The sequence below is a fragment of the Enterobacter sp. ENT03 genome (genome assembly GCF_019218745.1).
Taxonomy (GTDB): Bacteria; Pseudomonadota; Gammaproteobacteria; order Enterobacterales; family Enterobacteriaceae; genus Enterobacter_D.
In genome coordinates, this window is record NZ_JAHUXA010000006.1 from 1 (window position 1) to 115343 (window position 115343).

Annotated in this window: 95 protein-coding genes, 1 rRNA gene and 1 pseudogene (1 of these 97 running past the window's edge); 64 read left to right on the plus strand and 33 right to left on the minus strand. The window is 56.7% G+C overall.

Features of this window, described 5'->3' with window-relative positions; genetic code table 11:
- The first annotated feature begins 5 nt into the window (after positions 1 to 5).
- Positions 6 to 121 (plus strand): 5S ribosomal RNA (gene rrf, locus KW828_RS10190).
- Between the two features lie 72 nt (positions 122 to 193).
- Here the strand turns inward: rrf and KW828_RS10195 are convergent.
- From KW828_RS10195 to trxC, 5 genes are all read right to left on the minus strand, one after another.
- Complete coding sequence (locus KW828_RS10195; protein ID WP_218336394.1) at positions 194 to 517, minus strand: YfiM family lipoprotein; 324 nt, start codon at positions 515 to 517, stop codon at positions 194 to 196.
- Positions 518 to 573: 56 nt separating this feature from the next.
- Complete coding sequence (gene pssA / locus KW828_RS10200; RefSeq protein ID WP_218336257.1) at positions 574 to 1929, minus strand: CDP-diacylglycerol--serine O-phosphatidyltransferase; 1356 nt, start codon at positions 1927 to 1929, stop codon at positions 574 to 576.
- 120 nt (positions 1930 to 2049) lie between these two features.
- Complete coding sequence (gene pat, locus KW828_RS10205; RefSeq protein WP_218336258.1) at positions 2050 to 4704, minus strand: protein lysine acetyltransferase; 2655 nt, start codon at positions 4702 to 4704, stop codon at positions 2050 to 2052.
- A gap of 32 nt (positions 4705 to 4736) precedes the next feature.
- On the minus strand, positions 4737 to 5435 hold the full coding sequence (locus KW828_RS10210; RefSeq protein ID WP_218336259.1) for a tRNA-uridine aminocarboxypropyltransferase: 699 nt from the start codon (positions 5433 to 5435) through the stop codon (positions 4737 to 4739).
- A gap of 67 nt (positions 5436 to 5502) precedes the next feature.
- A complete protein-coding gene (gene trxC, locus KW828_RS10215; RefSeq protein WP_218336260.1) occupies positions 5503 to 5922 on the minus strand; it encodes a thioredoxin TrxC in 420 nt (139 codons plus the stop codon).
- Between the two features lie 200 nt (positions 5923 to 6122).
- Between trxC and KW828_RS10220 the strand changes: the two genes are divergently transcribed.
- Positions 6123 to 7184 carry a tRNA/rRNA methyltransferase gene (locus KW828_RS10220; protein WP_218336261.1) on the plus strand — a complete coding sequence of 354 codons (1062 nt, stop codon included), beginning with the start codon at positions 6123 to 6125 and terminating at the stop codon, positions 7182 to 7184.
- A 33-nt stretch (positions 7185 to 7217) separates the two neighbouring features.
- Here the strand turns inward: KW828_RS10220 and ung are convergent, their stop codons facing one another.
- Positions 7218 to 7907 (minus strand): uracil-DNA glycosylase, encoded by a 690-nt coding sequence (ung, locus tag KW828_RS10225; RefSeq protein ID WP_218336262.1) that lies wholly within the window; start codon positions 7905 to 7907, stop codon positions 7218 to 7220.
- A gap of 314 nt (positions 7908 to 8221) precedes the next feature.
- Here ung and grcA point away from each other — a divergent pair, with 314 nt between their 5' ends.
- Positions 8222 to 8605: an autonomous glycyl radical cofactor GrcA gene (gene grcA / locus KW828_RS10230; protein ID WP_088219460.1), complete on the plus strand. Its 384-nt coding sequence runs from the start codon at positions 8222 to 8224 to the stop codon at positions 8603 to 8605.
- Between the two features lie 54 nt (positions 8606 to 8659).
- On the opposite strand, the gene srmB is transcribed toward grcA, so the two are convergent.
- Complete coding sequence (gene srmB, locus KW828_RS10235) at positions 8660 to 9982, minus strand: ATP-dependent RNA helicase SrmB (protein ID WP_088219459.1); 1323 nt, start codon at positions 9980 to 9982, stop codon at positions 8660 to 8662.
- A gap of 131 nt (positions 9983 to 10113) precedes the next feature.
- Here srmB and KW828_RS10240 point away from each other — a divergent pair, with 131 nt between their 5' ends.
- Complete coding sequence (locus KW828_RS10240; protein ID WP_218336263.1) at positions 10114 to 10851, plus strand: tRNA1(Val) (adenine(37)-N6)-methyltransferase; 738 nt, start codon at positions 10114 to 10116, stop codon at positions 10849 to 10851.
- Here the strand turns inward: KW828_RS10240 and nadB are convergent.
- The gene (gene nadB, locus KW828_RS10245) at positions 10836 to 12455 is read right to left on the minus strand and encodes an L-aspartate oxidase (RefSeq protein ID WP_218336264.1); all 1620 of its coding nucleotides are present in this window, start codon (positions 12453 to 12455) and stop codon (positions 10836 to 10838) included. The two genes, KW828_RS10240 and nadB, sit on opposite strands and share 16 nt — an antisense overlap.
- Positions 12456 to 12878: 423 nt before the next feature.
- Here nadB and rpoE point away from each other — a divergent pair, with 423 nt between their 5' ends.
- The 11 genes from rpoE to acpS all read left to right on the plus strand — a co-directional run bounded on the left by rpoE (position 12879) and on the right by acpS (position 22329).
- Positions 12879 to 13454 carry an RNA polymerase sigma factor RpoE gene (gene rpoE, locus KW828_RS10250; protein WP_072569387.1) on the plus strand — a complete coding sequence of 192 codons (576 nt, stop codon included), beginning with the start codon at positions 12879 to 12881 and terminating at the stop codon, positions 13452 to 13454.
- A 32-nt stretch (positions 13455 to 13486) separates the two neighbouring features.
- On the plus strand, positions 13487 to 14140 hold the full coding sequence (rseA, locus tag KW828_RS10255) for an anti-sigma-E factor RseA (protein ID WP_218336265.1): 654 nt from the start codon (positions 13487 to 13489) through the stop codon (positions 14138 to 14140).
- Positions 14140 to 15093: a sigma-E factor regulatory protein RseB gene (rseB, locus tag KW828_RS10260; RefSeq protein ID WP_218336266.1), complete on the plus strand. Its 954-nt coding sequence runs from the start codon at positions 14140 to 14142 to the stop codon at positions 15091 to 15093. Before rseA ends, rseB begins: the two co-directional genes overlap by 1 nt.
- Positions 15090 to 15569, plus strand: a complete 480-nt coding sequence (rseC, locus tag KW828_RS10265; RefSeq protein ID WP_218336267.1) for a SoxR-reducing system protein RseC — start codon at positions 15090 to 15092, stop codon at positions 15567 to 15569. Before rseB ends, rseC begins: the two co-directional genes overlap by 4 nt.
- Positions 15570 to 15750: 181 nt before the next feature.
- Entirely contained in the window at positions 15751 to 17550 is a 1800-nt protein-coding gene (gene lepA / locus KW828_RS10270; protein ID WP_218336268.1) for a translation elongation factor 4, read from the plus strand.
- 14 nt (positions 17551 to 17564) lie between these two features.
- The gene (gene lepB / locus KW828_RS10275; RefSeq protein WP_218336269.1) at positions 17565 to 18539 is read left to right on the plus strand and encodes a signal peptidase I; all 975 of its coding nucleotides are present in this window, start codon (positions 17565 to 17567) and stop codon (positions 18537 to 18539) included.
- Positions 18540 to 18749: 210 nt separating this feature from the next.
- On the plus strand, positions 18750 to 19430 hold the full coding sequence (rnc, locus tag KW828_RS10280) for a ribonuclease III (RefSeq protein ID WP_072569507.1): 681 nt from the start codon (positions 18750 to 18752) through the stop codon (positions 19428 to 19430).
- Positions 19427 to 20332 (plus strand): GTPase Era, encoded by a 906-nt coding sequence (gene era / locus KW828_RS10285; RefSeq protein ID WP_218336270.1) that lies wholly within the window; start codon positions 19427 to 19429, stop codon positions 20330 to 20332. Before rnc ends, era begins: the two co-directional genes overlap by 4 nt.
- A 133-nt stretch (positions 20333 to 20465) precedes the next feature.
- Positions 20466 to 21191, plus strand: a complete 726-nt coding sequence (gene recO, locus KW828_RS10290; protein WP_218336395.1) for a DNA repair protein RecO — start codon at positions 20466 to 20468, stop codon at positions 21189 to 21191.
- A gap of 26 nt (positions 21192 to 21217) precedes the next feature.
- A complete protein-coding gene (pdxJ, locus tag KW828_RS10295) occupies positions 21218 to 21949 on the plus strand; it encodes a pyridoxine 5'-phosphate synthase (RefSeq protein ID WP_218336271.1) in 732 nt (243 codons plus the stop codon).
- Positions 21949 to 22329, plus strand: coding sequence for a holo-ACP synthase (acpS, locus tag KW828_RS10300; protein WP_218336272.1), 381 nt, complete (start codon positions 21949 to 21951; stop codon positions 22327 to 22329). The genes pdxJ and acpS overlap by 1 nt, the downstream gene beginning before the upstream one ends.
- On the opposite strand, the gene KW828_RS10305 is transcribed toward acpS, so the two are convergent.
- Positions 22326 to 22586, minus strand: a complete 261-nt coding sequence (locus KW828_RS10305) for a YfhL family 4Fe-4S dicluster ferredoxin (protein ID WP_088219447.1) — start codon at positions 22584 to 22586, stop codon at positions 22326 to 22328. The two genes, acpS and KW828_RS10305, sit on opposite strands and share 4 nt — an antisense overlap.
- Before the next feature lie 56 nt (positions 22587 to 22642).
- On the minus strand, positions 22643 to 23491 hold the full coding sequence (locus KW828_RS10310) for a MurR/RpiR family transcriptional regulator (protein ID WP_218336273.1): 849 nt from the start codon (positions 23489 to 23491) through the stop codon (positions 22643 to 22645).
- 117 nt (positions 23492 to 23608) lie between these two features.
- Here KW828_RS10310 and murQ point away from each other — a divergent pair, with 117 nt between their 5' ends.
- From murQ to tadA, 4 genes and pseudogenes are all read left to right on the plus strand, one after another.
- Positions 23609 to 24502, plus strand: a complete 894-nt coding sequence (gene murQ, locus KW828_RS10315) for an N-acetylmuramic acid 6-phosphate etherase (protein ID WP_218336274.1) — start codon at positions 23609 to 23611, stop codon at positions 24500 to 24502.
- Between the two features lie 10 nt (positions 24503 to 24512).
- Positions 24513 to 25877 carry a PTS transporter subunit EIIC gene (locus KW828_RS10320; protein ID WP_218336275.1) on the plus strand — a complete coding sequence of 455 codons (1365 nt, stop codon included), beginning with the start codon at positions 24513 to 24515 and terminating at the stop codon, positions 25875 to 25877.
- Between the two features lie 3 nt (positions 25878 to 25880).
- Positions 25881 to 26516 carry a phosphatidylglycerophosphatase C gene (gene yfhb / locus KW828_RS10325; protein ID WP_218336276.1) on the plus strand — a complete coding sequence of 212 codons (636 nt, stop codon included), beginning with the start codon at positions 25881 to 25883 and terminating at the stop codon, positions 26514 to 26516.
- Positions 26517 to 26542: 26 nt separating this feature from the next.
- Positions 26543 to 27080: pseudogene (gene tadA / locus KW828_RS10330) on the plus strand (tRNA adenosine(34) deaminase TadA).
- On the opposite strand, the gene mltF reads toward tadA, so the two are convergent.
- Positions 27077 to 28642, minus strand: coding sequence for a membrane-bound lytic murein transglycosylase MltF (gene mltF, locus KW828_RS10335; protein WP_218336278.1), 1566 nt, complete (start codon positions 28640 to 28642; stop codon positions 27077 to 27079). The pseudogene tadA and the gene mltF overlap by 4 nt on opposite strands.
- A 266-nt stretch (positions 28643 to 28908) precedes the next feature.
- Between mltF and purL the strand changes: the two genes are divergently transcribed.
- From purL to glnB, 5 genes are all read left to right on the plus strand, one after another.
- Positions 28909 to 32796, plus strand: coding sequence for a phosphoribosylformylglycinamidine synthase (gene purL / locus KW828_RS10340; RefSeq protein WP_218336279.1), 3888 nt, complete (start codon positions 28909 to 28911; stop codon positions 32794 to 32796).
- 510 nt (positions 32797 to 33306) lie between these two features.
- Positions 33307 to 34743, plus strand: a complete 1437-nt coding sequence (qseE, locus tag KW828_RS10345; RefSeq protein ID WP_218336280.1) for a two component system sensor histidine kinase QseE/GlrK — start codon at positions 33307 to 33309, stop codon at positions 34741 to 34743.
- The gene (gene qseG, locus KW828_RS10350; protein WP_218336281.1) at positions 34740 to 35471 is read left to right on the plus strand and encodes a two-component system QseEF-associated lipoprotein QseG; all 732 of its coding nucleotides are present in this window, start codon (positions 34740 to 34742) and stop codon (positions 35469 to 35471) included. The genes qseE and qseG overlap by 4 nt, the downstream gene beginning before the upstream one ends.
- On the plus strand, positions 35458 to 36795 hold the full coding sequence (glrR, locus tag KW828_RS10355; protein WP_218336282.1) for a two-component system response regulator GlrR: 1338 nt from the start codon (positions 35458 to 35460) through the stop codon (positions 36793 to 36795). The genes qseG and glrR overlap by 14 nt, the downstream gene beginning before the upstream one ends.
- Positions 36796 to 36875: 80 nt before the next feature.
- Positions 36876 to 37214: a nitrogen regulatory protein P-II gene (gene glnB, locus KW828_RS10360; RefSeq protein ID WP_024549981.1), complete on the plus strand. Its 339-nt coding sequence runs from the start codon at positions 36876 to 36878 to the stop codon at positions 37212 to 37214.
- A gap of 80 nt (positions 37215 to 37294) precedes the next feature.
- Here glnB and hmpA read toward each other — a convergent pair whose 3' ends face one another.
- Entirely contained in the window at positions 37295 to 38485 is a 1191-nt protein-coding gene (hmpA, locus tag KW828_RS10365) for an NO-inducible flavohemoprotein (RefSeq protein WP_218336283.1), read from the minus strand.
- Between the two features lie 325 nt (positions 38486 to 38810).
- On the opposite strand from hmpA, the gene glyA reads away from it, so the two are divergent.
- Entirely contained in the window at positions 38811 to 40064 is a 1254-nt protein-coding gene (glyA, locus tag KW828_RS10370; protein ID WP_218336284.1) for a serine hydroxymethyltransferase, read from the plus strand.
- A gap of 394 nt (positions 40065 to 40458) precedes the next feature.
- Here glyA and KW828_RS10375 read toward each other — a convergent pair whose 3' ends face one another.
- The 12 genes from KW828_RS10375 to KW828_RS10430 form a co-directional block, all read right to left on the minus strand.
- Positions 40459 to 41058, minus strand: coding sequence for an SIS domain-containing protein (locus KW828_RS10375; protein ID WP_218336285.1), 600 nt, complete (start codon positions 41056 to 41058; stop codon positions 40459 to 40461).
- Positions 41055 to 42692 carry an FGGY-family carbohydrate kinase gene (locus KW828_RS10380; RefSeq protein ID WP_218336286.1) on the minus strand — a complete coding sequence of 546 codons (1638 nt, stop codon included), beginning with the start codon at positions 42690 to 42692 and terminating at the stop codon, positions 41055 to 41057. The genes KW828_RS10375 and KW828_RS10380 overlap by 4 nt, the downstream gene beginning before the upstream one ends.
- A gap of 16 nt (positions 42693 to 42708) precedes the next feature.
- On the minus strand, positions 42709 to 43662 hold the full coding sequence (locus KW828_RS10385; protein ID WP_129363183.1) for an ABC transporter permease: 954 nt from the start codon (positions 43660 to 43662) through the stop codon (positions 42709 to 42711).
- A gap of 1 nt (position 43663) precedes the next feature.
- On the minus strand, positions 43664 to 44653 hold the full coding sequence (locus KW828_RS10390; protein ID WP_218336287.1) for an ABC transporter permease: 990 nt from the start codon (positions 44651 to 44653) through the stop codon (positions 43664 to 43666).
- Positions 44646 to 46154, minus strand: coding sequence for a sugar ABC transporter ATP-binding protein (locus KW828_RS10395; protein WP_218336288.1), 1509 nt, complete (start codon positions 46152 to 46154; stop codon positions 44646 to 44648). The genes KW828_RS10390 and KW828_RS10395 overlap by 8 nt, the downstream gene beginning before the upstream one ends.
- 105 nt (positions 46155 to 46259) lie before the next feature.
- Positions 46260 to 47243: an autoinducer 2 ABC transporter substrate-binding protein gene (locus tag KW828_RS10400; RefSeq protein WP_218336289.1), complete on the minus strand. Its 984-nt coding sequence runs from the start codon at positions 47241 to 47243 to the stop codon at positions 46260 to 46262.
- Positions 47244 to 47633: 390 nt separating this feature from the next.
- On the minus strand, positions 47634 to 47804 hold the full coding sequence (locus KW828_RS10405) for a hypothetical protein (RefSeq protein WP_218336290.1): 171 nt from the start codon (positions 47802 to 47804) through the stop codon (positions 47634 to 47636).
- Positions 47805 to 47903: 99 nt separating this feature from the next.
- Positions 47904 to 50624: a sugar-binding domain-containing protein gene (locus KW828_RS10410; protein ID WP_218336291.1), complete on the minus strand. Its 2721-nt coding sequence runs from the start codon at positions 50622 to 50624 to the stop codon at positions 47904 to 47906.
- 10 nt (positions 50625 to 50634) lie between these two features.
- Positions 50635 to 52053 carry an OprD family outer membrane porin gene (locus KW828_RS10415; RefSeq protein ID WP_218336292.1) on the minus strand — a complete coding sequence of 473 codons (1419 nt, stop codon included), beginning with the start codon at positions 52051 to 52053 and terminating at the stop codon, positions 50635 to 50637.
- A 60-nt stretch (positions 52054 to 52113) separates the two neighbouring features.
- Complete coding sequence (locus KW828_RS10420; protein ID WP_218336293.1) at positions 52114 to 54312, minus strand: alpha-galactosidase; 2199 nt, start codon at positions 54310 to 54312, stop codon at positions 52114 to 52116.
- Positions 54309 to 55685 (minus strand): MFS transporter, encoded by a 1377-nt coding sequence (locus tag KW828_RS10425; RefSeq protein WP_218336294.1) that lies wholly within the window; start codon positions 55683 to 55685, stop codon positions 54309 to 54311. Before KW828_RS10425 ends, KW828_RS10420 begins: the two co-directional genes overlap by 4 nt.
- Before the next feature lie 313 nt (positions 55686 to 55998).
- The gene (locus tag KW828_RS10430) at positions 55999 to 57192 is read right to left on the minus strand and encodes an ROK family transcriptional regulator (RefSeq protein ID WP_218336295.1); all 1194 of its coding nucleotides are present in this window, start codon (positions 57190 to 57192) and stop codon (positions 55999 to 56001) included.
- 117 nt (positions 57193 to 57309) lie between these two features.
- On the opposite strand from KW828_RS10430, the gene KW828_RS10435 reads away from it, so the two are divergent.
- The 7 genes from KW828_RS10435 (at position 57310) to KW828_RS10465 (ending at position 67332) form a co-directional block, all read left to right on the plus strand.
- Entirely contained in the window at positions 57310 to 60588 is a 3279-nt protein-coding gene (locus tag KW828_RS10435) for a DUF5107 domain-containing protein (protein WP_218336296.1), read from the plus strand.
- A gap of 30 nt (positions 60589 to 60618) precedes the next feature.
- Complete coding sequence (locus tag KW828_RS10440; RefSeq protein WP_218336297.1) at positions 60619 to 61593, plus strand: substrate-binding domain-containing protein; 975 nt, start codon at positions 60619 to 60621, stop codon at positions 61591 to 61593.
- A 14-nt stretch (positions 61594 to 61607) separates the two neighbouring features.
- A complete protein-coding gene (locus tag KW828_RS10445) occupies positions 61608 to 63113 on the plus strand; it encodes a sugar ABC transporter ATP-binding protein (RefSeq protein WP_218336298.1) in 1506 nt (501 codons plus the stop codon).
- A 22-nt stretch (positions 63114 to 63135) separates the two neighbouring features.
- Positions 63136 to 64131 carry an ABC transporter permease gene (locus KW828_RS10450; protein ID WP_218336299.1) on the plus strand — a complete coding sequence of 332 codons (996 nt, stop codon included), beginning with the start codon at positions 63136 to 63138 and terminating at the stop codon, positions 64129 to 64131.
- A gap of 17 nt (positions 64132 to 64148) precedes the next feature.
- On the plus strand, positions 64149 to 65210 hold the full coding sequence (locus KW828_RS10455) for a zinc-binding dehydrogenase (RefSeq protein ID WP_218336300.1): 1062 nt from the start codon (positions 64149 to 64151) through the stop codon (positions 65208 to 65210).
- A gap of 11 nt (positions 65211 to 65221) precedes the next feature.
- A complete protein-coding gene (locus KW828_RS10460) occupies positions 65222 to 66082 on the plus strand; it encodes an aldose 1-epimerase (protein ID WP_218336301.1) in 861 nt (286 codons plus the stop codon).
- Positions 66083 to 66180: 98 nt separating this feature from the next.
- The gene (locus KW828_RS10465) at positions 66181 to 67332 is read left to right on the plus strand and encodes a 3-phenylpropionate MFS transporter (RefSeq protein WP_218336302.1); all 1152 of its coding nucleotides are present in this window, start codon (positions 66181 to 66183) and stop codon (positions 67330 to 67332) included.
- Here KW828_RS10465 and csiE read toward each other — a convergent pair.
- On the minus strand, positions 67316 to 68593 hold the full coding sequence (gene csiE, locus KW828_RS10470; protein WP_218336303.1) for a stationary phase inducible protein CsiE: 1278 nt from the start codon (positions 68591 to 68593) through the stop codon (positions 67316 to 67318). The two genes, KW828_RS10465 and csiE, sit on opposite strands and share 17 nt — an antisense overlap.
- A 125-nt stretch (positions 68594 to 68718) precedes the next feature.
- On the opposite strand from csiE, the gene KW828_RS10475 reads away from it, so the two are divergent.
- Positions 68719 to 69357, plus strand: coding sequence for a DUF1007 family protein (locus KW828_RS10475; RefSeq protein WP_218336304.1), 639 nt, complete (start codon positions 68719 to 68721; stop codon positions 69355 to 69357).
- The gene (locus KW828_RS10480; protein ID WP_218336305.1) at positions 69348 to 70328 is read left to right on the plus strand and encodes a nickel/cobalt transporter; all 981 of its coding nucleotides are present in this window, start codon (positions 69348 to 69350) and stop codon (positions 70326 to 70328) included. Before KW828_RS10475 ends, KW828_RS10480 begins: the two co-directional genes overlap by 10 nt.
- Before the next feature lie 174 nt (positions 70329 to 70502).
- Here the strand turns inward: KW828_RS10480 and suhB are convergent, their stop codons facing one another.
- Positions 70503 to 71306 (minus strand): inositol-1-monophosphatase, encoded by an 804-nt coding sequence (suhB, locus tag KW828_RS10485; RefSeq protein WP_088219425.1) that lies wholly within the window; start codon positions 71304 to 71306, stop codon positions 70503 to 70505.
- 120 nt (positions 71307 to 71426) lie between these two features.
- Here suhB and trmJ point away from each other — a divergent pair, with 120 nt between their 5' ends.
- From trmJ to sseB, 11 genes are all read left to right on the plus strand, one after another.
- Positions 71427 to 72161, plus strand: coding sequence for a tRNA (cytosine(32)/uridine(32)-2'-O)-methyltransferase TrmJ (trmJ, locus tag KW828_RS10490; RefSeq protein ID WP_218336306.1), 735 nt, complete (start codon positions 71427 to 71429; stop codon positions 72159 to 72161).
- Positions 72162 to 72377: 216 nt separating this feature from the next.
- A complete protein-coding gene (gene iscR, locus KW828_RS10495; protein WP_218336307.1) occupies positions 72378 to 72869 on the plus strand; it encodes a Fe-S cluster assembly transcriptional regulator IscR in 492 nt (163 codons plus the stop codon).
- 187 nt (positions 72870 to 73056) lie between these two features.
- Positions 73057 to 74271, plus strand: a complete 1215-nt coding sequence (locus KW828_RS10500) for an IscS subfamily cysteine desulfurase (protein ID WP_218336308.1) — start codon at positions 73057 to 73059, stop codon at positions 74269 to 74271.
- A gap of 27 nt (positions 74272 to 74298) precedes the next feature.
- Entirely contained in the window at positions 74299 to 74685 is a 387-nt protein-coding gene (gene iscU, locus KW828_RS10505; RefSeq protein ID WP_064327000.1) for a Fe-S cluster assembly scaffold IscU, read from the plus strand.
- An 11-nt stretch (positions 74686 to 74696) separates the two neighbouring features.
- Positions 74697 to 75020 (plus strand): iron-sulfur cluster assembly protein IscA, encoded by a 324-nt coding sequence (iscA, locus tag KW828_RS10510; RefSeq protein ID WP_072569349.1) that lies wholly within the window; start codon positions 74697 to 74699, stop codon positions 75018 to 75020.
- Positions 75021 to 75097: 77 nt separating this feature from the next.
- Positions 75098 to 75613, plus strand: a complete 516-nt coding sequence (gene hscB / locus KW828_RS10515) for a co-chaperone HscB (protein WP_218336309.1) — start codon at positions 75098 to 75100, stop codon at positions 75611 to 75613.
- Between the two features lie 14 nt (positions 75614 to 75627).
- Positions 75628 to 77478, plus strand: a complete 1851-nt coding sequence (gene hscA, locus KW828_RS10520; protein ID WP_218336310.1) for a Fe-S protein assembly chaperone HscA — start codon at positions 75628 to 75630, stop codon at positions 77476 to 77478.
- A gap of 1 nt (position 77479) precedes the next feature.
- Positions 77480 to 77815 (plus strand): ISC system 2Fe-2S type ferredoxin, encoded by a 336-nt coding sequence (fdx, locus tag KW828_RS10525; protein WP_088219419.1) that lies wholly within the window; start codon positions 77480 to 77482, stop codon positions 77813 to 77815.
- Position 77816: 1 nt separating this feature from the next.
- Positions 77817 to 78017, plus strand: coding sequence for a Fe-S cluster assembly protein IscX (gene iscX / locus KW828_RS10530; RefSeq protein WP_088219418.1), 201 nt, complete (start codon positions 77817 to 77819; stop codon positions 78015 to 78017).
- Between the two features lie 180 nt (positions 78018 to 78197).
- Positions 78198 to 79487 carry an aminopeptidase PepB gene (gene pepB / locus KW828_RS10535; protein WP_218336311.1) on the plus strand — a complete coding sequence of 430 codons (1290 nt, stop codon included), beginning with the start codon at positions 78198 to 78200 and terminating at the stop codon, positions 79485 to 79487.
- A 2-nt stretch (positions 79488 to 79489) separates the two neighbouring features.
- Positions 79490 to 80266 carry an enhanced serine sensitivity protein SseB gene (sseB, locus tag KW828_RS10540; protein WP_218336312.1) on the plus strand — a complete coding sequence of 259 codons (777 nt, stop codon included), beginning with the start codon at positions 79490 to 79492 and terminating at the stop codon, positions 80264 to 80266.
- Positions 80267 to 80425: 159 nt separating this feature from the next.
- On the opposite strand, the gene KW828_RS10545 is transcribed toward sseB, so the two are convergent.
- From KW828_RS10545 to KW828_RS10560, 4 genes are all read right to left on the minus strand, one after another.
- Complete coding sequence (locus KW828_RS10545) at positions 80426 to 81196, minus strand: MurR/RpiR family transcriptional regulator (protein WP_218336313.1); 771 nt, start codon at positions 81194 to 81196, stop codon at positions 80426 to 80428.
- 18 nt (positions 81197 to 81214) lie between these two features.
- On the minus strand, positions 81215 to 82060 hold the full coding sequence (gene sseA, locus KW828_RS10550; protein ID WP_218336314.1) for a 3-mercaptopyruvate sulfurtransferase: 846 nt from the start codon (positions 82058 to 82060) through the stop codon (positions 81215 to 81217).
- Between the two features lie 221 nt (positions 82061 to 82281).
- The gene (locus tag KW828_RS10555; protein ID WP_218336315.1) at positions 82282 to 83643 is read right to left on the minus strand and encodes a 6-phospho-alpha-glucosidase; all 1362 of its coding nucleotides are present in this window, start codon (positions 83641 to 83643) and stop codon (positions 82282 to 82284) included.
- Between the two features lie 11 nt (positions 83644 to 83654).
- The gene (locus KW828_RS10560; protein WP_218336316.1) at positions 83655 to 85199 is read right to left on the minus strand and encodes a PTS transporter subunit EIIC; all 1545 of its coding nucleotides are present in this window, start codon (positions 85197 to 85199) and stop codon (positions 83655 to 83657) included.
- Between the two features lie 283 nt (positions 85200 to 85482).
- Between KW828_RS10560 and KW828_RS10565 the strand changes: the two genes are divergently transcribed.
- The 15 genes from KW828_RS10565 (at position 85483) to KW828_RS10635 (ending at position 107039) form a co-directional block, all read left to right on the plus strand.
- Positions 85483 to 90432 (plus strand): alpha-2-macroglobulin, encoded by a 4950-nt coding sequence (locus KW828_RS10565; protein WP_218336317.1) that lies wholly within the window; start codon positions 85483 to 85485, stop codon positions 90430 to 90432.
- Position 90433: 1 nt separating this feature from the next.
- Positions 90434 to 92758, plus strand: a complete 2325-nt coding sequence (pbpC, locus tag KW828_RS10570) for a peptidoglycan glycosyltransferase PbpC (RefSeq protein WP_218336396.1) — start codon at positions 90434 to 90436, stop codon at positions 92756 to 92758.
- 169 nt (positions 92759 to 92927) lie between these two features.
- On the plus strand, positions 92928 to 95312 hold the full coding sequence (locus KW828_RS10575; protein WP_256350119.1) for a DMSO/selenate family reductase complex A subunit: 2385 nt from the start codon (positions 92928 to 92930) through the stop codon (positions 95310 to 95312).
- Positions 95309 to 95938, plus strand: coding sequence for a DMSO/selenate family reductase complex B subunit (locus KW828_RS10580; RefSeq protein ID WP_218336318.1), 630 nt, complete (start codon positions 95309 to 95311; stop codon positions 95936 to 95938). Before KW828_RS10575 ends, KW828_RS10580 begins: the two co-directional genes overlap by 4 nt.
- Positions 95931 to 96719 carry a DmsC/YnfH family molybdoenzyme membrane anchor subunit gene (locus tag KW828_RS10585; protein WP_218336319.1) on the plus strand — a complete coding sequence of 263 codons (789 nt, stop codon included), beginning with the start codon at positions 95931 to 95933 and terminating at the stop codon, positions 96717 to 96719. Before KW828_RS10580 ends, KW828_RS10585 begins: the two co-directional genes overlap by 8 nt.
- 46 nt (positions 96720 to 96765) lie before the next feature.
- Positions 96766 to 97590 (plus strand): 4Fe-4S binding protein, encoded by an 825-nt coding sequence (locus tag KW828_RS10590; RefSeq protein ID WP_371316122.1) that lies wholly within the window; start codon positions 96766 to 96768, stop codon positions 97588 to 97590.
- Between the two features lie 122 nt (positions 97591 to 97712).
- Positions 97713 to 98144: a nucleoside-diphosphate kinase gene (gene ndk / locus KW828_RS10595; protein WP_218336321.1), complete on the plus strand. Its 432-nt coding sequence runs from the start codon at positions 97713 to 97715 to the stop codon at positions 98142 to 98144.
- A gap of 151 nt (positions 98145 to 98295) precedes the next feature.
- Positions 98296 to 99462 carry a bifunctional tRNA (adenosine(37)-C2)-methyltransferase TrmG/ribosomal RNA large subunit methyltransferase RlmN gene (locus tag KW828_RS10600; RefSeq protein WP_218336322.1) on the plus strand — a complete coding sequence of 389 codons (1167 nt, stop codon included), beginning with the start codon at positions 98296 to 98298 and terminating at the stop codon, positions 99460 to 99462.
- A gap of 293 nt (positions 99463 to 99755) precedes the next feature.
- Positions 99756 to 100751, plus strand: a complete 996-nt coding sequence (rodZ, locus tag KW828_RS10605; RefSeq protein WP_218336323.1) for a cytoskeleton protein RodZ — start codon at positions 99756 to 99758, stop codon at positions 100749 to 100751.
- A 26-nt stretch (positions 100752 to 100777) separates the two neighbouring features.
- The gene (gene ispG, locus KW828_RS10610; RefSeq protein ID WP_218336324.1) at positions 100778 to 101896 is read left to right on the plus strand and encodes a flavodoxin-dependent (E)-4-hydroxy-3-methylbut-2-enyl-diphosphate synthase; all 1119 of its coding nucleotides are present in this window, start codon (positions 100778 to 100780) and stop codon (positions 101894 to 101896) included.
- Positions 101897 to 102004: 108 nt separating this feature from the next.
- Positions 102005 to 103279, plus strand: a complete 1275-nt coding sequence (hisS, locus tag KW828_RS10615) for a histidine--tRNA ligase (RefSeq protein ID WP_218336325.1) — start codon at positions 102005 to 102007, stop codon at positions 103277 to 103279.
- A gap of 37 nt (positions 103280 to 103316) precedes the next feature.
- On the plus strand, positions 103317 to 103937 hold the full coding sequence (locus KW828_RS10620) for a YfgM family protein (RefSeq protein ID WP_218336326.1): 621 nt from the start codon (positions 103317 to 103319) through the stop codon (positions 103935 to 103937).
- Positions 103938 to 103947: 10 nt separating this feature from the next.
- Positions 103948 to 105126 carry an outer membrane protein assembly factor BamB gene (bamB, locus tag KW828_RS10625; RefSeq protein ID WP_218336327.1) on the plus strand — a complete coding sequence of 393 codons (1179 nt, stop codon included), beginning with the start codon at positions 103948 to 103950 and terminating at the stop codon, positions 105124 to 105126.
- Between the two features lie 147 nt (positions 105127 to 105273).
- Positions 105274 to 106761 carry a ribosome biogenesis GTPase Der gene (der, locus tag KW828_RS10630; protein WP_218336328.1) on the plus strand — a complete coding sequence of 496 codons (1488 nt, stop codon included), beginning with the start codon at positions 105274 to 105276 and terminating at the stop codon, positions 106759 to 106761.
- 56 nt (positions 106762 to 106817) lie between these two features.
- Positions 106818 to 107039 carry a zinc ribbon domain-containing protein gene (locus KW828_RS10635; protein WP_218336329.1) on the plus strand — a complete coding sequence of 74 codons (222 nt, stop codon included), beginning with the start codon at positions 106818 to 106820 and terminating at the stop codon, positions 107037 to 107039.
- Here KW828_RS10635 and KW828_RS10640 read toward each other — a convergent pair whose 3' ends face one another.
- From KW828_RS10640 to xseA, 3 genes are all read right to left on the minus strand, one after another.
- Positions 107040 to 107387, minus strand: a complete 348-nt coding sequence (locus KW828_RS10640) for a protealysin inhibitor emfourin (protein ID WP_218336330.1) — start codon at positions 107385 to 107387, stop codon at positions 107040 to 107042.
- Positions 107387 to 108412, minus strand: coding sequence for a M4 family metallopeptidase (locus KW828_RS10645; protein ID WP_218336331.1), 1026 nt, complete (start codon positions 108410 to 108412; stop codon positions 107387 to 107389). The genes KW828_RS10640 and KW828_RS10645 overlap by 1 nt, the downstream gene beginning before the upstream one ends.
- Before the next feature lie 76 nt (positions 108413 to 108488).
- Complete coding sequence (gene xseA / locus KW828_RS10650; RefSeq protein ID WP_218336332.1) at positions 108489 to 109865, minus strand: exodeoxyribonuclease VII large subunit; 1377 nt, start codon at positions 109863 to 109865, stop codon at positions 108489 to 108491.
- A 158-nt stretch (positions 109866 to 110023) separates the two neighbouring features.
- Here xseA and guaB point away from each other — a divergent pair, with 158 nt between their 5' ends.
- The 4 genes from guaB to KW828_RS10670 form a co-directional block, all read left to right on the plus strand.
- Positions 110024 to 111490, plus strand: a complete 1467-nt coding sequence (guaB, locus tag KW828_RS10655) for an IMP dehydrogenase (RefSeq protein ID WP_218336333.1) — start codon at positions 110024 to 110026, stop codon at positions 111488 to 111490.
- A gap of 62 nt (positions 111491 to 111552) precedes the next feature.
- Positions 111553 to 113130, plus strand: coding sequence for a glutamine-hydrolyzing GMP synthase (guaA, locus tag KW828_RS10660; protein ID WP_218336334.1), 1578 nt, complete (start codon positions 111553 to 111555; stop codon positions 113128 to 113130).
- Positions 113131 to 113449: 319 nt separating this feature from the next.
- Positions 113450 to 114904 (plus strand): MFS transporter, encoded by a 1455-nt coding sequence (locus tag KW828_RS10665; RefSeq protein ID WP_218336335.1) that lies wholly within the window; start codon positions 113450 to 113452, stop codon positions 114902 to 114904.
- Positions 114905 to 114950: 46 nt separating this feature from the next.
- Positions 114951 to 115343, plus strand: the beginning of a protein-coding gene (locus KW828_RS10670) for a glycoside hydrolase family 43 protein (protein ID WP_218336336.1). 1287 nt of this gene lie beyond the right edge of the window; 393 of the gene's 1680 nt are visible here — the first part of the coding sequence; the start codon lies at positions 114951 to 114953; the stop codon falls past the right edge of the window.

Consider the following 115343-nt stretch of genomic DNA (forward strand, 5'->3'; position numbering starts at 1 on the left):
ATTTGCCTGGCGGCACTAGCGCGGCGGTCCCACCTGACCCCATGCCGAACTCAGAAGTGAAACGCCGTAGCGCCGATGGTAGTGTGGGGTCTCCCCATGCGAGAGTAGGGAACTGCCAGGCATCAAACACGCGAAAGGCCATCCTCACGGATGGCCTTTTTGCGTTGTGCTGTATTTATACAAGGATCAATTTTTATTGCCGGGCAAGCTGCCATATGCTGTAACCTGTTGTAGCGCCTGCCACATCCCACGCGAAGTCCTTCCAGCTCCAGCCGCTACCCGCCGGTCTGCTGTCCCATAATTCCTTCGACGCCCCCAGACCTATAGAAAACATCAAGCCAAAAGCCGCGCTGCGATCCTGATTTATCCCCTGATGCTGAGCATACTCATTACTTGCCGCTGCCAGCATGGCCGAGGCAAGAAAATGCTGGGCTTTATCCTGGCCATGCCACTCGTCATGCGCCATATGGCTGCAGCCGCTGATAAAAAGAAGTGCGAGAAGAGGGACATAACGCATTGTTAACTCCATTAAAAAGCCCCATCAATGACGGGGCCTGTTAGTAAGGGCTACGATTACAGAATGCGGCTAATCAGCCTGTCGATGCGGATCCGCCGCAGGCGTCGGATAAGCTTACGCACTTTCACCGGATAATCGGCAATGCTTTGCAGATCGCGATAATGCTGCACCACTGTAGTGTGTGTGCGGATTAGCTCCAGCTCTCTGTCACGCAGCGGGGACAGTTGCTGTTTCGGATCGTGGATCAATATCGCATTTTCCAGATCCAGTCGCCATGCGCGCGGGTTGAGGTTGTTGCCGGTCAGCAGCATCCACTCTTCATCGACCCACATCCCTTTAAGATGATAACTGTTATCCTCATCTTTCCAGAGGCGCACAATCAGCTGATCGTTATTAACGTAATACTGCAGACGGCTCAGGAAGCGACGCAGGTTAATTTCATACAGATAGGGCAGGGCACCGATGATCTTGAATGGCTCATCTTCAGGAATATAAAAGTCATTCGCTGTTTTATCACCGACGATGATCTCGACCTTTTTCCCATCGCGCAGCAGCTGGATGATATTACGCACCAGAATCGCCGGAAGGTTAAAATATGGCGTGCAGATAGTGAGCTTATGCTCGGTGCACGGCATCAGGTGATAGATAGTTTTATTGAGCAGGCTGGATTTCCCCAGCCCCACCAGCGGTGTTACTGCCAGCTGGTCGTTATCGGCATCGCCCTGGAAATGGTAAGACGCATCGCGTAATTCCTGGCGATAGAGACGAATATCGTTTTTGATTTCCGGGCTTTTGGGACGATCCGGGCTGTCAAGACGATTCACACCGCGGCCCTGCACCAGATTGTGCTGGACCCAACCTAACATCACATCCGCCATCTGTGGATTGCGGATTAGCTGATAGCGGTCATAGCGGTATTTATCATGTTGATGCAAGTAAACATCATTCAGACTGGCGCCGCTGTACAGCACGCTGTCATCAATAATGAAGCCTTTATAGTGGAGTACGCCAAGCGCTTCACGGGTGTTTACCGGTACGCCGTAAACCGGCACCTCGACGGCAGGGTTTTCCTGGGCCATACGACAGTACCAGTCAGCGTTAGTATTTGATGCCGCCGCGCCGATGCGCCCACGCTGAGCGCGATGCCAGTCAACCAGCACGCAAACGTCCAGTTCCGGGCGCTGGCGCTTGGCATCATAGAGTGCCGATAAGATGCCTTTACCGCCATCATCCTGCTCCAGATAAAGCGCAATGAGGTAGATCCGGTGCGTAGCGCTGGCGATCTTCTGCAGTAATGTCTCCCGGAAATCAGCGGGAGAGTAATAAAAGGCGACATCATCAACTGACTGAGAGAGCTTAGGTAGTTGAGCAAGGTGTTGTTGATGTTTATTACGCTTAAATTTTGACAACATCACAGTGCGTTTCTTCTCTGTTTATTGAAGGGTCCTCTGTACTAAGCAGACGACAGAAGCGGGCAATGATACCACCAGAGCCTGCCAAAGTGATCAACATTTCCAGTACCTTACTCATCATTACTCTGCCGTATCCAGCCGGAGCGTCAGGCCAACGATCCCATCTTCAAGCTGAACATCGACGTCAAATCCGAGTTTTCGCGCCAGCGTTACCATGCCACGATTGTTAGGCATAGTAATACCATTCAGGCGTTTAAGTCCGTGATCGCGGGTATAACTGATAAGTTTTTCCAGCAATCGACGCCCAAGGCCCAGGCCTTTCAGATCGGAGCGTACCAGCACAGCAAACTCGGCATCAATATTATCCGGATCGGAAATGGCGCGCGTCACGCCGAGGATCTCATCACCCCGATCGGTGCGGCGCACGGCAACAAACGCCATTTCCCGATCGTAGTCTATCTGGGTCATGTTAGCTAAATCTTCATGGGTAAATTCGTTGATCTCGCTAAAGTACCGATAATAAAGATCTTCTTTGGTCACCTGCGAAATGAACTGCTGTAGCTGGGGTTCATCTTCTGGAAGGATCGGGCGGAACAGGCTGCGCTCGCCGTTTTTCATCTCCACCCACTCTTCCAGATGCTGAGGATAGGGGCGTATAGCCAGCCGACTGTCATTGTTGCCGGTAAACGGAGCCAGCTCCAGAGTGACATCCAGGGCGATGAATTCACTCGCCGACGCGAGGAGAGGATGGATGTCCAGACGCTGGATCTCCGGGCAGTCAACGATCAGGTTAGACACCTGCACCAGTAACTGGCTTAAGCCTGCAATATCCAGCGGCCTTAAGGCACTACGGCCACGGATCTTTTTATTCTTGATCGCCTGGATCACCAGATAACGGGCGAGGTTCATATTGAGCGGCGGCAAGGCGACCGCAGCCTGATCTTCTGCCCGCCACTCCACGCCACCTTCACCCAGCATGATCAAGGGGCCGAAGACCGGATCGTGCTCGACTACCACGCGAAGCTCCTGCGCGCCAGCACGATTAGCCATGCTTTGCACCTGCAAGCCATGGATACGCGCCTGCGGCCAGCGCATTTTCACGCGATCGATAATCGCCTCTGCCGCCTGCTGCACTTCCACCGGAGTACGCAAATAAAGCATCACCCCCTGCACCTCAGACTTATGGGGAATATCAGGCGAACGCAATTTCAGCGCCACCGGATAACCGATTTGCTCGGCAATGTGCACTGCTTCGGCGCTGTCACTGGCGATCCAGGTGGGCAGCGTCTGTAAACCATAGGCACGCAGCACGGGCTGGACTTCGTGGGTATCCAGCGACGTTGCGCCTTCATCGATCGCCTGTTGTAAAAGATGGTGCGCTTCGGTGGTATTGGCCGAGAGATTACCCGGTAGCGCCGGGGTTTCGCGCAGCTGCTTCTGGTTACGACGATACTCCACCATATGCATAAATGCCGTGATGCTCCCTTCCGGCGTACGATAGGTCGGCAGGCCTGCTTCGCTGAACAATCGCCGCGCCTCCTGAGAAGAGAACTCACCGCACCAGTTGGTTAATAGCGAAACATATTTGCCGCGTGGATGCTTTCTCAGCGTGTCGATCAATGCCCGCGCACTTTCACTGCCCGGTGCGGCTGCGCTGGGAGCATGGATCACCAGCAGGGCATCAATGTCCTGGCTGTCGAGTAAAATATTCAGCGCGGTAATATAACGCTCGCTGCTGGCGTCATCGCGTAAATCAAGCGGATTGCCCGCGTCAACGTAATGCGGAAGAGCGTCCCTCAGCCGCGTCAGCACTTCATCACTGAGGCTGGCCAGTTTACCGTTACGCAACCACAGCTCATCAAGCGCCAGTGCGGCAGGGGCGGCACCATTACTGACGATCATCAGCCGCTCGCCGCGCAAGGGACGCATATGGCTTAACGTTTCCACGGCAGAGAAGAGTTCATGGGTATCCTGAACGCGCAGCAGACCGGCACGCTGGATAGCCGCATCCCAGGCGGGATCCATGCCGGAATGCGCGTGCAGCAGTCGCTGCGCATGGGGGCTGCGACCGCTTTTGATCACAAGGATGGGTTTGTTACGCGAGGCACTGCGCGCTGCCGACACAAAACGCCGGGCATCGCTGAGGTGTTCGAGGTAAAGCAAAATGGCGCTGGTTTTACTGTCGCGAGCGAGGAAATCGAGTAGTTCATCCACATCAATATCCAGACTGTCGCCAAGCGCAATAAAATAGGAAAAACCCATCTCGCGCTGCTGCGCCCAGTCGAGAATGGTGTTTGAAACGGCGGCAGACTGGGAAATAAACGCGAGTTTCCCGCGCCGGATGGGCACGGGTGAAAAGCTGGCGTTAAGCCCTTGCCACGGAGCCAGCAGCCCGAGACTGTTTGGTCCCAGCAGACGCATCTGATAACGCCCTGCACAGGCCAGCAGTTCAGCATGCTGCTCCGGCAGGGCAGAAAGAATAATACAGGTCTTGCAGCCTTTCTGGCCGAGCGCTTCCAGCAAGGCGAGATTGCGCCGGGCATGGGTGCAGAGCACCGCCAGATCGGGGGTAAACGGCAGGCTCGGTATATCCGGCCAGGCCAGCACGCCCTGTACCGCTTTCCAGGCCGGAGTAACAGGCAGTACCGGGCCGGCAAAACCGCCTGCCAGCAGGTTGCGCATCATCAGGTAACCGGCACGATCCGGCTTCATGGATGCGCCAATAACCGCAATCGACTTCGGACGTAACAGCGCTTCCAGCCCTCGTTGGCTCATACCGGTCTCCAGAAAAAAGCGACCTGATGATTTTAAACGCTTTCTGGCGCTTCTGCTGTGATACTGCCCTGATGATGAGGTTTTCCTGCCAGATAACGTTCACGAAAGCAGGAAAAATGATCCCCCAGCGCCTGGGCGGCGGCAGTGTCGTTCGCCAGATCTAACAGCGCAATGGCCACTTCCGCCGTACAGTACTGATCGTCCGCATGAGCGGCGCGTAATCGATAGGCTGACACCCGCGACAAATCGACGGAAATCACTGGCAGCGCATCCAGCCATGGGCTTTTGCGAAACATTTTACGCGCTTCCGTCCAGGTGCCATCGAGCATGATAAACAGCGGCGGCTTACCGGCGGGCGGGGCGGCCAGCACCTGACGCTCGCTGCCGGCGTAAGAGGCGGGGAATACCACCATCGGCTGATAACGCGGATCGGCCACCAGCTCGAGCAACGCCTGCGGCGGCTCGGTGCGCGACCACTGAAAGGCTGCGGTCTCCGGCAGGGTATCGGCGATCAGTCGTCCGGTATTGCTCGGCTTCATCGGTTCGGTATCAAACATCACCAGGCAAAAGCGGCTACGCGCGTCAACAGGCTGGATTGTCGCGCACAGGCACTGTTTAAGGGGGAGCAGGCAACGCTGACAGCGGCGGATGCGATTGCCGCGGGCAAGAAAAGGGCGGGTAGCACGGGCAAGGCGTTCAGCCCGAAGTTGCAGGACGGCATTAGTTTTCATGAGTGCGCGCAGAAAAAACGCCATTGTCGCAGAGGAGAAAACGGGGCACAAGTTGTGCCCCGTCAGATCAGAGAGATTCGTTCAGCCAACTGTCAAAAGGCGCTTTCGGCACGGCACCGTTTAACATGTCCACCACCTCACCATTTTTGAACAGCATGATGGTCGGAATACTGCGGATACGGAAGCGGGCGCTCAGCTCGCGTTCGGCTTCGGTATTCACTTTAATAAATCGCACTTTGCCATTACGTTCTTCCGCCACATCTTCAAAGATCGGCGCGAAGTTACGGCACGGGCCGCACCACGGCGCCCAGAAATCCACGACGACCGGCAGATCGTCTTTCAGCAATTTATCCAGGTTTTCACCGGTGGCGTTAATGACTTCACCATCAAACAGTTCGTGACCACAACGCCCGCATTTTGCGATCTCATTGACGCGATCGTCGGGAATGCGGTTAAGCGCCTGACAGCTTGCACATACGGTATTCATAACTAACCTCTGGTAAACCATGGCTATGGGTAATGACAATAATGTTTCTTGAATGTTACATATTATCATTGAGGGTAATGAAAACGACAACGCGTTTTGTTCAATGAGTACAATAGCCGCAGGCTTTTAAACGAAATAATGGCTATGCGACTGCACATCGGGTAATCTGCGCGCTTCGCGCAGCGCTGGTGGAGAAAAGCATGAACGACGAACTAAAAAACAAAAGCGGCAAGGTCAAAGTGATGTATGTTCGCAGTGATGATGATTCCGATAAACGCACCCATAACCCGCGTACCGGGAAAGGGGGAGGGCGTCCGGGATCCTCTCGTGCAGACGGTGGCCGTCGCCCCGCCCGCGATGAACGTAAAGCCCCGGGCCGCGACCGTGATCGCAGCCGTGACCGTGATTATGACGGCGAGTCATCTTCGCCATGGCGTACCGTTTCCCGCCCGCCGGTCGACGCGACCGCGAAGCCGGAAGCGACTACTGCAGGTGGCAAAGCCTTTGTCGATCCTGAACTGATCCGTCGTCAGCGCGCGGAAGAAACCCGCGTCTATGGCGAGAACGCCTGTCAGGCCCTGTTCCAGAGCCGCCCGGACTGTATCGTCCGCGCCTGGTTCGTACAAAGTGTCACCCCGCGCTTTAAAGAAGCGCTGCGCTGGATGGCGGCTAACCGCAAGGCCTACCATGTGGTGGATGAAGCGGAGCTGGTGAAAGCTTCAGGCACCGAACACCACGGCGGCGTGTGCTTTATTATCAAAAAACGCAGCGGGATCGCTGTCCAGCAATGGGTTGACCAGGCGGGCGAAGAAGATTGCGTGCTGGCACTGGAAGATGTGGGTAACCCGCATAATCTCGGCGCGATGATGCGCAGCTGCGCGCACTTCGGTGTGAAAGGCGTCCTGCTGGACGATGCGGCTATTCTGGAATCGGGTGCCGCGATCCGTACCGCAGAAGGCGGCGCGGAACATGTGCAGGCTATCACGGGCGACAGCATCATTGCTGCCCTGGATGCCTTCCGTAAAGCGGGTTACACCATTGTGACCACCTCCAGCCATGAAGGCACCCCGTTATTTAAGGCGACCATGCCGAAGAAAATGGTGCTGGTATTGGGTCAGGAACGTGACGGATTATCCGATGCCGCGCTGTCCAGTGCTGACATGAGCATCTCGATTCAGGGCACAGGTAAAGTTGAAAGCCTGAACGTTTCGGTGGCAACCGGTGTGTTGCTGGCGGAATGGTGGCGACAAAACAAAGCCTGATGCAAAAATGCCAGCGTAACGCTGGCATTTTTTTTACTCACTTTCAGCAGGCAGTACCGGCAGCCAGTCGATGGGCGCTTCACCGTGCTGTTCCAGCCACTGGTTCGCCAGCACGAAATGATTGCAGCCAAAAAATCCCCGGTGTGCCGAAAGTGGCGACGGATGGGGCGCTTTTAACATGTGATGGCGCTTACCGTCGATAATCGCCCCTTTCTTCTGCGCATGGGATCCCCACAGCAGAAACACTACGCCTTCACGATGTTCGTTAATCAGCGCGATGACCTTATCGGTAAAGGTTTCCCAGCCAAGGCTGGCGTGCGAGTGCGCCTGACCGGCACGCACGGTCAGCACCGTATTAAGCAGCAGCACGCCCTGACGCGCCCAGCTTTCCAGATAACCATGTGCCGGACGCTCAAAGCCCGGGATCGACTTTTCCAGTTCTTTATACATGTTCAGTAATGAGGGCGGTGTGGCGATTCCCGGACGCACAGAAAAGGCCAGCCCATGTGCCTGGCCTGGGCCGTGATAGGGATCCTGACCTAAAATGACGACTTTCACATCGCCCAGCTCCGTAAAGCGAAAGGCGTTAAAGACATCTTTCTGCGGAGGATAAATGGTGGTGCCAGCCTGGCGCTCAGCGGCGACGGCATTTAGCGTATCGATAAAATAAGGCTGCTGTTTTTCTTCGGCCAGCACATCGTGCCATGTCAGTGAAGTGGTCATGCCGCTCTCCAGCGAAAAGTGATGATGCCTAGCTTAACTGCTTCTCTTCTCAGAATAAAATGGCGACGTCTCATGGCGCGCTTACATCCAAAAAAAGTTTAAAAATCATAAAATATTTTTACTGCATGGACGGTTAAAATTGATATAAAACAATTATTTCCAGCCATAGGCACTCTCGCGGTATGGTTTTTATTGATTTAAGTCAAAGAATGACGGCTGTCTGGCTGGTATACCTACACTCAAGCAACAATGGTTTTACCAATTGGCCGACATCAGGCCAGTTAAATCAAATTATGAAGCCCAGGAGGCATAACATGATTACAGGTATCCAGATTACTAAAGCTGCAAACGACGATCTGCTGAACTCTTTCTGGCTGCTGGACAGCGAGAAGGGTGAAGCGCGCTGTGTATGTGCAAAAGCGGGTTTTGCTGAGGATGATGTTGTGCCGGTCAGCAAGCTCGGTGAAATTGAATATCGCGAAGTCCCAATGGAAGTGCAGCCGCAGGTTCGTGTGGAAGGCGGTCAGCACCTGAACGTTAACGTTCTGCGTCGTGAAACCCTGATGGACGCGGTAGAGCACCCGGAAAAATATCCGCAGCTGACCATTCGTGTATCCGGCTATGCCGTGCGTTTTAACTCGCTGACCCCGGAACAACAGCGCGACGTGATTGCCCGTACGTTCACTGAAAGCCTGTAATACCGAATTCAAAGCAGTCATAAAAAAAGCCGGGTTATTAACCCGGCTTTTTTATTACTCGTTAGTGGTTTCCTGCGAACCGCTTGGCTTGCGGCGCTTACCCACGTTTTTGGCATCGCGATGGCGATTCTTCACCCGCGGCTTTTCTTTTTCTGCTTTTTTCTGCTCGGCGCGTTTCGCCAGCACTTTCTTCGACGGCTTGCCGGTCAGCTTATCGCTTGGTGCGCGCGTGGTCGGACGCAGTTCGTCGATGACGCGTGCTTTCAGCGGCTCATCAACATAGCGGCCCACTTTCAGCAGCAGCAGATGATCGTGCGCTTCAACCAGTGAAATCGCCGTGCCTTTACGGCCTGCGCGACCGGTACGACCAATACGGTGCAGATAGATGTCCCCGCTGCGCGGCATGTCGAAGTTAATCACATGGCTCACATCCGGAATATCGATACCACGGGCCGCCACGTCGGTGGCGATCAGCACGTTAACACGGCCTTCCGTCAGGCGTTTGATGCCTTCGGTACGCTTCGCCTGCGGCATATCTCCTTCGAGATAGCAGTTGTTAATGCCGGCAGTGCGCAGCAGACCCGCCAGTTCATGCACACGCTCGCGCTTACGCACAAAGACGATAGTACGGGTCGCGTCGTCCTGTTTCAGCAGGTGCTGAAGCAGCGCCACTTTATGATCCAGGTTATCTGCGCGGTAATACCACTGGTGAATTTTCTTGCGCTCGCGCGTAGATGGCGTTGCAGAGACTTCTTCCGGATCTTCCAGCAAACGCTCAGCAAATTCTTTCACCGCGTTGCCTTCCAGCGTGGCGGAAAACAGCATGGTCTGTTTGCGCCAGCGCGTTTCGCCCGCAATGTGTTCAATATCCTGCGCGAAGCCCAGTTCCAGCATACGATCGGCTTCATCCAGGATCAGCGTTTCAACCGCGCGGCAGTCAAAGTTTTCTTCTTTAATGTACTGCATCAGACGACCGGTGGTCGCCACCACGATGTCCTGGTTTTCGCTGAACACTTCCGCGTGGTTCATATAGGCGACACCGCCGGTGATGGTGGCGATGTCCAGATGGGTATTGGCGGCTAACTCACGCGCATGCTCCGCAACCTGCATGGCAAGTTCACGGGTCGGTGTCAGGATCAGAATACGCGGCGGCCCGGATTTTTTACGCGGGAAGTCGATCAAATGCTGCAACACGGGCAGCAGGTACGCCGCCGTTTTACCGGTGCCTGTCGGCGCAGAACCGAGTACATCACGGCCTTCTAGCGCAGGCGGAATAGCAGCCGCCTGAATGGCAGTCGGGCGTGTGAACCCTTTATTCTGGAGGGCTTCCAGAAGGGTTTCATCGAGTTCAAGTTCGGAAAAAGTCGTTACAGTCATGTTCTACCTCTGTGTGGGGCGCTGATTATAGACGTTATGGCTGCAATCTTCATCTGTTTGTGTGGATAAGCCTTTCCCGGATTATCGCTTTCACCTATGCTACCTCGGTTTCGGTAAGAAGGTTGTTAAGAATGTCACCTGGCAAAACGCTGCTTCGTCGTGATGGATTCACGTTTAAACAATTCTTTGTCGCGCACGATCGCTGTGCGATGAAAGTCGGTACTGATGGTGTTTTACTGGGGGCATGGTCGCCCGTGGCAGGTGTTAAACGCATTCTCGATATTGGCACCGGTAGCGGCTTACTGGCGCTGATGCTGGCGCAGCGCACCGGCGAAAACGTGGTTATTGACGCCGTAGAGCTGGATGACGCGGCGGCGACCCAGGCCCGGGAAAACGTCGATGAATCTCTGTGGCGTGCGCGCATTCAGGTACACAGCGCCGACATTCAGCAGTGGGTGAAACAGTGCACCCAGCGTTACGATCTGATCGTCAGCAACCCGCCTTACTTTGAAAAAGGCGTGGAGTGCCGCAGTGCTGAGCGTGAGCAGGCACGTTATACCACCACGCTCGATCACATATCCCTGTTGGCCTGCGCCGCGGAATGTATCAGTGAAGAGGGTTTTTTCTGTGTGGTGTTGCCGGAAAATATCGGCAAGGTCTTTACGGAAAATGCACTGGATACAGGCTGGCATCTGCGTCTGCGCACCGTTATCTCTGATACCGAAGGGCGGCTACCGCACCGCGTACTGCTGGCATTCTCCCCGACACAGGGAGAATGCTTTAGCGACCGACTGGTGATCCGTGGCCCCGATCAGCGCTATTCCGAAGGCTATACGGCGCTTACCCAGGCATTCTACTTATTTATGTAAGCCTGCGGCGATAACACTGACGGCCCGGAGGCAGGCGACAGCGCCGGGTAGTCAAGCGTGTAATGCAGACCGCGGCTCTCTTTGCGCATCATCGCGCAGCGCACGATAAGCTCCGCCACCTGGACCAGATTTCGCAGCTCCAGCAGGTTGTTGGAGACGCGGAAATGCGCATAGTAGTCGTCAATTTCCTGCTGCAACATCTGGATGCGTCGCAGCGCGCGCTCCAGGCGCTTTGTGGTGCGCACAATGCCCACGTAATCCCACATCAGTAAACGCAACTCATGCCAGTTATGCTGGATCACCACCCGTTCATCGGCATTATCAACGCGGCTTTCATCCCAGGCGGGCAGGGCGGTAATCTCACGCACGTAAGGCATGCGTCGGGCAATATCTTCTGCGGCAGACCAACCGTACACCAGACATTCAAGCAGTGAATTCGAGGCCATCCGGTTCGCGCCATGCAGGCCGGTATAGCTGACTTCACCGATAGCGTACAGCCCGTCGACATCGGTACGTCCGGCCTCATCCACCATCACCCCGCCGCAGGTATAATGAGCGGCAGGCACAATGGGAACGGGGTCACGGGTCAGATCGATGCCCAGACCGAGCAGTTTTTCGTAGATCGTCGGGAAATGCTGCCGTACGAAGGCTTCCGGCTTGTGGCTGATGTCCAGATACATGCAGTCCGCCCCCAGACGTTTCATTTCATGATCGATGGCGCGGGCGACAATATCCCGCGGTGCCAGCTCGGCGCGCTCGTCAAAATCGGGCATAAAGCGTGAACCGTCCGGGCGTTTCAGCAAAGCACCTTCGCCACGCAGCGCTTCGGTCAGCAGGAAATTGCGTGCCTGCGGATGAAACAGCGCCGTCGGATGAAACTGATTGAATTCCAGATTTGCCACCCGGCAACCAGCGCGCCAGGCCATCGCAATACCGTCTCCGGAAGCAATATCCGGATTGGTGGTGTACTGATAGACTTTTGATGCGCCGCCGGTTGCCAGCACTACCGCTTTAGCTTTGCAGGTTTCCACCACTTCTTTATTGCGATCCCAGATCCAGGCCCCCACGACACGACGCGTGCCCGGCAGGCCGATCCTGTCTGAGAGGATCAGGTCAACGGCGTTGCTGCGCTCAAGCACCCGAATATTCGGATGGCTGAGTGCCTGACTGACCAGCGTGGTTTCGACCGCTTTGCCGGTGGCGTCAGCGCTGTGCAGGATGCGGCGATGGCTATGCCCACCTTCGCGCGTCAGGTGATAGCCCTCCACGCCGTTGGGCTGCATATGGGTATCGAATAACACACCCTGATCGATAAGCCACTGCACGCAGTGACGGGCATTGCTGGCAACAAACTCCGCCGCATGGGGATCGACAATGCCTGCGCCGGCAATCAGCGTGTCTTCCACATGGGCGGCGATGCTGTCGGTTTCATCAAAAACGGCCGCGATGCCGCCCTGGGCATAAAAGGTTGACCCTTCGCTGACGGGGCCTTTACTCAGCACCAGCACGTCATGGTGTTCAGCGAGGCGCAAGGCCAGCGACAGACCGGCAGCTCCGCTGCCTATAATTAGCACATCGCAACTATGTTCAGGTGTCGTGTTCATGGTGTGTTTAATTTACTAAACAAGGTTGCCGCAGCATAGCACCAGTACCGTCTCCTGAGCACCTGTTTTTTGCAGAACGGTTATAGGTACTAAACAGGTTATCTCTGTCTGGCAAAAATGAAAAAAGGGGAAATATTTTGCGAAGCAGATCGTTAGCAACAGATTAAGAGATGAAATACCGGGCGCGTTGCGTTACTCTTCAGGCGGCTAATAAGGCTTTTCTTGTCAGCGAAGTACATGGTTTAGCATCCGTAGACTTATAATGAGTTATAACCAACAGTCTGCGAAACGATACACAAAAACAAAGGCGTAACGGAACTTTACACGAAACCGATCCTCTAATGACCTGCTTGCTCATAGTGCAGTGTTGGAGTGGCGTTTCGATTACGCGTGGAAATAGGGTTTGGGGAGACATTACCTCGGATGAGCGAGCAGTTAACGGATCAGGTCCTTGTTGAGCGGGTCCAGAAAGGGGATCAGAAATCGTTTAACTTACTGGTGGTACGCTACCAGCATAAAGTGGCGAGCCTGGTCTCACGTTACGTGCCGTCTGGCGACGTGCCGGACGTAGTACAAGAGTCCTTTATTAAGGCCTATCGCGCGCTGGATTCGTTCCGGGGAGATAGTGCTTTTTACACCTGGCTGTACCGTATTGCGGTGAATACCGCTAAAAATTATCTGGTGGCTCAGGGGCGTCGTCCACCCTCTACCGACGTTGATGCAATTGACGCTGAAAACTTCGAAAGTGGTGGGGCGCTGAAAGAAATTTCGAACCCTGAGAACTTAATGTTGTCTGAAGAATTGCGACAAATTGTTTTCCGAACCATTGAATCGCTTCCCGAAGATTTACGCATGGCAATTACTCTGCGGGAACTGGATGGTCTAAGCTATGAAGAGATAGCCGTCATCATGGATTGCCCGGTAGGTACTGTGCGTTCACGTATCTTCCGTGCGCGGGAAGCCATTGATAATAAAGTTCAACCGCTTATCAGGCGTTGACGATAGCGGGATACTGGAAAAGGTATTTAGGCATGCAGAAAGAACAACTTTCCGCTTTAATGGATGGTGAAATGCTGGATAGCGAGCTCCTCACCGAGCTGTCGCGCGATCCAGAAATGCAAAAAACCTGGCAGAGTTATCATCTCATTCGTGATTCGATGCGAGGTGATACGGCTGATGTCCTGCATTTCGATATTTCAGCCCGCGTCATGGCTGCCATTGAAGACGAACCGCACCGCCAGACGACGCCGCTCATCCCCGAAGCGCAGCCTGCGCCACAGCAATGGCAGAAAATGCCTTTCTGGAGTAAAGTGCGCCCGTGGGCAAGTCAGCTTACCCAAATGGGCGTTGCCGCCTGCGTATCGCTTGCGGTTATTGTCGGCGTCCAGCACTATAACGGCCAGTCTGATGCCACCCAGCAGCCAGAGGCACCGGTATTCAATACCCTGCCAATGATGGGTAAAGCCAGCCCGGTCAGTCTTGGCGTGCCTTCTGATGTCTCCCAACCGGGAGCGGGTCAGCAACAGCAGGTGCAGGAACAGCGTCGCCGAATCAATGCCATGTTGCAGGATTATGAACTGCAACGCCGCCTGCACTCCGAACAGCTTCAGTTTGAGCAGGCACAGACTCAGCAAGCCGCAGTCCAGGTGCCTGGAACGCAAACCTTAGGAACGCAATCGCAGTAATGAAGCAACTTTGGTATGCCATGTCCTTAGTGACGGGTAGCCTGTTTTTCTCCTTCAACGCCTCGGCTGATGTACCGTCCGGGGCGTTGTTGCAGCAGATGAACCTGGCGAGCCAGTCACTCAATTACGAGATGTCTTTCGTCAGCATCAACAAGCAGGGTGTAGAGTCATTACGCTACCGCCATGCCCGTCTTGATAATCAGCCGCTTGCTCAGCTTTTGCAGATGGATGGTCCGCGACGCGAGGTCGTACAGCGCGGCAGCGAAATCAGCTATTTCGAGCCTGGCCTTGAACCGTTCACGCTCAACGGCGATTATATTGTCGATTCCCTTCCGTCGCTGGTTTACACCGACTTCAAACGCATCTCTGCGATTTACGACTTCATCTCCGTAGGCCGTACGCGCATTGCCGATCGCCTGTGCGAAGTGATCCGCGTTGTGGCGCGTGACGGTACCCGCTATAGCTATATCGTCTGGCTGGATTCGGAAAGCAAATTGCCGCTGCGCGTTGACCTGCTGGATCGTGATGGTGAAACGCTGGAGCAGTTCCGCGTTATAGCCTTCTCAGTGGACAGCAAGGTAGGAAACAGCATGCAATCGCTGGCAAAAGCCACTCTGCCGCCGCTGCTTTCCGTGCCGACGGGCGACAAAATCGAATTCAACTGGTCGCCGACCTGGCTGCCGCAGGGCTTCAGTGAAGTGGCCAGCAGCCGCCGCAAATTGCCGACGGTAGATGTGCCGGTTGAATCGCGTCTCTATTCTGATGGATTGTTCAGCTTCTCGGTCAACGTCAACGCCGCCAATCAGAACAGCACCGATCAGATGCTGCGTACCGGACGCCGGACGCTCAATACCACCGTGCGCGGCAACAGCGAAATTACCGTGGTGGGTGAACTCCCGCCGCAGACCGCAAAACGTATTGCGGACAGTCTTAAATTCAGGGCAGCACAATGATCAAAGAGTGGGCAACCGTCGTCTCATGGGAACAGGGTGAAGCCCTGGTAAGCTGCGATGTGAAAGCATCCTGCAGCAGTTGCGCCTCGCGTTCTGGTTGCGGCACTCGCGTGCTCAACAAACTGGGGCCGCAAACCACGCATACGCTGGTGGTGCCGTGCGATCAGCCTCTGATGGCTGGTCAAAAAGTCGAGCTGGGCATTGCCGAAGGCAGTCTGCTTGGTTCCGCAATGTTAGTGTATCTGACACCGCTGGTGGGCATGTTTGTGGTGGCGGGTATATTCCAGACCCTGTTTGGTTACGATCTCGCGGCGCTGGGCGGCGGGGTACTGGGTGGCGTGGGCGGCTTTTTACTTGCACGCGCGCTTTCCCCGAAACTGGCCGCAAAAGACGCGTGGCAGCCGGTGATCCTGAGCGTGGGTTTACCGCCGGATATGCTGCGAGTAGAAACGCCGCACTCAAGCGCCAGTCAATAATTTCACGCCTTTTTGCCTTAATCTTTACAGTACATCAGACAGCGCCGTGGCCTACCACGCCGTACGCGGGATGAGCATTTCCCCGCGTTGGGGTTGTAGTGTAGAATGCGGCGTTTCAGACAACAGACGTGGGCTCAGTACAGCGGCCTCTTAGTTTCCGTAAGGCATAAAATCTCCATATATGAAGAACATACGCAACTTTTCGATCATCGCTCACATTGACCACGGTAAGTCGACGCTGTCTGACCGTATTATCCAGCTTTGCGGCGGCCTGTCCGATCGCGAAATGGCAGCCCAAGTGCTTGATTCCATGGATCTTGAGCGCGAACGCGGCATTACTATTAAAGCGCAAAGCGTTACGCTCGATTACAAAGCATCAGACGGTGAAACCTATCAGCTGAACTTTATCGACACCCCAGGTCACGTTGACTTCTCCTATGAAGTTTCCCGCTCGCTTGCCGCCTGTGAAGGCGCGCTGCTGGTAGTGGATGCCGGTCAGGGCGTGGAAGCGCAGACGCTGGCGAACTGCTACACCGCACTGGAGATGGATCTGCAGGTGGTGCCGGTTCTCAACAAAATCGACCTGCCAGCCGCCGATCCTGAGCGCGTGGCCGAAGAAATTGAAGACATCGTTGGCATTGACGCTGCCGACGCCGTGCGCTGCTCAGCGAAAACCGGCGTGGGCGTAGGTGATGTGCTGGAACGCCTGGTAAAAGAAATCCCGGGTCCGGAAGGCGATCCCAATGCACCGCTGCAGGCGCTGATTATCGACTCCTGGTTCGATAACTACCTGGGCGTGGTCTCCTTGATCCGTGTGAAAAACGGCACCCTGCGTAAGGGCGACAAAGTCAAAGTGATGAGCACCGGTCAGGTCTACAACGCCGATCGTCTGGGCATTTTCACGCCAAAACAGATCGACCGTACTGAACTCAACTGCGGTGAAGTAGGCTGGCTGGTCTGTGCCATTAAAGACATTCTGGGCGCGCCGGTAGGCGATACCCTGACACTTGCACGTAACCCGGCAGACAAAGCGCTGCCAGGCTTTAAAAAGGTGAAACCGCAGGTTTACGCCGGTCTGTTCCCGATTAGCTCTGACGACTACGAAAACTTCCGCGATGCGCTGGGCAAACTCAGCCTCAACGATGCGTCGCTGTTCTATGAGCCAGAAAGTTCCACGGCGCTGGGCTTTGGTTTCCGCTGCGGCTTCCTTGGCCTGCTGCACATGGAGATCATCCAGGAGCGTCTGGAGCGTGAATACGATCTGGAACTTATCACCACCGCGCCAACGGTAGTGTATGAAGTGCAGACAACCGGCAAAGAAGTTATCTATGTTGACAGCCCATCCAAGCTGCCGCCGCTGAACAACATTCAGGAATTGCGCGAACCCATCGCTGAATGTCACATGCTACTGCCGCAGGAATACCTTGGTAACGTGATTACCCTGTGTATCGAGAAACGTGGCGTGCAGACCAACATGGTTTACCACGGTAAACAGGTTGCGCTGACCTATGAAATTCCGATGGCGGAAGTGGTGCTCGACTTCTTCGACCGCCTGAAGTCCACCTCGCGCGGTTATGCGTCACTGGATTACAACTTCAAACGTTTCCAGGCGTCCAACATGGTGCGCGTGGACGTATTGATTAACGGCGAGCGTGTGGACGCCCTGGCGCTGATCACCCACAACGACAATGCCCCGTATCGCGGGCGTGAGTTGGTGGAAAAAATGAAAGAGCTGATCCCGCGTCAGCAATTTGAGATCGCGATCCAGGCGGCCATTGGCAACCATGTCATCGCCCGTTCTACGGTGAAACAGCTGCGTAAAAACGTGCTGGCGAAATGCTACGGCGGCGACGTCAGTCGTAAGAAAAAGCTGTTGCAGAAACAGAAAGACGGTAAGAAGCGTATGAAGCAGGTCGGTAACGTCGAGCTGCCACAGGAAGCGTTCCTCGCCATTCTGCACGTCGGTAAAGACGGCAAATAAATTAAGGAGTTGGCATGGCGAATATGTTTGCCCTGATCCTCGTGATCGCAACGCTGGTGACCGGGCTGTTATGGTGCGTAGATAAATTTATCTTTGCACCCAAGCGCCGTGAACGTCAGGCTGCCGCTCAGGCGGCAACCGGCGAGGCAATCGATCCGAAAACGCTAAAAAAAGTCAGCCCGAAACCAGGCTGGCTGGAAACCGGGGCATCGGTTTTCCCCGTGCTGGCGATCGTGCTGGTGGTGCGTTCGTTTATCTACGAACCTTTCCAGATCCCCTCTGGCTCCATGATGCCTACGCTGCTGATCGGGGATTTCATCCTGGTGGAGAAATTTGCCTACGGGATTAAAGATCCGATTTACCAGCACACCCTGATTGAAACCGGTCACCCGAAACGTGGTGACATCGCGGTATTCAAATACCCGGACGATCCGCGTCTCGACTACATCAAGCGCGTGGTGGGTTTACCGGGTGACAAGGTGAGCTACGATCCGGTTGCCAAGCAGGTTACGGTTCAGCCAGGCTGTCGTTCTGGTCAGGCGTGTGAAAGCGCGCTGCCGATCACTTACTCCAACGTTCAGCCGGGTGATTTTGTGCAGACCTTCGGGCGCAAAAACGGCGGCGAGGCGAGCAGTGGTTTCTTCGCGCTGCCCAAAGGCGAAACGCGTGAGAACGGCATTCGCCTTAACGAACGCAAAGAGACGCTGGGCGATGTCACGCATCGCATCCTGATGGTGCCTATCGCACAGGATCAACTGGGGATGTATTACCAGCAGCCAGGCCAGCAGCTGGCGACCTGGATTGTGCCGCCGGGACATTACTTCATGATGGGTGACAACCGCGATAACAGCGCGGACAGCCGTTACTGGGGCTTTGTGCCGGAAGCGAATCTGGTGGGTCGCGCCACTGCCATCTGGATGAGTTTCGAAAAACAAGAAGGTGAATGGCCAACCGGCGTGCGTTTCAGCCGTATCGGCGGCATTCATTAATTTGTCGGGTTGCAGTCGTAAAGGCCGCAACCCAAATTATTTCTGTGATAAATCTATTCCGGTAACGACATACCCCGCCGTTGTGTATAGAATATTCCCCCGAAGTTTAAGGTTGGCGCTGCAAGGTGCCACGGCACACGAAACCGCGTTGGTTTGCTCAGGTCGGTTTCGTGTGCTGTATTTTTTACGCATTATTTTATTTGGTATCGCATGAACCCCATCGTAATTAATCGGCTTCAACGGAAGCTGGGCTACACTTTTCATCATCAGGAATTGTTGCAGCAGGCATTAACCCATCGCAGTGCCAGCAGTAAGCACAATGAACGTCTCGAATTTTTGGGTGACTCCATTTTAAGCTTTGTGATCGCCAACGCGCTGTATCACCGTTTCCCGCGCGTGGACGAAGGCGACATGAGCCGCATGCGCGCCACGCTGGTGCGCGGTAACACGCTGGCTGAGATCGCCCGTGAGTTCGAGTTAGGCGAATGCCTGCGCCTCGGGCCGGGTGAGCTGAAAAGCGGTGGCTTCCGCCGTGAGTCGATTCTTGCCGATACCGTTGAAGCGCTGATTGGTGGCATTTTCCTCGACAGCGATATTCATAACGTCGAAAGGCTGATCCTCAACTGGTATCAAAGTCGTCTGGACGAAATCAGCCCGGGCGATAAACAAAAAGATCCGAAAACGCGTCTGCAGGAATACCTGCAAGGTCGCCATCTGCCGCTGCCGTCTTATCTGGTGGTGCAGGTGCGTGGCGAAGCGCACGATCAGGAATTTACTATCCACTGCCAGGTAAGTGGTCTGAGCGAACCGGTGGTAGGCACGGGTTCCAGCCGCCGTAAGGCAGAGCAGGCCGCCGCCGAACAGGCGCTTAAGAAACTGGAGCTGGAATGAGCGAAGAAAAAACATACTGCGGATTTGTCGCCATCGTGGGTCGTCCCAACGTTGGCAAATCCACCCTGCTGAATAATCTGCTCGGGCAGAAGATTTCTATTACCTCGCGTAAAGCGCAGACCACCCGTCACCGCATCGTGGGCATCCACACCGAAGGGCCATACCAGGCTATCTACGTGGATACCCCAGGTCTGCACATGGAAGAAAAACGCGCCATCAACCGTCTGATGAACAAAGCGGCGAGCAGCTCAATTGGCGACGTCGAACTGGTTATCTTCGTGGTAGAAGGCACGCGCTGGACGGCGGACGACGAAATGGTGCTGAACAAACTGCGTGATGCCCGCGCTCCGGTTATCCTCGCGGTGAACAAAGTCGACAACGTGCAGGATAAAGCCGATCTGCTGCCGCACCTGCAGTTCCTGGCAAGCCAGATGAACTTCCTCGACATCGTGCCGATGTCTGCGGAAACCGGTATGAACGTTGATACGGTAGCCGGGATTGTGCGTAAGCATCTGCCGGAAGCAATCCATCACTTCCCGGAAGATTACATCACCGATCGCTCCCAGCGCTTTATGGCGTCGGAAATCATCCGTGAAAAACTGATGCGTTTCCTCGGCGCAGAGCTGCCTTATTCCGTGACGGTTGAGATCGAGCGTTTTGTCACCAACGAGCGCGGCGGTTACGACATCAACGGTCTGATCCTCGTCGAGCGCGAAGGGCAGAAGAAAATGGTCATTGGCAACAAGGGCGCGAAAATCAAAACCATCGGTATTGAAGCCCGTAAAGACATGCAGGACATGTTCGAAGCCCCTGTACACCTTGAGCTGTGGGTAAAAGTTAAATCCGGCTGGGCCGATGACGAGCGCGCCCTGCGTAGTCTTGGTTACACCGACGACATGTAAGTGTCTCATACTCTATGGTTTTCGAGGTGCGGGAAGGCGGCAAGGCCGTGAATCTCCGGGAGCTTACTCCGGTAAGTGACCGGAGTGAACGGGCGCAGCCAACGCACCTGCAACTTGAAAGACGACGAGTATGATGGATGGATGGCAGCGAGCCTTTGTCCTTCACAGTCGTCCGTGGAGCGAAACCAGCCTGATGCTGGACGTCTTCACGGAAGAATCGGGTCGCGTGCGCCTGGTTGCAAAAGGCGCACGTTCCAAACGCTCCAGCCTTAAAGGCGCATTACAACCCTTTACTCCTCTGCTGCTCCGCTTTGGCGGGCGTGGCGACGTCAAAACCCTGCGCAGCGCCGAAGCCGTCTCTCTGGCACTTCCCTTAAGCGGTATTACGCTCTACAGCGGCCTGTACATCAACGAGCTGATTTCGCGCGTGCTGGAACACGAGACGCGCTTCTCTGAACTGTTCTTTGAGTACCTGCACTGTATCCAGGCGCTGGCTGGCGTCAGCGGCTCGCCGGAAGCCATTCTGCGCCGCTTTGAACTGGCGCTGCTCAGTCATTTGGGATACGGCATCGATTTTCTGCACTGCGCCGGCAGCGGTGATGCGGTGGACGACACCATGACCTACCGCTATCGCGAAGAGAAAGGTTTTATCGCCAGTATCGTTATCGATAACCGCACCTTTACCGGGCGTCACCTGCGGGCGCTGGCTGAACGCGACTTTCCCGATGCCGACACGCTGAAGGCCGCGAAACGCTTTACCCGCATGGCCTTAAAGCCGTATCTTGGCGGCAAGCCGTTAAAAAGCCGGGAACTGTTTCGCCAGTTCATTCCTAAGCGCGCGGCACCCGATCCCCAATAAAATGAAAATGTCATACGAGGACTGTCATGGCTGAATTACTGTTAGGCGTCAACATCGATCACATTGCCACATTGCGTAATGCGCGCGGCACGGCGTACCCGGATCCGGTGCAGGCGGCGTTTATTGCTGAGCAGGCGGGAGCAGATGGCATTACCGTGCATCTGCGTGAAGATCGCCGTCACATTACCGATCGTGACGTGAAGATCCTGCGCCAGACGCTGGACACGCGCATGAATCTGGAAATGGCCGTGACCGATGAGATGCTGGACATTGCCTGTGACACCCGCCCGCATTTTTGCTGCCTGGTGCCGGAAAAGCGTCAGGAAGTGACCACCGAAGGTGGCCTTGATGTCGCAGGCCAGCGTGAAAAAATGCGCGCTGCCTGCACGCGTCTTGCTGAGGCAGGCATCCTGGTGTCGCTGTTTATCGACGCCGACGAAGCACAGATCAAAGCCGCCGCTGATGTGGGTGCGCCCTACATCGAGATCCACACCGGCTGCTACGCCGATGCCGAAGACGAAGCAACCCAGGCCCGCGAACTGGAACGCATCGCGAAAGCGGCGACCTATGCCGCCAGCCTCGGTCTGAAGGTGAACGCCGGACACGGCCTGACGTACCACAATGTTAAAGCCATCGCCGCGCTGCCGGAGATGCACGAGCTGAACATCGGTCACGCGATTATTGGCCGCGCGGTAATGAGCGGGCTGAAAGAGGCGGTCAGCGAAATGAAACGTCTGATGCTGGAAGCGCGCCGGTAATGGCAATCCTCGGACTGGGTACGGATATTGTCGAAATCGCCCGTATCGACGCGGTGATCGCCCGTAGCGGCGATCGCCTGGCAAAACGCGTACTCAGCGAAAACGAGTGGGCCATCTGGGAGACGCACCAGCAGCCGGTGCGCTTTCTGGCGAAACGCTTTGCGGTGAAAGAGGCGGCGGCAAAAGCGTTCGGCACCGGCATTCGCAACGGGCTGGCCTTTAATCAGTTTGAAGTTTACAACGATGAACTGGGCAAGCCGAGTCTGCGGTTATGGGGTGAAGCGCAGAAGCTGGCAGAACAGATGGGCGTCAGATCGATGCACGTCTCGCTGGCGGATGAGCGCCACTACGCCTGTGCGACGGTGATTATCGAAAGCTAGATTTTATCGGCGTGATGCAGCAGCACGAACTTATCCCACAGCTGTTCGTTATTTTCGACATGTGCCGGATCTTTTAAGATGGTATTCGGGATCGGGCACACCTTCTGGCAGGTTGGCGTTTCGTAATGGCCGACACACTCTGTGCAGCGGTCGCTGTTGATTTCGTAAATGCTGTCACCCATCGAAATGGCCTCATTCGGACACTCCGGTTCGCACATATCGCAATTTATGCATTTTTTGGTGATCAACAGCGCCATCAGGAAAATCTCAGAAGCAACACAAACAGGGCGGGCATTATACGCCCAAATTGTGTTCAGACCAGTTTTTTTACCAACTGCTCACTGTGGCGAATTCGCTCCGGCGCGTGCTCAATATCCTGCTGCACCAGCGCCATAAATAACAGATCCGTTAACATCATCTGCGCGCTCGACGAGGAGATCGCCGCGCTGCGCGTCGCCTGCTCTTCGGCAATGGTGTACAGACAGTGCGAGGCCCGCTGTTGCAGCGTGTTGGGCGTAAAGCCGGTAATGGCGAGGATCCTGCCGCCGACGCGGAAGGTTTCGTCTGCCGCCAGGTTGATTTCCCGCCGCTCGCCGGAATAGGACACCGCTACCAGCACATCCCCCGGCCCCAGCGCCTGCACCGTTGCCAGCAACGCATGCATATCCTGTTCGACGACGGCGTTATAACCGATTTTCAGCAGCTTCCAGCCAAAGTTACGCGCCACCAGCCCCGACGCGCCGATACCGGTCAGCACAATGCGCCGCGCGCCGCGCAGCAGCTGCACGCTCTCCCGCAGTTTCTCTTCCGTGTTCACATCCAGGGTGGCGTGCATCGCGTTCACGTTGTCCTGGATCAGTTTTTCGCCCACCAGACGCAGCGGATCGTCGCCGCGGATCTGATTATGCAACGGCACGGCCTGCGCATCCGTGTGGCTGACCAGCGCTTCGCTGATCGCCAGCTTTAATGCCGGAAACCCTTTAAAGCCGAGCTTCTGGGAGAACTTCACCACGCTCGACTGGCTGACGCCCGCTTCCTGAGCCAACTGTTGTGAGCTGAGGTGGCGGGCCTCGTCCGGCTGCGCCAGAATAAAATCCGCCAGCTTCTTATCGCTCAGCGCCAGCCCTGGATAGCGCTGACGGATGCGAATCAAACAGTTCATAGGCTTTCCCCGACAAAATGTGACAGTGGTTGCAAATAGACATTCCGCTGGCATGAATGAATATAATATTCCATCATGTCGCGGTTAAAGTGAATAAAAAATTCTTGAGGTCGAAACATGAATCTTGGCTTACTGGTATCAGAAACACGCAACTCGCAGACAATGGATTTAGATGCCTTGTCGACCATCGAACTGGTTAACCGTTTTAATCAACAGGATACGCTGGTCGCCCTGGCAGTGAAAGAAACATTACCTGAGGTGGCAAAAGCGGTGGATGCCGCCGCCGCCGCGCTAAAAGCCGGAGGACGCCTCATTTATATGGGCGCGGGTACCAGCGGGCGGCTGGGGGTGCTGGATGCTTCCGAATGTCCACCCACTTTCGGCGTGCCGCATGGGCTGGTGGTCGGGCTGATTGCTGGCGGGCCGGGCGCGCTGCTTAAAGCCGTGGAAGGCGCGGAAGACGATCCGCAGCTGGGGGAGGGGGATTTACAGGCGCTGGATCTGAAGCCAGAAGATCTGGTGGTCGGGCTGGCCGCCTCCGGGCGCACCCCCTATGTCATCGGCGGGCTGAACTACGCCCGCACGACAGGCTGCACCACGGTGGCGATCTCCTGTAATCCCGGCTCGCCGATCGCACAGATCGCCGACATTGCCATCTCCCCGGTGGTCGGCCCGGAAGCGCTGACCGGCTCTACGCGCCTGAAATCCGGCACCGCGCAAAAACTGGTGCTCAATATGATCTCCACCGGGGCGATGGTGAAGTTCGGCAAGGTCTATCAGAACCTGATGGTGGATATGAAAGCCACCAACATTAAACTGGTGGATCGCGCCTGCCGCATGGTGGTGGAAGCCACGGGGGCTGCCCGCAGCGATGCCGAGGCGATCCTCAAACAAACCGACTATGACGTGAAACCGGCGATCCTGATGATCCTCACCGGGCTGGATGCCGCCGCCGCGCGGGCAAAACTCGCAGCACATCAGGGCTTTTTACGTGCAGCATTAGAAAATTAACGAGGCGGCTATGGATAAAACGACAACGCTGGCCAGTGAGATCCTGCGGGGTATTGGCGGGCAGCAAAATATTTCGCGGCTGGAAAACTGCATGACGCGGGTGCGCGTCGAAGTACATGACGATGCACTGCTGGATATTGCAGGCTTAAAAAAACTTCCCGGCGTCAGCGGCTATGTGAAGCAAGGGGAGCAGCATCAACTGATTGTCGGTCCCGGCAAAGCCGCGCAGGTGGTGGATGCCATGCAAGCGCTGATGCGCGAACAGGGCGAGACACCGCTTACCGGTGATGTTGAGCGCAACAAAGCGCAGGCCAAAAGCAAATACAAAGCGCCGATGAGCGATGGGCTGCGCATGCTGGCGAACGTTTTCATTCCGCTTATTCCGGCCTTTATCGCCTCCGGGCTTATCACCGGCATCATTAATATCCTCAAACGCCCGGATATTGTCGGTGATGTGGCGACCCAGTATCCCAACCTGCTCGGCCTGCTGGCGATATTCGGCAGCGCGGTGTTTGCCATTATGAACATCCTGGTCGGCGTGAATACCGCGAAAGTCTTTGGCGGCTCGCAGGCGTTAGGCGGCGTGATGGCGGGAATTATGTCCAGCCCACAGCTCGCGCAAATTACTCTGTTCGGGGAACTGCTACAGCCGGGACGCGGCGGGGTGATCGCCGTGCTGCTGGTGGTGGCGCTGATGTGCTGGATTGAAAAGCGCCTGCGCGCGCTGCTTCCAGGCTCCATTGAGCTGATCCTCAACCCGCTGCTGACCACGCTCATCACCGGCGCGATTGCGATTGTGGCGCTGCAACCGCTGGGCGGCTGGATCTCCGAAGCCATTGCCCACGGCGCGTCCTGGGCTATCGATCGTGGTGGCTTCCTGGTCGGGGCAGTGATGGCGGGTACTTTCCTGCCGTTGGTGCTCACCGGGCTGCATCAGGGTCTGGTGCCGATCCATGTCGAACTGGTGCAGGCGCACGGTTATAACGCGCTGCTGCCGATCCTGTCGATGGCGGGTGTCGGTCAGGTGGGTGCGGCCATTGCCGTGCTGATGAAAACCCGTAACAGTCGCCTGAAAAAGCTCTGCAAAGGGGCGCTGCCGGTAGGATTGCTGGGCATTGGCGAACCACTGATTTTTGGTGTCACGCTGCCGCTCGGCAAGCCGTTTTTGGGCGCCTGTCTGGGCGGCGCAGTGGGCGGGGCGCTGATCAGCTATTTTAAAGTGGCGACGGTGATCACTTTTGGCATTTCCGGTTTACCGCTGGCGTTAACGATTGTCACCGGAAAAGTCGCGCTCTATCTGTTAGGCTATTTAGTGGCGGTTATTGCCGGGTTCATTTTTACCTGGCTTTTAGGGTTCAACGATCCAGAGGAGTAAGGTTTGGCTAACAGCGAGCGTCGTGTCGTTTTTTTTGACCTGGATGGAACACTTCATCAGCAGGATATGTTTGGTACTTTCTTGCGTTATCTGTTGCGTCGTCAGCCACTGAATGCGTTGCTCGTCCTGCCATTGCTGCCCATTATCGGCGGCGCGTTACTGATCAAAGGACGCGCCGCGCGCTGGCCGATGAGCCTGTTGTTGTGGGGATGCACCTGGGGCCACAGTGAAGCGCGCCTGAAACAGCTGGAAAAAGAGTTTGTCGCCTGGTTCCGCACCAAAGTCACTGCGTTCCCGGTGGTACAGGATCGACTGACCAACTATCTTGCAGCCTCTGACGCCGACATCTGGCTGATCACCGGTTCGCCGCAGCCGCTGGTGGAACAGGTCTATTTTGATACCCCCTGGCTGCCGCGTGTGAATCTGATCGCAAGCCAGGTTCACCGTCGTTACGGCGGCTGGGTGCTGACCATGCGCTGCCTGGGGCATGAAAAGGTCGTGCAGCTGGAGCGTAAAATCGGGACGCCGCTGCGACTGTACAGTGGCTACAGCGACAGCAAGCAAGATAACCCGCTGTTGTATTTCTGCCAGCACCGCTGGCGGGTGACGCCACGCGGCGAGCTTCAACAACTGGAATAGTGCCTGATACATAGCGACTGTGTATAATGCGCCCCGCTTTTATCACTGGAGTGCTATCCCTTGTCCGACGCTGAATTAACCCATGAATACTGGATGCGCCATGCGCTTACGCTTGCTCAGCGCGCCTGGGATGAAGGGGAAGTCCCGGTCGGGGCGGTGCTGGTGCATAACAACCAGGTTATTGGCGAAGGCTGGAACCGGCCCATTGGCCGACACGATCCCACCGCCCACGCCGAAATCATGGCGCTGCGGCAGGGCGGGCTGGTACAGCAAAACTACCGTCTGCTGGACACCACGCTGTATGTCACGCTGGAGCCGTGCGTCATGTGCGCAGGCGCGATGGTGCACAGCCGTATCGGGCGTCTGATCTTCGGCGCGCGGGATGCGAAAACCGGCGCGGCAGGATCGCTCATCGACGTGCTGCACCATCCGGGCATGAATCATCGGGTAGAGGTGGTTGAAGGTATTCTGCGCGACGAGTGCGCCGGGATGCTGAGCGCCTTTTTCCGTCAGCGGCGGGCGGAGAAAAAAGCGCTGAAAAAGGGCGCGACCGACGTGCTTTAAGGTGCTGGTTTCCGTGCCGGCGGCAGTTGCGCCGGTGCCTGGGGCAGCACCAGGGGCGATCGCCCAAACACATCTGCCGGTGAAAAGGCGCTGAAGGGCAGCACGCCCTCGTGAGGCGTATCCAGTTCATCCATATCCACCACCGGATAGCTTTGCGCCAGGCGCCGCGCATCCGCCGCCTGTTTTTCTTTCTCCTGCAAATAGCCCACCAGGCTTATCTGATACTTACGGATATTTTCCACATAGGCATAGGCTTCATGGCCGCGCGCATAGCCGTAGGTGAGTTTGCTGTACCAGGGTTTCTGGCTCAGCAGCGGCAGACGCTGTTTAACATCAGACCAGCTGTCCGGGTTGCCTTTGGTGCGGGCAGTCAGCGCCCTGGCGTCCAGCATGTGCGCGTAGCCCATGTTATAGGCCGCCAGCGCATACCAGATCCGCTCTTCTTCCGGCACGGTTTCCGGTACTTTTGCCATCATGTCCTGCAGATAACGCGCGCCGCCGCTGATGCTCTGCTCGGCATCGGTGCGATCGCTCAGGCCAAGGCTCTGGGCGGTATTTTTGGTGAGCATCATTAAGCCACGCACGCCGGTCGGCGAAGTGGCCTGGGTATCCCAGTGGGATTCCTGATACGAAATCGCCGCCAGCAGCCTCCAGTCGATATTCTGCGCGTATTTCTCAAACAGCGGTTGCAGTTCCGGCAGCACATTGTCCACTGCCCGCAGGAAGGAGCGGGTATCGACATAATCGAAGCCCTCACCGTGGCCGAGATACTTCTCCTCCAGCCGCGCCAGGGTACCGTCTTCATTAATATTATTGAAGAAATCAAGCATTGCCGCAGACAGGGTGTTATCGCTGTCTTTATGCGTAAACCAGGTCACCGGCTGCTCATCACTGATGTCCAGCGCCACCGCCAGCTCCGGATGTACTCGCTGAAACAGGCTGATGGCGACGGAATCCGCTACGGTATACGCCAGTTTGCCGTCCGCCACCTGTTGCAGCAAAGCGCCAGTGCCCTGCTTCTCATCCACCCTCCAGCTCAGCTCCGGGTACTTCTGATCTTTAAGCGCCTGCAGGTCATTGATGGCGACATGGCCTGGCGCAATCGTCAGCTGCGAGGCGTTCACTTCCGCCAGCGAGCGCGGGCGATAGCTGCCCACCCGGTATACCAGTTGCTGCGAGACGGAATAATAGATCGGCCCGGCCTGATAGTTACGCACGCGCTCGCTGTTATACACCAGCCCGGCGGCCAGCATATCGGCGTGGTCATTGTCGAGGTCGTCAAACAGCTGGCTGATGTTCTGGCGCACCGTGATTTTCAGCTTCACGCCCAGATAATCCGCAAACTGCTGCGCGAGTTCGTAATCCAGACCGTAAGTCTTGTCATCGATGGCGGTCCAGGTGAGGGGGGAAACCAGCGTACTGACGCGCAGCTCGCCACGCGCCTGAATGGCGGCGATGCGGTTTTCGGCTTTACTGGACCAGGGGATGGAGGGCCACAGCGCCGCTGCCAGCAGCAGGGTGACGATGCCGATCAGCAGATAATTAAGCTTTAATTTTTTCAATTAGTTAATTCTCTGCGCCGCGCGAGTCCTGAGTAGATGCTGCCCTGATAACATGAATAAGTGGTGAAGAATGAGCGGCATTTTGCTTAACAATAAGGCAGTTGGCAACTAATTCGCGAAGCGGCAGGGGCTAAGCCGCACAAACCGCGCCGATTTTATTTCCACGCAAACGGTTTCGTCGGCGCTCACTATTCTCTATAATGTGCCCGTTTTCCCCACCTTGCGCATACGTAAAGCGTCACCGACGCGCTAAAGACGAGAGACTTATGATGGAAATTCTGCGTGGTTCGCCTGCCCTGTCTGCCTTCCGTATTAACAAATTGCTGGCACGTTTTCAGGCGGCCAACCTTCCTGTAAGCAACATTTACGCCGAGTATGTCCATTTTGCCGATCTCACCGCCCCGTTAAATGCTGACCAACACGCCCAGCTGGCGCGTTTGCTGCAGTACGGTCCGGCGCTCGCCAGCCATACCCCGTCGGGCAAGCTGATCCTCGTGACGCCGCGTCCTGGCACCATTTCGCCCTGGTCATCGAAAGCCACCGATATTGCTCACAACTGCGGTCTGGATGCAATCAGCCGCCTTGAGCGCGGCGTGGCCTGGTATGTTGAGGCGGTGGAACTGAACGTGGCACAGTGGCAGGTCGTGGCAGACGAACTGCATGACCGCATGATGGAAACGGTGTTCACGGCGCTGGATGACGCGCAGCAGCTGTTTGCCCATCATCAGCCTGCACCGGTCGCCAGCGTGGATATGCTGGGGCAGGGACGGCAGGCGCTGAATGACGCGAACCTCCGTCTGGGGCTGGCGCTGGCGGAAGACGAAATTGACTATCTGTTTGATGCGTTTACCCGTCTGGGCCGCAACCCGAACGACATCGAACTTTATATGTTTGCGCAGGCGAACTCCGAACACTGCCGTCACAAGATCTTCAACGCTGACTGGGTGATCGACGGCGAACAGCAGCCGAAATCGCTGTTTAAAATGATCAAGAACACCTTTGAACAGACCCCGGATCACGTGCTGTCGGCCTATAAAGACAACGCCGCGGTGATGGAAGGTTCAGAGGTGGGGCGTTTTTATGCCAGCCATGAAGAAGGACGCTACGACTTCCACCAGGAGCCGACGCATATCCTGATGAAGGTCGAAACCCATAACCACCCGACGGCGATCTCGCCATGGCCGGGTGCGGCGACCGGCTCCGGCGGTGAAATTCGTGACGAAGGTGCCACCGGGCGCGGCGCGAAACCGAAAGCGGGGCTGGTGGGCTTCTCTGTTTCCAACCTGCGTATTCCGGGCTTTGAACAGCCGTGGGAAGAAGATTTCGGCAAGCCGGATCGTATCGTCACCGCGCTGGATATTATGACCGACGGCCCGCTCGGCGGCGCAGCCTTTAACAATGAATTCGGTCGTCCGGCGCTGAACGGCTATTTCCGTACCTATGAAGAGAAAGTGAACAGCCATAACGGCGAAGAGCTGCGCGGTTATCATAAACCGATCATGCTGGCGGGCGGGATCGGCAACATTCGCGCCGATCACGTGCAAAAAGGCGAGATCAACGTGGGCGCGAAACTGATCGTGCTGGGCGGCCCGGCGATGAACATCGGCCTGGGCGGCGGCGCGGCATCGTCGATGGCTTCGGGCCAGTCTGATGCCGATCTCGATTTTGCTTCCGTACAGCGCGATAACCCGGAAATGGAGCGTCGTTGCCAGGAAGTGATCGACCGCTGCTGGCAGCTCGGCGAGGCCAACCCGATCCTGTTTATCCACGATGTTGGCGCAGGCGGTCTGTCCAATGCCATGCCGGAGCTGGTGAGCGACGGCAATCGTGGAGGTCGTTTCGATCTGCGGAAGATCCTCAGCGATGAGCCAGGCATGAGTCCGCTGGAAATCTGGTGTAACGAATCTCAGGAGCGTTACGTGCTGGCGGTGGCCGCCGACCAGTTACCGCTGTTCGATGCCCTGTGCCGTCGTGAACGCGCACCTTATGCGGTGATCGGTGAAGCCACCGAAGAGATGCACTTAAGCCTTGCTGACAGCCATTTCGACAACCAGCCGATCGACATGCCGCTGGACGTGCTGCTGGGCAAAACGCCGAAAATGACCCGTAATGTGCAGACGCGCAAAGCGGCAGGCGAAGCCTTTGAACGGCAGAACATCACCGTGGCGGAAGCGGTAAACCGTGTGCTTCATCTGCCGGCTGTCGCCGAGAAAACCTTCCTTATCACCATCGGCGACCGCAGCGTCACCGGAATGGTGGCCCGCGATCAGATGGTGGGTCCGTGGCAGGTGCCGGTAGCAAACTGTGCCGTCACCACGGCCAGCCTCGACAGCTACTATGGCGAAGCCATGTCGCTGGGTGAACGTGCGCCGGTAGCGCTGCTCGACTTTGCCGCCTCTGCCCGTCTGGCGGTGGGCGAAGCCCTGACGAATATCGCCGCCACGCAGATTGGCGACATCAAACGCATTAAGCTTTCCGCAAACTGGATGGCTGCTGCCGGTCACCCTGGCGAAGACGCAGGTCTGTATGAGGCTGTGAAAGCGGTGGGCGAAGAGCTTTGCCCGGCGCTCGGCCTGACCATCCCGGTGGGTAAAGACTCCATGTCGATGAAAACTCGCTGGCAGGACGGCAACGAGCAGCGCGAAATGACCTCGCCGCTGTCGCTGGTGATCACCGCTTTTGCCCGCGTCGAAGATGTGCGTCATACCATCACGCCACAGCTTTCTACCGACGATAACGCACTGTTGCTGATCGATCTGGGGCGCGGCCATAACGCGCTGGGCGCAACGGCGCTGGCGCAGGTGTATCGTCAGCTGGGCGACAAACCGGCAGACGTGCGCGACGTGGCACAGCTGAAAGGCTTCTACGACGCTATCCAGGCGCTGGTGGCGGGACGCCAGCTGCTGGCCTATCACGATCGCTCTGACGGCGGTCTGCTGGTGACGCTGGCAGAAATGGCCTTTGCCGGTCACTGTGGCATCGAAGCTGATATTGCCGCGCTGGGCGACGATCGCCTCGCGGCACTGTTTAACGAAGAGCTGGGGGCGGTGATCCAGGTTCGCGCCGCTGACCGCGAGGCGGTGGAAAACATTTTAAGCAAACACGGTCTGGCAGACTGTGTGCACTATCTGGGTAAAGCCGTCGCGGGGGATCGCTTTACGCTCACCGCCGGTCAACAGGCGGTGTTCAGCGAAAGCCGCACCACCTTGCGTATGTGGTGGGCAGAAACCACCTGGCAGATGCAGCGCCTGCGCGATAACCCGGAATGCGCCGACCAGGAGCATCAGGCAAAAGCTAACGATGCCGATCCGGGGCTGAACGTGAAGCTCTCCTTCGACATTAACGACGATATTGCCGCGCCGTACATCGCCACCGGTGCGCGTCCGAAAGTGGCCGTACTGCGCGAGCAGGGCGTGAACTCCCATGTTGAAATGGCGGCGGCATTCTACCGCGCGGGTTTCGACGCCATCGACGTGCACATGAGCGATCTGCTGGCGGGCCGTACCGGCCTGGATGATTTCCAGGCGCTGGTGGCGTGCGGCGGCTTCTCTTACGGTGACGTGCTGGGGGCAGGCGAGGGCTGGGCGAAATCCATTCTGTTCAACAACCGCGTGCGCGATACCTTCGAAACCTTCTTCCATCGTCCACAAACGCTGGCGCTGGGCGTGTGCAACGGTTGCCAGATGATGTCCAACCTGCGCGAGCTGATCCCCGGCAGCGATCTGTGGCCGCGTTTTGTGCGTAACCACTCCGACCGCTTTGAAGCCCGCTTCAGCCTGGTGGAAGTCACGCAAAGCCCGTCGCTGCTATTGCAGGGCATGGTGGGTTCGCAGATGCCGATTGCCGTTTCCCACGGCGAAGGCCGCGTGGAAGTGCGTGACGATGCGCATCTGGCGGCGCTGGAAAGCAAAGGCCTGGTGGCGCTGCGTTTTGTCGATAACAGCGGCAAGGTGACGCAGACCTATCCGGCAAACCCGAATGGCTCACCGAACGGCATCACGGCGGTAACGTCGGAAAACGGTCGCGTCACGCTGATGATGCCGCACCCGGAGCGCGTATTCCGTACCGTCAGCAACTCCTGGCACCCGGAAAACTGGGGGGAGGACAGCCCGTGGATGCGTATCTTCCGTAACGCCCGTAAGCAACTGGGATAATGCTCACACGCCACTGTCGGTATTGCCCGACAGTGGCGCTTTTAGCTGTCTCTTTTTGGCGACATTTAATTCATTGATTTAAAAGGCTATTATTTTAGTGTTACTGAGGTGTTGTTTTTTAGCGACAGTACGTTGAAAAAGCGAGCAGGCTAAGTAACCCCTTTGAAATAATAAAATCCTTTTAATTCAATGGCTAAATAATTAACCCTGTACATTGGCACGAGTTGTGCATATTATTACCCAGTGGCTCATTCACCTCCTTGTGTCAGCCCCTTCGGGACGCGCTACACAAACTCAGAATGACGCACAAAAAGGTGCCTGCCGTCCAACTGCTGATCATAGCCTTGCTATTTCAGACCCCGGGCGAAACGTCGAGTAAGGCACCGCCTATTCCAGATAAAGCCGGGTAATTCCCGGCTTTGTTGTTTCTGCCGTAGCGTAATCTTACTTTCCCCCGGCGCGTTACTCAGTTAGCATCCCTTAAAATCCGCTTTCACGAGATATAGTGCGTTGAAACCCTGGCCCGGCTTTCCCCGTTCCCTGCGACAACTGGTCATGATGGCCTTTCTGCTGATCCTGCTGCCGCTGTTAGTGCTGGCCTGGCAGGCGTGGCAGAGTCTCAATACCCTTAGCGCCCAGGCGGCGCAAACCAACCGTACCACGCTGATTGATGCCCGCCGTAGCGAGGCGATGACCAACGTCGCACTGGAAATGGAGCGCAGCTACCGCCAGTACTGCGTGCTTGACGATCCGACGTTATCCCGCGTGTACCAGAGCCAGCGTAAGCGCTACAGCGACATGCTGGATGCCCACGCGGGTGTGCTGCCGGATGACAAACTCTATCTGGCGCTACGTCAGGATTTGAGCGATCTGGCACAGTTGCAATGCCACAACAGCGGCCCAGGCGAGGCGGCGTCCGCGCGGCTGGAAGCGTTCGCTGCCGCCAATACCCAGATGGTGCAGTCCACCCGCGCGGTGGTGTTTTCTCGCGGGCAGCAACTGCAGCAGGAGATTGCCGAGCGCGGGCAGTTCTTTGGCTGGCAGGCGCTGGTGTTGTTTCTGGTCAGCCTGGGACTGGTGCTGCTGTTTACCCGGATGATCATCGGCCCGGTAAAGGGTATTGAGCGAATGATTAACCGTCTCGGAGAGGGACGCACATTGGGGCAGCAGGTGCTGTTTAAAGGGCCGCGGGAATTACGCTCAGTGGGCGAGCGGATCATCTGGCTCAGCGAGCGTCTCGCCTGGCTTGAGTCCCAGCGCCATCAGTTTTTACGCCATCTTTCTCACGAATTGAAAACCCCGCTCGCCAGTATGCGCGAAGGCACGGAGCTGCTCGCCGATGAAGTGGTTGGCCCGCTGACTGCGGAGCAAAAAGAGGTGGTGGATATTCTTGATGACAGCAGCCGCAACCTGCAAAAGCTCATTGAGCAACTGCTGGATTACAACCGCAAGCTGGCAGACGGCGCGGTTGAACTGGAGACGGTCGATCTGGCTCCGCTGGTGGACGCGGTGATTGCCGCCCACAGTTTACCGGCACGGGCTAAAATGATGCGTACCGGGGTCGCGTTATCGGCAAGCCATTGCCTGGCAGAGCCGATGCTGCTGATGAGCGTGCTGGATAATCTCTATTCGAACGCGGTGCACTATGGTGCTGAATCCGGTAACATTTATATTCGCAGCTACACTCAAGGCGCACGGTTAATTATTGAGGTAGCGAATACGGGTACGCCGATCCCCGAAGCGGAACAGGCGATGATTTTTGAACCCTTTTTCCAGGGAAGTCATCAACGAAAAGGGGCGGTGAAAGGCAGTGGGCTGGGGTTGAGTATCGCCAGAGACTGTATTCATCGCATGCGAGGTGAGCTGCATCTGGTGGCCGACAGCCAGTCAGATGTCTGTTTCCGCATTGAGCTACCGCTCAGTGCGCCGGAAAAATCCCTAAAATGAATCTACGTCTGGTGAGTATGTCGCACATTTTTAATCGCGTGCTGAACGCGGTGTCGTTGTCAGGGCTGCTGCGGGCAGGCTTGCCATGCCTGCTGCTGACGGGCTGTGTTGCTCATGCGCCCAAAAGCGCCGTCAACGAAAAACAGGAAGAGAAACTTCCCCAGCATCAACTGGCCGATTTCCTGTCCACTGACTGCAACGACATCTGGTTGCTGCACGGGAAATCCGTCGAGACTAACCCATTGTACTGGCTGCGTGGCATGGACTGCGCGGAGCGCCTGGCACCGGCAGCCGCCCGCGCGGAGGCGCGGAGCTGGCCGGATGACACCTGGCAGGATACCTTCAAGCGCGGCATTCTGCTGGCCAGCGCCAAAATTTCACCGGTGGAACGCCGCACTTTTGTTACTCGTCTCGACACGCTTAGCCCGCAACTGCCGGCCCAGGTACGTCCGCTGTATCAGGTGTGGCGCGAAGGACAGGCGCTGCAATTGCAGCTGTCGGAGGAGCGCTACCGCTACAGTAAACTCCAGCAGTCTGCCGATGGCGAACTGGATACCCTGCGTCAACAGCAACAATATCTGCGTGAACAGCTGGAAACCACGTCGCGCAAACTGGAAAACCTGACCGATATTGAACGCCGTTTATCGACGCGCAAACCGGCCGGTAACGATCTGCCTTCCGCCAACCCTGACGTGAAAAATGAGGATGCCAGCCATGACAAGCCGTAAACCTGCCCGTCTGCTGCTGGTGGATGACGATCCCGGCTTACTTAAATTGCTTGGCCTGCGTCTGACCAGCGAAGGGCACAGCGTGGTTACCGCCGAGAGCGGCCAGGAAGGGCTGCGCGTACTGGCGCGGGAAAAAATCGATCTGGTGATAAGCGATCTGCGCATGGATGAAATGGACGGCATGCAGCTGTTTGCCGAGATCCAGCGCCAGCAACCCGGAATGCCGGTGATTATCCTGACGGCGCACGGCTCGATCCCCGACGCGGTAGCTGCCACCCAGCAGGGTGTGTTCAGCTTTCTCACTAAGCCGGTGGATAAAGACGCGCTGTACAAGGCCATCGATGGCGCGCTGGAGCACTCCGCTCCCGCCGGAGATGACCACTGGCGGGATACCATTGTCACCCGCAGCCCGTTGATGCTGCGCCTGCTGGAGCAGGCCCGCATGGTGGCGCAGTCAGACGTCAGCCTGCTGATTAACGGGCAGAGCGGCACCGGCAAAGAGATCCTCGCGCAGGCGATCCATAACGCCAGCCCGCGCAGTAAAAACGCATTTATCGCTATTAACTGCGGCGCGTTGCCGGAACAACTACTCGAATCCGAACTCTTTGGCCATGCACGTGGGGCTTTTACCGGCGCGGTGAGCAGCCGTGAAGGGCTGTTTCAGGCGGCGGAAGGCGGCACGCTGTTCCTTGACGAAATCGGCGATATGCCGATCCCGTTGCAGGTGAAGCTGCTGCGCGTATTGCAGGAGCGCAAAGTGCGCCCGCTGGGCAGCAACCGCGACATCGACATTAACGTGCGCATTATCTCGGCCACTCATCGCGACTTGCCAAAAGCGATGGCGCGCGGCGAGTTCCGCGAAGATCTCTTTTACCGCCTGAACGTGGTGAACCTGAAGATCCCGGCGCTGGCAGAGCGGGCGGAAGATATTCCCCTGCTGGCGAACCATCTGCTGCGCCAGTCAGCGGATCGTCACAAACCCTTTGTGCGCGCCTTTTCCACCGACGCCATGAAGCGGCTGATGACCGCCAGCTGGCCCGGCAACGTGCGTCAGCTGGTGAACGTTATCGAGCAGTGCGTGGCGCTCACCTCGTCGCCGGTGATCAGCGACGCGCTGGTGGAGCAGGCGCTGGAAGGGGAGAACACCGCGCTGCCGACCTTTGCCGAAGCCAGAAATCAGTTTGAGCTGAACTATCTGCGCAAACTGCTGCAAATCACCAAAGGCAACGTGACTCATGCCGCGCGCATGGCCGGGCGAAACCGCACCGAATTTTATAAATTGTTATCGCGCCATGAACTCGACGCTAACGATTTTAAAGAGTGATCCGCAAAGCACGGTGAATATGATAGTGTGAGCAACCGATAACGTAGCAGCAAGCAGGCATAAAAATTCAGGGAACCACCATGAAAAAGATTGATGCGATTATTAAACCTTTCAAACTGGATGATGTGCGCGAAGCGCTGGCCGAAGTGGGCATTACCGGAATGACCGTGACCGAAGTAAAAGGCTTTGGTCGCCAGAAAGGGCATACCGAACTGTACCGCGGCGCTGAGTACATGGTGGACTTTCTGCCGAAAGTGAAAATTGAAATTGTCGTGACCGACGATATTGTGGAAACCTGCGTGGATACTATTATCCGCACGGCGCAAACCGGCAAAATTGGCGACGGCAAGATCTTCGTCTTCGACGTTGCCCGCGTGGTGCGTATTCGTACCGGCGAAGAAGACGACGCGGCAATTTAACCTTCTTGCCGGGTGGCGCTGCGCTTACCCGGCCTAAAAAACCCTTCCCAGGCCCGTGCAAGCGAAGCGCCGCCGGGCGATTACAGCACCTTATGAGGCCCGAAACATTCGTAGTGAATGTGGTCTTTATTCACGCCCAGCTCCACCAGCTGCTTCGCGGCGTACTGCATAAACGCCACCGGCCCACAAACGTAGAACTGCATCTCCGGCGCGCTGAACGCCCCTTCCATCTGCTCTAAATTCATCAGCCCTTCGCTGTCGAAGCGTGCGGCCTGGCGGTCTGCGTCCGTCGGCAGGCGATACCAGGTGTGCGCGGTAAAGCGCGGCAGGGATGCCCCGAGCGTTTTCACTTCCTCCGTAAACGCATGCACATCCCCGTTTTCTGCGGCATGGAACCAGTTCACCTGCGCCGCGTGCTGACGGCTCACCAGCGTGTCGAGCATCGCCAGCATCGGCGTCTGGCCCACACCTGCTGAAAGCAGCGTCACCGGCGTTTCCGGCGTGACATCCAGGAAGAAATCACCGGCAGGCACTGCAAGATGCACGATGTCACCCACGCGCGCTTCACCGTGCAGCCAGTTCGACACCTGCCCGCCCGGCTCACGCTTCACGGCGATGCGGTAGCTTTTACCGTTGGGTTTGCGGGTAAGAGAATACTGACGAATTTCCTGATGTGGGAACCCTTCTGGCTTTAACCACACGCCGAGATACTGACCCGGCTGGTAATCCGCTACTGGCAGACCATCCACCGGCTCAAATTCAAAGCTGGTAATAAGCGCGCTTTGCGGCGTTTTTGCCACAATACGAAACGCGCGCGTGCCTTCCCAGCCGCCGGTTTTCGTGGCGTGCTCCTGATACAGTTCGCTTTCACGATTAACAAACACACCCGCCAGCACGCCATAGGCTTTTCCCCACGCCTCCAGCACTTCCTGACCCGGACTGAACATCTCATCCAGCGTCGCCAGCAGGTGTTCACCGACAATGTTGTACTGCTCCGGTTTGATCTGAAAACTGGTGTGCTTCTGGGCGATTTTCTCCACCGCCGGCAGCAGCGCGGGCAGATTTTCAATATTGCTGGCATAAGCGGCAATGGCGTTAAACAGCGCTTCACGCTGATCGCCGTTGCGCTGATTGCTCATGTTGAAGATCTCTTTCAGCTCCGGGTTATGTTTGAACATCCGGTCATAGAAATGGGCGGTAAGTTTGGGGCCGGTTTCAACCAGCAGGGGGATCGTGGATTTCACGGTGGCGATGGTTTGAGCGTCGAGCATAGCAGCTTCCTTTTTTGCAGAACTATAAGTTGTATTTTATATGCATCTTATAGAAATACCCCTGCGCCTGTAAATGATTTAGTGCGTTTTCGTTAAGGTGGCTCACAGTCATGAAAAATTCACATCACAAAGCTGAAAAGAAATCCTGATCCCCGCACGTAGCGCTTTGCCGTCAAACCCTTGTACAGCGCCAAGCCAATCGTTTGCGTAAAATCCTTTGTCAAGACCTGTTATCACGATATGAATCAGTTATACTGGTCGCCGTTGCCCAACAGGGCCCCCCTTCAGAGCTGTAATTTACTGTTAGCTGAGTCAGGAGATGCGGATGTTAAAACGTGAAATGAACATTGCCGATTATGATGCCGAACTGTGGCAGGCTATGGAGCAGGAAAAAGTACGTCAGGAAGAACACATTGAACTGATCGCCTCCGAAAACTACACCAGCCCGCGCGTGATGCAGGCTCAGGGCTCTCAGCTGACCAATAAATACGCGGAAGGTTATCCGGGTAAACGTTATTACGGCGGCTGCGAATACGTTGATATTGTTGAGCAGCTGGCTATCGATCGCGCCAAAGAGCTGTTCGGCGCAGACTACGCTAACGTCCAGCCGCACTCTGGCTCTCAGGCTAACTTCGCGGTCTACACCGCGCTGCTGGAGCCGGGTGATACCGTTCTGGGTATGAACCTGGCGCAGGGCGGCCACCTGACTCACGGCTCCCCGGTTAACTTCTCTGGCAAGCTCTACAACATCATCCCTTACGGTATCGATGAGTCCGGTAAAATTGACTACGAAGACATGGCGAAGCAGGCTAAAGAGCATAAACCGAAGATGATCATCGGTGGCTTCTCTGCTTACTCCGGTACCGTTGACTGGGCAAAAATGCGTGAAATCGCAGACAGCATCGGTGCTTACCTGTTCGTTGACATGGCACACGTTGCGGGCCTGATTGCCGCTGGCGTTTACCCGAACCCGGTTCCACACGCTCACGTTGTGACCACCACCACCCACAAAACCCTGGCGGGTCCACGCGGTGGCCTGATCCTGGCGAAAGGCGGTGACGAAGAGCTGTATAAAAAACTGAACTCCGCCGTATTCCCAAGTGCGCAGGGCGGCCCGCTGATGCACGTGATCGCGGCTAAAGCGGTAGCGCTGAAAGAAGCGATGGAGCCAGAGTTCAAGGTTTATCAGCAGCAGGTTGCCAAAAACGCCAAAGCGATGGTCGAAGTGTTCCTGAAGCGTGGCTTCAAAGTGGTATCCGGCGGTACTGAAAACCACCTGTTCCTGCTGGATCTGGTTGATAAGAACCTGACCGGTAAAGAAGCTGACGCTGCGCTGGGTCGCGCCAACATCACCGTGAACAAAAACAGCGTTCCGAACGATCCGAAGAGCCCGTTTGTGACCTCCGGCATCCGTATCGGTAGCCCGGCGATTACCCGTCGCGGTTTCAAAGAAGCCGAAGCGCAGGAACTGGCTGGCTGGATGTGTGACGTGCTGGACAGCATCAACGACGAAGCGGTGATTGAACGCACGAAGCAGAAAGTGCTGGAAATCTGCGCCCGCTTCCCGGTTTACGCCTGATTGAGTGCCGGGTGGCGCTGACGCTTAACCGGCCTACATTCTGATCCGCAATTAATCATTAGGCCGCGTAAGCGGCCTTTTTTATTGCCGGGTGGCGCTGCGCTTACCCGGCCTACGTGTCTTTGGTTCTTCGGGTTAATGTAGGCCCGTGCAAGCGCAGCGCCGCCGGGCATAACCCGACCACATGCACCGCCAGTAATCAATGTAGGCCCGTGCAAGCGCAGCGCCGCCGGGCATAACCCGACCACATGCACCGCCAGTAATCAATGTAGGCCCGTGCAAGCGCAGCGCCGCCGGGCATAACCCGACCACATGCACCGCCAGCAATTAATGTAGGCCCGTGCAAGCGCAGCGCCGCCGGGCATAACCCCACCGTATGCGCCGCCGGGCAATATTAACGCTCACCGCGCAACGTCACCCCGACATCCCCGCCCGGATGTACCGCCAGCAGCGTCTCTTTCGTATACCCGTTCTCACTCATCAGGCAGGCGCAGGCCGCATCAAAAATTGCCAGTACCAGGATGATGGAGGTGGTCGCCAGCATATTCAGCGGATCCACTTCCCGCTGCACGCCCGTTGAGATCACCAGCCGTGCCGCCTGAGCAATCGCTGACGCGCGGTTTTCCGTCACGCTAATCAGCGGCACATGCCTTGCCGCCAGCCCCGGCAACAGGCGGGTCAGTTCGTCGGAGTTGCCGCCGCGGGACAGCATGATCATCAGATCCCCCGACTGTAAAAAGCCGAGATCGCCGTGGGCCGCATCGGTGGCGTTCAGGTAGATCGCCGGACGCTCGACGCAGGCCAGCATATGCGCGATTTTGCGCGCTGCGATGCCGGAGGTTCCCACGCCGGTGACCACGATTTTCCCCGTACAGCCGCGCAGCTCACCCAGCAGGGCGTCCCACTGCGCGGACGTCAGATGCTGGCCCAGTCCGGCCAGCGCCTCGCTGTAGGTTTGCCAGGCGTCGTTGGCCTGTTGCCAGCTGCCGCTCATTCCGCCTCCTGCATTAACTGACGGTATTTCATATCATCCAGGTACATCTCGTGGAACACCTGATATTTACGATCGTAATACTGTTTGATGCGGTTGGTTTGCGGCGTCACGGTTTTCCCGATGCGGCTCATCACCGACATGGCCTCCGGGAAGCTGTCGAACACGCCTGCGGCCACGGTGCCCATCATCGCGCTGCCGAGCAGCATAGCTTCGCTCTCCTCCGGTAACAGCATGGCGCAGCCGGTGGCGTTGGCATGCTCTTGTACAAAGATCGGGTTTTTGGTGCCGCCGCCGCTGGCCATCACGGTGTCGATGGCGTAACCGGTCTGATTCATGGTTTCAATGATATGGCGGGTGCCCAGCGCAATCGCCTGAATCGTCGCCAGATATTGCAGTGCCATGTCCTCCGGCGTGCGGGACAGCTTCAGCCCGGTGATCGTCCCGGTCAGCGTCGGGTTGGCGCGCGGCGAACGGTTGCCGTGGAAGTAGGGAAGAATATGCATATCGCGGGTCAGAAAGGCGATGTTTTCCGGCTCGCCCGCCATTTTACGCAGCAGCGCATTCAGCAATTCATAAATGGTCTGCCCCTGGGTTTTCGCCTGCGCCAGCAACTGGTCATAACAGGGATGCGACTGGATCACATGGTCGATAAGCGCTCCGGTCGCCGACTGGCCGCCCTCGTTCAGCCAGTAGCCTGGCAGCACCGCTGAATAGTACGGCCCCCAGACGCCGCCGATAAAACGCGGCGCTCTGGAGATCGCCATATGGCCGGTGGAGGTGCCGCCGATCAGCGCCACGCGGCGGTCAAAATCCGCCACTTCACCCGACACGCCGCAGGCACCGAGCGTACCCAGCGTACCGGCGTGGGCATCAATAATCGACACGCTGACCGCGGTACCTGGGATCAGCCCCATTTCGCTGGCGGCGCGTTGCGTCAGGCCATGACCGAGCGGTTCGCCCATGGTTTTCACGTAGCGACCAATTTTCTCCGCGTCGTGCTCCAGCAGATCCTCAAGCCCTATTTCGCGGAAATAGCTGCCATCCCACTTATCCTCATGCCCCATGTAGGTCCATTTACAGACGGTGGAGCATAGGGAGCGCGTATCATCGCCGGTGGCGCGCCAGGTCAGAAAATCCGGCAAGTCAAAATAGTAACCGGCGTTGGCCCAGGTGTTCGGCATATGCTGTTTCAGCCACAGCAGCTTCGGCGTCTGCATTTCCGGGGAAATGATCCCGCCAACGTAATCCAGCACCCGGTGGTGCAGGGCGTTAATGCGGTCGGCCTGCGTAATGGCGCGGTGATCCATCCACACAATAATGTTCTGCTCGCTGCGCCCGGACGGGCTGACGGTCAGGGGTTTACCCTCTTTATCGAGTACCACCAGCGAACAGGTGGCGTCGAATCCCAGGCCTTTCACCTGGATCGGGTTGATGTCCGACTGGTTGATGGCATCGCGCACCGCATTACACACCGCCTGCCAGATATTGTCTGAAGACTGCTCAACGAAATCCGCCTGCGGGCGATACATTTCAATGGCCCGGCTCGCCTGGCCGACCATTCTGCCGTTCAGGTCAAACACGCCCGCGCGGGCGCTTCCGGTTCCGACATCCACACCAATGAAGTAACTCGCCATCTTTTTTCTCCTGAAATCAGGCTTTACGATTCTGTAAGGCAATAAAGAGGATCAGCACCGCGCCCCAGAGCGCCATCGTCAGATAGCTGCTGATCCCCAGCAAATTGAAGCCGCTTTCCAGCATTTGCAGCACCACCAGCGCCAGCACCAGGCCGATAACACGACCAAAGCCGCCGTCCGGGTTGATGCCGCCGAGCACCGAGGCGAGAATAGTGACCAGCAGATAGGACTCGCCATAACCGGCTTTCGCCGAGTTGAATTTCGCCATCATCAGGATGGCCGCCACCCAGCCGAGCAGCGCCGAAATAACATAGACGGAAATCTGCACCCGCACGGTATTCACACCGGAATAGCGCGTCGCCTGCTCGTTCGAGCCGACCAGATACAGGCTGCGTCCGAGCGTTGTATGTTCCAGTAACACCCACAGCAACACCGCCACCAGAATAAACAGCAGCAGGGCGACGGGAATACCGGCGAGCGTGGCGTTACCCAGATACTGGATCGCCGCCGGAAAGCCGGAGATCACCGTGCCGTTAGAGAACAGAATATTCAGCCCGGAGATCAGCGTCATGGTGCCGAGCGTGGCCAGGATCGGCGACACGCCCACCCAGGCGATCAGCGCGCCGTTAAGCACGCCGATAGCCACCGCCACGGCAAGCCCTGCCAGCAGCGCCAGCATAAAGAAGAGGGGATTATCCGGATGGCTGACGATAATCGCCGCCATCACCAGTGAACAGGCATTAGCACCGGCAATAATCGACAGGTTAATGCCGCCGGTGAGCATGGTCAGCCCCATCCCCAGCGCCAGCATACCGAGGATCGGCAGTTGCGAGCTGATGGACTGGAAGTTAGCGACGCTGAAAAAGCGGCTGCCCAGCAGCGCCGAGAAGACCACGGCGACGACAATAATAATCACGCACTGGAGGCGAATGATGGCATCACCAGGCAGATAACGGGCGAAGGTTTTCATCTTAAAGTTCCCCTGCAAGTTTGCGTTTTTCGTTCCACGCCGTTGCGCTGATGCTGATCAGAATGATGGTGCCGCTGAACACGGTGTGCCAGTAGGAGGAGACGCTTAGCAGCGTCAGACCGTTTTGCAGGAAAGCCAGCAGGATCACACCAAGCAGCGTACCGGTCAGGGTGCCGCGACCGCCGCTCATGCTGGTGCCGCCGAGAACCACCGCGGCCAGCACCGTCAGCTCAAAGCCGAGCAGGGAGTTAGGCGCAACCGACTGGGTGATCTGCGCCTGCACGACGGCGGCGATACCGGCGAGAATGCCCATATAGCCGTAAACGCAAAAGTGCAGCTTCAGCAGGTTCAGCCCAAGCCGTGAAGCGGCGTCACGGTTGCCGCCCATGGCGTAAATCTGGCGGCCCAGACGGGTGTAGTTCATCAGAATGGCCGTGAACAGGATCACCGCGGCCAGACAGAGCAGGGGCAGCGTCAGGCCATAGTCGTAGCCGTCGGCTGCGGTAAAGGAGAACCAGTTGATGCCGTTCATAAACCAGTCCGGGAAGCCGTACAGCCAGGTACCTTTCGTGGCGTAGACCAGCAGGCCGTAGTAGACGTTGAGCGTGGCGATGGTAATGATGATCGCCGGCACGCGCAGCCAGTAGACCAGAAAGCCGTTGATAAGCCCGAGCAGCAGGCCGGCAGCAATGGCCATCGCCAGCGCCAGCACAAAGTTGCCACCGTGGGCGATCATCCAGCTGGCCATGGCATATTGCGCGATGGCGGTCATCGCCGGAAAAGAAATATCGATGCCGCCGGAAATCAGGACCACAAACAGCCCGCAGGCCAGAATGCCAAGAATGGCGTAGCTGGTGGCGACATCCGTCAGGTTGCCCAGCGACAGAAACTCATCGGTACTGAGGCTCAGCCCGACGATCAGGGCGATCACTAACAGCCCCAGCCAGAACTCATGTTGCCCGATGAGGCGGGAAAGACGCACGTTATTCATTGATGACCTCGACCACTTCTGCAATCTCCGCTTCGGTACAGCGATGGGGGTTAAACTCGGCGACCAGTTCACCACGGCGCATCACCAGCACGCGATGGCTGTTGTAATAGGCTTCCGGGATCTCATCGCAAATCATCAGCACCGCCATACCCTGTTCCGCCAGATCGCGGGCAATCTGATAGATGCCCTCTTTATTGGCGATATCCACGCCGACGGTGGGGGAGTCGAGGATGAGGATGCGCGGCCCGGTCGCCACCCATTTGGCGATGGCGATGCGCTGCGCATTGCCGCCGGAGAGGGTTTTCACCGGCAGATGGGGATCGGAGACTTTGATGTTCAGATCGCGGATCAGATCGCTCACCAGCTTCTGCGCCTTCGTGTGATCGAGCAGGCCGCTGCGGGTATGCAGTTTGTCGAAGACGGTGACGATGGTGTTGTCGTAGATCGACTGCTCCATGATCAGCCCCTGCGTCAGGCGATCTTCCGACACATAACCAATGCCGTATCTGATGGCGTCGTGATTGCTACGCAGGCGCACCGGCTGACCATTAATAAGCATTTCGCCGCTTTCCGGCTGCGTCATGCCAAACAGACTCAGGCACAGCTCGGTACGTCCCGCGCCCAGCAGGCCGACAACAGAGACAATCTCACCGCTGCGTAACGACAGATTGATGTTGCGGTATTTCCCTTTGCGACTCAGGTTGCGCAGTTCCAGCATCGGCGGCTGATCGGCGGGCGGTTTTTCCGGCAGCGGGCTGTAGTGAAAACGCTGCCCGGTCATCAGGAACGCCAGCTCGTGGCTGTTCAGCTCCTGCGCGGGCCAGGTGCCGACCAGCTTGCCGTCGCGCATCACGCTGATCCGGTCCGCTACTTCCATTACTTCGTCCAGACGGTGACTGACGAACACCACGCAGATGCCCGCCGCTTTCAGTTCGTTTACCACCCGCAGCAGGCCGTTCACCTCCTGGCGGGTCAGCGAGGCGGTGGGTTCATCCATGATCACCAGCCGGGCATCGGCGGCGATGGCGCGACAGATCGCCACCAGCTGGCGGTCTGCAATAGAGAGTTTTTCGACTTTTTTATCCGGATCGATGGTCACGCCAATGCGTTTCATGGCGGCCAGCGCCTGGGCTTTCATCGCCCCGCGGCGGACCCAAATATCGCCCCCAGGCAGGTAGCGGTTAACGGCAATGTTTTCCGCCACGCTAAAGTTGGGAAACAGCGACAGATCCTGGTAAATCACTTGAATGCCGTAATGGGCGGAGAGCTGCGGCGTCAGCTGATGGAACAGCTTGCCGTCGAGCATAATCTGCGCCCCTTTTTCCGGGTGATAGACACCGGAAATCACTTTAATGATGGTGCTTTTTCCGCAGCCGTTCTGCCCTGCCAGACAGTGAACTTCGCCTTTTTTCAGCGTCAGGTTCACGTTATCCAGCGCCAGCACGCCCGGGAATTGCTTGCTGATATTCTCAAGTGTGATAAATGCGGCGGTGTCTGCCATGGGCAATACTCCTGCAAGCGCCCTTGCGGGCGCTGCGTGTGTGTCATTATGGTTATGGTTTACCGGTTACCCGGCATTCGGTTTCCCGGGTAGGGGCGGAGAGCCTCAGAAACCGAGTGATTGCGCGTTATCTTTGGTGACTTCGAGGATCTTGTTAAAGCGGATCACTTTCTTTTCCATGTCCACGTCAGCTTTGCCTAAACCGTCGATGGTCAGGTCCGGCGTCACTTCCTTGCCTTGTAACAGCTGATCGGCAACGGTGACCAGCGCATAACCGGCGTCTTTCGGATCCCACAGCAGCGCCTTTTTAATATCGCCACGCATCAGGTACGGTGCGGCCTGGGCTGGCATGGCAATACCCACAACGGCCATTTTATCTTTGGCGCGTTTTTTCTGTACCGCCTGACCAGCACCAATAGGGCCGAGGGAGCCGAAGCCGATGATGCCTTTCATCTGCGGATAGGTTTTCATCAGATCAAGGGTGGTGGAGTAGGATTTATCAATGCTCTCCGCCACCGGCAGACGGGAGGTCACTTCAAACATCTCCGGGTATTTTTCTTTCTGATACTTAATGGCGTAATCGGCCCAGGCGTTATGCAGCGGCACCGTTAAAGAACCGACATAAATGGCGTAGCCGCCTTTGCCGCCCATATCTTTTGCCAGCTCATCGACGTTAGCCTGCGCGTATTTTTCGCTGTCGATGGTTTCAATATCCCACTGGCCGATCTGCTGATCCGGCGATTCGTGGGTCAGTACCACGATGCCTTTGTCGCGCGCTTTTTTCAGCACCGGCTCCAGCACCTTCGCATCGTTTGGCACCACGATAATGGCGTTAACGTTTTTGGCGATCAGATCTTCAATGACCTTCACCTGCTGAGCAGGATCGGGCGTGGAAGGTCCGGTCTGATAGGCGTTCACATTGAGTTTTTTAGCGGCGTCGTTCACGCCGGTTTCCATACGGTTAAACCAGGGAATGCCAGTGACTTTGGCCACCACGGCAATTTCATACTTTTCTGCCGCCACCACGTTAGCGGACAACATGCTGACAGAAACCACGGCTGCACTGAGTAAGGCTAATTTGAATTTCATAGTTTTACCTTTTGTAGGGTACGGGCATGTCACGCACAGAGGTTAGCAATGAAGGGAAGAGGGAATGAATCGCAGATTTTTTAAATGTGATGGCTGACCGTTTTTGTTAATTTCTGGATCTAATTTAGTTAATGAATGGTTAAAAATGATAAGTGGTGTGACGAATTGTAGGGTTTTTATTGTTAAAAAGATTTGTTTTTGAAATATTAAATTAACAAATTTTTATCATTTGCAGCGGGTGGTGGGCTATTTTCTGGTTTTTCCGCGGCGGCGCGAGAAAGGATTTATCAGATTTGTGAGCTGAAACAATATCAGCACCCTTATCCAGTTCGGGGCGAAAGGCCGCGAAGTGATAAAAGCCCACCGTGCGTGGGCTTTGTGATTTCTGCTTTATTGATCGCGGATAATTGCCCCACACTTTTGTGATACGGCAAGCGTATCGCCGCTTTGTTGGGCCTGGCGGCACTCATCGGCGGGCGACAGCGGCGGCGCGGTAGGCACCGTCTGCGCTGAACAGGCGGATAATAAAAGCACCGCCACGACTATTTTCACCTTATTCATTACTTCACTCCTGCATAAGCCTGGTACTTTCGGTTTTAACACTGTCGCCAGCATGGCCGGGTTAGCCACAGGTACAAGGATGATTTGTGCTAAAAAGTCTTAGCGGAACAACCCTGCTATCTCACTCACCGATAAGGTGTCCGTCGGATTAAAATCAGCGGAATCCATATACCGGTAAAGCGCCCCTCTGAACGATTCGCAGGCCATTGTGCGCGAAAGGTCATTACTGTTCAGGCTACATACCAGGATCCGCCCGTTACCGGCCTGGGCTTCAAAAAGATGTGTCGCTTTTTGATGATGAAAAAAATTGGGCGTCAATAATGTCAATGGCGTACCGCTTTTCAGGGCATCCATGTTCATCGCAAACCCGCTTTCCAGCAGCGTTTTCCACTCCAGGGTAGCGTGGCTTTCACAACAGAAATAGCGGCTAAAAAGCGGGTGCTGGTTATTGATGATCATCCCGCAGGGATCTTTACTGGCAAAGTGTACGGGACTCCAGAAAACGGGAAACCAGCTGCTGGCGACGGGATACCGGATCTGATCGGGCGCGGGCAGAAGCAGCACTTTTTCGCCGTTATTCAGGCAATCCTCAACAGTCGATGACCACTCGCGAAAGATCCTGATGGAAGAGGGCGGCAGGCAGGGTTCTTCTTTCCCGTAGACCCATATATCCCACTGGTTTTGATACGGTGTATCCAGCAGGCGGGCGTGAACCTGTAAAACATGCCGGCCTGTCAGCTGACGGAACGGCGTTGCCCGCAGGGACACGGGTTCCGCCAGTAATCCCACCGGGATTTCCGCAAGGTGAACGTCCTCGGTAAAAAGGCACTGTTGTTGTTGGTCAACTATTTCAATGCGTAGCGTCATCTTATTTAGCGGTGCGGCCCCGTAATGCGCGATTTGTATTTCGGCAATAAAGTCATCTTTATCGCTAAAAAAGAGGGTGGGCATCATCAGCAGGGGGACGGTTTCACAGCAGAAATGGCGAAATGCGTCGCCGGCGATAATGCCCTTGCTGACGTAAAACGCATCCAGTAGCCCGACGGTGGCGGTACTTTGCCCCGGAAAATCATGCAGGCTGAGAAGCTGTATTCCGGCCATATTAGGGGTGCGAAGTGCGGCTTCGATTTCCATTTTATACAAATAAAGCGCCAGCTTTCCCGAGGCGTGAATAAAACTCTCAAGGTACGGCAGCAGATTTTTTTGCCGGAGATCGTCGCGAATGCGCTCCAGATTCACCGGTTTTAAACAGCCGGTATAGCGCGGGATCTCCGCCACATTGGGGTACACGACATACTGTCCCACTTCATGCGAGATCACCGGAATAGTCTGCGCGTTGACCCCGGTTGAAAAATTGAGCGTGGTGGTTTCTGCCAGCCGATCGAGAAAATACTGCCCGCGAAGGCCATTTCCCGCCGACGATTGCGCAATAAAAATATCGTCTTCATCCGTCGCCTGACGATCCCAGTTGCTGGTTAAGGTATATAAAATCTGCGGCTGAATAGCTTTTAAGCGGCGAATAATGTCACGCAGTAAATCAAAATCACCATTCAGTTCGTTGCCGTTGCTGAAAATGCAAAACGAAGGGTGGATAGACCAGGTGCGGATAATGCGTTCTGCTTCTTCAGGCAGCCAGCGATAATGTTCCGGATATTTGCCGACCGGCAAGTCCATCCAGTCATCCATCCATACCGGCCCTTCAATTTGCAGATAGAGCCCTTCACGGTCGGCGCAGACGAAGGCCGCTTCCGGTGGGCACCAGGAGTGGAAGCGAACGTGATTCAGTCCATACGCTTTGAGCTGTCTGAACACGGCCGACCACGCCGCTTCCGTGGTCGGCGGATAGCCGGTGAGAGGGTAGATACAGCAGTCGATATTCCCGCGCAGGAAGCGCTGAACGCCGTTGATTTTTAATATATTGCCGCATGTGCCGATCTGGCGAAAACCGGTGATCTTCTCCACGCGGGCCACCGGGGACGCCGGGCCTTGCTCCAGGTTGCGTATTTCCACCGCCAGTTGATAGCGCTGCGGCGTAAACTCATCCCACAACCCGACAGCTTCGGCGAGCGAAAAGGCGACGGTGATGTCGGGCTGCTCTGTGGTCACCTCCAGCCTGCGGTTCTCCTGCTGAACGGTGTGACCATCAAGCGTGCTGATCGTCACCGTCAGCGCGAGGTGCTGCCAGTCGGCAATGACGGGTTCACGGGCCAGGGTGAGTGTCACCTGGCGACTGTGGCTATCCATAGTGAGCAGCAGATCGTTGAGGTGATAACGCTCCCGGATTTGCAACTCGACCTTGCCGATCATGCCGTTCCAGATAGTTTGCGTCTGGTCAGTACGGGCGCTGGGTTGGTTGCCAATGTTTTGTTTATCGCGATTATCGATTCTGATGCTGAGCTGATGCGTTTTACCGGCACTCACCAGGCAAGTGAGATCACACTGGTGCGGGGTGGACAGGCTGTCCTGACGGCTGACGGCCACCCCGTCGATCCACACCTGTGTTTCGCCCATCACGCGTTCAAGGAAAAGGAAAATGTGGCGATCCGGCGGGATGTCGGCTAAATGAAACTCGGTTTGATACCAGACCGCCCCCTGATACTGGTATTCCGTTCGCAGGCACTGAACGGCTTCTTTGGTCAGACCGGGTTCGAGGATCAGCCGTTCGCCCAGCCGGTGCTCTGCACAGGTGCCGGGTATCTGAAAACCCGACTGTGACAAACGGCGGTTAAACCATTCTTCGGGCGTACCCACGTCATCCGGATCGCGTTCAAAACGCCATTCCCCATGCAGATTGATCACGTCTGAATCTTGCTGTTGCATAGCCTCTCCTTTAAAAAATAGTGAACGGCGCAATCACGTTAAATTTGATGTCGATTTCGTCCTGAAACATGTTGTTGTAGCCGCCGCTGTAATTTGGATTCTTGCCGTGGTTGTCGTAGTTGATGTAGTGGAGGTTAAACAGCGTGCCTTTCAGACGCCCGGTCTGAACGGTGTGCGCGACGTTGAGCGTCCAGGCGGATTCATCAATACGCTGCCCCTGATCGGCGAGTTCGCCGTTAACAGTACAGCTGGTGCAGGGTTTGGCATTCCAGCCATAGGCGTAGCCCGCGCCCACCGCCCAGCCGGGCAGATCGTAGTTCTTCAGATCGTAAGTGACGGCGGCGAAGGCTGACGTCTCGCCATTGGCGTCAAAGTCAGAGGCCGCATCCCACCAGATGTCCAGGCGACCGTTAGAGCTGGCGTAGGCGGGAGTAATACGTTGCAGAAAGAATCCCTGATTACCTTCCGCTTTGACGGTTTGCGCCTCCAGGCGAAAGTCGAGCGTATCAACGGTGTAGCCCAGCGTAATGCCCTGGAGCCAGGCCAGCCCGTCATATTCGTCATTGATGGCGCCATAGGCACCGGGCGTGCTGCCGCCGACTTTATCTTTTGCGCCATAGAACTGATAACTGGCGCGCAGTAAATTTCCGGCTACCGGGAAGCTATAAGAGACTTTGCTGAAATACTGATCCATAAAACCCTCGGCCTGCGCCCAGGACGCTTCCAGTATCAGGCTATTTTTAAAGTCGTATTTCACCCCCAGCGCCTGGACATAATCGATTTTGGTTTTATTATCGGCGGCGCGGAATTCATACATTTCGGTATACCACGGCGCTTTATATTTATCGGACCATAAATAAGAACCGGATAAAACACCATATTGACCAAAATCCCATGCGCCCCCGGCTTCGCTACCCTGATACGCGCCGGGAACAAATCCCCAGTGCACGGCTAATAATGTTTGCCCGGAGGGTTGAATATAACCGGAGCGCATCCAGTAATTATCGTATTTCATTTTCAGCGCGGCTTTGTACAGGTTGAAGCCGCCTTTGTCGCCAGACCAGTCCTCCCCCCAGCGCTGGTTGGCAGAACTGAGGCTGATTTCATTGGGATGCGCGGCATTGCCGGTAGCGAGGTTTTCGGCGGCAAATCCTGCCACATCGAAACCGATAATATCTGCGGCATAACCCGAGACGAAATCGAGGTTAATATTGGCGGTGCCATGATGCAGATCTTCGACATAATCACCGTATGTCGGGCTGCCTGGCGTCATATCCCGCTTATCGCGATAACGTTGAGAATAATAGATGCCGCCGGTTAAGTGTGAGTCATCCCAAAATCCGGCGGCCTGGGCGGGGGAAATAAAAAAGGGTGAAACAAAGGTCAAAGCGATAAGGCTTAATAGCGCCCATTGATTATTTTCGGACATAAGAAAATCCTTCTTCAGTACGAATGAATAACAGGGAGTGGGGGCAAGAAGCCCCCTAAATTATGCGAGCCGGGTTAAATGCCAGATGCGGCTGGTATAGTCCCGGCTTATTGGCGGATCGACCCACATGCCGCGATACAGTAATTCGTCGCCGCCCGCTATTTTTTCGCTGTCATCAATCTGATAGCGGGCATGCGGATCCAGCCCGGCAAGACGCAGCAATTTCAGCGGCGCGGTGGCAAGGCTTACCAGCGAAAACGCCATCACCAGCGCCTCGCTCTGATCGGGGGCGACAAACATCCACGCCGCGAAATCAGGATTTTCCCACGGACTCACCAGCCGCCAGAACCTGCCGAATTGCAGTAACTGGCGATGTTGCTTATAGAAGGCAATCTGCTGTTTCACCGCCGCGTCACGCCCGGCATCACTGCGCATCAAATCCAGCATCAAACCGTAGTTGCCGCTCATGGCGACCGCGCCGCGCATCGCCATACTGGTGCTGCGCCCCATCTGATGATTCGGCACTTCAGAGACATGGGCGCACTGCATCACCGGTGGATAAAGCAGGCTGGTGGAATACTGAATATGCACCCGGGAGGCGGCATCGGTATTATCGCTGACCCACGCCTGCGCCATGTAATAGAGCATTCCGGGATCGAAACGCCCGCCGCCGCCTGAACAGCACTCAAAAAGAATATGTGGAAAACGGTGGGTTAAGGTTTCCAGCAGCGCGTACAGCCCTAACATATAGCGATGCGCGGTTTCTTGCTGGTGCGCGGGACCGGCGGCATTAGAGCCGACTTCGCTCATATTGCGGTTCATATCCCATTTGATGTAATCGACAGGGTGGTTTTCCAGAAACGCGCTCATCTGGGCAAGAATGTTGTCGCGTACCTCGCGGCGACCCAGATCCAGAATGTACTGGTTACGCCCCTCTGAGAGCGGCTGGCCACCCGCCGAGATTGTCCAGTCGGGATGCTGGCGAAACAACTCGCTGCGTCGGGAGATCATTTCCGGTTCAAACCACAGGCCAAACTGCATCCCCATCGCGTGGACGTTATCAATCAGCGGCCGCAGCCCATGCGGGAATTTCGCGCGGTTAACGAACCAGTCACCCAGCGAGGAGGTGTCATCGTTGCGCTCGCCAAACCAGCCATCGTCCAGCATCAGCAATTCGACGCCGAGGGCTTTCGCGTTGGCAGCAAAGGTCAGCAGCTTGTCTTCGTTGAAATCGAAGTAGGTGGACTCCCAGTTATTAGCAAGGATCGGGCGGGGCTGGTGGCGGTGCTGTCCGCGAACGAGGTTATCCCGATACAGCGCATGCAACGTCCCTGACAGGCCATTCAGACCTTCGTCGGACCAGGCGAGGATGGCTTCTGGCGTCTGGAAGCTTTCGCCAGGCGCGAGCTGCCAGCCAAAACCGTGCGGGTTGATCCCCAGTAATAACCGGGTTTGTGAAAACGCATCCACCTCGCTGCGGGCGGTAAAATTGCCGCTGTACACCAGATGTAGTGCGCAGGCTTCGCCCTGCATCTCGGTCGTTTCCGGGCGCACCAGCCCAATAAAAGGCTGCTGATGCGTGCTGCTGGCCCCACGTTTACTGTCCAGCAGCTGGATGCCGGGATTGAGCGCCTGGCGATGCCACTGGCGCTCGCGCGCCCAGGCACCGGGAAACTGAATTTGCTGCCAGCGGGCATCCGGCAGGTCAACGCAGCAACTGAGCGCGCGCAACAGGCGTAGCGGCTGCGCCGCCTGATTGATTAATCTTGCTGAGCGCGCAATCACCGCGTGGCCGTCAAACACGCTGTAGCGTAGTTCAACCTGCAACTGAGTGAGCGGATCGGCAAGCGTAATGATCAGGGTTTGCGCATCCGTCTCTTGTTCAACCCAGGTGGCGGGCAAGCCTGCCAGCGGTGGTTTGCCATCAATGATCCGGTGCGACAGGTAATACAAATTGCTCACCTGGTGCCCATCGGTATAGCGAATTTCAAATGCCGGTTCGCGGTAGTCTCCGGCACCATGACCGGGATACTCCTGCGGCGCAGTATCGAGAGAGAACGTCCGGTCAGGCCATTGCGCAGGCGTAGGGGAAAAAGACGAACGATCCAGCGCCGGGTAATCATAGCCCTGCTGCCAGGTGGCGATCCGCTTGCCCCAGTAACAGTGCGTCAGATAGCGCTCATGGGCGATGGCGATGACATAACTAATTTTATCGTTGCAGAGATGAAACGTGTGCTCGCGCTCGTTCCAGATAATCATGATGCTATTTCCTTCACAGAATGATGACGCTGACGGATCTCATCAAGGATTTCGAAAAAGCGTTTTTCCGTAATTTCATATTTGGCTAACGGAAACAGGCTCAGGACGGTGAGAATGCCGGGGATTAAGGTGAAAAATAATCCTATCCACAATGCTGTCTGGGCCGACTGAACCGTATGCGGGATATAGCCTGCCCAGGATAAACAAAAACCGCCAATGGCACCGCCGATAGCGCCGGACAGTTTGGTTTTAAATATATTTAACGAGAAAACCATCCCTTCGGAGCGGTTGCCGCTTACCCATTCACCATATTCCACGCAGTCAGCCACCATGGAATAGAGCGCTATTTGCCCGACACCGCCAAAGAAGGGGGCTAACGCGCCGATGATAAATATCAGGGTGATATTCGTCTGGCAGAAGAACAGCACGATACAGGACAATGACATCATGACACTGCTGTAAATAGCGGTGTTTTTCTTGCCAATGCGCACAGAAATAAATGGCGACGCAATGGTACCCGCAACCTGAGCTATCATCGATACCGTTAAAAATGCCGCTAACGCCGCTTCTGCATTAAGATTATAAATAAAGAAATAGAGCTGAAAGGTGCCACGAATTGTGCCGATCAATTCCAGCATTAACATACCAATTAACAGATAACGTAGCGGATTATTTTGTTTGAGCAACAACCAGAAGCCTTTAAAGTTTTGCCGCTCTTTACGCGGCACCGCATATTTTTCCTTGACGCCAAAGAATGTGATCAGCATACACACCAGGAAAATAGCGCTGAAAATTAGCGACACGCCCCACCAGCTGCCGACAAACTTCACCAGCCAGAGCGTGGAGGCGCTGACCGTCAGGAAACCAAATGTCGCGATGATTCGGGGTATGGTGATGACTTTCGATCTTTCCGTGGGGTCCTGAGTAATAGCCGCCGACAGCGACCAGTAGGGAATGTCAATAACCGCAAAGCACACGCTCCACAGAATATAAGTGGAATAGGCGTAAACCAGTTTCCCCGCTTCCGAGAAATCTGGACTTAAAAAACAGGCGACGGTCGTCAGAGATACCAGAATACTGCCAACGAGGATCCAGGGACGGAATTTGCCTAATTTTGTATGCGTATTATCAACCAGAATACCCAGCGCAATATCGGTCGCGCCATCCACCAGTCTGGCGATTAAAAAGAGTAAACCTACTGCCGCCGCTTTGATACCGAGGCTGTCCGTGTAATACAGCATCAGATAAATGGCAATAAATGCATACATCACATTTGCACCATAACTTCCCAGTCCATAAGAAATTGCGGTGGTCCAGGAGACTTTATCCCGAGAATAGGTTTCCCTGTTTTTTACCGTTTCCGTTAATTCCATTTGCGTGCCTCTTAATGAAAAAGTAGACAGAAATTGAAAAATATTATTTCCAATGTTGGAGGCCAAGCCTAAGACAACATCAGAATACGGAATTTGCGCGGTGGTTTATATTTCAGTAAACAGGGATTACTAATCACGTTTTGCCACTATACCCGTCGTCTTTCAAGTTGCTTCTTTGTTGGCTGCGTTCGTTCACCCGAATCACTTACCTGAGTAAGCTCATCGGGATTCTCTCTCTTGCCGCCTCGAAGCAACTCGAAATCCATTGGGTATAAAAGCTCATTTTTGCCAGGAAATAGAGTAAGTCTATTAATTAAAGCTGCGATAACGCATCCTCAACAAAAAGATAACCGATACCTGAAATTTGCTGCGGGCGGGTTAATTTGCCAAAACCAATTTGCGTTTGACGCTGATGGATGGCGTCGCCCTGATCGAATGGGGTAATACCGATCTGTCGATTGATGGCCGCCAGCCAGTTTTCGCCAAATTCACAGCTACGTCCATAAAACCATATTTGATTAATATTCAATATATTCAAAAGATTATATAACGTAAGCCCAATGGCATTGGCGGCTTGCTCACCCCAGCGCAGCACGCGCTCGTCTCCCTGGTGCCAGGCGGCAATTAATTGCTGGCTTCCGATGGTTTCAGGATCGTGATCGGTACAACCTGGCTGAGATTTCATCCAGATACGCGCTTGTTTTTTTAATGCTGATAATGAGGCCACCGTTTCAAGACAGCCATAGCGGCCGCAATCACAGGCCACGCCATCGAGATCAAAAATGGTGTGGCCGATTTGCCCGCTGCCATTTAACGTTCCCCGATGAATATGACCGTTGATAACAAAAGAGGAGCCGATACCGTAATCGACATTAATGACGCAAAAATCCTGGCGGTTAGCTAAATTTTGCCATTTCTCCGCCAGTGCCAGCATCACACAGTCGTTGTCCAGCAACACGGTAATGCCCAGTTTTTCCTCAAGAAGATATTTAATTTCGACCGGGTGGCTCCAGGGGGCCTGCGGCATGATTTGCGACACCCCCGTTACCGGATCGACCTGACCATGAACGCCGAGCGCCAGGTTTATAGTGCGCCCCGGCCAGTTTTTACGGTAACGGTGCCAGCACGCCTCAATCGCCGCCAGCAGCGCCTGCGGCGTGGGGGCGTCAATACGGTGATGTTCGTACTCGCCTTTCGGACTTAAGCAGGTGTTGGCAAGCTGGCATTCAATGCTGGTCGGCGTGATGTTCATGCACAGCGTCCAGTCGCCGTCAGGCGCAATCAGCCAGGTACCGCTGCTGTTGCCACGTGTCTGTTTTTCATCCTCCACGTTGAGCACCCGTTTTTCTGCCGCCAGTTCGTCGAGGATGTTGCTCACCGCCGGAATCGAGATTTGCGCCAGTCGCGCAAGTGTTGATTTAGTGACCCGTTTTTCACGGTAGATATGCTCCAGCACCACGCATTTATTGAAGCGACGGATTTGCTGATTGTTAATGCACGGCCTCATGTTTACTAAACCTCGTTTAGTGAATTGCATGATTATTGTGCGTAAAAGCGCCGATTATGTCTATTACACTGCCTCTAATTTATCAATTCAGTATGTTTTGTTAATTATGAGGGCATCATGGAATCCGTAAAAATCTGGCGCGAAACCGTCTCCATCCCCACCTATGAAACCGGCCCGCAGGATATTCACCCCATGTTTCTGGAAAATCGCGTCTACCAGGGATCGACCGGCGCGGTTTACCCGTATGGCGTTACCGACAGCTTAAGCGACAGCAAATCGTTCAAAGAGTGGCAGGCGGTGTGGCTGGAAAACGACTACGTGAAAATTATGATCCTGCCAGAGCTGGGCGGGCGCGTGCAGCGGGCGTGGGACAAAGTGAAACAGCGCGATTTTGTCTACCACAATGAGGTCATCAAACCGGCGCTGGTCGGCCTGCTGGGGCCGTGGATCTCCGGCGGCATTGAATTTAACTGGCCGCAGCACCACCGCCCGACCACCTACATGCCGGTGGACTGCACCATTGAAGAACACGACGACGGGGCGAAAACTGTCTGGGTGGGTGAAACCGAACCGATGCACGGCTTGCAGGTGATGACCGGGTTTACCCTGCGCCCGTACCGCGCGGCGCTGGAAATTGGCAGCCGGGTGTATAACGGTAATGCCACGCCGCGCCATTTCCTGTGGTGGGCGAACCCGGCGGTGAATGGCGGCGACGGCCACCAGAGCGTCTTCCCGCCGGACGTTACCGCCGTGTTCGATCATGGCAAGCGCGCCGTGTCCGCGTTCCCCATCGCCACTGGCACCTACTACAAAGTGGATTACTCCGCCGGCGTCGATATTTCACGTTACAAAAACGTGCCAGTGCCGACCTCCTACATGGCGGAAAAATCAGAATATGACTTCGTTGGCGCGTGGAACCATGATGAAGATGGCGGCCTGCTGCACGTCGCCGATCACCACATCGCCCCCGGCAAAAAGCAGTGGAGCTGGGGACACAGTGAATTTGGCCGGGCGTGGGATCGCAATCTCACCGATCAAAATGGTCCGTACATTGAATTAATGACCGGGATCTTTGCCGACAACCAGCCGGACTTTACCTGGCTTGATGCCTTTGAAGAAAAACGCTTCGTGCAGTATTTCCTGCCGTACCACACGCTGGGGATGGTGCAGAATGCCTCCCGCGACGCGGTGCTGAAACTCCAGCGCAATGAAAACGGTATTGAATGGGGGCTGTACGCCATCGCCCGGCTCACCCGTTACCGCCTGACGATCCGCGAAGCGGGCAACAGTGCGCCGCTGCTGGACGAAATGGTTAACCTCACGCCTGCCGCCGTGATGCAGGGCACGCTAAATGTGGCTAACGCCCAGCGACTGAGCATCACTCTGTACGACGAACAGGGCCGCGAGGTGCTGCATTACGACGAGCACCAGCCGGGCGAACTGCCGCTGCCGGACGTTGCCGTGGCCCCGCTTGCTGCCGCAGAAATTACGTCGGCAGATGAAGCCTGGTTTATCGGCCAGCATCTTGAGCAATACAACCACGCCAGCCGTTCGCCGTTTGATTACTACCAGCGCGGCACGGAAATCGATCCGCTGGACTACCGCTGTAATCTTGCGCTGGCGATGCTGGAATATAACCGCGCCGGGTATCAGCGTGCAGTGGCGTATGCCAACCAGGCGTTAGCGCGTGCGCACAAACTGAATAAAAACCCGCTGTGCGGCCAGGCGAGCGCCATTCGCGCCAGCGCCCACGAACGGTTGCAACACTGGCACGAGGCGCAGGAAGATTTCTGGCGCGCCACCTGGAGCGGCAACAGCAAGGCGGCGGGTTTTTATGGTCTGGCGCGGCTGGCGGCGCGCAGCGGAAACTACACCGACGGCATTGATTTCTGCCGCCAGAGTCTGTGCGCCTGCCCGACCAATCAGGACGTGCTGTGCCTGGAAAATCTGCTGCTGCAATTGAACGGCTCCAGCGAGGCGGCGGCGCAACGCACGACGCTGCTTCGCGACTACCCGCTCAACCCGACGCTGTGGTGGCTGGAATGGCACGCGTCACGCAGTGAGCAGGCGCTCGCCAACTGGCGCAACCTGTGCGGCGGGCGCGACATCAACGCGCTGGTGACCGCCGGGCAACTGCTGAACTGGGGCAGGGCGGATCTGGCGCGGGACGTGCTGGATACCCTGGCCTGCGAGCGCACGCTACCGCTCTATTTGCAGGCCAGCCTGCTGCCCGCCTCTGAGCGCAGCACACTGATTGCCCGCGCCCGTGACGCGTTCCCGCAGTTTGTGCGCTTCCCGAATACCCTTGATGAAGTGGATGCGCTGTATGCGATCAATGAATGCGCATTCGCCCGCCATCTGCTGGCCTGTTTTCACTACAGCAAAGGTGATGTCGGCACGGCGATTGTGCTGTGGCAACAGTGTGTGGCGCAGGAGCCGGATTTTGCCGACGGCTGGCGCGGGCTTGCCATTCACGCGTGGAACAAAACCCGCGATGCCCAGCAGGCCGCGCAGTATCTGGATGAGGCCTGTCGGCTGTTGCCGGATGACGCCCGCCTGCTGTTCGAGCGTGATCTGCTGGACAAACTCACCGGCGCTACACCGCAAACCCGCCTCGCGCGGCTGGAAGCCCGCCTGGACGTTGCGCTCAAACGCGACGACATGACTGCCGAACTGCTTAACCTCTGGCATCTGTGCGGCGAAACCGGCAAGGCCGCAGAGGTGCTGGCCCACCGCAAATTCCACCCGTGGGAAGGCGGCGAAGGCAAAGTCACCAGTCAGTTTATTCTCAACCAGCTACTGCGCGGCTGGCAGGCGATTAACGACAACCAGCCCGCCCAGGCCGCGCCATTGCTGGAAGCGGCGCTGCACTACCCGGAAAACCTCAGCGAAGGGCGGCTGCCGGGGCAGACGGATAATGACATCTGGTTCTGGCTGGGCGTAAGCGCTCACCTGCAGGGCGACGACGTCCAGGCCAGACGCGCCTGGCAGCAGGCCGCGCAGGGCGACCGCACGATTAACATTCACAGCTACTACAACGATCAGCCAGTGGATTACTTGTTCTGGCAAGGGCTGGCGCTGCGAATGCTGGGCGAGTCGCTGTCGGCTGACGCGCTGTTTAGCGATATGGCGAACTGGGCGGATCACATGGCGGGTGCGTGCATTGAGGCGGATTTCTTTGCGGTGTCGCAGCCGGATTTACTGTCGCTGTATGGCGATTTGCAGCAGCAACACATGGAAAAATGTGTGTACGTGCAGGCGCTTGCCGCCGCCGGAAAAGGCGATGAAAGCGGTTGGCATAAGGCTTGCGCTACGCTGGAGGCGCTTAATCCGGCGTGGCCAAAAGCCGCGTTGTTCAGGGCGGTGATGCCGTTTGTTTTCCGCCTCGTTCCGTGAAAATAAAAAATACCCTACAAGGAGTCGATTATGTCCCGCAAACTCAAGGCGACGCTCCTGTCGCTGGTGATGTTACCGCTGTTAAGTACTGCCACCGCCGCGCCAAAAGAGCTGACTATTGGCGCGATTTACCTCGACACTCAGGGCTATTACGCCGGGGTGCGGCAGGGCGTTCAGGATGCGGCGAAAGCCTCTGACACGAAGGTGCAGTTGATTGAAACCAACGCTCAGGGCGACATTTCCAAAGAAAGTTCGTTTATCGACACCCTGGTGGCGCGCAACGTTGACGCCATCATTCTCTCTGCCGTCTCAGAAACCGGCAGCAGCCGCACCGTACGCCGTGCCAGCGAGGCGGGGATCCCGGTGCTCTGCTACAACACCTGCATCAGCCAGAAAGGGGTGGATAAATACGTTTCCGCCTGGCTGGTGGGTGACCCGGTGGAGTTTGGCCGCAAACTCGGTGATGCGGCGGCGGAATACTTTATTGCCAATAAGATCGCCGCGCCGAAAATCGCGGTGATCAACTGCGAAGCCTATGAAGTGTGCGTCCAGCGGCGCAAAGGGTTTGAAGCGGCGCTGAAAGCCAAAGTGCCGGGGATGCAGATCGTTGCCAACCAGGAAGGTACGGTGCTGGATAAAGCCATTTCGGTAGGCGAGAAGCTGATTATCTCCACGCCGGATCTCGACGCCATCATGGGCGAATCCGGCGGCGCGACGCTGGGTGCGGTGAAAGCGGTGCGTAACCAGAATCGGACCGGGAAAATCGTTGTTTTCGGTTCCGACATGACCACCGAAATCGCCCAGCAATTGCAGGATAACCAGGTACTAAAAGCGGTTGTAGATATTTCCGGCAAAAAAATGGGTGACGCGGTGTTTACCCAGACGCTGGCGGTGATCGAAAAAACGCCGCTGAAAGAGAAAGTGATTCAGGTGCCGATTGATCTCTACAGCAATGCCGAAGACGGCAAAGCGTGGCTGACGACGCACGTGGACGGTTTACCCTGACAGAAGGCGGACTAATGACGACGGTAAAGCAACACGACGCGCTGCCCATCGCTCAGGTGATAGCAGGGAATAAACGTTATCCCGGTGTGATCGCGCTGGATAACGTCGATTTCACTCTGCACAAGGGCGAGGTGCGCGCACTGCTCGGCAAAAATGGCGCGGGGAAATCCACCCTCATTCGTATGTTGACCGGTAGCGAACGGCTCGACAGCGGCGACGTGAAACTGAACGGTACGCGGCTTGAGGGCGGCACCCGGCGGGCGGCAGAACTGGGCGTGCGGGCGGTGTACCAGGAACTGAGTCTGGTCGAAGGGTTGAGCGTTGCCGAAAACCTCTGTCTCGGACACTGGCCGAAGCAGGGGGGAATGATCGACCAGCGGCAGATGACCCGCCAGGCGCGGCAACGTCTGGATGCGCTCGGCGTGGACGTGGACCCCGACGCGCTGGTGGAAACCCTCAGTCCGGCGCAAAAACAGCTGGTGGAAATTGCCCGCGTGATGGCGGGCGAGCCGGGGCTGGTGATCCTCGACGAGCCGACCAGTTCGCTGGCAAGCCAGGAAGTGGAACTGGTGATGGCGGCGGTAAAACGCATGTCGGCGCTCGGCGTGGCGGTGATTTACGTCAGTCACCGGATGGAGGAGATCCGCCGCATCGCGTCCGCCGCTACCATCATGCGCGACGGCCAGGTGGCGGGTAACGTCAGCCTGGAAAACACCACCACCGGGGACATTGTGGCGTTGATGCTCGGGCGCGAACAGCAATCACACACGCCAGTGGCCTGCGCCGCCCCGCGCGGTGAACCGGTGTTAACGGTGCGTGGGTTGCGTCAGCCGCCGAAGCTCAACGACATCAGCTTTACCCTGCATCGCGGCGAAGTGATCGGTATTGCCGGGTTGCTCGGCGCGGGGCGCAGCGAACTGCTGAAAGCCATCGTCGGGCTGGAGGCGTTTGACGCGGGTGAGATCGTGCTCAACGGCGAAACGCTGCATCGCCCTGGCTACGCGGCGATGCTGGCGCGTGGCATTGGCTACACTCCGGAAAACCGCAAAGAGGCGGGGATCGTGCCGCTGCTCGGCGTGGATGAAAACACGGTGATCACCAATCGCCATGCGGTGAGCGCGCGCGGCGTGTTGCAGTGGCCGCGCATCCGTCAGTTTACCGACGCCATAATGCAGCGCATGAGCGTGAAAGCCGCCAGCAGCGAGACGCCCATTGGTACGCTCTCCGGCGGTAATCAGCAAAAAGTGGTGATCGGGCGTTGGGTCTACGCGGGCAGTCAGATCCTGCTACTCGATGAACCGACGCGCGGTGTGGACATTGAAGCAAAACAACAAATTTACGCCATCGTGCGTGAACTGGCGGCAGAGGGCAAAAGCGTGGTGTTTATCTCCAGTGAAGTGGAAGAGTTGCCGCTGGTCTGCGACCGTATTTTGCTGCTCCAGCGCGGCACCTTCAGCCGGGAATTTGTCTCGCCCGTCAGCGTGGATGAACTGATGTCCGCGATCTTGTCCGTACACTGATCCACTCACAGAGGGTTTTACGATGTCAGCCTCGTCAATAACGCAGCCGCAAGGCAACAACGGTGCGCTAAAGCCGTTTATCAGCCGACACATCAATGTGATTGGCCTGCTGGCGGTGATCGCCATTTTATACCTGGTGTTTTCGCTTAACGCGCCGGGGTTTATTTCGCTGAATAATCAGATGAACGTGCTGCGCGATGCCGCCACCATTGGCATTGCCGCCTGGGCGATGACACTGATTATTATCTCCGGTGAAATCGATGTCAGCGTCGGGCCGATGGTGGCCTTTGTCTCGGTATGTCTGGCCTTTTTATTGCAGTTCGGGATGCCGCTCGCCGTCGCCTGTTTGCTGGTGCTGCTGCTCGGCGCGGCGATGGGCACGCTGGCGGGTGCGCTGCGCGGCCTCTTTAACGTGCCGAGCTTCGTGGCAACGCTGGGACTCTGGAGCGCCCTGCGCGGCATGGGGTTGTTTATGACCAACGCGCTGCCAGTGCCCATTGAGGAAAACGACGTGCTGGACTGGCTGGGCGGCAATCTGCTCGGCATCCCGGTGTCGGCGGTTGTCATGATGATCCTCTTTGCTGTGTTTGTATTTATCAGCCGCAAAACCGCCTTTGGCCGTTCGGTGTTTGCCGTCGGCGGCAACGCCACTGCCGCACAACTTTGCGGCATCAACGTCAAACGCGTGCGGATGTTGATTTTTACGCTCTCCGGTCTGCTCGCCGCCATCACCGGGATTTTGCTGGCTGCACGCTTAGGCTCCGGCAACGCGGGGGCGGCTAACGGGCTGGAGTTCGACGTGATCGCCGCGGTGGTGGTTGGCGGCACGGCGCTCTCCGGCGGGCGCGGCTCGCTGTTCGGCACGCTGCTGGGCGTGCTGGTGATCACCCTGATCGGCAACGGACTGGTGCTGCTTGGCATTAACTCATTTTTCCAGCAGGTGGTGCGCGGCGTGATCATTGTCGTGGCGGTACTGGCGAACATCCTGCTTACCGAACGTAACGCGAAAAAGAATTAACACTCAGAGAGGGATTTATGAAAACGATGCTGGCTGCTTATTTGCCCGGTAACTCCACGGTTGATTTACGTGAAGTGCCGGTGCCAACTCCAGGGATTAACCAGGTCTTACTGAAAATGAAGTCATCAGGCATCTGCGGCAGCGATGTCCACTATATCTACCATCACCACCGCGCCACCGCCGCCGCGCCCGATAAACCGCTCTACCAGGGGTTTATTAACGGCCACGAACCCTGCGGACAAATCATCGCGCGTGGACCGGGCTGCCGCCACTTTAAAGAGGGCGACCGGGTGCTGGTGTATCACATCTCCGGCTGCGGCTTCTGCCCGAATTGTCGCCGGGGTTTCCCTATCTCCTGCACCGGCGAAGGCAAAGCGGCCTATGGCTGGCAGCGCGATGGCGGGCACGCGGAGTACCTGCTGGCAGAAGAAAAGGATCTGATCCTGCTCCCGGATGCGCTCAGTTATGAGGACGGCGCGTTTATCAGTTGTGGCGTGGGCACGGCGTATGAGGGCATTCTGCGCGGGGAAGTGTCCGGCAGCGATAACGTGCTGGTGGTGGGACTAGGCCCGGTGGGAATGATGGCGATGATGCTGGCGAAAGGGCGCGGGGCCAAGCGGGTGATCGGCGTCGATATGCTGCCGGAACGGCTGGCGATGGCGAAACAGCTTGGGGTAATGGATCACGGTTATCTCGCCACTACCGACGGGCTACCTGCCATTCTCGCCGATCTCACCCACGGCGGCGCGGACGTGGCGCTGGACTGCTCCGGCAACGCCGCCGGACGTCTGCTGGCGTTGCAGTCCACCGCCGACTGGGGACGCGTGGTTTACATTGGTGAAACCGGCAAAGTGGAATTTGAAGTCAGTGCTGACTTAATGCACCACCAGCGGCGGATTATTGGCTCCTGGGTCACCAGCCTGTTTCATATGGAAAAATGCGCTCACGACCTGACCGACTGGAAACTCTGGCCGCGCAACGCCATTACCCATCGCTTCGCGCTGGCGCAGGCGGGAGAGGCCTACGCGCTGATGGCCAGCGGCAAATGCGGCAAAGTGGTGATCAACTTCCCGGACTGATGAGGTAAAAAATGACGGTTTATACCTTAACGCAGGGCGCGCTGCGCCTTGCTGTTTCCGAATGCGGCGGGGTGATTGAGGGCTTCTGGCATAACGACACGCCGCTGCTGCGCCCCGGTAAGCAAAGCGGCGTAGCGGTGGAGTCATCGTGTTTTCCACTGGTGCCGTTCGGCAATCGGGTGAGCGGCAATCGCTTCGTCTGGCAGGGTAAAACAGTCGCGTTGCAGCCTAACGTGGAGTGGGATGCGCATTATCTGCACGGCGACGGCTGGCTCAACGACTGGCAGTGCGAATCTCAGACGGAGGACGCGCTGACGCTTAACTTCCGGCACGCACAGGGACCCTATCACTACTCAGTGCGCCAGACTTTTTGCCTGACGCCCGCCGCGCTTACCCTGACGCTCACCGTCAAAAATGAGGGGGACGAGACGCTGCCGTTTGGCCTCGGCTGGCATCCTTATTTTCCGCTTGACGAAGCCACCCGCGTGCAGGCAAGCGCCGAGGGTTACTGGCTTGAGCGCGAGCAGTGGCTGGCGGGGGAATTTCAGCCCACGCTGCCTGCGGATCTGGATTTCTCCCGGCCCGCGCCGTTGCCGCGCCGCTGGGTGAATAACGGCTTTGCGGGCTGGAACGGCGAGGCGACGATCACCCAGGCCGATCACTGTTTACGGATGCGCACCGATCCGCCCGCGCCCTGTTATTTTGTCTTTGTGTCCGATCCGGCGTTCGATAAAGGCTACGCGTTTGAGTTTTTCTGCCTGGAGCCGATGAGCCACGCCCCGGATGATCACCACCGGTCGCAGGCCGGGCAGCTGGTGCCGTTGGCACCGGGTGACACGTTGTGCCAGAGCATGGTACTGGAATATTGTTAACTCCATTCCTGCCCACAATGGGCAGGAATGTTATAAAACTGTTACTTGCCAGCACCGCTTTTTCCCTCCAGACTATCGCCACCATTCAGGAGGAAATCATGGTACTGCACTCCACGCGCTGGCTGGCGCTCGCCTACTTCACCTATTTTTTTAGCTACGGCATCTTTCTGCCTTTCTGGAGCGTCTGGCTCAAGGGCATCGGTTTAACGCCAGAGACCATCGGTATTTTGCTTGGCGCGGGCCTGGTGGCGCGTTTTCTGGGCAGTCTGCTGATCGCGCCGCGCGTCAGCGATCCTTCCCGTCTTATTACCGCCCTGCGGGTGCTGGCGCTGCTTACGTTGCTGTTTGCGCTGGCGTACTGGGCCGGGCATACCGTCGCCTGGCTGATGGTGGTGATGGTCGGCTTTAACCTGTTTTTCTCGCCGCTGGTGCCGCTGACGGATGCGCTCGCCAATACCTGGCAAAAGCAGATCACCATGGATTATGGTCGGGTGCGGGTTTGGGGCTCCATTGCCTTTGTGATTGGCTCGGCGGTGACCGGCAAGCTGGTGAGTCTGTATGACCATCAGGCGATTCTGGCGATGCTCACGCTGGGTCTGATCTCCATGCTGCTGGGCATGCTGCTGCGTCCGTCGGTGCTGCCGCAGGGTCAGAGCCGCCAGCAGGAAGCCGCCGGTTGGCCTGCGTGGAAAAGCCTGATCCGCCAGAGCTGGCGCTTTCTGGCCTGCGTGTCGCTGTTACAGGGGGCGCACGCTGCTTATTACGGTTTCAGCGCTATCTACTGGCAGGAGGCGGGCTATTCCGCGTCGACGGTGGGCTATCTGTGGTCGCTGGGCGTGGTGGCCGAAGTGGTGGTCTTTACTCTCAGTCATAAGCTGTTTCGCCGCTGGAGCGCCCGCGATCTGCTGTTGCTGTCGGCGGTATGCGGGGTGGTGCGTTGGGGGCTGATGGGCTGGACGACGGCGCTGCCGGGGCTGGTGCTGATCCAGATCCTGCACTGCGGCACCTTTACCGTCTGTCATCTGGCGGCCATGCGCTATATCGCCGCCCGCCAGGGGGCAGAAGTGATCCGCTTGCAGGCCGTTTACTCCGCCGTCGCCATGGGCGGCAGCATCGCCATTATGACGGTATTCGCCGGTTTTCTGTTCCAGCATCTGCACCAGGGCGTCTTCTGGGTGATGGCGCTGGTGGCGTTACCGGCAATGGTGCTGCGCCCGCGAGTAAGCCCTCAGGTCAGCCCTCAAGCATAACGCGGATATGGTCCTGCTGCTGCTCACTCAGTGAGGCGGTGGCATGGATCAGCGGCGCGGAAAACAGCGGCAGGGCGGTGGCGTAAGGGGTGATGATCAGCGCCACGTCCCGCGGCGGGCCTTCGTCCTGAAACGCCCGTAAGCTCAGGTGCTTGATATTAAGCGGCAGCAACGTGAGTTCACGCAGTTGCCGTTCAATTTCCGCCTCCCGTGCCGGATCGTTACCGGTAAGGATCAGCACCTGTTTTTCATGCAGATCGCTCTCCTGCATTAGCCATGCGCCAAAAATCACCGCCACCAGTCCCGTTTCCTCCGGGCTAAAGCGCATGCCATATTCCCGCTCTATGCCGCCCATCACCTCCTGCGTGGTGCGCATCAGCCGCGGATAGAGGCGATGCATCTCCTCCGGCAAGGTGTCATCGATGCCAATGCCAAACAGATTGCGATCCAGTGCCTGCGCCAGATGGATGTAGAGCTGATCCGCCAGCCCCTGCTCATCGCTGAAACGCATCCCGGAAAGCGCATGAAAACGGCCAATCATCTGGTTCACTGCCCGGCGCAGCCGTAAGTCCTGCTGATGCCCGTCGCGCAGCGGATCCGGCGTGCGTAACATCATAAACATCACGGCCAGAAAGAGGTGTTCGCTGTCGTGAGGCATCTTCGCCACCCGGCGCTGCCAGTGACGCACGATGTCCTGCGCGGCGCGGTACTCTGCGCGGCTTTGCGCCCACGCCTGCTGGACAGGATTGAATTCGGGGGTAAAGCCGAGTTGATGTTGCAACAGGCAATACTGCAAATAGAGCCGCAAAAACTGCACGTCACGGTATTCGAACTGGCGCTGTAAATTGCGCGCGCAGAGATTAATCAGCGCCTGAAGATTCGTATCGTCATACAGCGGGCGGGCGATGTCGCTCTGTTTAAGGGCGGTTTTTAAAGCCGGGGTAAAATGCGCGTTGATAAAGTCGGGCGACAGGCGCAGCGCGCGCCGCAGCCAGTGCACCAGGCACAGCCGTTGATCCAGAATGCTGCCCTCAATGCGATAACAGCCATCCGGCTGCGTGATGATATTCAGCCGATGATAACGCTGGATCTCAAGACCCGTGTCGGCTATATCTTGCCGGGTGACGGCACCATCCACACCGTTCAGTTCGCCAAGGCTTTCGGGCGTCAGAGCGTGTCCGGGCAACGACAACATCAAAAAAGCATGGCAGCGACGTTGTGGGCTGGAGAGGACAGATGGAGGGGTCATCACGAGGGTCATCTGCGTTGGCTCCAGTTAGGGGTTTTGTTAAGAGTAGCTAAAGGATGCACCGGCGAAAGCGTAAGCGGGGAGCTTTCCCTCAGGATTGCCGGGGAACATCACAGAATTTTTCACGTAAGGAACACATGCAAACAGTTAAACAATGCGTCGGTGCGCTCTTTCTCGCGCTTTTATCGCTGCCCGCGCTGGCTCATCCCCACAGCTTTATCAGCCTGCAAACGACGCTGGTGGCCGATCACGGCCAGCTTACCGGGCTGCAAATGCGCTGGACGATGGATGAGATCACTTCAGCGGATCTGTTGTATGACGCGAAAGATGCAAAGCCGGGGGATGAGATCTGGAAAAAACTCGCCGCCGAAGTGATGGCCAACGTATTAGGGCAGCACTATTTCACCGAGTTCTGGCACAACGGGCAGAAGGTGAAGTTCCTGAACCGGCCAACGCAGTACGGTATGGAGCGGCAGGCGCATCAGGCGGTGCTGACATTTGTCCTGCCGCTGGCTGAACCCCAGCCGCTCGCCGGGCAGACCTATACCTTTTCCACGTTCGATCCCACCTATTATGTGGACATGAGCTACGCCCGCGATCAGGACGTGACGCTGCCCGTGGCGCTGCAAAAAAGCTGTCAGCTGAAGGTCCATACCCCGACACCGGGGGAGGAGACGCTGAAGTTTGCCCAGTCGCTGGATAAAGAAGACGCGCCGCCGGAAGATATGGCGCTCGGACAACAATTCGCGCAAACGGTGACGCTGATATGTCAGTAATCGGCCAGTCGATAAAAACCCAACGACGCTGGACAGCACTCTGGCCGCTGGCGCTGTTTATGGTGGTGGCCACGGTGTGCGGCATTCTGCTGTGGCAGCACTGGTCATCGATCCTCTATGAAAGCATTGGCTGGCAACGGGACGTCAACCGCCGCATGAGCGGGCTGTTAAAGGCCGTGGCAGACAATCCCGGCAGGGCGGGCGGTTCACTGCTGGCGCTCAGTTTTCTGTATGGCGTGCTGCATGCGCTGGGGCCGGGGCATGGCAAAGTGGTGATCGCCACCTGGCTTGCCACGCATCCGTCGAAGCTGCGATCCAGTATCGGGCTGACGCTGGCATCTTCTTTATTACAGGGGCTGGTGGCGATTGCGCTGGTGGTGGTCGTGCTAACACTGCTGGAGCTTCCCGCGAGGCAGCTGCATCTTACCGGAGCGTGGCTTGAGAAAGCCAGCTATGCGCTGGTCGGGCTGCTGGGGGTGCTGCTGTGCGTTCGGGCGCTGAAAACGTTACGCCGCATACTCCGGCGACCGACGTTTAAGGCATTCACGCCGCACCATGTCCATCATGAACATTGCGGCTGCGGGCATCAGCATGTGCCGACCCAGGATCAGTTGCAAAGCGGCGATGACTGGCGCGCCCGGCTGATGATTGTGCTGTCGATGGGGATGCGTCCCTGTTCAGGGGCGTTGATGGTGCTGCTGTTCAGTAAGGTGATTGGCGTGTTTGGCTGGGGAATGGCGTCGGCGCTGGCGATGGCGGCAGGCACGTCGTTGACGATTTCCTCGCTGGCGTTGCTGGTGCACAGTTTCCGTCAGTTAGCGGTGAAGCTTGGCGGCAATAAAGCGCCGGTATTGTGGCGGCAGATCGGCTGGACCACGCTGGCATTAGCAGGTGGGGCGGTGCTGGTGTTGGCGGCAATAGTGATGTGGGTGAGCGCGGCAGCGCCGGTGCGGGGATTCAGACCATTTTGATCTCGCCGGATGGCGCTGCGCTTATACGGCCTACAAAACTGCAGCACCGTTAAGTGAGACGCCATCAGGCAAAACCGACAGTTCCGTAGGCCCGGCAAGCGAAGCGCCACCGGGCAAAACCAGACGGTTCCGTAGGCCCGGTAAGCGAAGCGCCACCGGGCACAACCCTGCGAATTAACGCTTCAGCGCATCGCTCAGTTCGTCACGCATGTTCGCCAGCATGGCTTTCACCACGCGCGGGTTACCTGCAACGATGTTGCCGGTATGCATATAGTTATGGTTGCCGGTGAAATCACACACCAGGCCGCCAGCTTCACGCACCAGCAGTTCGCCCGCGGCGAAATCCCACGGCTTCAGGCCAATCTCAAAGAAACCATCCACGCGACCGGCGGCAACATAGGCCAGATCCAGCGCAGCAGAGCCGGTACGACGGAAGTCAGCGCACTCAGTGAACAGTTTGCCGATCACATTGATATAGGATTTGGAATGCTGTTTGGCTTTGAACGGGAAACCGGTCGCCAGAATCGTGCCATCCAGGTCGCGAGCGGTGCTGCCGCGCAGACGGTAGCCGTTCAGCTGTGCGCCCTGACCCCGTGAGGAGGTGAACAGTTCGTTACGCATCGGATCGTAAACCACAGCGACTTCAGTACGGCCTTTAATGCGTACTGCGATAGATACCGCGAAGTGCGGCAGACGTTTGATAAAGTTGGTGGTGCCATCCAGTGGATCGATAACCCATTGTACATCCTGATCTTCGCCAACATGCTCACCGCTTTCTTCGGTGATGATGGTGTGCTGCGGGTAAGATTTGCGAATGGTTTCAATAATCACTGCTTCAGCAGCTTTATCAACGTTAGTCACAAAATCATTGCTGCCTTTCTGGCTCGCTTCGACAGAGTCAGGAGTTTCGTAGTGTTTGGCAATTAAATTACCCGCCTTGCGCGCTGCGCGCACGGCGATGTTCAGCATCGGATGCATCGGTTTCTCTCACTGGATTTTAAAGAACGGGGGAAAACGGCGCAGAGTATAGCAGCGAGTTCGGTATATGTCTTCGGTTTATGATAATATGCGTGAATAATCTTTAGCCGTAGAAAAATTATGCTGGAAAATATTCGTATCGTACTGGTTGAAACCTCTCATACCGGCAACATGGGTTCGGTCGCCCGCGCCATGAAAACCATGGGCCTGACCAATCTCTGGCTGGTGAATCCGCTGGTGAAACCTGACTCCCAGGCCATTGCGCTGGCGGCAGGGGCCAGCGATGTGATCGGCAATGCCAATATTGTCGACACGCTCGATGAAGCGCTGGCCGGCTGTAGCCTGGTGGTGGGCACCAGCGCCCGTTCGCGTACGCTGCCGTGGCCGATGCTGGATCCGCGTGAATGCGGTCTGAAAAGCGTCAGCGAAGGGCAGCACGCGCCGGTCGCGCTGGTGTTTGGCCGTGAACGCGTCGGCCTGACCAACGAAGAATTACAGAAGTGTCATTATCATGTGGCGATCGCGGCGAACCCGGAATACAGCTCGCTGAACCTGGCGATGGCGGTGCAGGTTATCGCTTATGAAGTCCGCATGGCGTGGCTGGCTACCCAGGAAAGCGACGACGCGCAGCCGGAAGAAGAAACCCCGTATCCGCTGGTGGACGATCTCGAGCGTTTTTATGGTCATCTGGAACAGACGCTGCTGACCACGGGCTTTATCCGCGAGAACCATCCGGGACAAGTGATGAACAAACTGCGTCGACTGTTTACCCGTGCGCGGCCTGAAACTCAGGAACTGAATATTCTGCGCGGGATGCTGGCGTCGATTATTGAGCTGAAGAATAAAGAGAAATAAAGTTCCAGGCCGGGTAAGGCGCGGCACCGCCACCCGGCATCCAGCGTGATGAAATGACCTGAAGTCCATACGGCACAGAAGGTTAAATACTTGACTAAAACAGTCAAGTAAATAGTTGACCATTTTAGTCGGGAATGTCAGACTTGCGCCTGCTATGCAACACTACATATTTTAATAACAACCCCGGGCAGGGGCGCGTTTGAGGTTAAGTAAGACATGAGATTAACATCTAAAGGCCGTTATGCCGTTACCGCAATGCTGGACGTTGCACTCAACTCCGAAGCTGGCCCGGTGCCGTTGGCAGATATTTCTGAACGTCAGGGTATTTCCCTTTCTTACCTGGAACAACTGTTCTCCCGCCTGCGCAAAAATGGCCTTGTGGCCAGCGTACGCGGTCCAGGTGGCGGCTACCTGTTAGGCAAAGATGCCAACAGCATTGCCGTCGGCGAAGTGATCAGCGCCGTTGACGAATCCGTAGACGCGACCCGTTGTCAGGGTAAAGGCGGCTGCCAGGGCGGCGATAAGTGCCTGACCCACGCGCTGTGGCGCGATCTGAGCGACCGTCTGACCGGCTTTTTAAACAATATTACGCTGGGCGAACTGGTGAATAACCAGGAAGTGATGGACGTCGCCGATCGTCAGCACAGCCAGGATTCACAACGCAACACCCGCATGCAGGACGCAATCGACGTTAAACTGCGCGCGTAAATTACCCGTCATCCTTCGGGTTGCAGATGCCGCTAACGCCTCTGCAACGCGAATGATTTAGGGTAATCACAACATAAAAATAGAGAATTTCTGAATCAGGCCGGGACATGCGTTTCGCCCCTTCGGTCGTACATCCAGCCGATTGCCTGATTCCTTGCATTAGAGTGATGTACGGAGCTTAAAAGCAATGAAATTACCAATTTATCTCGACTACTCCGCAACCACGCCGGTGGACCCGCGTGTTGCCGAGAAAATGATGCAGTTTCTGACAATGGACGGGACCTTTGGTAACCCGGCCTCCCGCTCCCACCGTTTCGGCTGGCAGGCGGAAGAAGCTGTTGATATTGCCCGTAACCAGATCGCTGAACTGGTTGGCGCAGACCCGCGTGAGATCGTCTTCACCTCGGGCGCCACAGAATCCGATAACCTGGCGATCAAAGGTGCTGCTAACTTCTATCAGAAAAAAGGCAAGCACATCATCACCAGCAAAACCGAACACAAAGCGGTTCTCGACACCTGTCGTCAGCTGGAGCGTGAAGGGTTTGAAGTGACTTATCTCGCCCCGCAACGCAACGGCATCATCGACCTGAAAGAACTCGAAGCGGCGATGCGTCCTGACACTATCCTCGTGTCCATCATGCACGTGAACAACGAAATCGGTGTGGTGCAGGATATTGCGACCATCGGCGAACTGTGCCGTTCGCGTGGCATCATCTTCCACGTGGATGCGACCCAGAGCGTGGGTAAAATCCCGGTTGTTCTGAGCCAGCTGAAAGTTGACCTGATGTCCTTCTCAGCGCACAAAATCTACGGTCCGAAAGGCATTGGCGCGCTGTACGTGCGTCGTAAGCCGCGTATCCGTATCGAATCCCAGATCCACGGCGGCGGTCACGAGCGCGGTATGCGTTCCGGTACGCTGCCGGTGCATCAGATTGTCGGCATGGGTGAAGCCTATCGTATCGCCAAAGAAGAGATGGAAACCGAGATGGCGCGTCTGCGCGTCCTGCGTAACCGTCTGTGGGAAGGCGTGAAAGATATGGAAGAAGTTTATCTGAACGGCGATCTGGAGCAGGGCGCACCGAACATCCTCAACGTCAGCTTTAACTACGTTGAAGGCGAATCGCTGATCATGGCGCTGAAAGACCTCGCCGTGTCCTCGGGTTCCGCCTGTACGTCTGCAAGCCTTGAGCCATCCTACGTGCTGCGCGCGCTGGGCATGACTGACGAGCTGGCACACAGTTCAATCCGTTTCTCGCTGGGTCGTTTTACGACTGAAGAAGAGATCGACTACACCATCGCCCTGGTGCGTAAGTCCATTGGCCGTCTGCGTGACCTTTCTCCGCTGTGGGAAATGTTCAAGCAGGGCGTGGATCTCACCACCATCGAATGGTCACATCATTAATCGGTTTCGGCATCAGGAGAATAGAAAATGGCTTATAGCGAAAAAGTAATCGATCACTACGAAAACCCGCGTAACGTTGGCTCTTTCGACAACAGTGATGACAGCGTTGGCAGCGGCATGGTGGGTGCACCGGCCTGTGGCGACGTTATGAAACTGCAAATCAAAGTGAACAATGACGGCATCATCGAAGATGCGCGTTTTAAAACCTACGGCTGTGGCTCTGCTATCGCCTCCAGCTCGCTGGTCACCGAATGGGTGAAAGGTAAATCACTGGACGAAGCGCAGGCGATCAAAAATACCGATATTGCTGACGAGCTTGAACTGCCGCCAGTGAAGATCCACTGCTCAATCCTGGCAGAAGATGCGATTAAAGCCGCGATTGCGGATTACAAAAGCAAACGTGAAGCTAAATAGTTGAGGTTTGTATGTCGATTACCCTTAGCGACAGTGCTGCCGCGCGCGTAAATTCCTTTTTGGCCAACCGTGGAAAAGGGTTTGGTCTGCGTCTGGGTGTCAGAACTTCTGGTTGTTCTGGCATGGCGTACGTACTGGAGTTTGTTGACGAACCGGCGGCGGAAGATACCGTTTTCGAAGACAAGGGCGTGAAAGTCGTGGTCGACGGCAAAAGCCTGCAATTCCTCGACGGCACTCAGCTGGACTTCGTCAAAGAAGGCCTCAATGAAGGGTTTAAATTCACTAACCCTAACGTTAAAGATGAGTGTGGTTGCGGCGAAAGCTTCAACGTGTAATCGTGCCTGAACCAACAAACCCCACCTCAGCCCGCTGTGTGTGGGGTTTGCTTTAACTGATCAACCCCGGAATGGTTATGGACTACTTTACCCTCTTTGGGTTGCCCGCCGGTTATCACCTCGATACCCAGGCCATGACAGCTCGTTTTCAGGATCTGCAACGTCAGTATCATCCTGACCGGTTTGCCAGCGGCACCCCAGCCGAACAGCTTGCCGCGGTACAACACTCCGCCACGATCAACCAGGCATGGCAAACGCTGCGCAACCCTTTAACGCGCGCTGAATATTTGCTCTCGCTGCAGGGTTTTGATTTATCCTCCGAGCAGCATACCGTACGCGATACGGCGTTCCTGATGGAACAGCTGGAGCTGCGCGAAGAACTGGATGAGATCGAGCAGGCAAAAGATCTCGACCGGCTCGACGCCTTCCAGACCCGTATTGCCGCGATGTACAACGCCCGTCAGCAGCAGATGATCGAACAGTTAGACAAGGCGTCCTGGGACGCGGCTGCCGATGCTGTGCGCAAATTACGTTTTCTCGATAAACTACGCAGCACGACAGAACAACTCGAAGAAAAGCTGCAAGATTTCTAATTTCGGAAGCTAACATGGCCTTATTACAAATTAGTGAGCCTGGCATGAGTGCTGCACCGCATCAGCGTCGGCTGGCGGCAGGCATTGACTTAGGCACCACCAATTCGCTGGTGGCTACCGTGCGTAGCGGCCAGGCAGAAACGCTGACCGACAGCGAAGGGCGACACCTTTTGCCCTCGGTCGTGCATTATCAGCAGAACAGCCACTCGGTGGGTTACGACGCCCGTGACAACGCCGCGCGCGATCCGGTAAATACCATCAGCTCGGTCAAACGTCTGATGGGCCGCTCGCTGGCGGATATTCAGGCCCGCTACCCGCATCTGCCGTGGCAGTTGCAGGCCAGTGAAAACGGTCTGCCGATGATCGCCACCCCGGCTGGCTTGCTAAATCCAGTGCGTGTGTCTGCCGACATTCTTACCGCGCTGGCCGCTCGTGCCAAAGACGCACTGGCGGGCGAACTCGACGGCGTGGTGATCACCGTTCCCGCCTATTTTGACGATGCACAGCGCCAGGGCACTAAAGACGCGGCGCGTCTTGCCGGGCTGCATGTGCTGCGCCTGCTCAACGAGCCGACCGCGGCGGCCATTGCTTACGGTCTGGATTCCGGCACCGAAGGGGTGATCGCGGTCTACGATCTGGGCGGCGGCACCTTCGATATTTCCGTGCTGCGCCTGAGCCGTGGCGTGTTTGAAGTGCTGGCCACCGGCGGCGACTCCGCGCTGGGCGGCGATGATTTCGACCACCTGCTCGCGGATCACATCCGTGAACGGGCGGGCCTGAGCGATCGCAGCGACAACCATCAGCAGCGCGAACTGCTGGACGCGGCCATCGCGGCGAAAATCGCCTTAAGCGATGCCGATAGCGTTGAGGTTAAGGTGGCGGGCTGGCAGGGTACCGTGACCCGCGAGCAGTTTGATGCGCTGATTGCGCCGCTGGTAAAACGCACGCTACTCTCCTGTCGTCGCGCGCTGAAAGATGCGGGCGTCGAGGCCAGTGAGGTGCTGGAAGTGGTGATGGTGGGCGGTTCGACCCGCGTACCGCTGGTGCGCGAGCGCGTCGGTGACTTCTTTGGCCGCACGCCGCTGACGTCGATCGATCCCGATCGCGTGGTCGCCATTGGCGCGGCTATTCAGGCCGATATTCTGGTGGGCAACAAGCCGGACAGCGAAATGCTGCTGCTCGACGTCATCCCACTCTCCCTCGGCCTTGAAACCATGGGCGGACTGGTAGAGAAAGTGATCCCGCGTAACACCACCATTCCGGTGGCACGCGCGCAGGAATTCACCACCTTTAAAGACGGGCAAACCGCCATGTCGATCCACGTGATGCAGGGCGAGCGCGAGCTGGTGCAGGATTGCCGTTCGCTGGCCCGCTTTGCGCTGCGCGGTCTGCCGGCGATGCCAGCGGGCGGGGCGCATATTCGCGTCACTTTCCAGGTGGATGCCGACGGTCTGCTTTCCGTCACCGCCATGGAGAAATCCACCGGCGTTGAAGCGTCCATCCAGGTGAAACCGTCCTACGGGCTGACGGACAGCGAAATCGCCACCATGATCCAGGATTCCATGAGCTTTGCCGAGCATGACGTGAAAGCGCGTATGCTGGCGGAGCAAAAAGTGGAGGCGGCGCGCGTGCTGGAAAGCCTGCAAAGCGCGCTGGCTGCCGATGCCGCGCTGTTAAGCGCCGCAGAGCGTCAGGCCATTGACGAGGCTGCCGCGCATCTTCGCGCGATGGCGGAAGGCGATGACACCGACGCAATAGAACAAGCCATTAAAAATACAGACAAACAAACCCAGGAATTTGCCGCTCGCCGCATGGACCAGTCGGTCCGTAGCGCGCTGAAAGGCCATTCCGTAGACGAGGTTTAACATGCCTAAGATTGTTTTTCTGCCTCATCAGGACCTCTGTCCGGATGGCGCAGTTCTGGAAGCGAAAACCGGTGAAACCATTCTCGACGTTGCACTGCGCAACGGTATTGAGATTGAACACGCCTGCGAAAAATCCTGCGCCTGCACCACCTGCCACTGCGTGGTGCGTGAAGGTTTTGACTCGCTGACCGAAAGCACCGAAGACGAAGACGATATGCTGGACAAAGCCTGGGGGCTGGAGCCGGAAAGCCGTTTAAGCTGTCAGGCTCGCGTTGCCGATGAAGATCTGGTGGTCGAGATGCCGCGCTACACCATCAACCACGCACGGGAGCATTAATATGGGCCTCAAGTGGACCGACAGCCGCGAAATCGGCGAGGCGCTGTACGACAGCCGCCCGGATCTGGATCCGAAAACCGTTCGCTTCACTGACCTGCATCAGTGGATCTGTGAACTGGAAGACTTTGATGACGACCCAAACGCATCCAATGAAAAAATTCTGGAAGCGATTCTGCTAGTCTGGTTAGATGAAGCAGAATAATTTCCACGTCATGTTTCACGTTGCCGGTGCGTTGCCTTCGCTCGCTCACCCCTGTCACATAGTTATCTATGTTCCAGGGGATTCTCTTGCTTGCCGCCTTCCTGCAACGCGAAACATTTAGTGGAAAACGGGCTGCCTGCGGGCGGCCCTTTTAACATACAGGCCAGCAAGGATAAAAAAATGACAACTGAAGCCATGAACATCACGTTATCCACCGCGCCTGCCGATGCGCGCTGGGGCGAAAAAGCGACCTACAGCATCGATGCTGAAGGCATTACGTTGCACCTTAACGGCAAAGACGATTTAGGTTTGATCCAGCGTGCCGCGCGGAAAATCGACGGCCTGGGCATTAAACACGTCGCGCTGGCGGGCGAAGGCTGGGACGTGGATTGCAGCTGGGCCTTCTGGCAGGGGTATAAAGGGCCAAAAGGCAGCCGTAAAGTTGAGTGGGCCAGCCTGCCGGAAGCGGAACAGAAAGAGCTGGACAGCCGCCGTAAAATTATCGACTGGGTGCGCGACACCATTAACGCCCCGGCAGAAGAGTTAGGCCCGGAGCAACTGGCCGAGCGTGCGGTCGATCTGCTGAGCGACGTCGCCGGTGACAAGGTCAGCTATCGCATCACCAAAGGCGAAGATCTGCGCGAGCAGGATTACATGGGGATCTATACCGTGGGTCGCGGTTCTGAGCGCACGCCGGTACTGCTGGCGCTGGACTACAACCCAACCGGCGACAAAGACGCGCCGGTGTTCGCCTGCCTCGTCGGCAAAGGCGTGACCTTTGACTCCGGCGGTTACAGCATCAAGCAAAGCGCCTTTATGGACTCCATGAAGTCCGACATGGGCGGTGCGGCCACCATCACCGGCGCCCTGGCGTTTGCCATCACCCGTGGGCTGAACAAGCGTGTAAAACTCTATCTCTGCTGCGCCGACAACCTGATCAGCGGCAACGCCTTCAAGCTGGGCGATATTATCCGTTACCGTAACGGCAAAACCGTTGAGATCATGAACACCGATGCGGAAGGCCGCCTGGTGCTGGCGGACGGCTTAATCAACGCTGATAAGCAAAAACCGCAGATGATCATCGACGCCGCCACGCTGACCGGCGCGGCGAAAACCGCACTGGGCAACGATTATCACGCGCTGTTGAGCTTTGACGACCAGCTGGCCAACCGTCTGCTGGCGAGTGCCGCGGCGGAAAACGAACCCTTCTGGCGTCTGCCGCTGGCAGAAATTCATCGTAGCCAGCTGCCGTCGAACTTCGCGGAACTTAACAACACCGCCAGCGCTGCTTTCCCTGCCGGGGCCAGCACCGCGGCAGGTTTCCTGTCCCACTTTGTGGAAAACTACAAACAGGGCTGGCTGCACATCGACTGCTCCGCAACCTATCGTAAAGCGGCGGTTGAGCAGTGGTCTGCAGGTGCAACCGGTTTGGGCGTGCGTGCGATCGCCAACCTGTTGACGGCGGAATAAGCATGTCGGAAACGAAAAACGAACTGGAAACCCTGCTTGAGCAGGCGGCCACGGAACCTGCACACCGCCCGGCGTTTTTCCGGGCGCTGATGGCGGCGACCGTCTGGGTGCCAGGTACGGCAGCCGAAGGAGAGGCCGTTGTTGCAGACTCCGCGCTGGAGCTTCAGCACTGGGAAAAAGATGACGGCACCTCGGTGATCCCGTTCTTTACCTCACTGGAGGCATTACAGCAGGCAGTGAGCGACGAGCAGGCCTTCGTGGTGCTGCCGGTGCGCACTCTGTTCGAGATGACGCTTGGCGAAACGCTGTTCCTGAACGCTAAACTGCCGACCGGGAAAGAGTTCACGCCGCGGGAAATCAGTCATCTGGTGGGCGGGGAAGAGAACCCGCTCAGTCAGCAGGAAGTGCTGGAGGGCGGCACCTCGCTGCTGCTGTCAGAGGTGGCAGAACCGCCCGCGCAGATGATCGACTCGCTGACCACGCTGTTTAAAACCCTGAAGACGGTGAAGCGGGCCTGGCTGTGCTCCATCAAGGAAGGGGCTGACGCACCGGCGAATTTGCTGATTGGCATTGAAGCGGAAGGCGACGTCGAGACGGTGATCCAGACCACGGGCAGCGTCGCCACCGACACCCTGCCTGGGGATGAACCTATCGACATCTGTCAGGTAGTGGAAGGCGATAAGGGCATCAGCCACTTTATGATGGCGCATATCACGCCGTTTTATGAAAAGCGCTGGGGCAGCTTCCTGCGCGACTTCAAACAAAACCGTATCATTTGATCCCCCACAGGCCGGATGGGGCGCTTGCGCTGCTATCCGGCACACTCTTACCCGGTCTTTGTAGGCAGGATAGGGCGCTTGCGTTGCCATCCGGCACAGTAAGTATCACCCGGTCTTTGTAGGCCGGATAAGGCGGTTACGCCGCCATCCGGCACAGGATCACCCGGTCGCCTCCAGCAACAGCAAATCCATCAATAACACCAGATTTGACTCAAATGACGTCACGCCTGCGGCTTCGGCGTCGAAGTGCACCGCTTCGTCGTACAGCGGAAAGTGCAGATCCGCCATCCCTGCCAGCGTATTCGCCGAGGCGCGGGTAAACGCGACTACCGTCATGCCAACGTTCGCGGCGATGGCGGCTTTATCCACCACTTGCTCCGTTTCGCCGCTGCGCGACACAGCAATAAACACCTCATAGCGCGCCGCATTGCTGAGAAAAATATTGCGGCTGTCACCCGGCCCGGAAATAAATGCCGTCTTGCCCAGCACCTGCAATTTTTTGGTCAGGTATTCGGCGAACAGATAGGAAAACCCGGCCCCGTAGAGGAAAAAGCTCTCTTTTTCCCGCAGCAGCGCCGCAAACTGGCGGCGCTTCTCTTCCGTCACCCAGCGAAAGGTTTGCTGATAGTTGTTGATAAACTGGTTGAACAGCAAAGGCAAATCCGGGCTAAGCCCGGCTTCAGCAGCGATATGCGGTGTGTCGGAGAGCAACTGCTTGCAATGCCAGATCAGCTCGCTGTAGCCGCTAAACCCCAGCTTCTGGCATAAACGCATAATGGTGGCGGTGGAAACATAGGTCGCCTGCGCCAGATCGCGCACGGTCATTTTGCCCACCTGCAACGGATGCGCCGTCAGATGGGCCAGTACACGGTACTCCGCCCGCGTCAGTGATTTGCTGTGCGTCAGCAGGGGCGCCAGTCGGTTATCCATATCCGGGGTTATCCTTGCTTAGACAGGCTCAACGGGCAAATCATCCCGCGCCCCCCATTCACTCCATGAGCCGTCATACAATTTGACATCGTTAGCGCCAAGCGTGGCCAGTGCCAGGATCACCACCGCCGCCGTCACGCCGGAGCCGCAGCTGGCGATGATCGGTCTGGTGATGTCCACACCCTGACGTTCAAAAATTTCTTTTAACTCATCGGTGGTTTTCAGCTCGCCTTCCACCACCAGATCCGGCCAGGGCACGTTAAGCGCACCGGGAATATGGCCGCGACGCAGACCGGGACGCGGCTCGTCGGCTTCGGCATTAAAGCGCGCCGCCGGACGGGCATCCACCAGCTGCGCGGTGCGTTCATGGCTAACCAGCAGCACATCGGTAAGACGTTTTACCCGATCGGCATCGAAGGTCGCCTCGAAATCACTTTCCGGCAGCGTGACATCTCCCTCCTGTAGCGGCAGCCCGGCGCGTTGCCAGCCTGCCAGCCCGCCTGCCAGAATCGAGACAGTTTCCACGCCAAAGGCTTTCAGCATCCACCAGGCGCGCGGCGCGGAGAACAGATTGCCCTCATCGTATACCACCATATGTTTCTGGCCATCGACGCCCAGCTCGCGCATTGCTACCGCAAAGGCTTCGGCACGCGGCAGCATGTGCGGCAGGGGAGTGGTGTGATCGGAAAGGGCTTCAATATCAAAAAAAACCGCGCCCGGCAGATGCCCGGCGCGGTATTCAGCGTTCATATCCCGCAGATGCTCCTGTCCGGCAGGGGCCATACGGGCGTCAATAATCTGGATCTCAGGATCATCACTGTGTTCGATGAGCCAGTCGGCTGCGACAAAATATGAGGTGGTCATGGTTATCTCCGTCAGCGTCTTTACCCGTCATACTTCAAGTTGCATGTGCGTTGGCTGCCTTCGTTCACCCCAGTCACTTACTTGTGTAAGCGCCTGGGGATTCGCTCAGTTGCCGCCTTCCTGCAACTCGAATTATTTAGGGTATGTATTAACGGATTGTCGGTGTTTTTTCCCACACCGACAAGTTAACCATCGCTAAGTCGCGAGCAAGCTTCAGAAAATTACACAGATTCCCCGTCACGCCAGGCTTTTTTTAGCGCCGGCCAGTAACCCTCATTCGCCGCGATCATGTCATCCAGAATGGCTTTCGCATGCTGCATGGTCGGCACGGTACGGTTTAGGGTAAAGGCCTGTAGCGCTTTCTCGTAGCTGCCCTCAATGGTGGCCTCCACCAGTAACTGCTCTGATGCCAGCTGCTGCATCAGGAGCGTCTGGTGGAATAACGGCACAGCACCCATGCGCACCGGCTCCGGCCCCTGCGAGGTGATATACGCGGGCACCTCCACCATGGCGTCATACGGCAGATTGGCGATCGCGCCTTTGTTTTCCACAATCACCAGATGGCGCTGACGCAGGTCGAAGGCCAGCGAGCAGGCCACATCGACGATAAAGGCCCCGTGCACGCCGACATGAAAGGCATCGGGGAGAATACCGGTACGCTGGTACTCTTCAGCGGCGGCAAACAGTTTTTTCTCGCGCCCGTTCATCACTTCATTGGCGCGGGTGATGTTCGGATCCTGATGTTCAACGATCTGGTTCGGCATCAGGTAATACTGCAAATACGGGTTCGGCAGGTACTCCGGAAAGTGCTCCATAATCGGCTGGATATTGCGCCAGGTTTTCACCCACGACGGATCCGAGTGCTGCGGATCGGTTTGCGCCGCATCTTCCGTCAGCAGGCCAAATTTCGCGATATGACGACGCAGTTCCGGCAGGCGATCTTCGCCATCCACCAGCACGCGAGTAAACCAGCCAAAGTGGTTCAGACCAAAATAGTCGACCTCCAGCTTATGGCGATCAACGCCGAGAATGGCGCCCATATTACGCATGGCGGCGACGGGCATATCACAGATATTCAGTACCCGCGCATGAGGACGCAGACGGCGTACCCCTTCGGCCACGATAGCGGCCGGGTTGGAGTAGTTGACGATCCACGCCTCTTTGTGAGCATAGCGCTCGGCGAGATCAATCAATTCCACCATCGGCAGAATGGTACGCAGGCCGTAGGCCAGTCCGCCTGGGCCACAGGTTTCCTGACCGACCACGCCGTGACGCAGAGGGATTTTTTCATCCTGCTCGCGCATTTTGTACTGCCCGACGCGCATCTGGGCGAAGACAAAGTGCGCACCGCTGAACGCCACTTCCGGATCGCTGGTAACGGTAAATTTAATGCTCTGACTGTGGTCACGGATCACTTTTTCCACCACTGGCGCGATAGTGTTCTGGCGCGCGGCGTCAATGTCATAAACGCGGATCTCCGCCAGCGGAAAATCTTCCAGGCGCACCATCAGGCTTTTCACGATGCCAGGGGTATAGGTACTGCCGCCACCGGCGATAGCTAAAATAAAGGGAGGTTTAAACATGTTTGGCTCCTTTAGAGAAACGTCTCAACGGCTTCTCGCATTTTTTTGACATGCAGCCCGTAGACCACCTGAACGTTATTACCTTGTTTGATGATGCCTTTCGCGCCGGTTGCTTTCAGGCGTGGCTCATCAATGATGTCGACATCTTTTACCGTCACCCGCAGACGGGTGTAGCAGTTGTCGACCACGTCGATATTGTCGCGACCGCCCAGCCCCAGCACGATGGCTTCGCCCAGCCCGCTGTTATTGCCTTTCGCCTGATACTCCTGCTTGCTGTACAGTCGCGTCTCCTGATCGTCCTCTTCACGTCCCGGCGTTTTCATATCAAAGCGGCGGATCAGGAAGCGGAAAATCACGAAGTAGAGGCAGAACATGATCAGCCCGACCAGGATGTACATCGGCCAGTTGGATTTTTCGGTGCCGAGCGGCAGGTTATAGAGAATGAAATCAATGATGCCGTTCGCGCCGATAGCGTGCACACCCAGCAGATAAAACAGCATCATGCCGATACCGGTGAGCACCGCATGCACCACAAACAGCAGCGGGGCGACGAACAGGAAAGAGAACTCGATGGGTTCAGTGACGCCCACCAGCAGGGAGGTTAACGCCGCCGGAATAAGAATGGCTTTCGCCGCCGCTTTACGCTCTGGTTTTGCGGTCATGTACATCGCCAGAGCCGCCGCAGGCAGGCCAAACATTTTGCTGATGCCGCGCGCATCCCAGACCACGGTACTGCTCAGCTGTTTCACCTCCGGGCAGGCCATCTCTGCGAAGTAAATATTTCGCGCGCCCTGATATGTCTGGCCGCACACGTCTGCCGTGCCGCCCAGCTCGGTATAGAGGAACGGGGTATAGACCAGATGATGCAAACCGGTAGGCACCAGAATGCGCTCAAGAAAGCCGTATATCGCTACGCCAACGGGACCTGCGCCTTTGATCGCCAGCGCCAGCGTGCTGATACCGTGCTGGGCGAAGGGCCAGAGTTCACTCATGATGACGCCTAACACCATCGATACCGGCAGCATAATGATCGCCACAAAACAGTGGCCGGAATAGATCGCCATCGCCCCGGCAAACTGTACGCCGGAGTAACGGTTATAGAGGTAGCCCGACAGCGCCCCGGTGAGGATGCCGGCAAACACGCCCATCTCCAGCACCTGCACGCCAAGTACCATGCTTTGACCGGCGGCTTTCATTTGATCGGCTGGCGCCAGCTCGCCCTGCATTTGCAGCGTGACGTTCATGGCGTTGATAAAGACGACAAAGGTAACCAGGCCAATCAGCGCGGCGTAGCCTTTATCCCGCGCGGCAAGTCCCACCGGGATCCCCACGGCAAAGACCAGCGCCAGGTTTACCAGCACCGAGACGGCAGACTTAGCGATCAGCTGTCCGAGGTTCTGAATAATCGGGTGGCCGAGAAAAGGCACGTAGTCGGCCAGATTCCCGTTACCGAACACATTGCCAAATGCGATAAACAGACCCACAATTGGCAGGATAAGTACCGGACCATAAAGCGATTTACCGAAATTCTGTAGGGCATTAACGGCTCTTTTCATAACGTATTCTCTTATATGAACCGCGCACAACGGTGCGAAGACAGGATAACGGTAGCAGTCGCAAGCGGTGCTTATCCAGCTATCTTATTGTTTTAAAAACAAATGACGCATAACGTAACATGTAACGTTATGCCCTGTGATCCACCCGACAATGGTGCATCAACAGGCGAAAGGCAATTTGCGAGGCGTCTTCCAGAGTCGCAATCTGACTTTGTAATTCATCAATTCGCGCATAATAATCAGCGTACCGTCGCGTAACGGACTTTTGGGCAAGGGACACAGGATGAAACCGTTAAAATTAGCGGCGCTGTCAGTCGCATTACTGACAGCGCTCACCGTCGTGGGTTGTGATGACAACGATAAGCCGCAGGCCGCACCGGCTAAAGCGGCCACCACCGCAGAGGCAAAACCCACCGCGAAGCCTGATGCGGCGCAAAGGGAAAAGCTGGCGGCGCAAAGCAAGGATAAAGCGCTGACGCTTATCGATGCCTCGGAAGTGCAGCTGGATGGCGCTGCAACTCTGGTGCTGACCTTCTCTATTCCGCTCGATCCCGACCAGGATTTCGCGCAGAACGTCCACCTTGTCGATAAGAAAAACGGCAAGGTAGATGGGGCGTGGGAGCTGGCCCCCAATCTGAAAGAACTGCGTTTACGTCACCTGGAGCCAAACCGCGAGCTGGTGGTATCCGTTGACCGCGGCCTGCTGGCGCTGAACAAAGCTACCTTCGGCATCGATTACGAAAAAACCCTCACTACCCGTGATATTCAGCCCAGCGTTGGCTTTGCCAGCCGTGGCTCGCTGCTGCCGGGTAAAGTGGTGGAAGGGCTGCCGGTGATGGCGCTCAACGTTAATAACGTCGACGTGAATTTTTACCGCGTCAAACCCGAATCACTGCCCGCTTTCGTCAGCCAGTGGGAGTACCGTAATTCGCTCTCCAACTGGGAGTCAGACGAACTGCTGAAAATGGCGGATCTGGTTTATACCGGGCGTTTTGACCTCAATCCGGCGCGCAACACCCGTGAAAAACTGCTGTTGCCGCTCAGCGAAATCAAGCCGTTGCAGCAGGCAGGCGTCTATATCGCGGTGATGAATCAGGCCGGGCATTACACCTACAGCAATGCCGCCACGCTCTTTACGTTGAGCAACATCGGCGTTTCCGTGCACCGCTACCACAACCGGCTGGATGTCTTCACGCAGAGCCTCGAAAATGGCGGTGCGCAGCAGGGTATTGAAGTGATGCTGCTCAACGAGAAAGGGCAGACGCTGGCGCAGTCATTAAGCGATGACAAAGGCCATGCAGCGCTGGAAACTGACAAAGAGGCCGCGCTGCTGCTGGCGCGCAAAGACGGCGAAACCACGCTGCTCGATCTTAAACTCCCGGCGCTGGATCTGGCGGAGTTCGACATCGCGGGCGCACCTGGCTACAACAAACAGTTCTTTATGTTTGGCCCGCGCGATCTCTATCGTCCTGGCGAAACGGTGATCCTTAACGGCCTGCTGCGTGATACCGACGGTAAACCGCTGGCGGCGCAGCCGGTCAAGCTTGAAGTCGTTAAACCTGACGGCCAGGTAGTTCGTACGCTGGTGAGCCAGCCGCAGGACGGGCTGTATCAGGTGAATTATGCGCTTGATGCCAACGCACAAACGGGCCTGTGGCATGTGCGCGCCAATACTGGCGACAACCAGGTGATCCAGTGGGATTTCCACGTTGAAGACTTTATGCCGGAGCGCATGGCGCTGGTGCTGGAAGGCAGTAAAACGCCGCTGGCGATGGCCGACAATGTCAGCTTCGGCGTTACCGGTTACTACCTGTATGGCGCACCGGCTAACGGTAACACCCTGCAGGGGCAGCTGTTCCTTCGTCCCCTTCGTGAGGCGGTAAAAGCACTGCCAGGTTTCCAGTTCGGCAACATCGCGGAAGAGAATCTCTCCCGCAGCCTGGATGAAGTGCAGGCGACGCTGGATGAGAAAGGCCACGGCCAGGTCAGCGTGGAAAGCCAGTGGCAGGAAGCGCATTCGCCGCTACAGGTGATTTTACAGGCCAGCCTGCTGGAATCCGGTGGTCGCCCGGTAACGCGTCGCGCGGAACAGGCCATCTGGCCCGCCGAGGCGCTGCCCGGTATCCGTCCGCAGTTTGCCGCCAAAGCGGTCTATGACTATCGCACCGACACCACCGTTAATCAGCCGATAGTCGATGAAAACAGCAATGCGGCTTTCGATATTGTTTACGTCAACGCGGAAGGCGTTAAACAGCCGGTTTCCGGGCTGCAGGTGCGGCTGATCCGCGAGCGCCGCGACTACTTCTGGAACTGGTCTGAAAGCGAAGGCTGGCAGTCGCAGTTTGATCAAAAAGATCTGGTGGAAGGCGAGCAATCGCTGGATCTGCGTGCTGATGAAACCGGCAAGGTGACCTTCCCGGTGGAGTGGGGCTCTTATCGCCTCGAAGTCAAAGCCCCGGATGAAACGGTCAGCAGCGTGCGTTTCTGGGCGGGTTACAGCTGGCAGGATAACAGTGATGGCGCGGGCGCGGCGCGTCCCGACCGCGTCACCATGAAACTTGATAAACCGGCCTATCAGCCTGGCGATACCATTAAATTACATATTACGGCACCGGCCGCGGGTAAAGGTTACGCAATGGTCGAATCTGCCGAAGGCCCGCTGTGGTGGCAGGAGATCGACGTGCCGGCTGAGGGTCTGGACCTTGACATTCCGGTGGATAAAGCCTGGAAACGTCACGATCTCTATCTGAGCACGCTGGTTGTGCGCCCGGGGGATAAATCCCGCTCAGCCACGCCGAAACGTGCGGTTGGGCTGCTGCATCTGCCGCTTGGCGATGAAAACCGCCGACTGAACATCGCGCTGGATAACCCGCTGAAAATGCGTCCGAATCAGGATCTGACGGTCAAAGTGAAGGCCACGGTGAAAAATGGCGAGGTGCCGAAAAAGGTGAATGTCCTGCTTTCCGCCGTTGATAGCGGCGTGCTGAACATTACCGATTACGTTACGCCAGATCCGTGGAACGCTTTCTTCGGCCAGAAACGCTACGGCGCGGACATTTACGACATCTACGGACAGGTGATTGAAGGGCAGGGACGGCTGGCAGCGCTGCGCTTCGGGGGTGACGGTGATGAGCTTAACCGCGGCGGAAAACCGCCGGTCAACCATGTGACGATTGTTGCTCAACAGGCACAGCCGGTGACGCTGGATGAAAACGGCGAAGGTACCGTCTCAATGCCGATTGGCGATTTCAACGGCGAGCTGCGTCTGATGGCGCAGGCCTGGACCGACGACGATTTTGGCAGCAGTGAAAACAAAGTCGTTGTCGCCGCGCCGTTAATCGCCGAGCTTAATATGCCGCGCTTTATGGCGAGCGGGGATACCACGCGCCTGACGCTCGATCTCACTAACCTGACCGACAAACCGCAAACCCTCACTATCTCCCTGAATACCAGCGGGCTGATTGATCTGGAAGGCGCACAGCCGCAGCCAGTGAACGTTGCCCCTGGCGCACGCTTTACGATGCACATTCCGGTACGGGCGAAAGAGGGGTTTGGCGACGGTGAAATCAACGCGCAAATCAGTGGCCTGGCGCTGCCGGGTGAAACCTTCCCGGCGCAGCAAAAGCAGTGGAAGATTGGCGTGCGTCCGGCGTACCCGGCGCAGACGGTCAATACCGGTATGCTGCTCAATCCGGGTCAGAGCTGGAGCGCGCCGTCATCGAGCCTCAGCGGTTTCGCGGCAGCCACCCTGCAAGGTCAACTGCTGCTGAGCGGCAAACCGCCGCTGAACCTGGCACGCTACATTCAGGAGCTGCGCGCCTATCCGTATGGCTGCCTGGAGCAAACCGCCAGCGGTCTGTTCCCGTCGCTTTATACCAACGCCGCCCAGCTGAAGGCGCTGGGCATTGCCGGTGACAGCGATGAAAAACGCCGCGCGGCGGTGGACATCGGTATCGCCCGTCTGTTGCAGATGCAGCGCGATGACGGCGGCTTTGCCCTGTGGGATAAAAATGGCGCGGAAGAGTTCTGGCTGACCGCCTACGTCACCGACTTCCTGGTTCGCGCCGGACAGCAGGGTTATAGCGTACCGACCGAGGCACTCACTAATGCCAATACCCGTCTGCTGCGCTATGTGCAGGATCCGGGCGTGATTGCCGTGCGCTACAGCCAGGACAGCGAGGCCAGCAAATTTGCCGTTCAGGCCTATGCCGGTCTGGTGCTGGCGCGTCAGCAAAAAGCCCCGCTCGGGGCATTGCGCGAGATCTGGCAGCATCACGATAAAGCGAATTCTGGCCTGCCGTTAATGCAGCTGGGCGTCGCGCTGAAGCTGATGGGCGATGAAGCCCGCAGCAGTCAGGCGTTTAAACTGGCGCTCACTACGGCGCGCAAAGGCGGCGATCGCTGGACAGGGGATTACGGCAGTGCGCTGCGTGATAACGCCCTGATGCTGGCGCTGTTGCAGGAAAACAATCTGCTTAACGACGCACAGAATCAGCTGTTGATGACCCTGTCCGAGCAGGCTTACGGTCAGCGCTGGCTCTCCACGCAGGAGAGTAACGCGCTGTTCCTGGCGGGCAAATCCCTGCAGGATCTGCCGGGTACCTGGCAGGCGCAAACCTCTCTGGAGGCGGAGGCGTTGCACGGTAATAAATCCCTGACCCGTAACCTGACGGGCGATCAGCTGACGGCGTTGCAGGTGACTAACACTGCGGATACGCCGCTGTGGCTGCGTCTGGACACCAGCGGCTACCCGGAATATGCGCCGCAACCCTCCTCGAATGTGCTGCACATTGAACGCCGCATTTACGGTACAGACGGTCAGGCCACCACTTTCAGCTCGTTGAAAAGTGGCGACCTGGTGCTGGTGGCGCTGGAAGTGAACGCCAGCCAGAACGTGCCGGATGCGCTGGTCGTCGATCTGCTGCCTGCCGGTCTGGAACTGGAAAACCAGAACCTGGCCAGCAGCAGCGCCAGCCTGCAGGACAGCGGTGATGAGATCCGCAACCTGCTGAACCAGATGCAGCAGGCGGATATTCAGCACATGGAATTCCGCGACGATCGCTTTGTTGCCGCCGTGGCGGTAAACGAAGGGCAGCCAGTGACGCTGGTCTATCTGGCGCGTGCAGTGACGCCGGGCACGTATCAGGTGCCGGTGCCGCAGGTGGAATCGATGTATGTACCGCAGTGGCGGGCAACGGGGGCTGCCAGCGGCCCGCTGATTGTCACCCCATAACGTGAAGCAACATCATAAATTGCGCTCCCGCGGGCTTTGGCTTGCGGGAGCGTTGTTGTTCGTACTGGCGATGGTCTGGCTCGCGGACCGCATCTGGCCGCTGCCGCTCACCGAGGTGCACCCGGCCCGCGTGGTGGTCAGCGAAGACGGCACGCCGCTGTGGCGTTTCGCTGATGCCGAGGGTATCTGGCGCTATCCGGTGACCATCGAAGAGGTTTCGCCGCGTTATCTGGAGGCGCTGATCCACTATGAAGATCGCTGGTTCTGGCAGCATCCGGGCGTTAACCCGCTCTCGGTGCTGCGCGCGGCCTGGCAGGATCTGAGTTCAGGGCGGGTGGTGTCCGGCGGCAGTACGCTGACCATGCAGGTGGCGCGTCTGCTCGATCCCCATTCCCGTACTTTCACCGGCAAAGTGCGCCAGCTCTGGCGCGCGTTGCAACTCGAATGGCACCTCTCCAAGCGCGATATTCTTACGCTTTATCTCAATCGCGCCCCGTTTGGCGGCACCCTGCAAGGCGTGGGGGCGGCAAGCTGGGCTTATCTGGGTAAACCTCCGTCTCAGCTCAGTTATGCCGAGGCGGCACTGCTCGCGGTATTACCGCAGGCACCGAGTCGTCTGCGACCTGACCGCTGGCCGGAACGCGCCCAGGCGGCGCGGGATAAAGTTCTGGCAAGAATGGCACAGCAGGGCGTCTGGTCCATGGAGCAGGTGCAGGAATCACGGGAAGAGCCGGTGTGGTTGTCACCCCGGCAAATGCCGCAACTCGCTCCGCTGTTTGCCCGTCTGGTCGCCGGGAAAACCCGCAGCGATAAGATCGTCACGACGCTGGATGCCGGGCTGCAACGACAGCTTGAAGATCTGGCGCTAAACGTAAAAAACCGTCTGCCGCAGCGCAGTTCGCTGGCGATGATCGTCGTCGATCACACCGATATGAAAGTGCGCGGCTGGGTGGGATCGGTGGACATCAACGACGACAACCGTTTTAGCCATGTGGATATGGTGACTGCCGTGCGCTCGCCCGGCTCGGTACTGAAGCCCTTTATTTATGGCCTGGCGATGGACGACGGGCTGATCCATCCGGCATCTCTGTTACAGGATGTGCCGCGTCTGTCCGGCGACTACCGCCCCGGTAACTTTGACAGTGGTTTTCACGGTCCGGTCAGCATGAGTGAGGCGCTGGTGCGATCGCTGAATCTGCCGGCGGTGCAGGTGCTGGAAGCTTACGGACCTAAGCGTTTTGCCGGGCGCCTGCGTAATGCCGGCTTGCCGCTGATTTTACCCGCCGGAGCGGAGCCTAATTTATCGCTGATCCTCGGCGGGGCAGGGGCGCGGCTGGCGGATATTACTGCTGCCTACAGCGCCTTTGCCCGTCAGGGGAAAGCGGGCGCGCTGCGTCTGCTGCCGTCCGATCCTCTTGCTGAACGCCCACTGCTTTCGCCTGGTTCAGCCTGGATCATTCGCCGTATTCTGGCCTCGCAGGCGCAGCCGCTGCCGGACAGCGCCCTGTCGCCGGTAGTGCCGCTGGCCTGGAAAACCGGCACCAGCTATGGCTACCGTGATGCGTGGGCGATTGGCATTAACGCCCGCTATGTGATTGGCATCTGGGTTGGCAGGCCGGACGGTACGCCGGTCGCCGGTCAGTTTGGCTTTGCCAGCGCCGTGCCGCTGCTTAATCAGGTGCATAACCTGTTGCAGTCGCAGTCGGTGAGCGGCAAAGCGCGTCAGCCTGTCGACCCGCGTCCGGCGTCGGTGACGCGCGGCGTGATTTGCTGGCCTGGCGGGCAGTCGCTGCCGCAGGGCGACAGCAATTGTCGCCGCCGTCTCGCGACCTGGCTGCTCGACGGCAGCGAGCCGCCAACGCTGTTGTTATCGGATCAGGAAAGCGTGAACGGCATTCGTTTCCCGATCTGGCTGAATAAGGCCGGGGAGCGGGTGGCCGCCGATTGTCCGGATGCCACGCAACAAACACTCATTGTCTGGCCGCGTCCACTGGAAGCCTGGCTACCGGCAGGGGAGCGCCGCGCCGCACGGTTACCCCCCGCGTCGGCGCAATGTCCGCCACCGCAACAAAATGCCGCCGCGCCTTTGTTGTTAACCGGCGTCCGGGAAGGGGCGCTGATCCGCCGCTTACCGGGGGAAGCGCAGGTTTCGTTGCCGCTGTATGCGCCCGGTGGTGAAGGACGCCGCTGGTGGTTTATCAACGGCGAAGCCCTGGAGACCTCTTCCGCACGATTAACCCTGCAATTGACGAAGGCAGGCAGCTATCAGGTGGTGGTTATGGATACTTCAGGGCAAATGACGACCGTCAGCTTCGAATTACGCTGAAAATGCGAATGTGGCTGTCCGCAAAGCATCCTGTCAATAAAAGATATTTAGGTTAAGATGATTTTAAAATAATAACTTAGCGGGCATTGATAAAAGTCAAAAGCGTCTGGTAGGAAAAAGAAGAAACTTACGTTTCTACATGCTTATTTTCTTTTTTTTACGGATGAAAATGAATAATTCAAGAGACTCACGACCCAAGGACGGACTCACCCCTGTTTCACGCCGTAGCTTTTTGCAGGCCAGTTCCGCTTTACTTACCTTGCCCTTTTTATCCTCTGCCGGTCATGCCGCGCCTTCAGCGGCACAACCCCCTCTTGTCGCTGCCGATAAAGAGCGCGTGGTGCAGACCTGCAGTACCTTTGACTGTGGCGGCAAATGTGACATTCGCGCTCATGTGCAGGGCGGTGTCGTCACCCGTATCTCCACCCGTGCCGATAACGAACTGGATACGCAGATGCCGGTGATGCGTGCCTGTGTGCGGGGCCGCAGCTACCGGAAATTTGTTTATCACCCGGATCGCCTGAAATACCCCATGAAACGCACCGGCAAGCGCGGTGAAGGGAAATTCGTGCGCATCTCGTGGGATGAAGCCACCACCCTGATCGCCGAAAAGATGCGGACAATCACCGCCACGTATGGCCCCGCCTCGCGCTATGTTCATGTCGGGACTGCGGTGTCCGGCGGTGCGTTGTCCGGCACGGCAATGGCGCAGCGCTTACTGAGCCTGACCGGCGGGTATTTGGCCAGCTATCACTCGGTCAGCATGGGCAATACCGCGGCGGCCACGCCCTATACCTACGGCGTGGCGGCCAGCGGCAGTTCGCTGGACACACTCGTGGATACCAAACTGGTGATCCTCTGGGGCCACAACCCGACGGAAACCATTTTTGGTCACACGAACCACTACTTTCAGCAGATGAAGCAAAATGGCACCCGCTTTATCGTCGTTGATCCGCGCTATTCGGATACGGTAGCGTCGCTGGCAGACCAGTGGATCCCGCTGCTGCCCACCACCGATAACGCCCTGATGGATGCGATGATGTACGTCATCGTCACCGAATCGCTGCATGACGAGGCATTTATCCGGCGCTATACGCTGGGCTTTGATGAGGCGTCGATGCCGGAAGGCGCACCGCAAAACGAATCGCTGGTGGCGTATCTGACCGGCGTGAAAGACGGTGTACGCAAAACCCCGGAATGGGCGGAGACGATCACCCATGTTCCGGCGCAAACCATCCGCCAGCTGGCGCGGGATTACGCCACCACTAAACCGGCAGCGCTGATCCAGGGCTGGGGACCGCAGCGCCACAACTGCGGCGAACGTACTGCGCGTGGCTCGACGCTGCTGGCGACCATTACCGGCAATGTCGGGGTGAAAGGCGGCTGGGCGGCGGGCTACGGCGGCTGTGCGAACCGCAAATTTACCGTTGGGCCGGAAATGCCGGATAATCCGGTCAAAGCCCAGATTTCGGTAATGAACTGGGTGCAGGCGGCAGAAGATGCGTCAAAAGTTACGCCGCAGGACGGGCTGAAAGACGCCGAAAAACTCGACAGCCCTATCCGGCTGCTTTTCTCGCTGGCGGGCAACTATCTCACCAGCCAGAACCCGGATGTGCATCAGGCCGCCAGAATGCTGGAGGATGAATCGAAAATTGAGTTTATCGTCGCAAGCGATCTGTATATGACGCCCAGCGCGAAATACGCCGATCTGCTGCTGCCGGAAACCAGTTTTATGGAGCGGTGGAATATTGGCGAAACCTGGGGGACCGGCAGCTATCTGATGCTGTCAGAGAAACTTATCGAACCAGAATTCGAGCGCCGTTCCGACTACGAATGGTTGCGCGAGGTGGCGGCGAAGCTGGGCGTGGAACCAGCGTTCAGCCTGGGACGCGATGAAAAACAGTGGATTGAGAGTATCTGGCAGCGCACGCGTGAGGCGATGCCGGATGAGCAACTGCCGGATTTCGCAACCCTGCAAAAAACACGTCAGCACCTGTTCAAAAGCGAGCCTTATGTGGCTTTCGCCGATAATATCCGCGATCCGCAGAATCACCCCTTCCCGACGCCATCCGGCAAAATCGAGATCTTCTCTCAGCGGCTTTACGACATGCAGCACCCGGAAATCCCGGCGCTGTCCCATTACGTGCCCGCTCACGAAGGGCCGGACGATCCGCTGGCGCAAAAATATCCGTTACAGCTGATCACCTGGAAAGGAAAAAACCGCGCCAACTCTACGCAATATGCCAACCCATGGTTGCAGGAAGTGCAGACGCAAAAACTGTGGATCAACCCGCAAGACGCGCAGGCGCGCGGGATCCGCCAGGGTGATGAGGTGCGTATTCATAACGATCGCGGTATCAGCGTGGTGCCGGCGGAAGTGACGCCGCGCATTATCCCCGGCGTAGTGGCAATGCAGGCCGGGGCCTGGTGGCAGCCCGATGCGCAAGGTATCGATCGCGGGGGCTGCGCCAACGTTCTGAGTTCAGCGCGTATCACGGCGCTGGCGAAAGGGAATTCCCATCAAACGATGCTCGTTGAGGTAGTAAAAGCATGAGTCAGTTTATCGATTATCCACCCGTGAGCGACAAGCAACTGGGGTTCTTTATTGATTCTTCCCGCTGCTCTGGCTGCAAGGCGTGTCAGGTGGCCTGCAAAGATAAAAACGATCTGGACGTCGGGTGTCGGCTGCGTCGCGTTTATGAAGTGACCGGCGGCGGGTTTATGCCAACCGGGCAGGGCGGGGTGCAGAATAACGTGTTTGCCTACACGCTTTCTATTTCCTGTAACCACTGCGCCGATCCGATCTGCACCAAAAACTGTCCGACCACCGCCATGCATAAACGGCCGGGCGATGGCATCGTGCGGGTCAACACCGATAAGTGCGTAGGCTGTGGCTACTGCGCCTGGTCCTGTCCTTACGGTGCACCGCAACTAAATACCCGGACCGGGCAGATGTCAAAATGCGATTTCTGCGTTGATTTGCAGACCAAAGGGGAACCGCCGGTGTGCGTGGCAACCTGTCCGTTGGGGGCGATCAAGTTCGGACCGATCGATGAACTGCGCGCCCGCTGGGGCAATGTGGACCGCGTGAGGGGGCTGCCGGACGCCGCCATGACGCAACCAAATTTAGTGATCAAAGCGCATCAGGGCGCGGAAAAAGAGGATCTGTATCATGGCTGATTCCGCGCTGTTACTTTTTACGCTGTTGTTGCAGGGATCGGTGGGCATCACGCTGTGGCTGGTGGTACTGCGTTGCCGATCCGGCTTCCTGCTTCCTGAATTGATCTTCGCTTTCGGCATGGGCATGGCCGGGGTAATTATTTCTTTTCTGCACCTTGGCTACCCCCTCAATGCTTTCAACGTGATACGCAATGTCGCCACGTCATGGCTAAGCCGGGAAGTCGTTTTCAGCGCGTTGTATCTGACAGTGCTGGGCCTGTGCACGCTGATGGCGCTGGTTCGTCATTCCATCAACGGCGCATTGCTGATGCTGGCCGGGCTGCTGGGAACGGTGGCGATATTCTGCATGGCGCAGACTTACATCCACACGGCGGTCGCCACCTGGCAGCATGTCAAAACGCTGGTTTTCTTCCTTGCCACGATGGGGGTGGTTGGATCGGTGTTTATCGCGCTGGCGTCGCCGGATATAAACAGACCGCGCATCAGGCTGGCAGTAGCCGTGGTGATCGCCATGGTGCTGGCGCGCATCCTGGTGCAGCCGCTGTGGATCTACTCGATCCTTACGCATAAGCAGCACATCGTTACACTGCCCCATGCGCCACTCACGCGGCTGCTACAACTTCGCGAGTTCTATATGTTGAACTGGACGCTCAGCGTGGTGGGGATGGCGCTGTTTGCCATTGGCGGCTTGCGCAAAAAGAAAGTGATGATGATAGCTGGCGGCGTATTGCTGCTGCTGGCTGAAATCGTTCTGCGCTATGTTTTCTTTTGCGTAGGCTAAGGGGGGGCGGGTGAGGGGAAACGCGCCCGTAATCACTTCGCGCTGTGTGCGTGAAACCCTGCGTTTTGCCACCTGCCGCGCGTGTGCGGACGTTTGTCCTGTGCAGGCGATAGCCGTGACGGAGGATAAGTTCACGCTCAACAGCGAAATTTGTCTGTCCTGCGGCGATTGTCTGTTTGTCTGCCCGACAGAGGCCATCAGTGGTATTGAACCGGTACTGCGTCACTACCAGGGCGATGCGCTGGTGGCCCCGTTATCGCTGCGGGCAGCCAGTACGGAGGAGCTGTTGATCTGGCACCGACGCTATCATCTTCGTGCGGTGGCCTGTGATATAGATACCCAGCCTGGCTGGGCGCTGGCGGTGGCGCGACTTAATCTGACGTTGCGCCGTTACCAGCAGCCGCAGTGGCGGATCGTTCCACCCTCTGCCGCCGGAATCAATACTGCGCGCCGGGCATGGATCCATGTCGCGGATCCGCACATCCACCGCGCGCGCGTACCGGCGGGAAGGCGGGTGTTGCGTCAGATGTACCCGCAGGTTAGCGACTGGCTGCCTGACATTGATCTCAAGCGCTGCCAGTTGTGCGGGGCGTGCTGGCGGGTCTGTCCTGAACAGGCGTTGCGGCTGGAAGACGAAAATATGGTGACTGATTCGGCACGCTGTACTGGCTGTGGTAACTGTCAGGCGGTGTGTCAGCATCAGGCGGTAACCCTGAACGCCGGGCCGCAGCATCAGCCCGTCAGGATATTGCCGCTGGTCTCTGCCCGCTGCGCCTCCTGCCAGCGAACGTTTCTGGCATTGCGTACCGACAGAACGGTTTGCCCGACCTGCGCACAGCATCAGCACGGTATGCGCGGGCATTGTTGCTAATACTCATCTTATTTTAAAAAAATGTTACCTTCGTCCATAGGCAATAGGGCGCATGCTCTCTATAATTCGCGCCGGGTCATACACATGTATGCACAACGACAAAACATAACACTGAGGTAATCATGGCTATTGAACGTACTTTTTCCATCATTAAACCTAACGCGGTGGCAAAAAACGTTATTGGAAACATCTTTGCGCGCTTTGAAACGGCAGGTCTGAAAATTGTCGGTACCAAAATGCTGCACCTGTCCACTGAAAAAGCCGGCGGTTTCTACGCTGAGCATCAGGGCAAACCTTTCTTTGACGGTCTGGTTGAGTTCATGACCTCCGGCCCGATCGTTGTTACTGTGCTGGAAGGCGAAAGCGCGGTACGTCGTCACCGTGAAATCCTCGGCGCAACCAACCCGGCTGACGCGCTGGCAGGCACCCTGCGTGCTGATTACGCCGACAGCTTTACCGAGAACGGCACTCACGGTTCTGATTCCGTGGAATCTGCTGAACGTGAAATCGCTTACTTCTTCGCAGAAGGCGAAGTGTGCCCGCGCACCCGCTAATCATTTATTTGGTAAATGTCACGCGCAGGCGTGGCATCTGCACAGCATAATTTGTACAATGCAACGCCCCAGGACGAGCACAAGCTTTCCGGGGCGTTTCTTTTTAACCCTCCACGGGCCATAACGTGTAATAACGAGGCCGGAATAAAATATGTCTGAACATACTGTTACGCCTGAAGCCGTTATCTCAACGGTACCGAATAAAGACGCCAAAATTAACCTGCTGGATTTAAACCGTCAGCAGATGCGCGAATTTTTTAAAAATATGGGCGAAAAACCCTTCCGCGCCGATCAGGTGATGAAGTGGATGTACCATTATTGCAGCGACAACTTTGATGACATGACTGACATCAACAAGGTGTTGCGCACCCGCCTGAAAGAAGTCGCTGAAATCCGCGCCCCGGAAGTGGTGGAAGAGCAACGCTCCGCTGACGGCACGATCAAATGGGCGATTGCCGTGGGCGATCAGCGCGTCGAAACCGTTTATATCCCGGAAGACGATCGCGCGACGCTGTGCGTGTCCTCGCAGGTTGGCTGTGCGCTGGAGTGTAAATTCTGCTCCACGGCGCAGCAGGGCTTTAACCGCAACCTGAAGGTTTCTGAAATCATCGGCCAGGTGTGGCGCGCGGCGAAAATCGTCGGCGCGGCGAAAGTGACCGGTACGCGTCCGATCACCAACGTGGTGATGATGGGCATGGGCGAACCGCTGCTTAACCTGAACAACGTGGTACCGGCGATGGAAATCATGCTGGATGACTTCGGCTTTGGTCTGTCAAAACGTCGCGTGACGCTCTCCACCTCTGGCGTTGTGCCCGCGCTGGATAAACTCGGCGATATGATTGACGTGGCGCTGGCGATCTCCTTGCATGCCCCGACGGATGAAATCCGTGACGAGATCGTGCCGATCAACAAGAAGTACAACATCGAAACCTTCCTCTCCGCCGTGCGTCGTTACCTCGAGAAGTCCAACGCCAATCAGGGCCGTGTGACTATCGAGTACGTGATGCTCGATCACGTGAACGATGGCACCGAGCATGCGCATCAGTTAGCAGAATTGCTGAAGGATACGCCGTGCAAGATTAACCTCATCCCGTGGAACCCGTTCCCGGGCGCACCTTATGGACGCAGTTCGAACAGCCGTATCGATCGCTTCTCTAAAGTGCTGATGGAATATGGCTTTACCACCATCGTGCGTAAAACGCGCGGCGACGATATTGACGCCGCCTGTGGTCAGTTGGCGGGCGATGTTATCGACCGTACTAAGCGTACGCTGCGTAAACGTATGCAGGGTGAAACCATTGCGGTTAAAACCGTCTGACAACGATGCTTAGCGGTACAGTCTGTGTACCGCTAAGCATAAGTATGTGGAATATACCGCCCAAATATACTCGTGTAGTCAATAATTACGGTGCGTTTCAGCCGTGTTTAGGGCAGTATGTAATGATGGAACAACAGTTTAGCCTGTAAGAAGAAAGCTTAACTGTTAACACCTGGCAGACCGTCTTATACTGTCTTGCTCAGGTTGACTGAACCAGACGTTTCGCGGTGCGGGTAGGCATTCTGACTCACCGGCGCCTCAATTTACATTTCACGTACCAGCAGTTGTAGCGAATGAATACTGAAGCCACTCACGATCAAAATGAAACATTATCCACTGGCGTTCGTCTGCGCAGCGCCCGTGAACAACTCGGACTCAGCCAGCAAGCGGTTGCCGAACGCTTGTGCCTGAAAGTTTCCACCGTTCGCGATATTGAAGACGATAAAGCGCCTGCTGATTTAGCCTCGACGTTTTTACGTGGATATATCCGCTCCTATGCCCGCCTGGTGCATATCCCGGAAGAAGAACTGCTGCCGATGATGGAAAAGCAGGCACCGATACGTGCGGCGAAAGTCGCGCCGATGCAGACTTTTTCGCTGGGCAAACGTCGTAAAAAACGCGACGGCTGGTTAACCAGCATCACCTGGCTGGTGTTTTTTGTCGTCCTCGGCCTGACCGGCGCCTGGTGGTGGCAGAACCATAAAGCGCAGCAGGAAGAGATCACCACCATGGCGGATCAATCCACTGCGGAGCTGAACGCCAGCAATACGGACGCCCAGAGCATCCCGCTGAATAATGACACCGCAACGCCATCTGCGGATACCCCGACTATGGGTACCGCACCGGCAGACGCCGCGCCGCAAACCGCGGACACTCCAGCGCCGACGACCTCCGCCACTGCCGATCAAAACGCCGTGGTATCGCCGTCGCAGGCGAATGTCGATCCCGCCGTGACCCAGCCGCAGACCCCTGCGGCAACGGCATTGCCAACCGATCAGGCTGGCGTTAATACCACCGCGCCGGCGGATGCCAACGCGCTGGCGATGACCTTCACCGCCGACTGCTGGCTGGAAGTGAGCGATGCCACCGGCAAGAAATTGTTCAGTGGTATTCAGCGTAGCGGGGCGAATCTGAATCTTGCAGGCCAGGCGCCGTACAAGCTTAAAATCGGCGCACCGTCAGCCGTACAAATTCAGTTCCAGGGAAAACCTGTCGATCTGAGCCGATTTATCAGAACTAATCAGGTTGCGCGACTGACCCTCGATGCCGGACAATCAGCAGCACAGTAACAGTCGGGCAACGCGGGAGATTTTTCATGCATAACCAGGCCCCTATTCAACGTAGAAAATCAAAACGGATTTACGTTGGTAATGTGCCCATTGGCGATGGTGCGCCTATCGCCGTACAGTCGATGACCAACACCCGTACCACGGATGTGGAAGCGACCGTTAAGCAAATCCAGGCGCTGGAGCGGGTAGGCGCAGATATTGTCCGCGTCTCCGTGCCGACCATGGACGCGGCAGAAGCTTTCAAACTTATCAAGCAACAGGTTAATGTGCCGCTCGTGGCGGACATCCACTTCGACTACCGTATCGCGCTGAAAGTGGCGGAATATGGCGTCGACTGTTTGCGCATCAATCCGGGTAATATCGGCAGCGAAGAGCGTATCCGTTCGGTCGTCGATTGTGCGCGCGACAAAAATATTCCTATTCGTATCGGCGTAAATGCCGGTTCGCTCGAAAAAGATCTGCAGGAAAAGTACGGGGAGCCGACGCCGCAAGCGTTGCTGGAATCCGCGATGCGTCATGTGGAACACCTTAACCGTCTCAACTTTGACCAGTTCAAAGTCAGCGTAAAAGCCTCTGACGTTTTCCTCGCCGTTGAATCCTATCGCCTGCTGGCCAAAGAAATTGAACAGCCGCTGCATCTGGGCATCACCGAAGCCGGTGGCGCGCGTGCGGGTGCGGTAAAATCGGCGATCGGCCTCGGCCTGCTGCTCTCTGAAGGCATCGGCGATACGCTGCGTATTTCGCTGGCGGCGGATCCGGTGGAAGAGATCAAAGTGGGCTTTGATATTCTTAAATCCCTGCGCATCCGTTCCCGCGGCATTAACTTCATCGCCTGTCCGACCTGTTCTCGTCAGGAATTTGACGTGATCGGCACCGTGAATGCACTGGAGCAGCGTCTGGAAGATATTCTCACGCCGATGGACGTGTCGATTATCGGCTGTGTGGTGAATGGTCCTGGCGAAGCGCTGGTGTCCACCCTCGGCGTCACCGGCGGTAATAAGAAAAGCGGTCTCTATGAGGACGGTGTGCGTAAAGATCGTCTCGATAACAACGATATGATCGCCCAACTGGAAGCACGCATCCGCGCCAAAGCCTCCATCATGGATGAAGCGCGCCGAATTGATATTCAGCAGCTTGAAAAATAACGTGACTGGGAAGCGGCTTGCTTCCCGTGTATGATTGAACCCGCAGCGCGCCCGTAAGGTTATGGTGAGCGCTAAGGGTTCATTTTTATATCTATAAAGAGAATAAACGTGGCAAAGAATATTCAAGCCATTCGCGGCATGAACGACTACCTGCCTGGCGAAACTGCCCTTTGGCAGCGCATTGAAGGCACCTTAAAAAGCGTGCTCGGCAGCTACGGTTATAGTGAGATCCGTTTGCCGATTGTAGAGCAGACCCCGTTATTCAAACGCGCGATCGGTGAAGTCACCGACGTGGTTGAAAAAGAGATGTATACCTTCGATGACCGCAACGGCGACAGCCTGACGCTGCGTCCGGAAGGTACGGCGGGCTGTGTGCGTGCCGGCATCGAACATGGTCTTCTGTACAATCAGGAACAGCGCCTGTGGTATGTCGGGCCAATGTTCCGCTACGAGCGTCCGCAAAAAGGGCGTTATCGTCAGTTCCATCAGTTGGGTTGTGAAGTTTTTGGTCTGCAAGGGCCGGACATCGACGCCGAGCTGATTCTGCTTACCGCCCGCTGGTGGCGCGCGCTGGGTATTGCCGATCAGGTTCGCCTGGAGCTGAATTCCATTGGCTCACTGGACGCGCGCGCTAACTACCGCGATGCGCTGGTGGCGTTCCTGGAACAGCATCAGGATAAATTGGACGAAGACTGTAAGCGTCGTATGTACAGCAACCCGTTGCGCGTGCTGGATTCCAAAAATCCTGATGTGCAGGCGCTGCTGAACGACGCGCCGGCGCTTGGCGATTATCTCGACGAAGACTCCCGCGAGCACTTCGCCGGGTTATGTGCACTGCTGGACAACGCGGGTATCGCCTATACCGTTAACCAGCGCCTGGTGCGCGGTCTTGATTACTACAACCGCACCGTGTTTGAGTGGGTCACCACCAGCCTCGGCGCGCAGGGCACCGTGTGTGCTGGCGGTCGTTACGACGGTCTGGTTGAGCAACTGGGTGGTCGTGCGACTCCGGCTGTCGGTTTCGCCATGGGCCTTGAGCGACTTGTTTTGCTGGTTCAGGCCGTTAATCCGGAATTTAAAGCCGATCCTGTTGTCGATATATACCTGGTTGCATCCGGCACCGATACGCAGTCTGCTGCCATGCAGTTTGCTGAAAAGTTACGTGATGCGATGCCAGGCGTTAAGCTGATGACCAACCATGGCGGCGGCAACTTCAAGAAGCAGTTTGCCCGTGCTGACAAGTGGGGCGCTCGCGTCGCACTGGTGCTGGGTGAATCGGAAGTCGCGGAAGGCAACGTGGTGGTGAAGGATTTACGCTCTGGTGAGCAAACTACGGTGACGCAGGATGGCGTTGCGGCGCATCTGCGCACACTACTGGGCTAATCTTCCCCGGTGAATTATCGTTAAGGAGAGGGACTGCGTGGAAATCTACGAGAACGAAAACGAACAGGTTGATGCGATAAAACGCTTCTTTGCCGAAAATGGCAAAGCGCTGGCCGTTGGGGTTATTTTGGGTATTGGCGCGCTGGTAGGCTGGCGCTACTGGACAGGCCATCAGGACGAGTCAGTGAGAGCGGTTTCGCTGAACTATGAAAACGCCGTGTCTGCACTCCGCGCGGATAAGCCGGAAACCTTATCTGCAGCAGAAAAATTTGCTGCGGATAACAAAAATACTTACGGTGCGTTTGCGTCACTTGAGCTGGCTCAACAGTATGTTGATAAAAACGACCTTAATAAAGCCGTCACGCTGTTGCAGCAAGGTCTTGCCGCGGCCAGTGATGAAAACCTGAAGGCTGTGATCAATGCACGTCTGGCACGTGTCCAGATCCAGCTGAAGCAGCCGGATGCCGCATTGAAAACCCTTGAGTCGGTGAAAGGCGAAGGCTGGACGGCGATTGTGGCTGATTTACGCGGTGAAGCATTGCTGAGTAAAGGCGATAAACAAGGTGCTCGCACCGCATGGGAGAGTGGCGTTAAAAGCAACGCTTCACCGGCGCTGAGCGAAATGATGCAGATGAAAATCAATAATTTGTCCATCTAAGAGGGACCCGATGCAATTGCGTAAATTACTTCTGCCAGGGCTGCTTTCTGTCACCTTGTTGAGTGGCTGTTCTCTGTTTAGCGGCGAAGAAGATGTCGTCAAAATGTCCCCGCTGCCGGTGGTTGAAAACCAGTTCACGCCGTCTACCGCGTGGAGCACCTCTGTTGGTAACGGCATTGGCGATTTCTACTCTAATCTGCACCCGGCGTTTGCCGATAACGTTGTCTATGCTGCCGATCGTCATGGCACGGTGAAAGCGGTGAATGCTGCCGACGGCAAAGAGATCTGGTCGGTGTCGCTGGCGCAGAAAAGCGGCTTCTTCTCCACCAGCCCGGCGCTGCTGTCCGGTGGCGTAACCGTCGCTGGCGGCCATGTGTATGTTGGCAGTGAAAAAGCGCAGGTTTATGCGCTGAACACCGCCGATGGTTCTACGGCCTGGCAGACGCGGGTCGCGGGCGAAGCCTTGTCCCGTCCGGTTGTCAGCGATGGCGTGGTGCTGATCCATACCAGCAACGGCCAGCTGCAGGCGCTTAACGAAGCTGATGGTGCAGTAAAATGGACCGTTAACCTTGATATGCCTGCGCTCTCCCTGCGCGGTGAATCTGCGCCAGCAACGGCATTTGGTGCGGCGATTGTCGGCGGTGATAACGGTCGCGTTAGCGCAGTGATCATGGACAAAGGCCAGATCATCTGGCAGCAGCGTATTTCCCAGGCCACCGGTGCGACGGAAATCGATCGTCTGAGCGATGTGGATACGACGCCAATTGTGATCAATGGCGTGGTGTACGCGCTGGCTTATAATGGCAACCTGACGGCGCTGGATCTGCGCAGCGGTCAGATCATGTGGAAACGCGAGCTTGGATCGGTGAATGATTTCATCATCGACGGCGATCGTATCTACCTGGTGGATCAAAACGATCGTGTCCTGGCGCTGACCACCGAAGGCGGTGTCACGCTCTGGACGCAAAGCGATCTGCTGCACCGTAACCTGACTACCCCAGCGCTGTATAATGGTGCTTTAGTCGTCGGTGACAGTGAAGGTTACATGCACTGGCTTAACGTCGAAGATGGTCGTTTTGTCGCGCAGCAGAAAGTAGATAGCTCAGGCTTCCTGACCGAACCCGTGGTTGCCGAAGGTAAGCTGCTGATTCAGGCGAAAGACGGCACGCTGTACGCGATTACGCGTTAATCACAGCGGCTGTTGGCTTGAGAAAAACGGCTCCTGTTGCAGGGGCCGTTTTCCTGTTTTTACGTTTTAGCGTTTTATAATTTTTGTATTTGCACAGCGCTGCCCTCCGGCGACGTTGTAAATGATTTTTTGAAAGAGGCTTTAAACATGGTACCTGTGGTCGCGCTTGTCGGGCGCCCTAACGTTGGAAAATCCACGCTTTTTAATCGTTTAACACGCACCCGAGATGCGCTGGTGGCGGATTTCCCGGGGCTGACTCGTGACCGTAAGTACGGTCGTGCTGAAGTGGAAGGCCGCGAGTTTATCTGTATTGATACCGGCGGTATCGACGGTACAGAAGACGGCGTGGAAACCCGTATGGCCGAGCAGTCTCTGCTGGCTATCGAAGAAGCGGATGTCGTGCTGTTCATGGTGGATGCGCGCGCGGGCCTGATGCCTGCTGACGAAGCCATCGCCCAGCACCTGCGTTCTCGCCAGAAACCGACGTTTCTGGTCGCCAACAAAACCGATGGTCTGGATCCGGATCAAGCCGTCGCTGATTTCTACTCCCTGGGCCTCGGTGAGATCCATGCGATTGCCGCGTCTCACGGTCGTGGCGTAACCAGCCTGCTTGAGCATGCGCTGGTGCCGTGGATGCAGGAAGTTGATCCGCGCGAAGTAGAAGAAGTTGACGAAGAAGCCGCCTACTGGGCGCAGTTCGAAGCCGAGCAGAACGGCACACCGCCGGTAGAAGAGCCGGAAGATGACTTTAACCCGCTGGATCTGCCGATCAAGCTGGCCATTGTCGGGCGTCCGAACGTTGGTAAGTCCACGCTGACCAACCGTATTCTCGGGGAAGATCGTGTGGTGGTGTATGACATGCCTGGCACCACCCGTGACAGCATCTACATTCCGATGCAGCGTGACGATCGCGAATTCATTCTGATTGATACCGCCGGTGTTCGTAAGCGCGGCAAAATCACCGATACCGTAGAAAAATTCTCGGTGATCAAAACCCTGCAGGCGATTGAAGACGCCAACGTAGTGCTGCTGGTGATCGATGCCCGCGAAGGCATTTCCGATCAGGATCTGTCGCTGCTGGGCTTTATCCTCAACAGCGGTCGTTCGCTGGTGATCGTGGTTAACAAATGGGACGGCCTGAGCCAGGAAGTTCGCGAACAGGTGAAAGAAACCCTGGATTATCGTCTGGGCTTTATCGACTTCGCCCGCGTGCACTTTATCTCAGCCCTGCACGGCAGCGGCGTGGGTAACCTGTTTGAATCTGTGCGCGAAGCCTATGACAGCTCGACCCGTCGCCAGAGTACGGCGATGCTGACGCGCATCATGACCATGGCGGCAGAAGATCACCAGCCGCCGCTGGTACGTGGTCGCCGTGTGAAGCTGAAATATGCGCACGCCGGGGGTTATAACCCGCCGATTGTGGTGATCCACGGAACCCAGGTGAAAGATCTGCCGGATTCCTACAAGCGTTATCTGATGAACTACTTCCGCAAATCGCTGGACGTAATGGGGACGCCGATCCGCATTCAGTTCAAGGAGGGGGAGAACCCGTTCGCCAATAAGCGCAACACCCTGACCCCGAACCAGATGCGTAAACGTAAGCGTCTGATCAAGCACATCAAAAAAGGGAAATAATCCCTTTACCCCTCGCCTCGGCCCGCCGCCGGGGTGACGGGATCACAGGAGTCTCTATGGAACTGCACTGCCCGACCTGCCATCACCCGCTGGAGCTTGCCGGTACGCATGCCCACTGTGCACACTGTCACCATGATCTCGCCCTTGAAGCACGCTGCCCGGAATGTCATCAGCCCTTAAACGTGCTGAAGGCCTGTGGCGCGGTGGACTATTTCTGCCAGCACGGTCACGGACTGATCTCGAAAAAGCGCGTCGATTTCACCCTCGTTACGCCTTAATCACACGCAATCTTTTCCGCGTCGCCACAGCTCTTCCAGCTCTGACGGGGCGTCACTTTCCGCTATCAGCAGGACAACATCCGCATGATGCGTACTGTCTTGTTGCGTCCAGCTGATCTGAATACGGAAATAGCGCTGATCGCCGCGTCCCGGTGAATCGCTTTTCCCCGCATCCTGTCCCAGCGGCAGCGAGCGGCGCAGAATGCTGCACACACGCTCACGCTGTTGCTCATCCAGTTCGGACAGGGCAATACGGCGGGGCGCAGCCAGGCGCGGCATATACGCCACGCCGCCTTCACGCGCCAGGTCAATGACGGCATCCTCCGTCAGGGCGGGCAAGGTTTTCATCACAGCACTCCTGTTTCTTTCCACGCCTGCTCAATAGCGTCCGCTACCGTGCTGTCGAAGCGTTTGCCGCCGTGCTGTACCGTCAGACGGGCAAAGGTGGCAAAATCGGCATTCTGTGCCAGCGAACGGTCGCACACCGTGTCATACCATGCATAGCCCGCTTTCTCCCATGCGTAACCGCCGAGCGTCTGCGCCGCCAGATAAAAGGCGCGGTTAGGAATGCCAGAATTAAGATGCACGCCGCCATTGTCTTCGCGGGTTTTGATGTAGTGATCCATATGGGCCGGCTGCGGATCCTTGCCGAGCAGCGGATCGTCATAGGCGGTGCCGGGGGCAGACATGGAGCGCAAGCCGCGTCCGTTGATGCCCTCCGCCAGCAAGCCTTCGCCAATCAGCCAGTCGGCCTGATCGGCGGTTTGCCCGAGGTGGTACTGCTTAACCAGCGAACCAAAAACATCCGACAGCGACTCGTTCAGCGCCCCGGCCTGTTCAAAGTAGATCAGACCCGCTTCGGTTTCCGTCACGCCGTGGCCCAACTCATGGCCCACAATATCAATGGCGATGGTAAAACGATTAAAAATCTCCCCGTCGCCATCGCCGAACACCATTTGCTGGCCGTTCCAGAACGCGTTCTGATAGTCCTGACCGTAATGCACCGTACCGCTTAAGATCATGCCCTTGTTATCGAGGGAATCGCGCTGCCAGGCGTTCCAGAAAAACTGATGAGTGACGCCGAGATAATCCCAGGCTTCGTCGGCGGCAACATCCCCGTTGGACGGCTGGCCCTCTTTGCGTACCAGTTTGCCAGGCAACGTTTGCGTGTTTTGCGCATCATAAATTTCGCGTTCGGTATCGCCGCTCGTCGCGCTCGGATGGGCTGCGGTCTTGCCGTAGTGCTCTGCCATCAGCGTCTGCACGTGCATTAACGTCTGACGGGCAAACTGCTGCTGGGGTGGCGCGCCGTGGTCGATGATGTGGCGCAGGATATACGGAGGAATTACGGAATGCAGGCGTGAACCGTTCATGCAGGTCTCCTTACTGGCAAAAGCCGAAATTAAGAAACACCTGCAGTATAGTTCCGGGCGAGAAGAGTTTCCCTTATCAGGCCTCAGGTTTACGTTTGCGGGTTTTCTTGACCGGCGTCACGTCTGTGACCTGACTTGCCACCCAGCCATCTTCCAGGCGAGTGGTCAGCGTATCGCCCGCTTTCACCTGCTTCGCTTTTTTCAGCAGGTTGCCGTCGGCGGAGGTGGTGACGCTGTACCCGCGCGCGAGGGTGGCGAGGGGACTGACGGCTTCCAGATGGGTGATCGCGCCGCCGAAACGCTCCCGGGTACTGCTCAGGCGATCGCGCATGCTTTGTGCCAGACGATACTCCAGCTGCTGTACGCGGGACTGGGCGCGATGAATACGTGGTTGCGGATTCTGCTGGTTCAGGCGCTGGGTGATGCGCAACTGGCGTTGCGTAGTACGCTTGAGTTGATTTTCGAGGGCGGTGGCCATGCGCTGACGCAGACGATCCAGCACCGTTTGCTGACGTGCCAGCCGTAGCTGTGGATGCTGCTGTTGCAGACGATGATAAAGCTGCGTGAAACGCCGGTTGCGCGTCGCCAGATAATAATCCATCGCCATTTCCAGCCGCTGCTGACCCATCTGCAACTGGCGTACCAGCTCCTGCTGATTACGGCTGACCATTTCCGCCGCGGCAGACGGCGTCGGTGCGCGCAGATCGGCGACAAAATCGGCGATAGTCACGTCCGTTTCGTGCCCCACGGCGCTGACCACCGGAATGGCGCTGGCAAAAATTGCCCGCGCGACACGCTCGTCGTTAAAGCTCCACAGATCTTCCAGCGAGCCGCCGCCGCGTCCGACGATTAATACGTCGCACTCCTGACGGCGATTAGTCTGTTCAATGGCGCGGACAATTTGCCCTGGCGCATCTTCGCCCTGTACCGCCGTCGGGTAAATCACCACCGGCAAAGAGGGATCGCGGCGCTTAAGCACGTGCAGAATATCGTGCAGGGCGGCACCGGTTTTCGAGGTGACGACGCCAATGCAGTGCGCAGGGGAGGGGAGCGGCTGCTTGAACTGGCTGTCGAACAGCCCTTCCGCCTGCAATCGCGCTTTCAGCTGTTCATATTTTTGTTGCAGCAGGCCTTCACCCGCCGGCTGCATGCTCTCAACAATGATCTGATAATCGCCGCGCGGCTCATAGAGGGTTACGCTGGCGCGCACCAGGACCTGCTGACCATGCTGCGGGCGGAAGGTCACGCGGCGGTTACTGTTGCGGAACATGGCGCAACGCACCTGCGCGGTGTCATCTTTGAGGGTGAAGTACCAGTGCCCGGAAGCGGGCTGCGTGAAGTTGGAAATCTCACCGCTGATCCACACCTGGCCCAGCTCTTTTTCAAGCAGCATGCGCACCGTCTGATTCAGGCGGCTGACGGTATAAATTGCAGGGGATTGATTCATTGACATGTGAGCTGGATCAAATTCTAAATCAGCAGGTTATTCAGTCGATAGTAACCCGATGAGAGGCGAACGCAACTATTTTTCTGAAAAAAGTGTGGATGCAACCGATTACGCTCTGTATAATGCCACGGCAATATTTAACCACCCGGTCAGAGATATTGCCCATGCTACGTATCGCTAAAGAAGCCCTGACGTTTGACGACGTCCTCCTTGTTCCCGCTCATTCTACCGTTCTGCCGAATACCGCCGATCTCAGCACCCAGCTGACGAAATCCATTCGTCTGAATATTCCAATGCTCTCCGCAGCCATGGACACCGTGACGGAAGCGCGTCTGGCGATTGCACTGGCACAGGAAGGTGGCATCGGCTTTATTCACAAAAACATGTCTATCGAGCGTCAGGCTGAAGAAGTCCGCCGCGTCAAAAAACATGAATCCGGTGTCGTAACCGATCCACAGACCGTACTGCCTACCACCACCCTGCGCGAAGTGAAAGAACTCACCGAACGTAACGGTTTCGCCGGTTATCCGGTTGTCACCGCTGACAACGAGCTGGTCGGTATTATCACCGGTCGCGACGTGCGTTTTGTCACCGATTTAAGCCAGCCGGTCAGCGTGTACATGACGCCGAAAGAGCGTCTGGTTACCGTACGTGAAGGCGAAGCACGCGAAGCTGTGTTTGCCAAAATGCACGAAAAACGCGTGGAAAAAGCGCTGGTGGTGGATGCGAATTTCCATCTGCTCGGCATGATCACCGTTAAAGACTTCCAGAAAGCAGAACGTAAACCGCAGGCCTGTAAAGATGAGCATGGCCGTCTGCGCGTCGGCGCGGCTGTGGGGGCCGGTGCCGGTAACGAAGAGCGTGTGGATGCGCTGGTTGCCGCAGGTGTTGACGTGCTGCTGATCGACTCCTCCCACGGTCACTCTGAAGGTGTGCTGCAACGCATTCGTGAAACCCGTGCTAAATACCCGGATCTGCAAATCATCGGCGGTAACGTGGCGACTGGCGCAGGCGCTCGTGCGCTGGCTGAGGCTGGCGTAAGCGCGGTGAAAGTGGGTATCGGCCCTGGCTCTATCTGCACCACCCGTATCGTCACTGGTGTGGGCGTACCGCAGATCACCGCCGTCTCTGACGCGGTGGAAGCGCTGGAAGGCACCGGTATTCCGGTCATCGCAGATGGCGGTATCCGTTTCTCCGGCGACATCGCCAAAGCGATCGCCGCTGGCGCAAGCGTGGTGATGGTTGGCTCTATGCTGGCGGGTACGGAAGAATCGCCGGGCGAAATCGAACTGTTCCAGGGTCGTTCGTACAAGTCTTATCGTGGTATGGGCTCGCTGGGCGCGATGTCCAAAGGCTCATCTGATCGTTACTTCCAGACCGATAACGCCGCTGACAAACTGGTGCCAGAAGGTATCGAAGGTCGCGTGGCTTATAAAGGCTATCTTAAAGAGATCATTCACCAGCAGATGGGCGGCCTGCGCTCCTGTATGGGTCTGACCGGCTGTGCTACCATCGACGAGCTGCGTACCAAAGCGGAATTCGTACGCATCAGCGGTGCAGGCATTCAGGAAAGTCACGTTCACGATGTGACCATTACCAAAGAGTCGCCGAACTACCGTATGGGCTCCTGATCGTTTCCACGCCCGGCTTAATGCCGGGCGATTTTGTTTCACTTGCCTCGGAATTAGCGTCAATGACGGAAAATATTCATAAGCATCGCATTCTTATCCTCGATTTTGGTTCGCAATACACTCAGCTGGTGGCCCGTCGCGTACGTGAACTGGGCGTTTACTGCGAACTCTGGGCATGGGATGTCACGGAAGCACAGATCCGTGAGTTCAAGCCAAGCGGCATCATCCTTTCCGGCGGCCCGGAAAGCACCACCGAACATAACAGCCCACGCGCCCCGCAATATGTTTTTGAAGCCGGCGTGCCGGTGCTCGGCGTGTGCTACGGCATGCAGACCATGGCGATGCAGCTCGGCGGCCATGTTGAAGGCTCAAACGAACGCGAATTCGGCTATGCCCAGGTTGAAGTCAAAACCGCCAGCGCGCTGGTACGTGGCATTGAGGACTCCCTGAGCGCAGACGGCAATCCGCTGCTCGACGTGTGGATGAGCCACGGCGACAAAGTCACCGCTATCCCGGAAGATTTTGTCACCGTCGCCAGCACCGAGACTTGCCCGTTTGCCATTATGGCGAACGAAGAAAAACGTTTTTACGGCGTGCAGTTCCACCCGGAAGTGACGCATACCCGTCAGGGCCAGCGTCTGCTGGAGCGCTTTGTGCGCGACATCTGCGAGTGTGAAGCCTTGTGGACGCCCGCCAAAATCATCGAAGACGCCATCGTGCGCCTGCGCGAGCAGGTAGGTAATGACAAGGTGATCCTCGGTCTGTCCGGCGGCGTGGACTCCTCCGTCACCGCGATGCTGCTGCACCGCGCCATTGGCGACCGTCTGACCTGCGTATTTGTTGATAACGGTCTGCTGCGCCTGAACGAAGCCCAGCAGGTGATGGATATGTTCGGCGATCACTTCGGTCTGAACATTATTCACGTGGAAGGGGAGAAACGCTTCCTCGACGCGCTGTCAGGCGAGAACGATCCAGAAGCGAAACGTAAGATCATCGGTCGCGTTTTTGTGGAAGTGTTTGACGAAGAAGCGCTGAAGCTGGAAGACGTGAAGTGGCTGGCGCAGGGGACCATATACCCGGACGTTATCGAATCTGCGGCCTCTGCAACCGGTAAAGCACACGTAATTAAATCGCACCACAACGTGGGCGGCCTGCCGAAAGAGATGAAGATGGGCCTCGTTGAACCGCTGCGTGAGCTGTTCAAAGACGAAGTGCGTAAAATCGGCCTGGAGCTGGGCCTGCCGTACGACATGCTGTACCGTCACCCGTTCCCAGGACCGGGGCTTGGCGTGCGTGTGCTGGGCGAAGTGAAGAAAGAGTACTGCGATCTGCTGCGTCGCGCAGACGCGATCTTTATTGAAGAGCTGCACAAAGCCGACCTGTACAACAAAGTGAGCCAGGCCTTTACCGTGTTCCTGCCGGTTCGCTCGGTGGGCGTGATGGGCGATGGCCGTAAGTACGACTGGGTCGTTTCACTGCGCGCGGTGGAAACCATCGACTTTATGACCGCACACTGGGCACACCTGCCGTATGATTTCCTGGGTCGTGTATCCAACCGCATTATTAATGAAGTTAATGGCATTTCCCGCGTGGTGTATGACATCAGCGGCAAGCCGCCAGCGACGATTGAGTGGGAATAAGATCCACCTGACCCCAACAGGTATTCCCTCTAAAAAACCCGCGTAACTGCGGGTTTTTTTATGGCTGTTATTTTCTGCTTAAGCATAATTTATCTTCTATTTTCCCGGCCGAACCTTCAATTACGTTATTTTACTCCTCCATTAAGATAATCCTCAAACGTGAGCCAGTTCGCAAAAAATAATGGTGAAAGGCTTTTGTATTGATGATCACAGAAATAAAAAAACATAATTAATTAGCTCAAAAACGTAATGGATCCCCTGGGTCTCCTATGTCAGAAAGTGTTCCACCTTCACAAAAGATACCGGAGATCTGATTAGAATGAGTAAAAACCTAAGGCAAAACCGGCACGAGGAATATCATATATTAACCCGCGGAGAGCGTATTGGTTATGGTATGGGCGACTTTGCGCAAAACCTGGTGTTCGGCACAATAGGCGGTTTTCTGGCGCTTCATATGCTGACGGTAAATACCATCAGTACAGCAACCGCAGGGTTTATATTTCTGTTTGTGCGTATCATTAATGTATTCTGGGACCCGATGGTAGGCACCTATGTTGACAAAAGAAGCTCACCGGCAGGGAAATATCGGCCCTGGCTGATAAGAGCAGGCGTACCACTCGTTATTTTATCGGCGTTGCTTTTTGCTCCAATTCCCGGAATCAGAGGCTCAGTGCCTTTTGCATTTATCGTCTATCTGGCGCTGGACTTAGTTTATTCCGTGGTGAATATTCCTTACGGTTCGCTTAACGCTTCGCTGACACGCGATCCGGAGTCTATTGATAAACTTACCAGTACGCGAATGATGCTGGCGAACAGTGCCAATCTTCTGGTGTATACCTTATTCCCGATGTTTGTACAGATGGCCTCGCCAAAAGACCGCAGTCTCAAGGATACGGGTTTTTTTGGCCTTGAGCTTAATATGGGCAACTATACCGATCCCTCAGCGAATTACGCCTGGTTTGGCGTGTATTCGGTATATATGGTATTAGGCGCAGTGGCGCTTTTCATCTGTTATAAATTCACCAAAGAGCGTGTTGTGGCGACCGCAGAACAAACCGCCAATGTAAAAACGACCGACCTGTTCCTTGAGCTTAAAAATAATCGACCGCTGGTCATTCTTGGCCTGTTTTTCATGCTGGCGTTTACCTTTATGTTTTTCATGAATACCGTTAATGGCTTTTTTAATCAGTATGTGGTCGGCCATTCAGAATGGATGGGGGCCATCGGACTGGTGGCTTCAATTCCGGGTATCGTCTTTCCCATTTTCTGGCCAAGACTGAAGAAAATTTTTGGTAAAAAAGGCTTCTTCCATCTCTTTCTCGGCATGTTCATCGTCGGGGAGTTACTGACGTATGTGTGGTCGCGCGAGGGGATGCACGATGCACTTTGGCTTGCCTACGTTGCGACATTTATTAAACAGTGGGGTTTAACGTCGGCGACCGGTTTCATGTGGGCACTGGTACCTGAAGTGATTGCCTATGGTGAATTAAAATCAGGTAAGCGAAACGCCGCCATCATTAATGCCATTATGGGGCTGTTTTTCAAAATTGGTTTCACTATTGGCGGCGCGATCCCACTCTGGTTACTGGCCGCGTATGGCTTTAGCGAAACCGGTGCCCACCAAAGTGCAAATGCTGTCGACGGGATAATTATTACCGCGGTTTGGATCCCTATTGTACTGGCCGCTATTTCAATGTTTATCATGCAAATCTACCCCATTTCAGACAAACATGTTAACGACATTAACCGTCAGCTGGATGAGATCCGTGTGTAGTTTGAAAAAGTAATGATAAATAAAATTTTAAGAAAGGTGCCGTCATATGTCTCTTATTCAAAATCCTATATTGCCGGGCTTTAATGCAGACCCGAGTATTCTCCGTGTAGAGGATACCTATTACATCGCTAACTCTACCTTCGAATGGTTTCCGGGGGTTCGCTTACATCAATCAAAAGATCTGCAGCACTGGGAGCTTCTTCCCAGTCCATTATCCACTACCACGCTTTTAGAGATGAAAGGAAATCCCTCATCGGGAGGGATTTGGGCGCCAGCGCTTTCTTACGCCGATGGCAAATTCTGGCTGGTGTATACGGATGTGAAAGTCACCGAAGGCGCCTTCAAAGACATGACCAATTATCTGACCATGGCGTCAGATATTCGTGGTCCATGGACGGATCCCATTAAACTCAATGGTGTCGGTTTTGATGCTTCGCTT

Bases quoted from the DNA above. Each gene is read 5' to 3' on its own strand.
- nadB (WP_218336264.1), bottom strand. From the start codon at position 12,455: ATGAACACGACACCTGAACATAGTTGCGATGTGCTAATTATAGGCAGC.
- KW828_RS10480 (WP_218336305.1), top strand. From the start codon at position 69,348: ATGTCAGTAATCGGCCAGTCGATAAAAACCCAACGACGCTGGACAGCA.
- KW828_RS10465 (WP_218336302.1), top strand. From the start codon at position 66,181: ATGGTACTGCACTCCACGCGCTGGCTGGCGCTCGCCTACTTCACCTAT.
- KW828_RS10415 (WP_218336292.1), bottom strand. From the start codon at position 52,053: ATGTCCGAAAATAATCAATGGGCGCTATTAAGCCTTATCGCTTTGACC.
- purL (WP_218336279.1), top strand. From the start codon at position 28,909: ATGATGGAAATTCTGCGTGGTTCGCCTGCCCTGTCTGCCTTCCGTATT.
- hmpA (WP_218336283.1), bottom strand. From the start codon at position 38,485: ATGCTCGACGCTCAAACCATCGCCACCGTGAAATCCACGATCCCCCTG.
- KW828_RS10585 (WP_218336319.1), top strand. From the start codon at position 95,931: ATGGCTGATTCCGCGCTGTTACTTTTTACGCTGTTGTTGCAGGGATCG.
- KW828_RS10640 (WP_218336330.1), bottom strand. From the start codon at position 107,387: ATGAAAACCTTGCCCGCCCTGACGGAGGATGCCGTCATTGACCTGGCG.
- KW828_RS10395 (WP_218336288.1), bottom strand. From the start codon at position 46,154: ATGGCAGACACCGCCGCATTTATCACACTTGAGAATATCAGCAAGCAA.
- KW828_RS10500 (WP_218336308.1), top strand. From the start codon at position 73,057: ATGAAATTACCAATTTATCTCGACTACTCCGCAACCACGCCGGTGGAC.
- rpoE (WP_072569387.1), top strand. From the start codon at position 12,879: ATGAGCGAGCAGTTAACGGATCAGGTCCTTGTTGAGCGGGTCCAGAAA.
- rodZ (WP_218336323.1), top strand. From the start codon at position 99,756: ATGAATACTGAAGCCACTCACGATCAAAATGAAACATTATCCACTGGC.
- KW828_RS10460 (WP_218336301.1), top strand. From the start codon at position 65,222: ATGACGGTTTATACCTTAACGCAGGGCGCGCTGCGCCTTGCTGTTTCC.
- glrR (WP_218336282.1), top strand. From the start codon at position 35,458: ATGACAAGCCGTAAACCTGCCCGTCTGCTGCTGGTGGATGACGATCCC.
- KW828_RS10580 (WP_218336318.1), top strand. From the start codon at position 95,309: ATGAGTCAGTTTATCGATTATCCACCCGTGAGCGACAAGCAACTGGGG.
- KW828_RS10310 (WP_218336273.1), bottom strand. From the start codon at position 23,491: ATGAACTGTTTGATTCGCATCCGTCAGCGCTATCCAGGGCTGGCGCTG.
- ispG (WP_218336324.1), top strand. From the start codon at position 100,778: ATGCATAACCAGGCCCCTATTCAACGTAGAAAATCAAAACGGATTTAC.
- KW828_RS10305 (WP_088219447.1), bottom strand. From the start codon at position 22,586: ATGGCGCTGTTGATCACCAAAAAATGCATAAATTGCGATATGTGCGAA.
- pssA (WP_218336257.1), bottom strand. From the start codon at position 1,929: ATGTTGTCAAAATTTAAGCGTAATAAACATCAACAACACCTTGCTCAA.
- lepA (WP_218336268.1), top strand. From the start codon at position 15,751: ATGAAGAACATACGCAACTTTTCGATCATCGCTCACATTGACCACGGT.
- KW828_RS10375 (WP_218336285.1), bottom strand. From the start codon at position 41,058: ATGAGCGGCAGCTGGCAACAGGCCAACGACGCCTGGCAAACCTACAGC.
- rseA (WP_218336265.1), top strand. From the start codon at position 13,487: ATGCAGAAAGAACAACTTTCCGCTTTAATGGATGGTGAAATGCTGGAT.
- sseB (WP_218336312.1), top strand. From the start codon at position 79,490: ATGTCGGAAACGAAAAACGAACTGGAAACCCTGCTTGAGCAGGCGGCC.
- iscX (WP_088219418.1), top strand. From the start codon at position 77,817: ATGGGCCTCAAGTGGACCGACAGCCGCGAAATCGGCGAGGCGCTGTAC.
- glnB (WP_024549981.1), top strand. From the start codon at position 36,876: ATGAAAAAGATTGATGCGATTATTAAACCTTTCAAACTGGATGATGTG.
- ung (WP_218336262.1), bottom strand. From the start codon at position 7,907: ATGACCACTTCACTGACATGGCACGATGTGCTGGCCGAAGAAAAACAG.
- ndk (WP_218336321.1), top strand. From the start codon at position 97,713: ATGGCTATTGAACGTACTTTTTCCATCATTAAACCTAACGCGGTGGCA.
- KW828_RS10400 (WP_218336289.1), bottom strand. From the start codon at position 47,243: ATGAAATTCAAATTAGCCTTACTCAGTGCAGCCGTGGTTTCTGTCAGC.
- fdx (WP_088219419.1), top strand. From the start codon at position 77,480: ATGCCTAAGATTGTTTTTCTGCCTCATCAGGACCTCTGTCCGGATGGC.
- KW828_RS10195 (WP_218336394.1), bottom strand. From the start codon at position 517: ATGCGTTATGTCCCTCTTCTCGCACTTCTTTTTATCAGCGGCTGCAGC.
- KW828_RS10600 (WP_218336322.1), top strand. From the start codon at position 98,296: ATGTCTGAACATACTGTTACGCCTGAAGCCGTTATCTCAACGGTACCG.
- rseC (WP_218336267.1), top strand. From the start codon at position 15,090: ATGATCAAAGAGTGGGCAACCGTCGTCTCATGGGAACAGGGTGAAGCC.
- KW828_RS10450 (WP_218336299.1), top strand. From the start codon at position 63,136: ATGTCAGCCTCGTCAATAACGCAGCCGCAAGGCAACAACGGTGCGCTA.
- iscA (WP_072569349.1), top strand. From the start codon at position 74,697: ATGTCGATTACCCTTAGCGACAGTGCTGCCGCGCGCGTAAATTCCTTT.
- sseA (WP_218336314.1), bottom strand. From the start codon at position 82,060: ATGACCACCTCATATTTTGTCGCAGCCGACTGGCTCATCGAACACAGT.
- srmB (WP_088219459.1), bottom strand. From the start codon at position 9,982: ATGACTGTAACGACTTTTTCCGAACTTGAACTCGATGAAACCCTTCTG.
- KW828_RS10455 (WP_218336300.1), top strand. From the start codon at position 64,149: ATGAAAACGATGCTGGCTGCTTATTTGCCCGGTAACTCCACGGTTGAT.
- KW828_RS10565 (WP_218336317.1), top strand. From the start codon at position 85,483: ATGAAACCGTTAAAATTAGCGGCGCTGTCAGTCGCATTACTGACAGCG.
- der (WP_218336328.1), top strand. From the start codon at position 105,274: ATGGTACCTGTGGTCGCGCTTGTCGGGCGCCCTAACGTTGGAAAATCC.
- KW828_RS10430 (WP_218336295.1), bottom strand. From the start codon at position 57,192: ATGAGGCCGTGCATTAACAATCAGCAAATCCGTCGCTTCAATAAATGC.
- pat (WP_218336258.1), bottom strand. From the start codon at position 4,704: ATGAGCCAACGAGGGCTGGAAGCGCTGTTACGTCCGAAGTCGATTGCG.
- iscU (WP_064327000.1), top strand. From the start codon at position 74,299: ATGGCTTATAGCGAAAAAGTAATCGATCACTACGAAAACCCGCGTAAC.
- KW828_RS10475 (WP_218336304.1), top strand. From the start codon at position 68,719: ATGCAAACAGTTAAACAATGCGTCGGTGCGCTCTTTCTCGCGCTTTTA.
- KW828_RS10645 (WP_218336331.1), bottom strand. From the start codon at position 108,412: ATGAACGGTTCACGCCTGCATTCCGTAATTCCTCCGTATATCCTGCGC.
- bamB (WP_218336327.1), top strand. From the start codon at position 103,948: ATGCAATTGCGTAAATTACTTCTGCCAGGGCTGCTTTCTGTCACCTTG.
- suhB (WP_088219425.1), bottom strand. From the start codon at position 71,306: ATGCATCCGATGCTGAACATCGCCGTGCGCGCAGCGCGCAAGGCGGGT.
- KW828_RS10320 (WP_218336275.1), top strand. From the start codon at position 24,513: ATGGATAAAACGACAACGCTGGCCAGTGAGATCCTGCGGGGTATTGGC.
- xseA (WP_218336332.1), bottom strand. From the start codon at position 109,865: ATGTCAATGAATCAATCCCCTGCAATTTATACCGTCAGCCGCCTGAAT.
- KW828_RS10425 (WP_218336294.1), bottom strand. From the start codon at position 55,685: ATGGAATTAACGGAAACGGTAAAAAACAGGGAAACCTATTCTCGGGAT.
- KW828_RS10240 (WP_218336263.1), top strand. From the start codon at position 10,114: ATGTCACCTGGCAAAACGCTGCTTCGTCGTGATGGATTCACGTTTAAA.
- KW828_RS10390 (WP_218336287.1), bottom strand. From the start codon at position 44,653: ATGAATAACGTGCGTCTTTCCCGCCTCATCGGGCAACATGAGTTCTGG.
- era (WP_218336270.1), top strand. From the start codon at position 19,427: ATGAGCGAAGAAAAAACATACTGCGGATTTGTCGCCATCGTGGGTCGT.
- trmJ (WP_218336306.1), top strand. From the start codon at position 71,427: ATGCTGGAAAATATTCGTATCGTACTGGTTGAAACCTCTCATACCGGC.
- rseB (WP_218336266.1), top strand. From the start codon at position 14,140: ATGAAGCAACTTTGGTATGCCATGTCCTTAGTGACGGGTAGCCTGTTT.
- KW828_RS10385 (WP_129363183.1), bottom strand. From the start codon at position 43,662: ATGAAAACCTTCGCCCGTTATCTGCCTGGTGATGCCATCATTCGCCTC.
- pepB (WP_218336311.1), top strand. From the start codon at position 78,198: ATGACAACTGAAGCCATGAACATCACGTTATCCACCGCGCCTGCCGAT.
- KW828_RS10665 (WP_218336335.1), top strand. From the start codon at position 113,450: ATGAGTAAAAACCTAAGGCAAAACCGGCACGAGGAATATCATATATTA.
- rnc (WP_072569507.1), top strand. From the start codon at position 18,750: ATGAACCCCATCGTAATTAATCGGCTTCAACGGAAGCTGGGCTACACT.
- KW828_RS10555 (WP_218336315.1), bottom strand. From the start codon at position 83,643: ATGTTTAAACCTCCCTTTATTTTAGCTATCGCCGGTGGCGGCAGTACC.
- hscA (WP_218336310.1), top strand. From the start codon at position 75,628: ATGGCCTTATTACAAATTAGTGAGCCTGGCATGAGTGCTGCACCGCAT.
- hscB (WP_218336309.1), top strand. From the start codon at position 75,098: ATGGACTACTTTACCCTCTTTGGGTTGCCCGCCGGTTATCACCTCGAT.
- murQ (WP_218336274.1), top strand. From the start codon at position 23,609: ATGAATCTTGGCTTACTGGTATCAGAAACACGCAACTCGCAGACAATG.
- trxC (WP_218336260.1), bottom strand. From the start codon at position 5,922: ATGAATACCGTATGTGCAAGCTGTCAGGCGCTTAACCGCATTCCCGAC.
- KW828_RS10220 (WP_218336261.1), top strand. From the start codon at position 6,123: ATGAACGACGAACTAAAAAACAAAAGCGGCAAGGTCAAAGTGATGTAT.
- KW828_RS10445 (WP_218336298.1), top strand. From the start codon at position 61,608: ATGACGACGGTAAAGCAACACGACGCGCTGCCCATCGCTCAGGTGATA.
- iscR (WP_218336307.1), top strand. From the start codon at position 72,378: ATGAGATTAACATCTAAAGGCCGTTATGCCGTTACCGCAATGCTGGAC.
- glyA (WP_218336284.1), top strand. From the start codon at position 38,811: ATGTTAAAACGTGAAATGAACATTGCCGATTATGATGCCGAACTGTGG.
- recO (WP_218336395.1), top strand. From the start codon at position 20,466: ATGGATGGATGGCAGCGAGCCTTTGTCCTTCACAGTCGTCCGTGGAGC.
- KW828_RS10545 (WP_218336313.1), bottom strand. From the start codon at position 81,196: ATGGATAACCGACTGGCGCCCCTGCTGACGCACAGCAAATCACTGACG.
- pdxJ (WP_218336271.1), top strand. From the start codon at position 21,218: ATGGCTGAATTACTGTTAGGCGTCAACATCGATCACATTGCCACATTG.
- KW828_RS10575 (WP_256350119.1), top strand. From the start codon at position 92,928: ATGAATAATTCAAGAGACTCACGACCCAAGGACGGACTCACCCCTGTT.
- KW828_RS10560 (WP_218336316.1), bottom strand. From the start codon at position 85,199: ATGAAAAGAGCCGTTAATGCCCTACAGAATTTCGGTAAATCGCTTTAT.
- lepB (WP_218336269.1), top strand. From the start codon at position 17,565: ATGGCGAATATGTTTGCCCTGATCCTCGTGATCGCAACGCTGGTGACC.
- KW828_RS10420 (WP_218336293.1), bottom strand. From the start codon at position 54,312: ATGATTATCTGGAACGAGCGCGAGCACACGTTTCATCTCTGCAACGAT.
- acpS (WP_218336272.1), top strand. From the start codon at position 21,949: ATGGCAATCCTCGGACTGGGTACGGATATTGTCGAAATCGCCCGTATC.
- qseG (WP_218336281.1), top strand. From the start codon at position 34,740: ATGAATCTACGTCTGGTGAGTATGTCGCACATTTTTAATCGCGTGCTG.
- KW828_RS10635 (WP_218336329.1), top strand. From the start codon at position 106,818: ATGGAACTGCACTGCCCGACCTGCCATCACCCGCTGGAGCTTGCCGGT.
- KW828_RS10405 (WP_218336290.1), bottom strand. From the start codon at position 47,804: ATGAATAAGGTGAAAATAGTCGTGGCGGTGCTTTTATTATCCGCCTGT.
- guaA (WP_218336334.1), top strand. From the start codon at position 111,553: ATGACGGAAAATATTCATAAGCATCGCATTCTTATCCTCGATTTTGGT.
- KW828_RS10380 (WP_218336286.1), bottom strand. From the start codon at position 42,692: ATGGCGAGTTACTTCATTGGTGTGGATGTCGGAACCGGAAGCGCCCGC.
- grcA (WP_088219460.1), top strand. From the start codon at position 8,222: ATGATTACAGGTATCCAGATTACTAAAGCTGCAAACGACGATCTGCTG.
- KW828_RS10440 (WP_218336297.1), top strand. From the start codon at position 60,619: ATGTCCCGCAAACTCAAGGCGACGCTCCTGTCGCTGGTGATGTTACCG.
- KW828_RS10410 (WP_218336291.1), bottom strand. From the start codon at position 50,624: ATGCAACAGCAAGATTCAGACGTGATCAATCTGCATGGGGAATGGCGT.
- KW828_RS10435 (WP_218336296.1), top strand. From the start codon at position 57,310: ATGGAATCCGTAAAAATCTGGCGCGAAACCGTCTCCATCCCCACCTAT.
- csiE (WP_218336303.1), bottom strand. From the start codon at position 68,593: ATGACCCTCGTGATGACCCCTCCATCTGTCCTCTCCAGCCCACAACGT.
- guaB (WP_218336333.1), top strand. From the start codon at position 110,024: ATGCTACGTATCGCTAAAGAAGCCCTGACGTTTGACGACGTCCTCCTT.
- KW828_RS10210 (WP_218336259.1), bottom strand. From the start codon at position 5,435: ATGAAAACTAATGCCGTCCTGCAACTTCGGGCTGAACGCCTTGCCCGT.